At 37.9% G+C, this 95,125-nt stretch carries 74 protein-coding genes and 6 pseudogenes; 67 read left to right on the top strand and 13 right to left on the bottom strand.

Going from position 1 to position 95,125, the window contains the following annotated elements:
- Nucleotides 1–141: 141 nt before the first annotated feature.
- Together J7E63_RS21955 and J7E63_RS21950 are read left to right on the top strand one after the other, a co-directional pair.
- On the top strand, nt 142–351 hold the full coding sequence (locus J7E63_RS21955; protein ID WP_215016501.1) for a DUF6366 family protein: 210 nt from the start codon (nt 142–144) through the stop codon (nt 349–351).
- Between the two features lie 166 nt (nt 352–517).
- Nucleotides 518–1,480: pseudogene (locus J7E63_RS21950) on the top strand (IS110 family RNA-guided transposase); the annotation flags it as partial.
- Here the strand turns inward: J7E63_RS21950 and J7E63_RS29775 are convergent.
- Both J7E63_RS29775 and J7E63_RS21940 read right to left on the bottom strand, forming a co-directional pair.
- The gene (locus J7E63_RS29775) at nt 1,404–2,060 is read right to left on the bottom strand and encodes a YHYH domain-containing protein (RefSeq protein WP_251033682.1); all 657 of its coding nucleotides are present in this window, start codon (nt 2,058–2,060) and stop codon (nt 1,404–1,406) included. The pseudogene J7E63_RS21950 and the gene J7E63_RS29775 sit on opposite strands and share 77 nt — an antisense overlap.
- A 602-nt stretch (nt 2,061–2,662) precedes the next feature.
- Nucleotides 2,663–3,532: a LysR family transcriptional regulator gene (locus J7E63_RS21940; RefSeq protein WP_215016480.1), complete on the bottom strand. Its 870-nt coding sequence runs from the start codon at nt 3,530–3,532 to the stop codon at nt 2,663–2,665.
- A 128-nt stretch (nt 3,533–3,660) separates the two neighbouring features.
- Between J7E63_RS21940 and J7E63_RS21935 the strand changes: the two genes are divergently transcribed.
- The 8 genes from J7E63_RS21935 (at nt 3,661) to J7E63_RS21900 (ending at nt 11,108) form a co-directional block, all read left to right on the top strand.
- The gene (locus J7E63_RS21935; RefSeq protein WP_215016478.1) at nt 3,661–4,167 is read left to right on the top strand and encodes a prolyl-tRNA synthetase associated domain-containing protein; all 507 of its coding nucleotides are present in this window, start codon (nt 3,661–3,663) and stop codon (nt 4,165–4,167) included.
- A gap of 193 nt (nt 4,168–4,360) precedes the next feature.
- On the top strand, nt 4,361–5,254 hold the full coding sequence (locus J7E63_RS21930) for a DMT family transporter (protein ID WP_215016476.1): 894 nt from the start codon (nt 4,361–4,363) through the stop codon (nt 5,252–5,254).
- Nucleotides 5,255–5,503: 249 nt separating this feature from the next.
- Nucleotides 5,504–6,442, top strand: coding sequence for a DMT family transporter (locus tag J7E63_RS21925; RefSeq protein WP_215016474.1), 939 nt, complete (start codon nt 5,504–5,506; stop codon nt 6,440–6,442).
- A gap of 605 nt (nt 6,443–7,047) precedes the next feature.
- Entirely contained in the window at nt 7,048–7,293 is a 246-nt protein-coding gene (locus J7E63_RS21920; RefSeq protein ID WP_215016472.1) for a hypothetical protein, read from the top strand.
- Nucleotides 7,294–7,297: 4 nt separating this feature from the next.
- The gene (locus J7E63_RS21915) at nt 7,298–7,582 is read left to right on the top strand and encodes a hypothetical protein (protein ID WP_215016470.1); all 285 of its coding nucleotides are present in this window, start codon (nt 7,298–7,300) and stop codon (nt 7,580–7,582) included.
- Between the two features lie 489 nt (nt 7,583–8,071).
- Nucleotides 8,072–8,260 carry a hypothetical protein gene (locus tag J7E63_RS21910; protein WP_215016469.1) on the top strand — a complete coding sequence of 63 codons (189 nt, stop codon included), beginning with the start codon at nt 8,072–8,074 and terminating at the stop codon, nt 8,258–8,260.
- Between the two features lie 57 nt (nt 8,261–8,317).
- Nucleotides 8,318–9,922: a spore germination protein gene (locus J7E63_RS21905; protein WP_215016467.1), complete on the top strand. Its 1,605-nt coding sequence runs from the start codon at nt 8,318–8,320 to the stop codon at nt 9,920–9,922.
- Complete coding sequence (locus tag J7E63_RS21900; protein ID WP_215016465.1) at nt 9,915–11,108, top strand: Ger(x)C family spore germination protein; 1,194 nt, start codon at nt 9,915–9,917, stop codon at nt 11,106–11,108. The genes J7E63_RS21905 and J7E63_RS21900 overlap by 8 nt, the downstream gene beginning before the upstream one ends.
- A gap of 50 nt (nt 11,109–11,158) precedes the next feature.
- On the opposite strand, the gene J7E63_RS21895 is transcribed toward J7E63_RS21900, so the two are convergent.
- Nucleotides 11,159–12,247, bottom strand: coding sequence for a GerAB/ArcD/ProY family transporter (locus J7E63_RS21895; RefSeq protein WP_215016464.1), 1,089 nt, complete (start codon nt 12,245–12,247; stop codon nt 11,159–11,161).
- A gap of 649 nt (nt 12,248–12,896) precedes the next feature.
- On the opposite strand from J7E63_RS21895, the gene J7E63_RS21890 reads away from it, so the two are divergent.
- The 8 genes from J7E63_RS21890 (at nt 12,897) to J7E63_RS21855 (ending at nt 21,045) form a co-directional block, all read left to right on the top strand.
- Nucleotides 12,897–13,697 carry an SDR family oxidoreductase gene (locus J7E63_RS21890; protein ID WP_215016462.1) on the top strand — a complete coding sequence of 267 codons (801 nt, stop codon included), beginning with the start codon at nt 12,897–12,899 and terminating at the stop codon, nt 13,695–13,697.
- 144 nt (nt 13,698–13,841) lie between these two features.
- Nucleotides 13,842–15,764 carry a BglG family transcription antiterminator gene (locus tag J7E63_RS21885; RefSeq protein WP_215016460.1) on the top strand — a complete coding sequence of 641 codons (1,923 nt, stop codon included), beginning with the start codon at nt 13,842–13,844 and terminating at the stop codon, nt 15,762–15,764.
- A 24-nt stretch (nt 15,765–15,788) separates the two neighbouring features.
- Complete coding sequence (locus J7E63_RS21880) at nt 15,789–16,238, top strand: transcriptional regulator GutM (protein ID WP_215016458.1); 450 nt, start codon at nt 15,789–15,791, stop codon at nt 16,236–16,238.
- Between the two features lie 16 nt (nt 16,239–16,254).
- Nucleotides 16,255–16,806 (top strand): PTS glucitol/sorbitol transporter subunit IIC, encoded by a 552-nt coding sequence (gene srlA / locus J7E63_RS21875; protein ID WP_215016456.1) that lies wholly within the window; start codon nt 16,255–16,257, stop codon nt 16,804–16,806.
- A gap of 18 nt (nt 16,807–16,824) precedes the next feature.
- Nucleotides 16,825–17,838 carry a PTS glucitol/sorbitol transporter subunit IIB gene (gene srlE, locus J7E63_RS21870; protein WP_215016454.1) on the top strand — a complete coding sequence of 338 codons (1,014 nt, stop codon included), beginning with the start codon at nt 16,825–16,827 and terminating at the stop codon, nt 17,836–17,838.
- Between the two features lie 121 nt (nt 17,839–17,959).
- Nucleotides 17,960–18,343 carry a PTS glucitol/sorbitol transporter subunit IIA gene (locus J7E63_RS21865; protein ID WP_251033673.1) on the top strand — a complete coding sequence of 128 codons (384 nt, stop codon included), beginning with the start codon at nt 17,960–17,962 and terminating at the stop codon, nt 18,341–18,343.
- A 123-nt stretch (nt 18,344–18,466) separates the two neighbouring features.
- Complete coding sequence (locus J7E63_RS21860) at nt 18,467–19,411, top strand: sugar ABC transporter substrate-binding protein (RefSeq protein WP_215016453.1); 945 nt, start codon at nt 18,467–18,469, stop codon at nt 19,409–19,411.
- A 179-nt stretch (nt 19,412–19,590) separates the two neighbouring features.
- Nucleotides 19,591–21,045 (top strand): NADP-dependent glyceraldehyde-3-phosphate dehydrogenase, encoded by a 1,455-nt coding sequence (locus J7E63_RS21855; RefSeq protein WP_215016450.1) that lies wholly within the window; start codon nt 19,591–19,593, stop codon nt 21,043–21,045.
- A 256-nt stretch (nt 21,046–21,301) separates the two neighbouring features.
- Here the strand turns inward: J7E63_RS21855 and J7E63_RS29770 are convergent, their stop codons facing one another.
- A complete protein-coding gene (locus J7E63_RS29770; RefSeq protein WP_308161991.1) occupies nt 21,302–21,994 on the bottom strand; it encodes a GntR family transcriptional regulator in 693 nt (230 codons plus the stop codon).
- 90 nt (nt 21,995–22,084) lie between these two features.
- Between J7E63_RS29770 and J7E63_RS21845 the strand changes: the two are divergent.
- From J7E63_RS21845 to J7E63_RS21800, 9 genes and pseudogenes are all read left to right on the top strand, one after another.
- A pseudogene (locus tag J7E63_RS21845) lies at nt 22,085–23,136 on the top strand (mannonate dehydratase).
- Between the two features lie 300 nt (nt 23,137–23,436).
- On the top strand, nt 23,437–24,936 hold the full coding sequence (locus J7E63_RS21840) for a sugar ABC transporter ATP-binding protein (protein WP_215016448.1): 1,500 nt from the start codon (nt 23,437–23,439) through the stop codon (nt 24,934–24,936).
- A 28-nt stretch (nt 24,937–24,964) separates the two neighbouring features.
- Complete coding sequence (locus tag J7E63_RS21835; protein ID WP_215016446.1) at nt 24,965–25,963, top strand: ABC transporter permease; 999 nt, start codon at nt 24,965–24,967, stop codon at nt 25,961–25,963.
- A gap of 28 nt (nt 25,964–25,991) precedes the next feature.
- Entirely contained in the window at nt 25,992–26,984 is a 993-nt protein-coding gene (locus J7E63_RS21830) for a substrate-binding domain-containing protein (RefSeq protein ID WP_215016444.1), read from the top strand.
- Nucleotides 26,985–27,059: 75 nt separating this feature from the next.
- Nucleotides 27,060–27,992, top strand: a complete 933-nt coding sequence (locus J7E63_RS21825) for an aldo/keto reductase (RefSeq protein WP_215016442.1) — start codon at nt 27,060–27,062, stop codon at nt 27,990–27,992.
- A 29-nt stretch (nt 27,993–28,021) separates the two neighbouring features.
- Nucleotides 28,022–28,978 carry an MBL fold metallo-hydrolase gene (locus J7E63_RS21820; RefSeq protein ID WP_215016440.1) on the top strand — a complete coding sequence of 319 codons (957 nt, stop codon included), beginning with the start codon at nt 28,022–28,024 and terminating at the stop codon, nt 28,976–28,978.
- A 141-nt stretch (nt 28,979–29,119) separates the two neighbouring features.
- Complete coding sequence (locus J7E63_RS21815) at nt 29,120–30,172, top strand: zinc-binding alcohol dehydrogenase family protein (protein WP_215016438.1); 1,053 nt, start codon at nt 29,120–29,122, stop codon at nt 30,170–30,172.
- A gap of 74 nt (nt 30,173–30,246) precedes the next feature.
- Nucleotides 30,247–30,804, top strand: a pseudogene (locus J7E63_RS30595) (SDR family NAD(P)-dependent oxidoreductase); the annotation flags it as partial.
- A gap of 528 nt (nt 30,805–31,332) precedes the next feature.
- The gene (locus tag J7E63_RS21800) at nt 31,333–31,911 is read left to right on the top strand and encodes a recombinase zinc ribbon domain-containing protein (RefSeq protein WP_374193777.1); all 579 of its coding nucleotides are present in this window, start codon (nt 31,333–31,335) and stop codon (nt 31,909–31,911) included.
- A 773-nt stretch (nt 31,912–32,684) separates the two neighbouring features.
- On the opposite strand, the gene J7E63_RS21795 is transcribed toward J7E63_RS21800, so the two are convergent.
- Both J7E63_RS21795 and J7E63_RS21790 read right to left on the bottom strand, forming a co-directional pair.
- Entirely contained in the window at nt 32,685–33,671 is a 987-nt protein-coding gene (locus J7E63_RS21795) for a glycoside hydrolase family 43 protein (RefSeq protein ID WP_214998214.1), read from the bottom strand.
- A 173-nt stretch (nt 33,672–33,844) separates the two neighbouring features.
- Nucleotides 33,845–34,996, bottom strand: a complete 1,152-nt coding sequence (locus J7E63_RS21790) for an ROK family transcriptional regulator (RefSeq protein ID WP_215016493.1) — start codon at nt 34,994–34,996, stop codon at nt 33,845–33,847.
- A 177-nt stretch (nt 34,997–35,173) separates the two neighbouring features.
- Between J7E63_RS21790 and J7E63_RS21785 the strand changes: the two genes are divergently transcribed.
- From J7E63_RS21785 to J7E63_RS21745, 9 genes are all read left to right on the top strand, one after another.
- Nucleotides 35,174–36,166 (top strand): Gfo/Idh/MocA family protein, encoded by a 993-nt coding sequence (locus J7E63_RS21785; RefSeq protein WP_215016434.1) that lies wholly within the window; start codon nt 35,174–35,176, stop codon nt 36,164–36,166.
- 288 nt (nt 36,167–36,454) lie between these two features.
- Nucleotides 36,455–37,786 (top strand): xylose isomerase, encoded by a 1,332-nt coding sequence (xylA, locus tag J7E63_RS21780; RefSeq protein WP_215016432.1) that lies wholly within the window; start codon nt 36,455–36,457, stop codon nt 37,784–37,786.
- A gap of 77 nt (nt 37,787–37,863) precedes the next feature.
- Nucleotides 37,864–39,363, top strand: coding sequence for a xylulokinase (gene xylB / locus J7E63_RS21775; protein WP_215016430.1), 1,500 nt, complete (start codon nt 37,864–37,866; stop codon nt 39,361–39,363).
- 144 nt (nt 39,364–39,507) lie between these two features.
- Nucleotides 39,508–40,878, top strand: a complete 1,371-nt coding sequence (locus J7E63_RS21770; protein ID WP_215016429.1) for an MATE family efflux transporter — start codon at nt 39,508–39,510, stop codon at nt 40,876–40,878.
- 49 nt (nt 40,879–40,927) lie between these two features.
- A complete protein-coding gene (gene tkt, locus J7E63_RS21765; protein ID WP_215016427.1) occupies nt 40,928–42,946 on the top strand; it encodes a transketolase in 2,019 nt (672 codons plus the stop codon).
- 77 nt (nt 42,947–43,023) lie between these two features.
- Nucleotides 43,024–43,680 carry an SGNH/GDSL hydrolase family protein gene (locus J7E63_RS21760; RefSeq protein WP_214998219.1) on the top strand — a complete coding sequence of 219 codons (657 nt, stop codon included), beginning with the start codon at nt 43,024–43,026 and terminating at the stop codon, nt 43,678–43,680.
- Between the two features lie 29 nt (nt 43,681–43,709).
- The gene (locus J7E63_RS21755; RefSeq protein ID WP_215016425.1) at nt 43,710–44,750 is read left to right on the top strand and encodes an aldose epimerase family protein; all 1,041 of its coding nucleotides are present in this window, start codon (nt 43,710–43,712) and stop codon (nt 44,748–44,750) included.
- Between the two features lie 19 nt (nt 44,751–44,769).
- Entirely contained in the window at nt 44,770–45,753 is a 984-nt protein-coding gene (locus J7E63_RS21750; RefSeq protein ID WP_215016423.1) for an aldo/keto reductase, read from the top strand.
- A gap of 36 nt (nt 45,754–45,789) precedes the next feature.
- A complete protein-coding gene (locus tag J7E63_RS21745; protein WP_251033672.1) occupies nt 45,790–46,413 on the top strand; it encodes a polysaccharide deacetylase family protein in 624 nt (207 codons plus the stop codon).
- Between the two features lie 17 nt (nt 46,414–46,430).
- Here the strand turns inward: J7E63_RS21745 and J7E63_RS21740 are convergent, their stop codons facing one another.
- A complete protein-coding gene (locus J7E63_RS21740; protein WP_251033671.1) occupies nt 46,431–47,063 on the bottom strand; it encodes a YesL family protein in 633 nt (210 codons plus the stop codon).
- Nucleotides 47,064–47,259: 196 nt separating this feature from the next.
- Here J7E63_RS21740 and J7E63_RS21735 point away from each other — a divergent pair, with 196 nt between their 5' ends.
- The 13 genes and pseudogenes from J7E63_RS21735 to J7E63_RS21675 form a co-directional block, all read left to right on the top strand.
- On the top strand, nt 47,260–49,014 hold the full coding sequence (locus tag J7E63_RS21735; protein WP_215016421.1) for a sensor histidine kinase: 1,755 nt from the start codon (nt 47,260–47,262) through the stop codon (nt 49,012–49,014).
- Entirely contained in the window at nt 49,011–49,781 is a 771-nt protein-coding gene (locus tag J7E63_RS21730; protein WP_215016419.1) for a response regulator transcription factor, read from the top strand. The genes J7E63_RS21735 and J7E63_RS21730 overlap by 4 nt, the downstream gene beginning before the upstream one ends.
- A gap of 151 nt (nt 49,782–49,932) precedes the next feature.
- Entirely contained in the window at nt 49,933–51,225 is a 1,293-nt protein-coding gene (locus J7E63_RS21725) for an extracellular solute-binding protein (protein WP_215016487.1), read from the top strand.
- A gap of 79 nt (nt 51,226–51,304) precedes the next feature.
- Nucleotides 51,305–52,180, top strand: a complete 876-nt coding sequence (locus tag J7E63_RS21720; RefSeq protein WP_215016417.1) for a carbohydrate ABC transporter permease — start codon at nt 51,305–51,307, stop codon at nt 52,178–52,180.
- A 20-nt stretch (nt 52,181–52,200) separates the two neighbouring features.
- Nucleotides 52,201–53,097 (top strand): carbohydrate ABC transporter permease, encoded by an 897-nt coding sequence (locus J7E63_RS21715; RefSeq protein WP_215016415.1) that lies wholly within the window; start codon nt 52,201–52,203, stop codon nt 53,095–53,097.
- A gap of 212 nt (nt 53,098–53,309) precedes the next feature.
- Complete coding sequence (locus J7E63_RS21710) at nt 53,310–55,301, top strand: YjhG/YagF family D-xylonate dehydratase (protein WP_215016413.1); 1,992 nt, start codon at nt 53,310–53,312, stop codon at nt 55,299–55,301.
- 76 nt (nt 55,302–55,377) lie between these two features.
- The gene (locus J7E63_RS21705) at nt 55,378–56,322 is read left to right on the top strand and encodes a dihydrodipicolinate synthase family protein (RefSeq protein ID WP_215016387.1); all 945 of its coding nucleotides are present in this window, start codon (nt 55,378–55,380) and stop codon (nt 56,320–56,322) included.
- A gap of 196 nt (nt 56,323–56,518) precedes the next feature.
- Nucleotides 56,519–57,358, top strand: coding sequence for an aldo/keto reductase (locus J7E63_RS21700; RefSeq protein ID WP_215016379.1), 840 nt, complete (start codon nt 56,519–56,521; stop codon nt 57,356–57,358).
- A 106-nt stretch (nt 57,359–57,464) separates the two neighbouring features.
- Nucleotides 57,465–58,847: a glycoside-pentoside-hexuronide (GPH):cation symporter gene (locus J7E63_RS21695; protein ID WP_215016373.1), complete on the top strand. Its 1,383-nt coding sequence runs from the start codon at nt 57,465–57,467 to the stop codon at nt 58,845–58,847.
- 7 nt (nt 58,848–58,854) lie between these two features.
- Nucleotides 58,855–60,456, top strand: a complete 1,602-nt coding sequence (locus tag J7E63_RS21690; RefSeq protein ID WP_215016360.1) for a glycoside hydrolase family 43 protein — start codon at nt 58,855–58,857, stop codon at nt 60,454–60,456.
- Between the two features lie 30 nt (nt 60,457–60,486).
- On the top strand, nt 60,487–61,968 hold the full coding sequence (locus J7E63_RS21685; RefSeq protein WP_215016353.1) for a glycoside hydrolase family 5 protein: 1,482 nt from the start codon (nt 60,487–60,489) through the stop codon (nt 61,966–61,968).
- Nucleotides 61,969–62,082: 114 nt separating this feature from the next.
- Complete coding sequence (locus tag J7E63_RS21680) at nt 62,083–62,583, top strand: nitroreductase family protein (protein WP_215016351.1); 501 nt, start codon at nt 62,083–62,085, stop codon at nt 62,581–62,583.
- 202 nt (nt 62,584–62,785) lie between these two features.
- Nucleotides 62,786–63,072: pseudogene (locus tag J7E63_RS21675) on the top strand (TerC family protein); the annotation flags it as partial.
- Between the two features lie 427 nt (nt 63,073–63,499).
- Here the strand turns inward: J7E63_RS21675 and J7E63_RS21670 are convergent.
- Nucleotides 63,500–64,654, bottom strand: a complete 1,155-nt coding sequence (locus tag J7E63_RS21670) for an ROK family transcriptional regulator (RefSeq protein WP_251033670.1) — start codon at nt 64,652–64,654, stop codon at nt 63,500–63,502.
- Nucleotides 64,655–65,065: 411 nt separating this feature from the next.
- On the opposite strand from J7E63_RS21670, the gene xylA (J7E63_RS21665) reads away from it, so the two are divergent.
- The 9 genes from xylA (J7E63_RS21665) (at nt 65,066) to J7E63_RS21625 (ending at nt 78,824) form a co-directional block, all read left to right on the top strand.
- Entirely contained in the window at nt 65,066–66,397 is a 1,332-nt protein-coding gene (xylA, locus tag J7E63_RS21665) for a xylose isomerase (protein WP_215016338.1), read from the top strand.
- A gap of 70 nt (nt 66,398–66,467) precedes the next feature.
- Nucleotides 66,468–67,967 (top strand): xylulokinase, encoded by a 1,500-nt coding sequence (xylB, locus tag J7E63_RS21660; protein ID WP_215016330.1) that lies wholly within the window; start codon nt 66,468–66,470, stop codon nt 67,965–67,967.
- An 89-nt stretch (nt 67,968–68,056) separates the two neighbouring features.
- The gene (locus J7E63_RS21655) at nt 68,057–68,743 is read left to right on the top strand and encodes an MATE family efflux transporter (RefSeq protein WP_215016322.1); all 687 of its coding nucleotides are present in this window, start codon (nt 68,057–68,059) and stop codon (nt 68,741–68,743) included.
- A 490-nt stretch (nt 68,744–69,233) separates the two neighbouring features.
- Nucleotides 69,234–72,872 carry a glycoside hydrolase family 3 C-terminal domain-containing protein gene (locus tag J7E63_RS21650; RefSeq protein WP_215016310.1) on the top strand — a complete coding sequence of 1,213 codons (3,639 nt, stop codon included), beginning with the start codon at nt 69,234–69,236 and terminating at the stop codon, nt 72,870–72,872.
- Nucleotides 72,873–72,991: 119 nt separating this feature from the next.
- The gene (locus J7E63_RS21645; protein WP_215016302.1) at nt 72,992–73,705 is read left to right on the top strand and encodes a DsbA family protein; all 714 of its coding nucleotides are present in this window, start codon (nt 72,992–72,994) and stop codon (nt 73,703–73,705) included.
- Between the two features lie 146 nt (nt 73,706–73,851).
- Complete coding sequence (gene xylF / locus J7E63_RS21640) at nt 73,852–74,943, top strand: D-xylose ABC transporter substrate-binding protein (protein ID WP_215016294.1); 1,092 nt, start codon at nt 73,852–73,854, stop codon at nt 74,941–74,943.
- Nucleotides 74,944–75,127: 184 nt separating this feature from the next.
- Nucleotides 75,128–76,648 (top strand): xylose ABC transporter ATP-binding protein, encoded by a 1,521-nt coding sequence (locus J7E63_RS21635; protein ID WP_215016287.1) that lies wholly within the window; start codon nt 75,128–75,130, stop codon nt 76,646–76,648.
- Nucleotides 76,645–77,817 carry a sugar ABC transporter permease gene (locus J7E63_RS21630; RefSeq protein ID WP_374193775.1) on the top strand — a complete coding sequence of 391 codons (1,173 nt, stop codon included), beginning with the start codon at nt 76,645–76,647 and terminating at the stop codon, nt 77,815–77,817. The genes J7E63_RS21635 and J7E63_RS21630 overlap by 4 nt, the downstream gene beginning before the upstream one ends.
- A 35-nt stretch (nt 77,818–77,852) precedes the next feature.
- On the top strand, nt 77,853–78,824 hold the full coding sequence (locus J7E63_RS21625) for a Gfo/Idh/MocA family protein (protein ID WP_251033669.1): 972 nt from the start codon (nt 77,853–77,855) through the stop codon (nt 78,822–78,824).
- A 477-nt stretch (nt 78,825–79,301) separates the two neighbouring features.
- Here J7E63_RS21625 and J7E63_RS21620 read toward each other — a convergent pair whose 3' ends face one another.
- Both J7E63_RS21620 and J7E63_RS21615 read right to left on the bottom strand, forming a co-directional pair.
- On the bottom strand, nt 79,302–80,648 hold the full coding sequence (locus J7E63_RS21620) for a family 8 glycosyl hydrolase (RefSeq protein WP_215016272.1): 1,347 nt from the start codon (nt 80,646–80,648) through the stop codon (nt 79,302–79,304).
- A gap of 563 nt (nt 80,649–81,211) precedes the next feature.
- Nucleotides 81,212–82,711: an MFS transporter gene (locus J7E63_RS21615; protein WP_215016263.1), complete on the bottom strand. Its 1,500-nt coding sequence runs from the start codon at nt 82,709–82,711 to the stop codon at nt 81,212–81,214.
- Nucleotides 82,712–83,357: 646 nt separating this feature from the next.
- Here J7E63_RS21615 and J7E63_RS21610 point away from each other — a divergent pair.
- Complete coding sequence (locus J7E63_RS21610; protein WP_215016257.1) at nt 83,358–84,566, top strand: ROK family protein; 1,209 nt, start codon at nt 83,358–83,360, stop codon at nt 84,564–84,566.
- Between the two features lie 69 nt (nt 84,567–84,635).
- On the opposite strand, the gene J7E63_RS21605 is transcribed toward J7E63_RS21610, so the two are convergent.
- Nucleotides 84,636–85,619, bottom strand: coding sequence for a glycoside hydrolase family 43 protein (locus tag J7E63_RS21605; RefSeq protein ID WP_215016250.1), 984 nt, complete (start codon nt 85,617–85,619; stop codon nt 84,636–84,638).
- A 549-nt stretch (nt 85,620–86,168) separates the two neighbouring features.
- Here J7E63_RS21605 and J7E63_RS21600 point away from each other — a divergent pair.
- From J7E63_RS21600 to J7E63_RS21585, 4 genes and pseudogenes are all read left to right on the top strand, one after another.
- Nucleotides 86,169–86,726: pseudogene (locus J7E63_RS21600) on the top strand (FGGY-family carbohydrate kinase); the annotation flags it as partial.
- A 30-nt stretch (nt 86,727–86,756) separates the two neighbouring features.
- Nucleotides 86,757–88,141: pseudogene (locus J7E63_RS21595) on the top strand (glycoside-pentoside-hexuronide (GPH):cation symporter).
- Nucleotides 88,142–88,175: 34 nt separating this feature from the next.
- Nucleotides 88,176–88,421, top strand: a complete 246-nt coding sequence (locus tag J7E63_RS21590; RefSeq protein ID WP_215016243.1) for a hypothetical protein — start codon at nt 88,176–88,178, stop codon at nt 88,419–88,421.
- A gap of 566 nt (nt 88,422–88,987) precedes the next feature.
- A complete protein-coding gene (locus J7E63_RS21585) occupies nt 88,988–90,121 on the top strand; it encodes a GerAB/ArcD/ProY family transporter (RefSeq protein WP_215016235.1) in 1,134 nt (377 codons plus the stop codon).
- A gap of 96 nt (nt 90,122–90,217) precedes the next feature.
- Here J7E63_RS21585 and J7E63_RS21580 read toward each other — a convergent pair whose 3' ends face one another.
- Together J7E63_RS21580 and J7E63_RS21575 are read right to left on the bottom strand one after the other, a co-directional pair.
- Nucleotides 90,218–91,384, bottom strand: a complete 1,167-nt coding sequence (locus J7E63_RS21580) for a Ger(x)C family spore germination protein (RefSeq protein ID WP_215016228.1) — start codon at nt 91,382–91,384, stop codon at nt 90,218–90,220.
- The gene (locus tag J7E63_RS21575; RefSeq protein ID WP_215016221.1) at nt 91,381–92,979 is read right to left on the bottom strand and encodes a spore germination protein; all 1,599 of its coding nucleotides are present in this window, start codon (nt 92,977–92,979) and stop codon (nt 91,381–91,383) included. The genes J7E63_RS21580 and J7E63_RS21575 overlap by 4 nt, the downstream gene beginning before the upstream one ends.
- A 71-nt stretch (nt 92,980–93,050) precedes the next feature.
- Here J7E63_RS21575 and J7E63_RS21570 point away from each other — a divergent pair, with 71 nt between their 5' ends.
- The 4 genes from J7E63_RS21570 (at nt 93,051) to J7E63_RS21555 (ending at nt 94,841) form a co-directional block, all read left to right on the top strand.
- Entirely contained in the window at nt 93,051–93,395 is a 345-nt protein-coding gene (locus tag J7E63_RS21570) for a hypothetical protein (protein ID WP_215016214.1), read from the top strand.
- A 183-nt stretch (nt 93,396–93,578) separates the two neighbouring features.
- Complete coding sequence (locus J7E63_RS21565) at nt 93,579–94,163, top strand: TetR/AcrR family transcriptional regulator (protein WP_168243595.1); 585 nt, start codon at nt 93,579–93,581, stop codon at nt 94,161–94,163.
- A 20-nt stretch (nt 94,164–94,183) separates the two neighbouring features.
- The gene (locus J7E63_RS21560; RefSeq protein ID WP_215016206.1) at nt 94,184–94,525 is read left to right on the top strand and encodes a DMT family transporter; all 342 of its coding nucleotides are present in this window, start codon (nt 94,184–94,186) and stop codon (nt 94,523–94,525) included.
- 1 nt (nt 94,526) lies between these two features.
- Entirely contained in the window at nt 94,527–94,841 is a 315-nt protein-coding gene (locus J7E63_RS21555) for a DMT family transporter (RefSeq protein WP_215016200.1), read from the top strand.
- Nucleotides 94,842–95,125: the final 284 nt, after the last annotated feature.

The following is a 95,125-nucleotide window of genomic DNA, read 5'->3' as shown; positions in this document are numbered from 1 at the left end:
TAGTTGTTTTTGTGGGACGTCTCCCGTATAACTGTTGGCGCAGTTGTACATCATGGGAGGCGTCTTTTCCTTTCTCCGGAATTATACGTGGACATTATACTCGTCCACTTCCGGACAGGCAATACCGTCAACTATGGGTAAATTATGGGTGTCAAAAACACTGAAGAAAAAAGAGAACGATTAAGACAAAGTGAAATAAAAAATAATCCAACTGGTTCTTTAAACGATTCATTAAATAGAGGAAGTAATGGGAATTTAACTGATTTAACTGGTGGTATGGGTTGGAAAGGGACAGGAATACTAATTATTGTAATAATAGTTGGATTTGTTTTATATAAACTGATTTTTTGAAGAGGAGTGCTGCCATCAATCGAAGGCGGCTTTTCTTATTGTGCTAACGGAGCAGTTTAGCATTCCTGTAGATCGTTAATTATCAGGTTTGAAAAAAATAGAGCCCTCAGTAAGATACGAGTATAGAGTCCAATCTAACTCTGAATCTTAAGGAGGAAGCCCTACTATGAATTTTAAAATGCAAGACAAACAAAATCAACTAATAGAAAGAATTTCCGATACACATCTAATTGTAGGTGTGGATATAGCCCAACAATTACACGTTGCAAGAGCTGTTAACTTCCGTGGAATTGTAGTTGGAGATCCTCTTACATTTGAAAATAATGAAGAGGGGTTCGTAAAACTATTAAGTTGGATTCAAAACTTACAAAAACTAAAAAACTTAGATTCAACAATAGTGGGTATGGAACCTACAGGACATTACTGGATTAACCTATCAAAATGGCTGAATAAACAAAACATTGAGGTAGTTACTGTGAATCCCCACTTAGTAAAAAGGAATAAAGAGAATCGTGACAATACTCAATCGAAGAGTGATAAAAAAGATGCCCTCGTTATAGCGGATATGGTGAAAAACGGCTACTATTCCTTTGTTCGTCCAACATCCGAATCATTTGAGAAACTTAGAGTTCTAATTTCTAACCGTGATGTAATAGTCAAACGTCTCGTGATGTCTATTAATCAAGTAAATCGATGGGTGGATGTGGTCTTTCCAGAAATCAGACAAGTGTTTAAAGATGTAACGTGCAAAGGGGCGATTGCAACCCTTCGTTTATTTCCTACACCGGATGAAATAACTTCACTAGAAACAATAGATGTCATGAGGGGGTGGAAGTCTTTAATGCAGCGGCAACCAGGACCCAAAAAGGCTCAATTACTAATCAATCTAGCAAAATCCTCGATTGGAACTGGACAAGCACTGGACGCTTATAAGTTCCATTTAGAACAATTACTGGAGGAGTATGACCTCGCTGTAAAACAACTCGAAAGAGTTGAACAATAAGTTAAAGAAGTTCTCTATAAATTACCATTTGCCAAAAAACTACTTATGATTAAAGGAATAAGTGAAATTTCATTAGCAGGTATATTAGGAGAGGCAGGGAATTTAAGTGGATTTTCTCTTCGTAATCATCGTAGGTGTAACCTTCCTGCGCCGTTTCGTATCCCTCGTCGTATCCCATTTCATAGATTAGTTTGTCCGAATACATATTCCAATCTTCTGTTTCACTCTTACTGGCAGGTTCAATCGCAACCGCTTCTTCTTCCTCTTCAGATGGAGCTTCCGCTTCGGCCTCGTCCCAGCTTTCTTGATAGCCCTCTTCATAGGAGGCGGGGGCGTAATCCTCTGAGTAGTTGCCGGAATCGAAGTCTACTCCATCCTGGTAATCGGCATAGCCTTGATCATATCCTTCCTGTTTGCTCGTTGCATAGCAAACTTCCAACCCAGCGTCATGCCCCTCTTTAATGCCTTTTTCAAATCCATCTCCGTAAGCCTGTGGTCCCTCCCACCACCATTTGTAATCTTCCTCGCATTGAGACGTATAACTATACGCTACCTCGTAGCCCTTGTTGTAACCTTTATTATAGTCATCAGTTCCATTTGAATTTCCGTTGTGATAGTGATATTCTCCATATCTCAGCCCCCAGTCGTCGCAATTGGTCCGGCACGTATGCCCGCCATTTGCGTCGGTATTCCCGGGATGCGCCATTACGAGATTAGTAGAATGTAGAAGCAGAAAAACCATCACCACCAGCCAAACGCTTACCCTTTTCCCCATCTCAATTCCTCCAGCCAACCCACCGTTTTTTTCTCTCTGGCAGGTACATTATAGCACTATCTTCCTATTTATGGATGTTTCCCTAGGAATTTATATATAAATAAGCCACTCGTATGAATGGCTTATTCGCATCTATAATTCTGGATATCTCCAAAATTCCGGAGACCCTGGTTCTAGACGATGAATTTTCTCGATAAAGAAAGAAGGATTTTCTCTTGCTGCTGTTTGAATCTTCTTTTTGGCCCAGCTACTGGGATGGTCAAACCCGTGGTGAAGAGCTGTTTTTTCGATTCATGGATGGCTAAAGGGGCAGGGAGTGCAAGAAGGATCTACAGAAAAAATTAGGAATACTTATTTATACATTCGTTTGCTAAGGATTTAGTGAGTATATGTTTAAAAACATTCATTGTCGCCTGTCTGAATATTTTCTTCAGAATCATAAAAGGTTCGGACCAGGATATAGGTGCGAACCCAATATTTCAAATATTTCAAAATGGCTGTCATGTGTGTTTTAACAATTTGATCATACTCTTTCACTCTTTATTCCTATATGATAAATATTCTAAAAATTTCTTGGACGCAAGGGAAAGTGATTTTTGTTCTCTCATAGCAACACCAATATTTCTAAAAGCAGGAACCTCAAGCTCTTTCGCTATAATTTTGTGAGGAATACGCTGTAATATCAATTCTGGTAATATACTGATTCCTAGCCCATTTTCCACCATAGACATAATGGCATAGTCATCCCATGTTGTAAAATTAACATGCGGTGAAATATGGTGTCTCTCAAAAATTTCAGAGATTTCTGCTTTTGCCCCCTTTTCCAACAGCATAAACGGACTGTTCAGTAAGTCGTTGATGGGAAACTTTTCGCAATTAGCAAGAGGATGATTTTGTGGAATTACTACCAGCAAACGATCTTGTTCCAAAAAGATTGTTTCAAGTTCTGCATTTGTCGGTAGCCGCAAGAATCCAAAGTCAACGCGCCCATTTAGGATCCAGCTCTCAATTTCTGTATAATCACCAAGCAGAAATTCAAAATTTATCATTGGGTAATCCTTCTTGAAAATTTTAATAATGTTAGGGAGCCAATGAGATGCTACGCTGGAAAATGTCCCAATACGAATCATCGCAGATTCAAAATTATGTAAGTCTTCGATCTGCTTCATTAAGATTTCATACTCATTACAAATTCGCTTTAATTGGGGCAGTAACTTTAAACCATCTGAGGTTAAATTAATACCAGCCCGTCCTCTTTCAAAAAGGAAAATCCCCCATTCCTTTTCTAAATCGTTTATCATACGGCTAATCCCAGACTGTGAATAGTCCAATATTTCGGCAGCTTTTGTAAAACTACCCAATTCTACTGCTTTGACAAATGCCATATATTTTTGGATATTCATATCTCTTTCCTCATCCCATCTGATTTTGTCATACATATCATGATAAACATTCGTTTTTGTAATGTATGTGATTATGATATATTTTTACTATTAATTATTCAAGTTAGGAAAGGAAAAGGTGTAAAACGATGTTTTTTGTGAGTGATATTATGGAAAAAGCTCCAGACAGCTACAAGTCTCATCTACAAGAAACGGCCTATGAATCATTGACAAAGTTACAGATTCCATTTGAACGAGTGAGTACAGATGAAGCAATTTCAATGGAGGACTGTATTGAGATCAATCAAAAATTGGATATGAAAATGGTAAAAACGCTGTTCCTCAGCAATAGTAAAAAGACAGAATTTTATTTATTTATAACGACCGCAGATAAACCATTCAAAGCAAAAGATTTCAGCAATGCACTCGGCATATCACGCGTCTCCTTTGCTCCTGCAGAACTAATGGAACAAATTCTGGGTGTAAAAATCGGAGCTGCTACTGTATTTGGTGTTTTAATGGACAGGGGAAATCTTGTGCAGGTGGTTTTCGATAAGGATGTTCTTTTGGAAGAGTGGTATGGATGTAGTGATGGAACTACAACCGGATATATGAAGGTCAAAACAGAGCTGATCGTCAATGACTTTCTAACCTAGCAAAGTACATTCCTAAAGTGATCGAAATATAAAAAAATGGGTGCAAACTGGATATCTTTGTTTAAAGCATACGCACAAATCGGTGAAGTATTTCTACCCTTGAATATTATTGAGGTCATGTGATCACTTATATTAAAAACGGATTAAGAATCTGCGAAATATAAGCTGTTTCGCAGATTCGTAGGAGTAGACGATGAAATCTAAAATTCAGTTTATATTATCAATGATTATTTTCGGTACAATTGGTTTAGTTGTTCGAAACATTGATCTATCATCGAGCGAAAGAGCTTTACTAAGCAGTTTCCTAGGATGCTTATTTTTACTGCTAGTATTCTTCATGATTAAGAAAAAAATATCATGGAATTTAGTTAAATCTAATGCTTTATTTTTGATTCTTTCAGGTATTGCATTGGGAGGAAATTGGATTTTTCTTTATCAATCGTATGACCATACGACAATTGCCAATGCAACGCTAGGTTATTACTTTGCACCTGTGTTTGTGATGATTCTTTCTCCCTTTGTACTTCGGGAACAGTTATCCATTAAAAATATTGTGTGTATTGGTGTAGCGATCATAAGTATGTTAAAGATTGTAGGAGAAGGCGTGAGTGCATCCAGATCAGATGATATACTTGGACTTGCCTTTGGATTAATCGCAGCTGCATTTTATGCTGCGTTATTGCTTTTAAATAAATTTATTAAAGATATGGGAAAGTTAGAGCTGACCATCATTCAGCTTGGAACAACCACTTTACTTCTAATGCCATATGTTTTCCTTACTGAAGGCTTTGGTATCTTAGAAGTATCAGTTTCTTCTATTCCTTTTGTTTTAATTTTAGGGATTATCAATACAGGGATTGGATTTTGGTTATTTTTCTCTGGTATGGAAAAATTAAAAGGACAGAGTATAGCTATGCTAAGTTATGTAGATCCATTTGTAGCTATATTGATTTCTGCAATTATCCTGAAAGAACAAATGACTATTATTCAAATGCTGGGTGGTGCACTCCTGTTGGGTTCTACATTTGTTAGTGAAACTAAATTTATTGGATTATCCAAGCAGAGCACTAAAATTTTATCGAAATAGTGATAAGATCTGTGGGGCATTTTTCACCACTGCTCTTATTTTATGTTATCTATAATAACTAAACTTTATTAATATCTTCATTCACTCTGGCTTTTTGTATTCATCTCAACGCTTGCTGCAACTTTCTTTTTATTCAAAGAACATATACAAAAGTCACTTTAGTTTACCCACTGTTCTTTGTATTTTTATACATAGAACAAAACATCACCATTATTGTTTTATACAGAGAGAAAAATTGGAGGGGAACTTGTGAATCAAAAACGATTATTACTAACATATGGTTTATTATTTTTTGTCACGGCTATTTGGGGACTCAATATTGTTATAATTAAAGTATTGGTGGAAGATTTACCTCCACAAACAATGACGGCATTTCGAATTATGATGGCTGGGATTACAGCATTAATCATAATCGTTATTGGAAAATCCTTTCGTCGTTTATCGAAAAGGGAATGGATTTATACACTGCTCGGAATGTTATTTGGTGTCATTCTACATCACTCGCTTATAGCAGTAGGCTTAACAATGATTGATGCTTCTAATGCTTCTTTAATCCTCGCATTAGTACCGCTTACAACAGCAATACTTGCCGCACTCTTCTTAGGTGAGCAATTAACAAGGTGGCGAATGATAGGTATTATTCTCGCATTTACCGGTGTCTTTTTTATTCAAGGCGGTTCACTCATTAGTATGGAATTATCTAAAGGAGAATTTTATTTATTTATTGCCATGTTGGTCCAAGCCATTAGTTTTATTTTCGTAAAAAAAGCAACAGAAACACTTGATTCAAAACAGTTAACCACAATAATGTCCCTAGCAGGCTCAGTTGGTTTGTTGATCATCAGTTTTATAACTGAACCTGGGGGAGTCAATGAAATGACTTCTGCCTCTTTATTTATTTACTTTTTATTTATCGTGTCAGGGGTGGTGTCAACAGGAGTGGGGTATATTGTTTTTTATGGAGCTATTCAGCAGATAGGGGCAGGGCAAGCCGCCTTATTTGATAACTTTGTTCCGTTTTTTGGTCTTGTATTCTCCGTACTTTTCTTAAATGAAACAATTACAGCTTCACAATTATTTGGATTTGTTTTTATTGTGGCTGGAGTTTTCTTTGGTACAGGTTTTATTGAAAAACTATGGGCGAAAAAGCATATACGGATTAATAATCCAAAAAAGAGTGTAGGATAACCTACACTCTTCCTAGTATTAGCAATTTGAGGTTTTTATTTCTCAACCTTGCGCAGAAAGATTGTTATGGATATTAATAAATCGCTTGTTATGAAAATAAAGAACGACCATTAAACAAAATAAATAACCACTTAACCAACCAATAATGCTTGAACCTGACTTTAACCTTTTGACACACCAATTATTCACCGGTACCCCTAATCCTTCTTGCAGTATCATAGCTTTGCTTTTTATTCGAGTCTATGTCCCAACCAGTCTCAAACACGTTTATACAAGTAGGGGGCGAACTGTTTAGTTGACGGGATCCGAGTCCCACGGGCAGGTACGTTCTATCCTGGCTACTGTTATAATAAAACCATATAAAAAATGGTCAACCAGAAATATCTGGTGATCTTAAAATAGGAAAGGGCAACATTCCTGTAATAAAAGACACTGTGAAAAGCACAAGAATGTGAAAAAATTCACTTAGTTAAAGAAGAGCAAGTTTTGGCGCCTAACCAGGCGTTTTTATTTTTGTATGATACAGAACACTTGTTTGTGTGTAATAAGGGTGATGAAATGAAGGAGGTGACCGAAATGGCAATACGAGATCGTGGTAAATTAAAATGGCAGCCAGCCTCATTCATGCCGTTAGCATTCAAAATGCAGCGCGAAATGATCAAGGATCAGGAGCGTATTGCAAAGCCGATATGATTATGCGGGATGCTGGTGCTGACATGAAGGATCGGCTTAAAGCTTCTGAATACATCGCGAAGAATAACGGTGCATTTGTGGAGAAAAAGGAGCTGCAGTGTGCTTTCAATAATAAGATTGAGTTTAGTTTTGTGGATCCATCCTTAGAGGAGAATTAAGGAAATGCTGCTTATTTTGAAAAACCTAGTGAAAATGTATCTGCTTATACGGCAAGTCGTTATAAAGCAAATGGAAACATTGAAAATAGTAGAAAGTTTAAATTACCAAAGTCCAATAATAAAACAAAATTTTTCCTACGCTAAGGGGAAAATTGGCTTTTTTGATGCTAAAATTTTGTTTAGACATATTTTTACCATTTTGATAGATGATCCCAATTGGGCCATAGTCTTCCATCAGAGCTTTTTAAGATTTAAAGGACTGCTGTTCATTTTACAGCGCAATGCGTAATTCGATATAGTCAAAACTAAATTTAAAAATCATTAATATCATTATCAAGAAACAGAAAAAATCAAATGTCGGTGATGCCTTAACGTATGAAAAATAGGCTTTATTCATGTCGAATTTTGCTAAGCGTATGTTTTCCGCGTTTTGTTGGTGGGACCCCTAACCATACACGAAAAGAATTTTAATTTTGCGTATGACCTAGATAGCAACACCACTCAGTGCATTGTAAACCATAATCCATTCAACAAATTCCGGTAGGAAACAGCAGCTGGTGGTATCGGTGGTGGAGGAATAAGTGGAACTACTATTGGTCTATACCACGGATTGTGGTGATGTAAAAATATGTAATGATACATTAATATCATCCTTTCATTTATAGTCACAGTAGACTATGAGCGTTCACCTAAATATGATTGGATGGAAGCCTAGCTTTTTTAATTATATATTTGTATGAATTATTATGCGTTAGATTCAAAAAAGGGAGGAGTAAGAATGAATTGCTATGGTTTTAGAGGATGTAAATTGGAAAATAGCTTTGACTCCTCGTTTTCCTGTCGAACCATTATATATGACAGCTATGGTTTTGGTACTGAAGATGAGAAGACCTACGATGAAGATGTAAACCTAAAAGCACCTCGGTTAAGTTACGAATTGTTATCGCAGCTAAGGGGAATGCTATGATGGAATTTGATTTTTTGAAATTGTAATAGCATATATTGGACATCAAGGAGACGAGTTATGTATGATTCGAAAAAAAATCGGAAGCATTCGGCTTTTAACAAGATCTTAAACAATATTGAATCGTCAAATTTTCCGTCTCCTAACGTTCAAAATGTAGATTTAAACATCGAACTCGCTATAAACGAGAAGATACTTAGAGAGATATTTCAAGATTGTTCAGATATCATTTTTCGCCCAATCCAAATCCACGGTGAAACCAAACTATTTTTAATTTATATTGATGGTTTGAGTGATACAAAGACTCTAGATGAAGTAGTTTTAAAGCCAATGATGTTTGATGGGCTTCCCAATGGATTGGGAAAAGTTCCAACGTTAGAACAAGTCATCGAACAGCAGCTTGTTGCTATCACACAAGTTCAGAAGATTTCTACAATTAAAGATGTGGTTGATGGCATCTTGAAGGGGAGTAGCATCATTTTAGTCGATGGAGAAAGTAGGGCATTAGTCGCGGACCTCAAAGGATTCGAAAAACGAGGTGTTGAGGAACCAGCTGCCGAAACAACTATCCGTGGACCAAGGGATGGGTTTACAGAAACATTGCGAATCAATACAAGCCTTGCACGCAGACGAATAAGAAGTGCAAAACTCAAAATGGAGTCTATTACTGTTGGTCAAGTTTCTCAGACCGATGTTGTCATTGCGTATATTGATGGAATTGCCACGAAAACAGTCCTAGAGGAAGTCCGGAAAAGAATCAGAAGAATCCAAATTGACGGGGTGATGGAATCAAGTTATATCGAAGAATTTATTGAGGATTCCACCTGGTCTCCATTTCCTCAAATCCAAAATAGCGAGCGCCCCGATATCATATGTTCCAGTTTGTTAGAAGGCAAAGTCGCCATTTTCGTCGATAATACCCCATTTGTGTTGGTCGTTCCGATGACATTTTGGAGTGGCCTACAGGCGGCGGATGATTATTATGAACGGTCTATATATACGACTTTCGTTCGATTCATCCGCTATAGTTTATTTAATATTGCGCTGCTTCTCCCGTCTTTGTATGTTGCAATCATAGCATATCACCCGCAGCTTATTCCTACAACTCTTCTAATCAGTATTGCTGCTTCCAGGGAAGGGGTCCCGTTTCCTACCGTCGTTGAGACGTTGTTGATGGAATTTATGTTTGAAGGTCTTCGTGAAGCAGGTATTCGTTTGCCAAAACCTATTGGTTCAGCTGTTAGTATAGTGGGAGCGCTCGTCATTGGGCAAGCTGCTGTACAGGCAGGTATCGTATCTGCGCCCGTAGTGATTGTTGTATCTACGACAGGCATTGCATCGTTTGCAATACCACGATACAACCTTGGGGCTTCATACCGACTTCTTCGTTTCCCGATGTTGATTTTGGCAGGAACACTAGGCTTATATGGAATAATATTTGGCATTTTTTTAATGATAATACATCTCCTCGGACTTCGTTCGTTTGGAGTTCCATATATGAGTCCAGTATCTCCGTTAATTCCCGAAGACTTGAAGGATGTATTCATTCGTGTACCTAGATGGAGCATGACCTATCGTCCTGCATTCATCTCTGGAGCAGATAAAAAGCGTGTTCAGGATGGTCAACAACCAAGCCGAAATGAGGGAGACCAGATAGATGAATAGGAAACTAATCGTTTTTTTCATTTTCGTTCCATCAATGTTCTTCCTCACGGGTTGTTGGGATAGTATGGAGTTAAACGATCGTGCCATTGAACTCGCATGGGGGATCGACAAAGCCAAGAACAAGGATATTCAGATAAGTACACAGATTATAATCCCGTCCAAAATAGGTGGAGGACAGGGAGGTGGTAGTGGAGGAAGTCAGGGAAAACCCTTTTTTGTTGCAACGGGTATTGGAAAGGATACACTCGATGCAGTACAGCAAATGCAGACAAAGCTTTCTCGACAAATATTTCGTGGCCAGCGGCGGGTCATCGTGATTGGAGAATCACTGGCTAGACAAGGAATCAAAGATGTATTAGATACTTACACTCGGGATCCCAACATCAATTTACTCACGGATATTTTTGTTATCAAGGGAGGAACTGCCAAGGATTTTCTAAAAACGTCGTACCCGCTAGAGAATATACCCGCGCTAGGGGCTTTAAAAGAATATAACCAAATGGGGGCCCTAAATGAAGTAGGATTTCTAAACTTTTTACTCTCTGCAACCAGTGAGGGTAGTTACCCAACCATGCCTGCAATTGCATTTGGATCCCCCTCTTCTTCATCAATAGGGGATCAATCCAATACGAAAGGTTTTAGTATCGCAGGAACTGGAATTTTTAATAAAGACCTTAAATTGATTGGGTTCTTAGATGTAGAAGCAGGAAAGGTGCTACGCTGGGTAACTGGAAACCTAGATAAACTGACAATTACAGCCTTTGTACCTCAAAAGAAAGGCTATGTTAGTTTGGATATAAACAAGTTGGATAGTATGATTAAGCCCATGATGCAAAGGAACAAGATAAAAATATTTATCACATTAAATGGACAAGGAATGATTCGAGAAAACAACACGAGTCTAGATCTTACTCAGATCAAAAATATTACCATTGCTCAAAAAGCATTGGACAAACATGTTGAAAAAATGGTACTAAAAACCGTGACAAAGATACAAAAAGAGTATGGGACCGATGTCTTTGGAATTAGTGATGTAATTCAGAGAAAAAATCCACATCAATGGAAGTCCTTAGAGAAAAACTGGGATAGAAAGTTTTCGGAAGCTGAGGTTTCTGTAAAAGTAAATTTAACGGTTCGACGAATAGGAGTAACAGGACCATCAATATTTGACAGAAAATCAGATTGACAATAAAGTTGGCCGATCTACCCGTACTAACGAAATCCTAACACGTTTTTTTATTTAAACACCTTTTTCCGAAACCACGTTACGATGAATAGTATGGTTGGTAATACTAAATACATTGGTACCCAAATATAAGGTGCCAATATTTTCATGTGTTGATAGTAGATATGCTCGGAGATGTTTTTTGACATTGTCATTCCTAAGAACAGTACAATAATGACTGCTGGGACGACAAGTTTACGATAGTCCTTCATACGCAACAATTGCTGGATACCTTTTACCGCTGCGAACACGAGAATCGAAGCATGCAAAAATGCCGTTGTAAAAAAATATATGACTCCAATAATTTGTAAGTTTTCAATAAATTCTCCGACACGGATTAAACTCAATAATGTGTAAAGCGGATACAGAAAATGTGAAAACAGACTTCCATAAACTGAAATAGCTAACATGTCAAAGCATGTTAACATGATTGCAGATAGTAAAATGGCAAGAATAGTAATCCTCCTAATCTTTTCAGGATGCGATGTCTCTGTCCAGAACATGGCGAATATGATTGTTATCCCAGAACTCAGATTTATACCGCCTGGATACACAACCTTCCAGATGGGTCCCCATCCGTTTTCTAATATAGGTTGAAGATTTTTTAGATGCATTACACCTGAGCTAAAAAGAAATATTACCTCAATACCAAAAAGCGCCAAAATGATGGGAAGAGTTAATTCTGCGAACCGAGAAATGATCTCAAAATCACCATAAAGGATATATAGAATGAGTAGGGCAAATACCCCTGTAATTATTATAAGTGGTGTTTTGAATAATAATGTTGTTGAAATCATATCTCTAATATCTCCAAGAACGCGTGATGATTGATACAGAAACAAGAGAGGATACAAAAATGCAATGGGTATTCCTATCCATCGTCCAAATTGTGCCGGAAACCACTGAACAAGAGTTAACCCTGGGTTCATACGCATTAAGGAAGTGTATAACAAAATAACGAATATGCCTAGAAAAGCTGAAACTAGTTGACTAATCCACGCATCTCGGCCAGCTGCGGCTCCAAAGCCAAATATAATGTTTGTTCCTAATTGGAAAATAAATATCATTGCAAACAATTGATATGAGGAAATTTTATACATTTATATCCTCCTTGAATTCGAGAAAAATAAGAGTAGGTGAGAAAATAGAAAAATATAGTAAATATCTATTGTGTGATGTAGTAGTGCTTAATTTCCCTCTCGAATCTGGGGGATCCAAGGGAGGTATTCGTTAATACTGTTGTATTAACGAATATCAGTATAAATTATAGCCATTGGTAAGAGGTAGTAAACTAGAAGAAGGATTTCAACTAACAAAAGATCATAAAACCCACCTTTTTATAGGACATTAGAAAAATGGCCTAGTGCAAAATGAATCTGATAGACACTCCCATTTTGAATATATCTTCTAGTATTGAGCCTCTCGTTAAAAGAGGCTCTTTTGTGTTGAAAAGGTATACAAAATGTGGCAGTAACTAGATATTTGCTTCGACACATTTGTCTAAATCGTTAGGAATACAAGGATATGATTTCTACTCTACTAGGGATTAATAATATGGAGTAAATTGTAAAACAGGATGAAAAAGTGGAAATACTGCTTCGTAAGATCTTAAATAGCTTTCTCACCTAATAATACAACCCTTTTCATTTTAAGTGAAAAACTGTGTATTAATCTAAACCGTAAAACTTCTTATACTGAAAACGTAATCAGAAAACGTTTTGTTGAAAACAGGATAAGGAGGAAATATAGATGAGTAATTCTTGGCTTGATTTAGAAGGAAAAGTAGCAATTGTAACAGGTGGTGCTTCTGGTATTGGTTTATATATTACAAGGGAACTATTAAATAATGGAGTCAAAGTGGTTGTCTCAGATTTGAATGTAGAGGAAGGACTACAAGATGATGGATCTTATTTTATAAAGTGTAATGTGACAAATAAGGAAAGCGTTGACAATATGGTAGCCAAAACAGTTGAACTGTTTGGCTCAGTGGATATTTTAGTAAATAACGCAGGTGTAAATCTTCCAAGATTATTAGTAGATGTCGTAGGAGAAAAACCGGAATATGAGTTAAGTGAAAAGGACTTTGACTTTATGGTAGCTGTAAACCAAAAGGGACCATTCCTTTGTGCACAGGCTTCTGCTAAGGAAATGTTAAAGCAAAATAAGGGTGTAATTGTTAACATTGCTTCAGAGGCTGGACAGGAAGGATCGGCGGGCCAAAGCTGTTACTCTGCAACAAAAGGAGCAGTAATCTCCTTCACTCGTGCGTGGGCAAAGGAATTAGGCAAATACAATATCCGTGTTGTTGCCGTAGCCCCTGGTATTATGGAAACAACAGGATTGAGAACAGATGCATATAATGAAGCTCTTGCTTATACTCGAGGAGTTACAGTGGATGGACTAGCGACCGATTATAGTAAGTCCATTCCTTTAGGACGAGAAGGAAAATTAAGTGAAATAGGCGATCTAGTTTCTTACATTGCTTCAGACCGTGCAAGTTATATTACGGGTACAACGTATAATATCTCAGGCGGTAAATCTCGCGGTTAAAAAATAACTGGAGCTTTTTAAGAGTCAGATAAAGCCTTTATGTGAATGTCTAATAGGTGGGCAATTTGGAATTAGAACAAAATCTTTAATTGCCCGATATATTTAAATTTAGACATTCACTTTTAAAGAGAAGGTGGTGATTAAATGTCTGACGTATCAATAGATAAACTACTTTTCCAGTTAATTGAAATGACGAGAAAAAAAGAATACTGCTCATTAGATTATCTTGCAGAAACAATGGAGGTTAGTACTAGGACCATCCGTAATTATATGAAGCAGCTAAACAGTGACTTGAATGGGATCGCTGCATTAATCAACGAAAAGGGTAAAGGCTACCGTCTGGTTATTGAGGATGAGCAAAAGTTTGAGGAACTGATGGGGAAAATTAATGCAGAGAATAATTTTCTAGACTCACCACAGCGGCGGATTGCTTTTATAATTGATCGATTAATAAACTGTGATAAGACGAATACCCTGGATGAATTGGCTTTTGATATGAATATAGGCAGAACGACTCTTGTAAATGAATTGAAAAAATCAGCAGTGGCCTTGAAGTCTTATAATTTAGTGATTCGTGGGAAACCAAACAGCGGCATGTATTTAAGTGGTAATGAACATGATTTGCGTTTTTTTATCTTAGATAACGTTTATGACTTTTTGTATAGCCTCTATCCATTAGATGAGGATATTAAAGAAGCGATAATAAGGATTGCCAATCAATATGATTTGGAATCTACCACCCAAAATAGGTTAATGCAATTTGTCATTGTCATGTTGGACCGACTTTTAAAAAATCATCCACTTATGGGGATTCAAGAGAAACATCACAAGCTTTTGAACACAAAAGACTATCAAATTGCATTAGAAGTTATTGAGGTAATAGAAAGTCATTTGCCTATCACCATTTCTGAGCCTGAAATTTTGTTTATAACGTTACCGATTGCTGGTCGAAGAACCCCGACAAACAATCGAACGATGGTTGATATTACGATTACCGAAGATATTAAAAACCTGTTAAATTTGATATTCGAACAGATTGGTTTGGATAAGGGGATTATTCATGAGAATCAAATCTTTTTTAAGGATTTACAATATCATTTAACGTTTATGTTAAACCGTCTGATGTTTGGTTTGCGTTTGAAAAACCCTTTACTATCCGATGTGAAGGAGAAATATCCTGTAGCCTTTAAAATGGCTGCGATTGCTGGACAAGTTATTGAAAATGAATATAATCTTGAGGTTACTGATGATGAGCTTGGTTATATAGCTTTCTATTTCGGAGTTTTTATTACTCAGAATGAAGTAAAGGTTAAACGTTTGAATAGGGTTGCGGTCGTTTGCGGAACCGGAAGAGGAACAGCTAAATTGGTTGCTATACAATTACAACGTGTTCTTAATCAAAATACAGAAATTGATCTATTTCCGGAAAAAGAGGTAACGAAAGAACAATTAGCTGATTATGATATTGTTTTTTCAACAGTAAAAATTGGATTTGAGACCGACTCACCATTAATCATGATCAATGAGATATTTGATGAAAATATTGTTTCACGGGAAATTGAAAAAGTAACCTATTTGAAGAAGTTTAAGCTTAAAAATGCTCGAAGTCATCATTCCATCGTAAAACTTCTAACAAATGAAGAAAAATACTTCATTTTAGATAGTAGGAAAAGTTATCACGGAAATGTGAATGAAATGATAGATGCTTTAGTGAAGAAGGGCTATTTCGACGAGGGTTTTAAAGAACGGCTTAAGATAAGGGCAGAAAAAGGATCGATGGTTTTTGATCAGTATATTGCCTTACCGCATACCGTTAATCATAAATCTAATAAAATAGAGCTTGCACTGGGGGTATTCCCGGAAAAGATAACAGTCGATGGAAAAGAAATAAAATTAGTCTTTCTGTTAGGAATACCGGAACAAACAGATAACGATGCGAGTCTTTTAGTGAAAATTTACGATGAGATCATTCAAATTGCTGCTGACAAACAATTGATAAATCAATTGGCTAGTACCAACAGCTATGAGGATTTATCGCTATACCTCGAACAAGCAAGTAGGTCATAAATCAATTTGTAAGGAAGTGAAACGATGCAAATTTTTATCATCATGATATTTATTGCAGGTGCATTTGTCTTTCAAATGGCCTTAGGTTATTTGCAAATCAAGCATTTTTCGAAAGCGTATGCAGAGTTACGCAGGATTGGAAAAGTAGCAATCGGGAAAAAGCCTGGAAAGGTCCGCGCAGGTACCATTGTCATGTTTGCTGTAACCAATAGCGGGAAGATTCTGAAGGCAAAGAAAATCCAAGGAGTCACTGTCATGGCACAAGTCAGGGATTTGGATGGCTTTGAGGATAAAAACATTAAAACACTTGAAGAAAAAGATATGGCACATTGCAATAAACTATTAAAATTAGCCATTCTGGATGCAGTTCATAATTACAAAGTTATCATGAGCGGTGGCGAAATTCCGGAAAAGAATAGTCTTTTTAAACGCATGATGCTGCAGGCAGAGCGTGTGGCTGCCATAAAAAAATAATAAGAGGTGAAAGATAATGGATTATATCGTTTTATTTGCCGAAGGTTTTATGAAATTATTCCAAACTGGTGCAGGCGTGTTTATTTCATGGATGAAAGGGATCGTTCCGGTTGTTTTGTTATTAATGGTTGCGATGAATACCTTGATTCAGTTGATTGGAGAAAAACGGATTAACAGGTTGGCGATGGCTTCTTCGAAAAACCCGTTCTTAAGATATTTAGTTCTTCCGTTTATTGGGTCGTTTATGCTGGGTAATCCAATGGCATTGTCACTAGGACGTTTTTTACCAGAAAAATATAAGCCAAGCTACTATGCTTCTGGAGCGTATTTTTGTCACACAAGCAATGGATTATTTCCACATATCAACCCAGGTGAATTGTTTATCTTTCTCGGGATCGCAGCAGGGATTGAAAAGCTTGGTTTTAGTACAGCCGAATTAGCGGTTCGGTATCTTTTAGTTGGTTTGGTGATGAACTTCTTTGCTGGCTGGATTACAGATTTTACGACAAAATTGGTTGAAAAACAGCAAGGAATCAAATTGAAAACAGAAGTGAAGTTACATCACTAAGATGTGGGAGGGTTTAAGATGACTGAGTATCGTTCGATTAAAATAGTAAAAGGCAGCGGTGGTTTCGGGGGTCCACTGACGATTTCACCAACTGCAGCTAAAAATAAAATTGTTTATATTACAGGCGGCGGTGCAAAGCCGGCGATCGTTGATAAAATTGCTGAACTAACCGGTGCCGAGCCTGTGAATGGTTTCCAAACATCCGTTCCAGAAGAACAGATTGCTTTGGCTATTATTGATTGCGGCGGCACATTACGCTGTGGAATCTACCCGCAAAAGCGGATTCCAACTGTCAACATTATGCCGACAGGAAAAAGCGGTCCATTAGCTAAATTTATCACTGAAGATCTTTATGTTTCTGCCGTGGATGTCGATCAAATTGAGTTAGTTGATAGTGCTGAAGCGTCCGTAGCTGCTGCAGCTGAAAAACTCCCTGAGCCTGAAAAAGAGTTCAAGTATAGCAGTGATAAGAAGATATCTCAAACTCTCGCAGCAAATAAAAATCAAAGCATTATAACAAAATTCGGCCTTGGAGCAGGAAAAGTAATTAGCACCTTCTATCAAGCAGGTCGTGATGCTGTACAAACATTGATTAACACGATCATTCCTTTCATGGCGTTTGTATCTTTGATAATTGGAATTATTCAAGGATCCGGAATTGCAAAAGTATTCGCTAAAATTATGTCACCACTTGCAGGAAATATTTGGGGGCTGCTATTAATCGGTCTAATCTGTTCTTTACCGTTTTTGTCTCCATTACTTGGACCTGGAGGGGTTATCGCGCAGATTATCGGAACACTCATTGGGGTGGAAATTGGTAGGGGAACTATCCCTCCAAACCTGGCTCTACCAGCTTTGTTTGCCATTAATACGCAAAATGCCTGTGACTTTATTCCTGTAGGGTTAGGACTTGCTGAAGCAGAAGCTGAAACAGTAGAAGTTGGTGTACCATCTGTTCTCTACTCGAGGTTCTTAATAGGGGTTCCAAGGGTATTTGTTGCCTGGCTAGCAAGCTTTGGTTTATACCACTAAAATTCTTACAGCTCCAGAATTTATCTTCAATGGAGTGGATATCCAACGTTTTTATGTATAAAGAAAAAATTATAAAATTTTAATGAAGATTCTAGAGTATTGGAGGTAGGCACGGCATGAAATGTCGGTGCCAGAAGATATGAAAACAATTTATGAAAATACAATTAAAAATATAGGTCCATTTGCGAATACTTTCTTAGAAGAAAAAATGTTTATTTTATTTGGTAACGAGGCTCCTCAAGATCTAAAAGATTTTTGCTATAACATTGATGTTGTAAATGCCAATGAGGAAATTAAAGCAGGACAAGTGCTTTATATTAACAATGAAAAATTTGATATAACATCTGTTGGAAATGTTGTTCATCGAAACCTAACGACTTTAGGACATATTACTTTGCGTTTTGATGGATCGACTACTCCAGAACTACCAGGCACGTTGTACTTAGAAAATAAAGAAATCCCTTCCATTGAATTGGGTACTGAACTAAAGATTGTTAGTGAATAATCATTTTAAATCGTTTTGGATCACCTATTGAAAACATAGACAAGAGGTTAATCTATTGTAGGTTAGCCTCTATTTATAAGGAAGAATCCATCTGCCTCGACCATAATCTGAGGAGGTAGAAGAGTGTTAAAAAGGACCAGAATACTTCTTTTGATTGTTGTTGTATTTCTTGTTATTTTAATAAGCTTATATTTAAATAAAAGAGAGAATAAGCCAAAGGTTGTTGTCGTTTTGAAAACATTAGATGATGAGTCACAGTATTGGAAAATCATTGAGGCAGGAGCAAAAAAGGCTTTTCGAGATTTCAATATAGATGGTACGGTTTTAGCGCCTAATCACGAAGTCAACCAAGTGGATCTACTAAAAAATATTCTGAAGCAAAAGCCAAATGCACTAATCGTTGCCCTCATTAAACCATCTACAACTATTCCTATTTTGGAGAAATATAAGAGAAACAACATTCCTGTACTGCTTGTGGATACCAACGTCGATTGGAATGGCCAGACTTCGTATATAGGAACAGATAATTACCTATTAGGTAAAATGTCCGGAGAACTGTTGGGATCTATGTTGCAGCCTGGCGATCAAGTAACTTTTATTCAGCCAACCATAGTTAATAGTGATATGATTGATCGATTGAAGGGTGCAAGAGATGTTTTAGGGGCTGCTGGGATTAAAATTATCGCGGAACTGCCGGCAGATAACGAATCGGGGGAAGTAAAGCGAACATTAAACAACATTTTGCTGGCCTATCCTAACATTAAAGGTGTTTTTGCTGCTACTGATATTGTTGCGAATGGTACCTTAAAAGAATTGAAGGAAAAAGGGATTCAGATTCCAGTCGTAGGAACAGACGGAACTATGATGATGGTACAGGAAGTTGAAAAGTTAAAGAATAGTGCTACCATAGCTCAAAATCCTTATGATATGGGGTATTTAAGCGTTGAACAAGCAGTAAAAGCGATTAATAGGAAACCCGTTGATAAAAGGATTGATAGTAGAATCGACATAATCGTGGAAGATAATGCGAAAAGCAAAATAGATTTTCTAACAACAATATTAAAATAAAATTAATAAAAGACATTAATTCTATTTTTAATTTGTGAGTGGAAATATTACAGGACTATGTAAGTCTTTTTTACTTTAAATAATAGAAAATATACAGAAATTTATAAATAGTTATTTTTTAAGAAAAATAAACAGAAATTTTTTTATTTTAATAATATTTAACTAATGGAGGAATTTTGATGCCAACAAACGTTTTAACTTTATCTTCATATAAGTTTTATGTAAATGGGGAGTGGAAAGAAAGCCAATCGGGTCAGACTATTGACATCCGTTCACCTTATCTCAACGAAGTAATTGGAAAAGTGCAGGCGATTACGAAGGAAGAAGTGGATGAAGCGATTCTTTTTGCATATGTGGCACAAAAAGAATGGGCGGAAAATTCTCTTCAACAACGTGCGAACTATTTATATAAGTGGGCAGATGAATTAGTCAACATGCAAGAAGAAATCGCTGAAATTATTATGAAGGAAGTCGGCAAGAGCCTGAAGGATGCGAAGAATGAAGTCGTGCGCACGGCGGATTTCATTCGTTACACAATTGAAGAAGCGCTGCATATGCATGGTGAAAGCATGAGAGGGGAAAGTTTCCCTGGAGGTTCCAAGTCGAAAATCGCCATTGTGGAACGTGTCCCATTAGGTGTGGTACTAGCAATTCCTCCATTTAACTATCCAGTAAACTTAGCTGCTGCAAAGCTAGCACCGGCACTTATCTCAGGAAATGCGGTTATTTTCAAACCTGCAACGCAAGGTGCTATTAGCGGGATTAAAATGATTGAGGCCCTTCACAGAGCAGAGCTTCCAAAAGGGATTGTAAATATAGTGACAGGCCGTGGTTCTGTGATTGGGGATTACCTTGTCGAACACACAGGAATTAACATGATTTCCTTCACAGGGGGAACAAACACAGGTAAACGCTTAGCGAAGAAAGCCTGGATGATTCCGCTTGTTCTAGAGCTTGGCGGAAAAGACCCAGGGATTGTCCGTGAAGATGCAGACCTGGAAGAAGCAGCAAAACAAATTATCAGCGGTGCGTTTTCTTATTCAGGTCAACGTTGCACAGCGATTAAACGTGTATTGGTGCATGAAAGTGTAGCGGATGAGCTTGTGGGCATTTTAAAAGGAGAGATTGGAAAATTAGCTGTAGGTTCTCCAGAAGAAGGCAGCACGGTTGTTCCGTTAATTGACGACCAATCAGCTGATTTTGTCCAAGGCTTAATCGAAGATGCCCTCGAAAAAGGCGCAACACTTGTAGTAGGAAACAAGCGTGAACGCAATTTAATTTATCCTACCCTTCTGGATCATGTAACAGAAGATATGAAAGTAGCCTGGGAAGAACCATTCGGACCAGTATTGCCTGTCCTCCGTGTAACTTCTGATGAAGAAGCGATTGAACTTGCAAACAAGTCTGAATTTGGATTGCAAGCAAGTGTATTTACAAAAGACATTAACAAAGCATTTTCGATTGCCGGTAAAATAGAAACAGGCTCCGTGCAAATCAATGGACGAACTGAACGCGGTCCAGACCATTTCCCGTTTATCGGTGTAAAAGGATCAGGCATGGGTGCACAAGGAATCCGTAGGAGCATTGAATCAATGACACGTGAAAAAGTAACCGTGTTAAACATTCAAGAGTAATAAAACAAATAGTTTCGATTCCCTGATAATGATTTGTTGGGTAATCGAAACTATACATTTAATTTAATAACGACTTAGAAATATACAAGTACGATTGATAAGAGATAGTTGAAGACAAAGGGGAGATGCCCCCACCTTAGTACTAAATGACGCACAGCGACTGGTTAATATTAAAGAGAAAATAACCAAACAAGTAATGCTGATTATGATTATGCTTTTCTATGAAAACGTAATGATTGTTGTTACTTCTTTGGCTTTACGGTTTTGCTTCATCAATTGGACCGTGCAGTTGTTCGTTCCATTGTAATTTAATATCATTTTTTACACTATCACTATGTTTTTGTAAAACATCAATAAGTTTGGCGAGATCGCGATTTTTTAAAGCTTCATACATATAGTGATGGTCTGTATGTCGCTTTATACTATTTTCAAAGACGTTACTATATACTGCTCGAGCTAGCGCAACTTGAGGATTAATTGAATTATAGATATCTTCGACTTTCTGATTTAAAGCCCATTGAACTAGCAATTGATGGAACTCCATGTCAAGTTTGCTGTAAGATTCAAAAGAAAATGGCTGTTGTTCTAATAATGAATTCATTTTTACAAGTAATTCTTCCCATTTGTTAATTTGTTTATCTGATACATGAGAGATAACTATACGTGCAGCCCATGTTTCAATCATGAACCGTGCATCGAGCACTTCAATAAAATCTTTATATCTCAATTGTGTAATATAAGTTCCTTTGCGAGGCAATATTTCAATTAAACCTTCGTGAACTAATTGAGTAACTGCCTCTTTAACTGGAGAGCGACTCACTTCAAACTTCTCTGCTAGCTTATTAATATCTAGCTTGTCTCCAGGTGTGAATACTCCACTTATAATTTCTTTTCGAAGAACCTTATATATTTGTGTTGCGAGAGCCGACGTTTCAATTAAGTGATTCACAGTAAAACCTCCTGATATTTCTTATTTAAATTGTAACATGTTACATTCTACATTTCATTTTTAAATTTAGATGTGATGGGGGTAATCAAATTGAAAATGACCTTTCGCTGGTATGGCGACAACGATCCGGTAACATTAGAAAATATTCGTCAAATCCCTGGTATGACTGGGATTGTATCTGCTATCTATGATGTCCCGGTAGGTGAAGCATGGCAGTATGAAAAAATTTTGGAACTGAAAGGGGAAATAGAAAAAAATGGATTATCATTAGAGGTTATTGAAAGCGTTCCTGCCCATGAAGATATTAAATTAGGCTTACCATCAAGAGAGAAATATATCAAAAATAATAAAATAACCCTTCGAAATTTAAGAAAAGCAGGTATACCTGTTGTATGTTATAATTCCATGCCTGTATTTGATTGGACGCGTTCCTCCCTGGATTATCAACTACCCGATGGCTCTACTTGTTTGATTTATGAAGAGGAAATCTTAAAGCAAATGAATCCTCTTAACGGAGAATTACTCTTCCTGGATGGGATTCTAGCTATGAAAAAGAAGATTTAAAACGTTTATTTGAGCAATATGAATCAGTTTCTGAAGATGATTTATGGGGAAATTTAAGCTATTTTATACGTGAAATCATGTCGATTGCCGATGAATCAAATGTTAAAATGGCGATTCATCCGGATGATCCGCCTTGGTCTGTCTATGGACTGCCTCGCATTATTACAAACAAGGAAAATATCGAGCGCTTAATAAACTTGTACGATAGTCCCAATAATGGAATATGTCTTTGTAGCGGTTCACTAGGCGCAAATCCGGAAAATAATTTCCCCGAACTTGTACGTCATTTTGGAAAACTTGGTCGTGTAAATTTCATGCATGCCCGTAATATCAAGATAATTGGGGAAAAGTCATTTCACGAATCAGCACACCTATCAACAGATGGTTCACTTGACATGTATGAAATCATTCGTTCTTTACGCGAGTTTGAGTACGCAGGATCAATTCGTCCGGATCATGGTCCGATGATCTGGGGTGAGATTGGTAAACCTGGCTATGGTTTGTTTGATCGTGCTCTTGGTGCAACTTACTTATATGGAATGTGGGAAGCGGAAACAAAAGAGTTAAAAAGAAACTAACAACTTCTGGTTCTTATCATTTGACTAAATATTTTAAAAAGTAATTGACTTGAACAAATTCTTACCTTAACATATGAAATGTAACATGTGAAATTTCACATGTTACATTTCATAATTTGATAGTTTACTAAAAAAGGAGGTCATTCATAATTTAATAGCTTGTAGGAAGAATTTATAATAGCTAATTTTATGTTGATGAAAAGCTCAAGTAGAATCACAGTTAAAAAATATTTACTTGTCGAGAGGTACTTAGTGAGATTATTTCCGAATCTCATAAAATAATGTTTGTGAGGTGAAAAAATGGATTCTAAATATTTGCTAGAAATGAAAGCGATATCAAAATTGTTCCCCGGTACAAAAGCGCTATCAAATGTTAACGTGCTTGTAGGAAAAGGTGAGGTACATAGTCTAGTGGGGGAAAATGGTGCAGGGAAATCAACCCTTATGAAGATTATCGGAGGGGTTCATCAACCGGAGGAGGGTGATATCTTTTTCGAAGGAAAAAAGGTCAGATTTAATAATCCAAAAGAATCTCAGGAGGCTGGAATTGGACTCGTTCATCAAGAATTAAGTTTATGTGCTCATATGACAGTTGCAGAAAACATTTACATTGGCCGGTTGCCAAAGAAAAAGTCGACCATGGTTGACTATAAAAATCTATATAAAAGTTGTCAGGAAGTTCTTGATATATTTAAAGTAAATTTCAAACCAAACCAGATTGTTGGAACACTTAATATTGCAGAACAACAGATCGTTGAAATTGCGAAAGCTATGTCCCTTAATTGCAAGTTGTTAATACTTGATGAACCGACTTCCTCTCTTACTCAACCAGAAGCAGAAGTTTTATTTGAAATTGTGGAAATGCTGAAGAACAAAGGTGTAAGTATTTTGTATATTAGCCATCGAATGGACGAAATATTCAGGATTTGTGATAAGGTAACTATTTTAAGAGATGGTGAATATATAGATACGGTTAAAACTACTGATATTACAGAAAATCAGATTGTTAACATGATGGTTGGAAGAAATATTGAAAATAAGTATCCCCCTAAATCAACTAGCATTACGAATAAAGAGATCCTAAAAGTTGAGAATTTAGGATTAAATAGAATTTTTAATGACATTAATTTCGCTTTATATGAGGGGGAAATACTTGGTTTTTCCGGAATAGTAGGAGCGGGTAGAACAGAAGTGATGCGTACGGTTTGTGGGATTGATGAAAAGTCAAAAGGTACAGTCTATTTGAATGGAAAATTCCTGAATATTAAAACATATAACGAGGCTATCGGGCTGGGAATAGGTTATGTGCCAGAAGACCGAAAAGAACAGGGACTTTTTTTAGATCAAAGTATTGAAAAGAACATAACAGCAGCTATTTTGAAAAAAATCAAAAACGGTTTATTTATTAAAAGTAGTAAGGAACGTGAATTGTCTAACGAATACGTAAAGCGACTTTCTATTAAGATATCCGATGTCAGGCAACCAGTTGAAGGATTAAGTGGTGGAAATCAACAAAAAGTCCTTTTGGCGAAATGGTTGGCTATTGAACCGAAAGTATTAATCTTAGATGAACCAACGAGAGGAATCGATATTGGTGCGAAGCTGGAAATCTACAAATTATTAAGAGAACTTTCTGAAAAAGGAATCGGAATTATTATTGTTTCGTCTGAATTGCCAGAAATCATTGGAATGTGTGATCGTGTAGCTGTCATGCATGAAGGGAAAATAAAAGATATTTTGGAAAAAGAAGATTTAAATGAAGAAAAAATCATGACTTTAGCTTCAGGAATTACTGTTTAATATATAAAGTTAGAAAGAGGTGTAAACCATGATTGTGAGTAATAATCTAAGTACAATGGGCAGAATCAAGTCAAGTAATTTGTTTAAGGTGACTTTTGGTTTTAGAGAAACAAGTTTATTGATTATCATTTTTCTAGTTTCGGCAGTACTAACTATTTTATCGCCACAGTTTTTAACGAGCGGTAATATGACATCTACGGGAATTGCGTTGGTAACGGATGGAATTATTGCTATTGGTATGACGGTTGCACTAGTATCTGGTGCATTCGATCTTTCGGTAGGATCAATAATGGGACTGGCCAGTGTAGTGGCTGGAAGTTTGTATTTAGCTGGAATTGAAATCTGGTCTGCGTGTTTAGTAGCTATTCTTGTAGGCTTGATTTGTGGGTTAATAAACGGCCTTTTTGTAGGAAAAGTCGGTCTTAACCCTTTTATTACAACCTTGGCTATGATGGGTATTGCTCGAGGTAGTGCATACATTTTCACAGAAGGTTCTCCACTATCAATAGGCGGTATCCCTGAATCCTTCCGATTCATTGGTACAGGTAGCATAGCCGGAGTTCCGTTTATGATTATTCTATTAATTATAGGCACGATTGCGTTTGATTACTTAATGAGGAAATCAGAAGCATTTAGAAAAGTATTTTATATCGGAAGCAATGAAAAAGCAGCTGTTTTATCAGGTATCAATGTCACTAAAATTAAAATGGGTGTCTTCGTTCTCACCGCTTTATTAGCAAGTATAGCTGGAATTATAACATTAGCTAGATTTAGTGTAGCTTCACCTACAACTGGTGATAGTGCAGAGTTAAGAGCCATTGCAGCAGCTGTCATTGGAGGCACAAGTTTAAAGGGGGGAGAAGGATCCGTATTCGGAGCAGTGCTGGGTGTTCTCTTATTAGCAGTAATTAACAACGGTCTTGTATTGCTTAACGTTTCAGTTTACTGGCAGCAATTTGTTACGTTTATGATTCTTTTGATAGCGGTTACAATAGACCATATTGGTCAAAAAAGAAAAACTATTTAAGTCTAATTTCAGAGGGGAGATTAATATCTTGAAAACATTAAAAAAATTTACTTTATTAGGTTTTATTTGTTTGGTTATAGCGGCTAGTGTTGGTTGTCAATCAGCAAAAACTGAAGTGGTGGCGGGAAAAGCAGATTCAAAAATATCTTTTCAAGGCGATAAGAAGGAAGTTTATTATGTCATTTCCTTTTTATCTGGTTTGGATTACTGGAAAGGGGTATTTGGAGGTTTTCAAAAAGCAGGAAATCAATTTGGTGTAGAAACAAAGTATACAGGCGATCCTGGATACGATATAAACAAGTCTGTTGCAGTTTTTGAACAAATCGTTGCGACAAAACCAGCTGGAATTGCAGTCGCTGCAATAAATGCTGATGCGTTAAAAGGTCCAATTAATAAAGCTCGTGAACAAGGAATCCAAGTTGTAACATATGATAGTGATTCCCCGGATAGTAACCGAGCAGCTTTTTTTTCTACAGGTAATGAAGTTGCAGGTGAAAAAGCTGCTGACTATATGGCGAAGTTAATGGGTGAAAAAGGTGAAGTAGCTTTACTCTATACAATTGGACAGCAGAATGTTGAAGACAGAATTAAGGGATTTCAATCTGAAATTAAAGATAAATATCCAAATATGAAAGTTGTAGTCCGAGCTAATGATGGAGGAGATCAAACAAAAGCAGCTGGTGCCCTTTCTGCTGAATTGCAGGGAAAACCTAATATTAAAGGGGTATTTGCTGCAGATGGTGTTGCTGGATTAGGTGCTGCAACAGCTGTTCGTGAAGCAGGTAAAAAAGACAAGATTAAAATTATTGGATTTGATACAGATAAAGCTTTGTTAGATATGGTTAGCAATGGCGAAGTTGATGCCACTATGGCACAAGGTACTGAAAATATGGGTTATTGGTCGATGGTTTCCCTATTCACTTTAAAACATGACTTGGCTCCTAAAACATTACCTAAATATGTTGATACCGGGATTAGTATAGTAACAAAAAAGAATGTAAAAGATTATTACGCTAAATAAATTAATGGAAAAGAGATTCTAAGTTTTATAACTTAGAATCTCTAAAAAGGTATTTCAAAAGTAAAGGAGGATACTATGCAATATAGAATTCTTGGCAAGACGGGAATTGAAGTATCTGTTTTAAGTTTGGGAGCATCTTCATTAGGATCAGTATTCCGAAATATTGATGAAACTGAAGGAATTAGAACAGTACATACAGCTTTAGATTTAGGGGTGAATTTGATTGATGTAGCTCCTTATTATGGGCTAACAAAGGCAGAGTCTGTATTAGGGAAAGCTCTGAAAGACATTCAGAGGAATAAATACATTCTTTCAACCAAAGCTGGTCGATATGGTGATGATAATTTTGATTTTTCAGCAAGTACAATCAAAAAAAGTGTTGAAGGAAGTCTAAAACGTCTTAAAACAGATTATATTGATATTCTTCATCTGCATGATATTGAATATGGTTCTATGGATCAAATAATAGAAGAAAGTATTCCTACTCTGCAATTATTAAAGAAAGAAGGTAAAATCCGATTCTTTGGTGTATCCGGTTTACCCCTTAAAATTTTTAAAGAGGTATTGACTAGGAGTAATGTTGATACTATTTTGTCATATTGTCATTATTCATTAAATAATACAAAATTAGTCGATCTTCTAAACGAGATTAAAGAGATGGAAGTAGGAGTAATTAATGCTTCCCCTTTATCTATGGGATTATTAAGTAAAAGGGGAGCGCCAACTTGGCACCCTGCCGACCAAGAAATTAAGAATGTTTGTGAAAAGGCTGTTACTTTTTGTTCTGAGAACGGCTTTGACATAGAAAAGCTGGCAGTCCAGTTTGCTGTATCAAATAGTCAAATTCCAACAACTCTTGTTGGTACAGCCAATCCAGAAAATATTATTAAAAATATCAATTGGATGAATGAACCAATGGATTTAGAATTGTTAAAAACTGTTCAAGATATTTTGTCACCGGTTAAAGATAAAATCTGGTATAGCGGTAAGATGGAGAATAATATATAACAGTTCATTAATCAAGGAGTGACGGGTTTATGGATTTACCTGGATCAATTCAACGTATCAAATACTATTTAACGGATAAAGTATTTGTCAATTCATATATCATTACGGGTACAACTTTTTCAATTTTAATTGATTCAGGGGTTGTAACCATGAAAAATCAGTACTTGCAATTGATTGAAGACTTAAATAAGACTTCAAAGCCGTTGAAACTTCTCATTAATACGCATGCCCATCACGATCATATTGGATGTAATAACACCATACAACACAATACAGGTTGTTTAATTATGGCGCCAATGGGATCTGAAAAGTGGATTGAAAATATTGATTTAAATTATGAAGAGTTTGCACTTCCTTTTCCGCATATACATCCTGATTCTAACATTAAGAGAGGGGAAATTTACCATTCAATGGACGGTAACAGTAAAGTTAATTTACTTGCACAAGAAGGGGATGTAATAAGGATTGATGACTTGGAATTAATTGTTATCAGTCTGCCTGGACATATAGATCATGAGCTGGGTTTGATCGAATTGAGCACAAAAACTCTAATTCTAGGTGATATTATTGTTCGAACGGATATTCCGATTTTCCCAGGTCATTTACGCCCATCACAGCTAAGAAAATCTTTACAGAAAATCGAAAATATACTTGATCAATATTCAATCGAAAGAGTATTAACCGGACATTTCAATCCAATGTCAAAAGAAGAAACGATACAACAAGTTCATAAGGTTTACGATTATCTATCTACTATTGATGAAATAATTTTGAAAACATTAGAAAGTCATCAAAAAGCCTGTTTACAATTATTATGGTCTAATGTATGTGAAGGATTGAACAAAGAAAAGGAGTTTCGGGCTATATCGTTGGTGCATCATCATTTGTTGGATTTAATGGAATCAGGTCAGATAGAAAAACTGAATGAAAAAGAAGAAGTGTACTGGAGAAAAAAGTGTCATTTAACGTCTTCTCTTGAAATTTGACCCGTTGCTTTTTATGGTTGTGCTACTGGTATAAACGAATCGAATTCCTGTATGAGCGGTTTAATTAAAATCTGAATAATTGAACATATAATTTCAATGGCGTAATACAAACAAGACAAAAAGAAGGAGTTGTTTTTATTAATGAAGGCAGTACAGGTTGTTGAACCGGGGGAAATTGCCATTATCCAAAAAGAGAAACCAAAAATCACCAGAGAAAATGAGGTGTTGATAAAGGTAAAGATGGTTGGCATATGTGGCTCAGATATGCACATTTATCATGGAACGAATCCCTTGGCTACGTTACCAAGAATTATTGGGCATGAGATAACTGGAGAAATAGAGGAAGTAGGCGAAAATATTAGAAACCTTTCCATTGGAGATAAAGTTGTTATTGAACCAATTGTAACCTGTGGACAGTGTTATGCCTGTCGTTCTGGAAGGAAAAATGTATGTAATGAATTAGAAGTATACGGTGTTCATCGGGATGGTGGTATGCAAGAATATCTTGTCGTGCCAGAGCACTTAGTTCATAAGGTAAACCAAACAATGGATTGGATAGAATCTGTACTTGTAGAACCGTTTACAATTGGTGCCCAAGCAAATTGGCGTGGAAATGTTCAGGACAGAGATGTTGTATTAATTATAGGTGCAGGTCCGATTGGTATATGTTGTTTAAAAGTAGCCAAATCAAAAGGTGCCACTTGTATTATTTCCGATCTAAGCAAAGATCGTCTGGATTATGCTAGATTATGTGGAGCCGATTTTACAATAGATGCTTCAACCACTAATTTGAAAGAAGAAGTAATGAGAATGACCAATAATGAAGGTGCCAATGTTGTTATTGATGCTGTTTGTATTCCACAAACCTTTGAAGATGCAATAGAAGTTTCATCGGTTGCAGGTCGAATTGTTACTCTCGGTTTTGATATACGTTCCTCGAAGATTTCACAGCTGCCGATTACCAAAAAAGAATTAACGATTAACGGTTCACGGTTACAAACAAACCAATTCCCAGAGGTAATCAAGCTGTTTAATAAGAAACTAATTCAAACTGATGGAATGGTCACACAACAGTTTCCACTCGAAGAAATTGATCAGGCTATAGCCTTAATTGAAAATCATCCGAATCAAGTAAGGAAAGTTGTTATTTCTCTTAATAATGTTAAGGATTCTGATCTATTTCAGGAGAGATGAAGCGAGAAACGAATGGTGTAGCCGGTGCTGGACTACGTCGGAAGAAGGAAGCGGGAGTGGTATAAAATGCTGGAATTAATGAAAACTTAAAAGGAAAAGTAGGAGAAATTACTGGCGGAAGGGGCTCCTGTGTAGATTCATGGCAAAAGAATTAGACTGACAAGGCGTTAAGGTAGCTATTTTAAATCGAAATAAAGAATCAGGCGAAGAAGTCGTCCATGAAATTAAGGAATCAGGTGGCCAAGCTATTTCAATTCCTTGCGACGTAACTAATGTAATAAGTGTAAAAAGGGCAGAGGAAATTTTTATTCGAGAACTGGGTATTTGTAACATTTTAATTAATGGGGCTGGGGGAAATCATCCGGATGGAACCACAACAAATGAAACATTTAAACTTGAAAATCTTGAGGATAAAGAAATAAAACTTTCTTTGACTTAGATCAAGAAGCGTTTGGGTTTGTTTTCGATTTAAATATATTAGGAACGCTTATTCCAACACAAGTATTCACGAAGAATATGATAAATAAAAAAGGTCAATTATTATAAATATGTCATCAATGAGTGCAACATCTCCACAGACAAAAGTTCCGGCATACAGTGCAGCAAAAGCAGCAATTGATAACTTTACGCAATGATTATCTGTTCACATGGCTGAGGCAGGAATCCGCGTCAATGCAATCGCTCCAGAAGAGAAACTCATTGACTTAGGCAAATCAGTTTTTATAGAGTGTGGTTAAGCAAACAAGGAAGTAATAAGTGTTCATTTGTATGGCAATGGATTCAATCACAGCCTATCTTTAGGGTTGTTCATCCTGTTTCAGAATTCTTTAATGCACCACAAAAATTAGAAAATTTAAAGGAAATCGAACAAAGAGGGCAATTTCAATTTATGATTTATGTGTTCGGGCAGATGGCTTTACCGAGGATATGGCTTGCCAAATTCATAACGTTGCTCCGATAACTCACCCGCTTCGGGTAGAGGTGAAGCCTGGCGAATTGGAATGGGTGGCGTTTGAGGATGTAGTCGGAGTAGCTGTTTTAGATTAGGAGGAAGGATGCTAACTGAAAATCCATGATAGCGGAACTCTGTTGGTAGCTAAATAATCTTGGGTAATATCCCTGATTCAATGCGGTAAACTAGCGGTCATACCAGTAAACTAATGACTGCATTATGGTATATGCAAAATAGGCAGGGGTATATATGTGGCAGATATCGTAAACATGGTATTCAAGCATGTTCAAGCCATGTAATTAGGGAAATGAAGTTAAAGGAATTAATTTTAAAGGATTTACGAGAAATGGTATCTATAACGGTGAATAAATCCGACTTCCTTCAAAAGGCCAACGATAAGATAAAAAGAATAGAGAAGGAGGTTCATAATAAACAGCAAAGAATAACAAAAGAAATTGAGATGTTAAAAATTGAAAATAAAAATCTTCTAAGGCTATTGGCACAAGGTACCATTACACAAGAAGAATACCGAACGGTTGCGGATGAGAACCAGCAGAAAGTTCAAGACTTAGAGCAACAGTTTATGGTTCTAAACAAGCAGTTAAACCATCAAACTGATTATTTTGAGGTAACATCAAAAATAATGAAATATGTAGATAAAATACTTGAATTTCAAGATTTAAATGAAGAACTTTTGCATCGAATAATTGAACGGATTGATGTAAAGGAAAACAAGGATATTGTGATAAACTACCGTTTCGCAAATCCTTATTCCAATTTAATGTAGTCACCGGCACACCACACATGTGGAATGTGTTTCGCAGCTAGTTTTAAAATAGTCTGTAACGCTATTCACACTATATGTGATGCTGCACTAATAGTTTTAAAAGAAGCAGGAGCCTGTTTTGGCTCCTGCATATATTATTGGAGATGAAAAGTGGATTTCGGGGTCAGACCCCCACTAATCTAAAGTTTAACGCGTTAAAGTGCGATGGAGAGGTGAAGGACCTTACTATCTTATTGTGTTTATAAAGGTTATTAGATGAGGAAAACTTTCCAATTTCGGTGACAGACCCTTACTCAGCTAAATTTTAATACGTTAAAGTGTGATAGAGAGGAGAAGGACCTTTCTATCTTATTGTGTTTATAAAGGTTAATAGATTAAGAGAACAATCCTGCTAGGATCCTAAACAAATAGAAGTTTTTTCCGAAAAAATAAAGATGGATGGTATACTGACAAACTTTTGCAAACATAGGGGGATTTTCCGTGGGTAGATGGAACAAATGGATGGGGGCATTGATCCTACTGTTTATGTTAACTTCATGCTCTCATTCTTCGCAGAAAGTAGACCTCATTTTGGAATGATAAAGGAGATTTTATTTGAAATTGACATCAAGTAGAATACATTTTAAAGGGGGAAGTAGGATAACGAAGGATACTAATGCTTGTATAGAGTAGTCGGGTCCTATGAGGCCGATGTTGTAAATAGGAAAGAAGACATCGTACTATATATTGAAAAAAAACTGGCCCCAATAAAAGTGAGCCAGTCGTCAACCTAATTATTTATCCCCATAAGGGTTAATAGTTTGAATAGTTCCATCTTCGTTAAATTTAAGTTCAGTGTATTTCACAGAGCGTTTATGATCCACGCCATCTGATAACGAGCAGTCATGATAGAACAGATACCACTTATCCTGAAACTGGACAATCGAATGATGTGTGGTCCAGCCGATTACAGGAGTCAGAATCGTACCTTTGTACACAAATGGACCCTGTGGATTTTCACTTACAGCATAAACAATTTTATGAGTTGTACCAGTAGAATAGGATAGATAATAAAGACCATTGTATTTATGAACCCATGGGCCTTCAAAGTATCTTCGGTCTTCGTCACTTGCAAGAACCGGATTGCCATTTTCATCAACAATTGAGATTTCCTGAGGTTCGCTCTTAAAAGTCAACATATCGTCGGATAATACAGCTACTCTTGGTCCTAACGCAGGTTCTGTAGGAGCTGGCCCTGCGGCATCTGGCTTAAATGTTCCTGTTTGCCACTTCTCCAACTGTCCTCCCCAAAGCCCGCCAAAATAAACATAGGCTTGGTCATCATCATCCACTAAAACAGCTGGATCAATGCTGAAGCTGCCTGGAATGTAATTTTCCTCTGGTGTAAAAGGTCCTGCAGGATTAGGGCTTGTCGCAACGCCAATTCTGAAAATACCATCTTTATCTCTTGCTGGGAAAAATAAATAATACGTGTTATTTTTGTAAGCTGCGTCAGGTGCCCAAAGCTGCTTACTTGCCCAAGGAATATCTTTTAAGTGAAGTGCTTCTCCGTGGTCTACACATGGTGTGTTTTCATCATCCATGGATAAAACATGGTAATCTTCCATCTTATATTGGTCTCCGTTATCATTTGAAGGTTCATCATGATCAAGGTCATGTGAAGGATAAATATAAAGCTTCCCTTCAAAGACATGTGCAGAAGGGTCTGCTGTAAAAATATGCGTAACTAAAGGTTCATTAGGTTTTGAGTTTTTCATCATCATATCTCTCCTTGAAATAGTTTAGATACTTACAAATATATTATATCCGAAGTTAGTTAACTTTGTATATCGGAACAACTAACTTTATTAGTATATCGTTCAGGGAATATGATTGGAATTTTCTAACAAGTCTACATTGGACAAGGGATTACTCACAATTTTCAGCAGAACATCTATGAAGTTTGTACTTCTCCATTGATAAAATTCTCAACAACAAAAGCAGATACACCTAATGCGGTTGAGTATTTTCCTAGTTTTGAGAAATCTAAATGCATTTCTTTTTGGTGGTTCGTGAGTGTATGGTTTTTAATAGTTGTCCTGATTGACTGTTCAATCCATTGTTTTGCTAATGCTAGTCGATTGCCAATTATTACCTGGTCTGGGTTAAAGGTATTAATAATGTTATTAATACCGTATCCAAGGTAATTACCAATTTGATAAAAGAGATCCTGAGCGGTTCCATCACTATTATCTGCTTGCTCTATCAATGACTCAAGTGATTCTGTGTTATTGTCTGCCAGCTCCAGCAAAGCATTTTCAGAAGCGTATGTTTCCCAGCAACCTCTGCTGCCACAGCTGCATGGCTTCCCGTTAAAATCAATAATCATATGTCCCATTTCACCAGAAAATCCATTTTTACCTTGATACAATTCTTTGTTTAGAATAATCCCTACACCGATTCCAATTCCAGCACTTATATAAATGATGTTTTGATAGTCTTGGCCAGCACCAAATTGTTGTTCACCAAAAGCTCCGGCATTTGCCTCGTTTTCAATAATGACGGGGACATTGAATAACTCCTCAAGGTCCATTTTTAAGTGAATGTTTGTCCATCCTAAGTTCGGAGCAAGAAGTACAGAACCCTCTTTGTTTACAATTCCTGGCACACCTACTCCTATACCCACAATTCCGTACCTGCTGCTAGGCATCTCATCCATGTTCGATTGAATCATATTCTGAACGATGCTCATGATGGAAGGATAAGGTGTTCGTTTAACAAATTGATTTTTTTCAATCAGAATATTGCCTTTTAAATCCGTCAAGACACATACTACATAGTTTACCCCGATATCAATTCCAATAGCGTATCCGGCAACTTTATTGAAATGAAGGATAACGGGACGCCGACCGCCGCTTGATTCCCCTGGTCCGGATTCATAAATAAGTTCCTCTACTAATAACTCATTTACTAAAGAAGAAACAGTTGCCTTATTTAACCCTGATACTTGAGCAATGTCTGCTCTTGAAATGGGCTCTTTCTCCATAATTAATTGTAAAACCAGTGCTTTATTATTCTTTTTGACAACATGTTGATTCCATATCATGGTTTCCACATTTAAAAACTCCTTAGTTGGTAGTAATATTATTTTAACATAAACTTTGTTTGTTGAATATACAAACATTCGAGCAGATGTTATACTGAATTTTAGTTAGCCCTTTTAAGAATTATGGACATCTAACTTGTATTAAGGTTTGAATTCATGGAGAGAGGAACAATCTTAATGAGAAAAATTCGTTGGGGAGTTATTAGTACCGCAGATATAGCCAAAACACAAGTCATCCCTGCAATTTTACGATCAGACAATGCTGAAATAGTTGGAATTGCCAGTCGGAGTGATAAAGCAAAGGATGTTGCTGAAGTATTTTCCATCCCAAATTATTATGATTCCTATGAGAACCTGCTTATGAACCCAGAAATTGAAGCCGTTTACATGCCGCTTCCGAATCATTTACATAAGAAATGGGTGATGGAAGCAGCCAAGTATGGGAAACATGTCCTTGTTGAGAAACCTGCAGCCTTAACAGCTGAAGAAACGCAGGCAATGGTTGAATTTTGCCATGAGAAAAACGTGAAATTTATGGAAGCATTTATGTATCAATTTCATCCGCAGCATGAGCGAGTTCAAGAGATTATGAATTCGGGTGAGATTGGTGAAATAAAATTTATGCGAGCAAGTTTTTCTTTCTTGTTAGAAGATAGAGAAGCAAATATCAGGATGAACAAGGAAATGGGCGGCGGCAGTATTTACGATGTCGGCTGCTACTGCATCCACGCTATTCGAAACATCTTAGGGTCTGAACCGGTCATGGTGGAGGCATTTGCGGAACTTGACCCGCAATCTGGAATAGATTTATCATCGATTGTTTATATGAAACTGGAAAATGGAATGAGCTGTGTTTTTGATTGCAGTTTCGATATGTATTTTAGACAAGAATACGAAATTATTGGCACAAAAGGCAAGATTACAGTCCCAGCTGCCTATCGGCCTGATGTGATCGATAATGATGGCCCTATTATCATTCATTCTGAGCAGGGGAATCGAACCGAAAGTGTTGGCGGCGACCAGTATAAAAATCAAATTGACCATTTTTCAAAAGCTATTATAGAAGACTTTCAACCTTCTTATTCAGGTGAAAATACAATTCAGAATATGCGTGTGATTGATGCCTGTTACAAATCCATTGCAAGCAAGCAGGCAGTAACTTTAGTTTAATAATTAATATATTAGGAGAGTAGGGGAAGAAGTTGCCAACTCCTGGAGTAAAAAATTGGCGCCGGTAGGTACTTCTGTACAACAGGTTTAATGAAGGATCAAAGGCTGTTTTTGTCAAATCGGACAGTCTTTGGTAATTCAAAATTTTTTTATATTATCTTAGTTTATTGAATAGACAAACAATGTTTACGATGCTATAATTTGATTAAATAAATGTTACAGATTAAGAGATTAAAACATTTGCAATGTTGATTTGAAACCATAAAACCAATTAGGAGGAATAACCACATGGCTTATTTCGAAACAGTTAACAAAATCCAATTTGAAGGTGCTTCATCTAAAAATCCTTTAGCATTTAAGTATTATAATCCGGAAGAAAGAATAAATGGAAAAACAATGGAAGAAATTCTTCGTTTCTCAGTTGCTTACTGGCATACATTTACGGCTGATGGAACGGATCCATTTGGTGTAGGTACAGCTATCCGTCCTTGGAATCATCTGAAAGGATTAGATTTAGCAAAAGCACGTGTTGAAGCGGCATTTGAACTTTTTGAAAAATTAAATGTTCCTTTCTTCGCTTTCCACGATGTTGACATTGCACCAGAAGGAAGCACATTAAAGGAAACCAACGAGAATCAAGACTTAATTGTTGCGATGATCAAAGAATACATGAAAACAAGTAAGACAAAATTACTTTGGAATACTGCTAATATGTTTACTAACCCAAGATATGTTCATGGTGCAGCAACTTCTCCTAATGCAGATGTATTCGCTTACTCTGCTGCGAAAGTTAAAAAGGGATTAGAAGTGGCGAAAGAACTTAGTGCAGAAAACTATGTATTCTGGGGCGGTCGTGAAGGCTATGAAACGCTTCTTAACACTGACATGAAATTAGAACAGGACAACTTAGCACGCTTCTTCCATATGGCAGTAGACTATGCAAAAGAAATTGGTTTGAATGTTCCATTCTTAATTGAGCCAAAACCAAAGGAGCCTACTAAACACCAATATGACTTTGATGTGGCTACTGGTCTTGCATTCTTACAAAAATATGATCTAACAGATTACTTCAAGTTTAATATCGAAGCAAACCACGCTACTCTTGCTGGTCATACATTTGAGCATGAGTTAAGAACGGCACGTATTAACGGAATGCTTGGTTCTGTTGATGCTAACCAAGGTGATACGCTTCTTGGATGGGATACAGATGAATTCCCAACTGACTTGTATACTAACACGTTAGCTATGTATGAAGTTCTCAAAAATGGCGGCTTAGGTAAAGGCGGCTTGAACTTTGATGCTAAAGTACGAAGAGGATCTTTCGAACCAGAAGATCTTTTCCATGCACATATCGCTGGTATGGATGCATATGCTATCGGCCTAAAAGTTGCCAATAAGCTGATTGAAGATAAAGTTCTTGATAGCTTTATCGAAGAGCGCTATAGCAGCTTTACAAAAGGTATTGGCTTAGAAATCGTCGGAGGAAGAACAAACTTCCGTGAGCTTGAAGCTTATGCCCTTCAATTAACAGAAATTAAAAATACATCAGGCAGAACAGAACGCCTTAAAGCTTTAGTTAATCAATATTTACTAGAAACACTCTCAAGTGTAACTGTTTAATTACTACTTAATATAATCATGAAAAATGTGCTGGCAGTATATTACTCCAGCACATTTTTTAGAAAAGGATGATTCATATGAAATACGTAATTGGTGTTGACCTCGGAACGAGTGCAGTAAAAATTTTACTTGTTAATCAAAATGGTGAAGTTTGTAAAGAAGTGTCTAAATCATATCCCCTCATTATCGAAAAATCAGGTTACAGTGAACAAAACCCGGAAGAATGGGTAGAAAAAACCACAGCTGGATTAGCTGAACTAATCGAGCAATTCGATGGGGACATAAACGATATCGAGGGCATCAGTTTCTCCGGGCAGATGCATGGCCTTGTATTGTTAGATGAAGACAATCAAGTATTGAGAAATGCTATTTTGTGGAATGACACGAGAACAACGAAACAATGTCAGGAAATATATAACGTTGTTGGCAAACAGCGTTTATTAGAGGTAACAAAAAACCCTGCGTTAGAGGGCTTTACCTTGCCAAAAATTCTTTGGGTAAAAGAAGATGAGCCGCAAATTTTTGAACAGGCCAGCGTTTTTATGCTTCCAAAGGATTATTTGCGTTACCGTATTACCGGAAATTTGCATATGGAGTACTCTGACGCAGCAGGAACATTATTGTTAAACGTGGCTAAGCGTGAATGGAGCAGTAAAATATTAGAACTTTTTGGTCTTACTCCAGAATTCTGTCCGCCATTAGTGGAATCTCATGCATTTGTCGGATCGGTTACCGCTGAATTTGCACAAGCAACTGGATTATCGGAAGCAACAAAAGTGTTCGCGGGCGGTGCGGATAATGCATGCGGCGCGATCGGTTCAGGAATTTTATCTGAAGGCAAAACCTTATGCAGTATCGGCACATCCGGTGTTGTTCTTTCTTATGAAGAGAGAAATGATCTCGATTTTGAAGGAAAGGTTCACTATTTTAATCACAGTGAAGAAAATGCTTACTATACAATGGGTGTAACCCTCGCTGCTGGCTATAGTTTAAGTTGGTTTAAAGATACATTTGCTAGGGAAGAAGCCTTTGACCAGTTTCTAGCAGGTGTTGATGAAGTACCTGCAGGCAGTAACGGTTTATTATTCACGCCATACATAGTGGGAGAAAGAACACCGTATGCAGATTCGAATATTCGCGGCAGCTTTGTTGGCGTGGATGCGGCCCATGAGCGGAAGCACTTTGCCCGTGCAGTTCTTGAAGGAATTACTTTTTCCTTAAACGAATCCATTGAGATTTTTAGAAACAGTGGTAAAACCATTGATACGATTATCTCCATCGGCGGCGGAGCCAAAAATGAAACATGGCTGCAAATGCAGGCCGATATTTTCAACGCAAAAATTGAAAAGCTTACAAGTGAACAAGGCCCTGGAATGGGTGCAGCTATGTTAGCAGCATACGGCTGCGACTGGTATCCAACGCTTAAAGGATGTGCACAAGTTTTTATTCAAACTTCAAAAACTTATTATCCTATTCAGGAAAATGTTGAAGCATACAAGAAGCTATTTACAATCTATCAACAAGTTTACAAACAAACAAAGGAATTGAATGAGCAATTAAGAGAATTTAGAAAGTAAGCCTTAAGCGGTCATTATAAAGTATGGATGCCTCAAAAAAGGCTAATAAACAATATGAAGCCACTCAAGTTTTTCCAAATTGTGGGCTTCAATTTATTTAGATTTACCAACCAAACTATGATATGGGTAAGAAGAGGATTACAGATGAGCCTATCCAAAAATTATGTCTCCCCACAGTTAAATTTACTTACGATTACTTGGCCGATTTTCGTAGAATTATTTCTCCAAGTGATAATGGGCAGTACTGATACCATAATGCTGTCGTATATTTCTGATGATGCTGTCGCAGCAGTGGGTGTGGCAAATCAGCTAATATTTTTATGTATTTTAATCTTTAATTTTGTCTCGAGTGGTACCGCTGTTGTTCTCTCACAGTACTTAGGTGCAGGTTTAAAAAAGGATGCCAGAACCGTTACCGCTATCTCCATTACCCTAAACCTTGTTCTTGGCCTAGTGATTAGCTTACTAATGGTTATTTTTAAAACAGAATTATTAATGTTATTTCACCTGCCTGAACATATAGCTGAACTAGGAGAACAGTATCTTACGATTGTAGGAGGTACTGTATTTATCCAAGCGGTATTGATTACCGTTTCTACGACCTTAAGAGCGAATGGCTACACTAGGGATGCGATGATGGTTTCTATCTTAATGAATGTTATTCATTTAGTTGGAAATGCGATCTTCATTTATGGATTGCTGGGATTCCCGGAAATGGGCGTGATTGGAGTTTCCATTTCAACGGCGATCAGCAGGGCGATTGCCTTAGTCATTATCACGAAGTTAATGTATGATCGAATCCCGATTAAACTTAAATTAAAAGATTATCTAATGATTGATTCTATTCAAATAAGAAAGATAATGAAAATTGGTATTCCGGCAGCAGGGGAACAAGTTTGCTACAATCTCAGCCAGTTGGCAATTACGGCAATCATTGCGATTTTGGGGGCTGTTGCATTAACGACCCGCGTTTATACGCAAAATATAATGTCCTTTATTCTTGTGTTTGGTCTGGCAATGGGACAGGGGACGCAAATTCTCATTGGCTACAAAGCAGGGGCAAGGGATTTTGATGGGGCCTATCTTCAATTAATGAAGAGCTTAAGGTACAGTCTTATTATGACGGTGGCAATCGCTATACTAATAGCCTTCTTCAGAGAACCACTGATAGGTTTTTTCACAAAAGATCAAGACATTGTGGTGCTGGGAAGTAAATTGTTATTGCTTTGTCTTGTCCTTGAGCCGGGAAGAACCTTTAATTTAGTTGTCATCAATGCCTTGCGAGCTACTGGGGATGCTAGCATTTCACTCGTCATGGCGTTTATCTCAATGTGGGGAATAAGTGTGCCATTAGCCTATTTTTTGGGAATACACCTTGGGTTGGGATTACCGGGGATTTGGTTTGCGTTTATCGTTGATGAATGGTTTAGAGGAATTACCATGTACTTTAGATGGAAAAGCAGGGCCTGGGAGAAGAAAGTATTGGTTCAAAACCAGGTTACAACTTCTGCCTAATATAAAGAAATATATATCTGGAATGTAATAAATACTGGAGGTTATACCAATGAATCCAACAATTGATAAAGTAGCAGTTGAACAGAAAGCAGTTAACACGATTCGGACATTGGCTATTGATGCTATTGAAAAAGCCAAATCAGGTCATCCAGGTATGCCGATGGGGATGGCTCCAGCAGGTCATGTCTTATTTTCAAAAGTAATGAATCACAACCCGGCAAATCCAAGCTGGTTTAACCGTGACCGTTTTGTTTTGTCAGCGGGGCATGGTTCTATGTTGTTATATAGTTTATTGCATTTATCAGGATACGATGTAACTCTTGAAGATATAAAACAGTTTAGACAATGGGGAAGTAAAACACCGGGGCACCCAGAATTTGGCCATACCCCTGGAATAGATGCTACCACTGGGCCTCTTGGTCAGGGCGTAGCAATGGCTGTTGGAATGGGGATGGCAGAAGCTCATTTAGCTGCCGTATATAACCGCGAACAGTTCCCGCTGGTCGATCATTGTACATATGCCATCTGTGGTGATGGAGATTTAATGGAGGGCGTATCGGGAGAGGCAGCCTCTCTTGCAGGTCACTTGCAGCTAGGAAAGTTAATTTTAATCTATGACTCTAACAATATTACATTAGATGGTGAGGCAAATTTATCTTTCTCTGAAAATGTTGGAAAAAGATTTGAAGCATACGGCTGGCAGGTACTCCGTGTGGAAGAGGAGAATAATCTCCAAGCCATAGAAGCTGCCTTAATCGAAGCAAAGCAGGAGTTAACTAAGCCTACTCTAATCGAGGTGAAAACAACGCTTGGATACGGAAGTCCAAATAAGGGAGGAAAAGGCGGACATCAAGGAACACATGGTTCCCCGCTCGGATCTGAGGAAGTAAAGCTGACAAAAGAGTTCTACGGCTGGCCGCAGGAAGATTTCTATATTCCTAATGAAGTAAAGGCATACTACCAGGAAGTAAAGGACAAGGGTGTCCAAGCTAATCAGTCATGGGATGAATTATTTAGCCAGTATAAGCAAGCGTACCCGGAACTAGCTATACGTTTAGAAAGAGAATTGACTGGTGAGCTTCCAGCAGATTGGGACAGCGAAGTACCGGTTTATGAAAAAGGTACCTCTCTTTCAACACGTGTTGCTTCTGGGCAGGTATTAAATGCTTTAGCAAGAAAGGTCCCTAACTTAATCGGGGGTTCTGCTGACTTAGAATCTTCCACCATGACACACTTAACGGATTTAGGAAGATTTTCTCCAAGTCATTATGAGGGACGTAATGTTTATTTCGGCGTTCGTGAATTCGCGATGGGAGCGATTGTGAATGGTATGGCTCTGCATGCAGGCGTGAAGCCGTTTGGGTCAACTTTCTTTGTGTTTTCCGACTACCTCCGTCCAGCTGTTCGCTTATCAGCATTAATGAATTTACCTGTCACTTTTGTTTTTACCCATGACAGTATTTTTGTTGGTGAAGACGGTCCGACCCATGAGCCGATTGAACAATTAGCTGCACTTCGCGGTATTCCGAATGTGACGGTCTTGCGCCCTGCGGATGCAAATGAAACAGTGGCAGCTTGGAAGTATGCAATTGAAAACCAAAATGGACCTGTTGCATTAGTCCTTACTAGACAAAATATTACTGTGAATATCGATGAAGAAACTGCAAGCAAGAATGTTAATAAGGGTGCTTATATTGTTTCCGAAACAGACATGGAAGTTCCAACCGTTCAGTTACTTGCATCTGGTTCAGAGGTTGGTTTAGCCCTTAATGTTAAAGAAGCATTAAACAAAGAAGGAATTAGTGTACGGGTAGTAAGTATGCCTTCTTGGGAATTATTCAATAAGCAATCAAGAGATTATCAGAATACGATTCTTCATGGGGACATTAAGCTAAATGTAGCGATTGAATTAGGGTCGCCACAGGGATGGGCTCAATTTACAGGAAGAGATGGCCTTATTGTAGGGATTTCTACATTCGGTGCTTCCGCTCCTGGAGATCGAATTGCCAAGGAATATGGGTTTACAGTAGAAGGAGTTGTGAATCAAATCAAGGAAAGATTAAATTAATTTATCCCTTTGAGGAAGTCTGAGAGCTGACCAAGATCAGCTCTCTTAATAAACAAAAAAAGGGTGTGTAGAAGGAAATGATACTAGAACAAGGTCAAAAACTATTGTTTATTGGTGATTCCATAACAGATTGTGAAAGAACCAAACCAGAAGGAGAAGGATTGTTTGCCGCCCTTGGTAAAGGATATGTTTCCTATGTTGATGGGCTTTTGCAAGCAGTATATCCTGAGTTGGGAATCCGAGTGGTAAATAAAGGCATCAATGGGCACACCGTTCGTGATTTGAAAAATAGGTGGCAGGAGGATGTTATTGGTCAAAAGCCTGACTGGTTATCCATTATGATTGGGATCAACGATGTATGGCGTCAATATGATACTCCGTTCATTAAAGATTGGCATGTATACCTTGATGAATATGAGGATACGCTTAGGAAGCTCGTTACGGAAACAAAGCCATTTGTGAAGGAGATTGTCCTGATGACTCCCTTTTATTTGGAGAGCAATGAGCAGGATCCAATGCGCCAGTCAATGGATCAGTACGGTCAGGTGGTTAAGAAAATCGCTGAGGAAATAAATTGTTTATTTATTGATACCCAAGCAGCCTTTAATGTTGTCTTAAAAGACCTTTATTCTGCAACATTAGCTTGGGATCGTGTTCACCCTTCAACTGCGGGACACATGGTACTTGCTCGAGCCTTTCTAAAGGAAATAGGCTTTACTTGGAACCATTGTTAACTTAATTCGAAACGGAAGGAAGGATCAAAGTGAAAGTCATTCATGATACTTTTGGTCAAATTGATAATTTGACGGTCTCCTCATTTACATTGGTCAATGATCATGGCGTGGAAGTTACCGCAATTAATTATGGCTGTATTATAACGAAAATAGTGGTTCAAGATAAATACGGAAACTACGAAAATATTGTCCTTGGACATGATTCGCTAAACGATTATGTCCATGATCCATATTTCCTCGGTGCCGTGGTAGGACGGGTGGGAGGACGAATTAAAGGCGGTTCTTTTGAACTTGATGGAAATACGTACACTCTTGCCAAAAACGACGGTAACAACCATCTGCATGGCGGATTAAGAGGATTCGATAAGGTCGTTTGGGATGCAGAAATACTAGAAGCTGGTGTTCGTTTTTCGTATCTCAGTCCCGATGGTGACGAAGGATACCCAGGGAATTTACATATACAAGTAACTTATACCCTGGATAACGATAACCAATTGAAAATTCAATATGGGGCCCAATCAGATAAGAAAACGTTGGTAACGGTCACGAACCACTCTTATTTTAACTTGAGCGGCAACCTAAAAAGGGATATATTGAATCACAAACTAATTATTAAGACTGATCAATTTTTAGAGCTTGATGATGAGTTTATTCCAACAGGTAATTTTCTTGATGTGAAAAATACGACCTTTGATTTTACTAGTGAAAGGGTTATAGAGACTGGAACCGCATCGGATCATCCGCAAAACGTATTAGTTGGGAATGGTTACGATCATCCATTTTTATTAAATACAAACCATGATAAGGAAATTGTTTTAAGGGATCCTGAAAGCGGACGTATCCTAACAGTTGAAACGGATGAGGCTGGGGTAGTGGTCTATTCAGGGAATTCATTAAAATCAGAAGGTGAATTCAGAGGTACTCCATCTGAAAAATACCTCGGTATTTGCTTGGAGACGCAGGCTTTGCCTGATGCCAATCATCATCCCCATTTTCCATCAACAATTTTAGATATCGATCAGCAGTATTCCTCCGTAACCATATATAAGTTTGGAATTGAAAAGAATTAAAGAATAGGGAGTGATTATCATGAATTATCGCGAACTCGGTAATACCGGTTTAATGATCAGTGAGGTCAGTTTTGGAACATGGGCAATTGGCGGCTCCTGGGGCAAGACAAGTGACACAGAAGCATTGAAATCCTTGGAATATGCGATGGAGCAAGGTGTTAACTTTTTTGATACAGCGGATGTATATGGAGACGGCCATAGCGAAGAGTTATTAGCTAAGGCCACAAAAGGCAAGGAAGACCAGATTTATATCGCAACAAAGTTCTGCCGTCAAGGTGACATCTTTGATCCAAAGAATTACAGCTATGAAAAAGTCAGTTCTTATTGTGAAGACAGCCTTCGCCGGTTAAACAGGGAAGAGATTGATTTGTATCAAATTCATTGCCCGGCAACAGAGATTTTGCAAGATGGCAGTGTTTTTGAAGTATTAGATCGTCTCCAGAAAGACGGAAAAATCCGTCACTACGGTGTCAGTGTCGAAACCGTCGAAGAAGGCCTTCTTTGTTTGGAACATCCAAATGTTAAGAGCCTGCAGATCATATTTAATATGTTCCGCCAAAAGCCACTAGAAAAACTACTACCTGAGGCTTATCAAAAAGGTGTAGGACTTCTGGTCAGATTACCGCTTGCCAGCGGACTGCTTACAGGTAAATTCACCGCCAATCATATTTTTGAATCCGATGACCACCGCCGTTTTAATGAAAATGGGGAGGCTTTCAATGTAGGGGAAACATTTGCAGGTTTTGGATTCCGAAAGGGTGTAGAGTTAGCTGACCAGTTAAAGTGGATTGCAGAAGGCCGGGAATCTATGGCTAGTGCAGCACTGCGCTGGATTTTAGACCAAAAAGAAATTACTTGTATTATTCCTGGTTTTAAAAATGTAAAACAGGTGGAGGATAATCTTTCAGCCTTGGAAACAAAACCATTCTCAGAAGAAGAAATGCAAGAGATTCAACGCTTTTATCAAGGAACAGTAAAGGAATATATAAGAGGTCCTTATTAAGTCTTTAAAATGAATATTCAAATGGAGTGAATCCTATTGGGTGGAAAAAATTTTATTAATGAGGTACCTACTTCTCAAAAAATAGTTGCGATTACATTTGATGATGGGCCTAATCCTATCTACACATCACAAGTTCTAGATATTTTTGGGGAGGTGGAAGGAAAAGCAACATTCTTTATGATTGGTGAGCAAATGGATAAGCATCCTGAGATGGTAAAAAAAGTTGTCGTACAAGGACATGAAATAGGAAATCACACATACACTCACCCTAAGTTATCCGAGTTAAGCCCGGCAGAGTGTTTAGAGGAAATCGAACGCACGGAGAAATTAATACAGGATTTGGCTGGACAAAAGCCCGTTGTCTTTCGTCCTCCTTACCTTGATTATAATCATGACACTGTTTTAGTCATGCAGCAAAAGGGATATCCAATGATCGGAGCTCTTAACATGGAGGCTCAGGACTGGGACATGCCCGGAGTGGAACATATCCTTGCAAAATCAAGAGACTGTGTGAAAAATGGCTGTATTTTAATTTTCCATGATGGCTACGGGGACCGCTCACAAACAATCGAAGCGGTTCGCACGCTTGTTTCTGAATTAACTTCACAAGGCTATCAACTTGTAACGGTAAGCGAGATATTAAAGTTATCATTAGAGTAAAAAAAGAGGAAGCACAACTAAAGAGATTGTGCTTCCTTTTGCTTCTTTTCTATTTTTTGAAAAGCTAGATAGCAGGATGCCATAATGATACCTGCTGACATGCTCCCACTAAAGAAAATGAACAGTCCGGGTAACACCCTCATAACAAAGATGGCCGCTGCAACTCCAATCAGCATCACAATATTGGCAATTGGATTAATCAGCATGATGTAGAAAGCATTTTTAAACAGTTGAACAAACTTAACGTTATAGTGAACGTAAACTGGAAATATATACAAAACGGTCACGATGATAGCAAAGATAAATAAGAATAATGGAATATGTGAGAGTTGAAGTAAATTACTAGTATCGATTTTCATATAGTACAAATCGATAAAAATAAGACCCGCTAATAAAACTAAAATAATACCTAATCCATTACTTCTAAGAAATTCTTTTTTAAAGGCATTCCAAAAGGTTCGAAACACTGGTATGTCACTTTCGCCCATAATCCATTTACGAATAACAGTAAACATAGACACAGTAGCAGGGCAAAATCCAAAGACTACTAGTCCAAGGACAGAAAAGCCAATCCATAATAAATTTACATAAGCAAACCTTGCTATCCACTCGGTAAGGGTAAAAAGACCACTCATTGATAGTTTATTCATAAAACTTCCCCTTCCTTGTTGCGCTTTCATTTTCGCTTTATACAATTATAGACCATTGATTCATCATTGAACATGGTAAACTATAAATCTGATTAATATTTAATATTTTCCATATTTTAAATAGATGTTAACGATTTCACAAAAATACGTTATAGTAAATAAAAACTATCTTATGATATTAAAGGACGAATAATAAATGTTCTCAAGACTACAAAAATGGAACACATTACGAAATCAAATTTTGGTCGTATTTTTAGTCGTTATGCTCATAGTTTTATTGATTGTCAGTATTTTAACGTTTAATAAAGTTTCCACTTTACTGAAAAATAACGCAGATAAACAAATTAACCAGACAGCTGTTGAGGCAAATGGCCGGTTAGAATCTTTATATAAACAAATTAGCACGGCCGCTAAACTTGTCATGACGAATGATAACATTCAAAGAATTTTGACAAGAGGATATGAAGGAAAACAAATTGCATTTACTGAGCGGCAACAATTAGAGGGAATCGTTAATACGATTCAAGCTAATACAGATGGGATTTTTTCTTTTGAGCTTTATACGAATAACGGGAACCGTTTACTGCCATTAGATGATACAAATTTAATCACTAGAATTGATGGGAAGTGGATCCACCAAGCTGAAAAAGCCAATGGACGGCTGGTGTGGATAGGGGATGATCCGAATAACTCAGATAATATACTAGCTCTAAGACGGGTTAATTTAATGGGTCGTGACTACGCCAATGGCGGTTATCTTCTCATTAGTATCTACAGAAGCTATTTACAGTTTGCTAACCAGGATGAAACAAAAAATCCGAATCAGTATTCTATTTTACTAGACAAAGATTTGAAGCCTATTCTATCAAACTATAATAAATCCCTCGATCCCATAATAAAAAACGATGCTCCTACGCTTTCATTGGACAATCAGGATTATATGGTTACAAAACAAACTTCCAATGAAACTGGCTGGACACTTATCATTTTAACCCCCATTAAAGCTCTAACAGAAGGAATTACTGTATTGCGGACGGGTATTATTATCTCTGGTATTATTGGATTTATAATCTTTTTTATTAGTTCGCTATTTCTATCAACTTTTATTACAAGACCGATTATCAAATTGACGGAAACGATGCAGCAGGCAAGCGCGGGCTCGTTAACCATGAACCCTAGTGTGACAACGGTAAATGAAATAAATGAATTAAATAGTACCTATAATCAACTGGTTAAAGAAACCAATCATCTGATTAAAATGGTATATCAAAAGGAAATTACCCGAAGTCGAAGTGAATTAAAAGCATTACAAGCTCAAATAAATCCACATTTTCTTTTTAATACATTGGACGCTCTTAAGTGGGCGTTAGAGGATAAAGATGAGGAGGATTTGGCAGAGTTTGTCGTTGCAATGTCAAACTTATTCCGTTATACCATAACCAAGCAAAACGATGGGGATTGGGTTCCAATAAAGGATGAAATTAAACATATTGAAGATTATATGGAAATTATGAAAATGCGATTCGGTGATCATTTAAAATGGATTCTAACCATGCCCCCATCGTTCTCACAAGTCAAAATCCCAAAGCTGTTGATTCAACCGTTAGTGGAGAATGCTGTCCTGCATGGGGCGGGGAATATGTTGAAGCCATGTACGATATCCGTTTCTATTCAACCTACGATAGATAAGGAGTATCTGCAAATTCTTGTAGAAGATAATGGTCCGGGGATCAAGCAAGAAAAATTAGATTCTATTAAACATGCCATGCAATCAGGAGGGGTAATCTCTATCTCAAAAGGCAATGGGATGGCAATTTCCAATGTGCATAAACGCCTTGAATTATATTATCAAGACCGTTTAAAAAGTGGACTTACTATTAATAGTGAAGTAAACATTGGGACAACGGTGTCTTTTGTAATACCTGTGAATGGGGAGGAAGAACAATCTTGAATACAAAGACTATTTTGATTGTGGACGATGAACCAAGAACCCGCCAAGGGCTGAAAAAAACTTTAGATACATGGGCAAATGGGAACTATCAAATATTTACCGCTTCCAATGGAGAAGAAGCAATGGAAGTTATGCTGCAGCAAAAGGTTCATATCCTGATAACAGACATTCGGATGCCTGAAATTACGGGTTTGCAATTATTAAAAATAGCAAAAGAACAAAACATCTATCCAGTCATCATTGTTATCTCGGCATACTCTGAGTTTGAATATGCACAGGAAGCTCTTCGTTTAGGAGTCATTAACTATTTACTAAAACCGATTAGCAAAAAGGCTTTAATTGAGGCCGTAGAGGATGCCGTACAAGCTGTTGAAAAACAAGAGCGGGCAGGAATTATTAAAAAAGTGGTCGATGAGAAACTTGTCCATGCAAATTCCCAAAACCTCTCGAATCGTGAACCGATAAGGGAAGCAATCGATTATATCAATAATCATTTAAAGAATGAGTTGACCCAGAAAGAAGTGGCAGATCATGTTCATTTAAATCCTAGTTATCTTAGTGTCCTATTCAAAGAACATGTCAAACTAACCTTCAGTGAATATGTAACGAGACGGAGAATTCAACGTGCGAAGGACTTGTTGATTTCAACTACTCTTCCAATTAATGATATCGCAGAAGAGTCAGGGTATAAAACGGCTAAATATTTTATTAAGATATTCAAAGAATTAGAGGGTATGACACCAAGTTCATACCGAAAAAATCAATAATGTAAGGGCTTTCTAAAAATAGTAGTATTTTTCCTAATCGTTGTGACCTATTTTTCAGAACTATCTGAATGTACACTATAAATGTAAGGAAAATCTAGAAAAGGTCATAGGGGGAATTACATTGTTTAAAAAGAAAACGGTTGCAATTTTAATGTCTGTATTCATGCTAGTCTCTCTTGTACTTGCAGGTTGTTCTTCCTCAAGTTCTTCTGAGGAAAGCAGTGCAGGTGGTAAAAAAGTGATAAAGTTCATGCATCTGTGGCCGGAAGGCAGTTCTAATGCCCAATTTTCAATCGTAAAAAACATCATTAGTGAATATGAAAAAGAGCATTCAGATATCAAAATTGAAACAGAAATCCTCAACCCTGATCAATACAGAGAAAAGCTTAAAGTTTTAGCTTCCTCTAATGAATTACCTGATATTGGCATGACTTGGTCAGATGGATTCATTAAGCCTTACGTAGAAGGTAACATGTTAGCACCATTAGACGACGTAGTTGAAGGGGATGCAGATCTTAAAGATGCTTTTATCCCTGGTGTTAAAGAATCGTATGCGGTTGATGGAAAAACTTATGGATTGCCATTAGAATTAAACATTTCATATGTTTTCTACAACAAGGAAATTTTCAAGAAATATAACCTTGAGGTTCCAAAAACATTTACAGAGTATAAAAAGGTTGTCAAAACATTAGCAGATAATGGGGTTGTCCCAGCAACTGTGGGAGCTAAAGATGGCTGGCCAGCATCATTCTGGTTTATGTATCTAGCAGATCGTATTGGCGGACCTACTATTTTAACAGATGTAATCCATGGAAAAGCAAAAATGGATGACCCAGCAATTGTTAAAGCAGCAGAAGAAGTACAAAACCTTGTAGATATGGGTGGATTTGTAAAAGGTTCTAGCGCCTTATCAAATGATGATGCAAAAGGTTTCTTTATGAATGAAAAAGCAGCTATGTTCTTAACAGCTACTTGGGAATTACCAAACTATACAACAAGCCCTGATGTTAAACAAGAATTTAAAGATAAGATCGGCTACTTCAAGTTCCCAACTTATGAAGGCGGAAAAGGTACTGATATCAACAGCTATGTTGGTGGTCCTGGTGTAGGTTTATTCGTTGCAAAAGATTCTAAAGTTCAAAAAGAAGCAAAGGATTTCGTTGGATTTTTGGTTAAAAAGTGGGGAGAAAAGTCTGTGACTGATGCGGGCGTTATTCCAGCAACTAAAGTAGACACAGCGAACTTAGACCTTGCTCCTATGTACATTGATATTTTAAAAGACTTGAGTGAAGCATCGAATGTTACTACTTACTTTGATACTCAATCTAGCCCAGCTGTATCAGAATTACACCATGATTTAGTTACAGCTCTATTTGGAAAACAAGTTACGCCGAAAGATTTTGTTAAGCAGCATGCAGATGAACTTGCTAAAGAACAAAAGTAATCAAGCGTAATTCATTCTCTTAAATCGTAGAGGGCATACAGGTTATGCCCTCTATATAATTAGGAAGGGAGTATAGAAAATGAAAAGTGTAATGTCAAACAAATTCGTAATCACCCTTTACGTACTTCCTGCGTTAATTCTTATTCTTCTATTGATTTATATCCCAATTGTTTTAACCGGTTATTATGGTTTAATGGATTGGAACGGCATCGGCAAGATGAAGTTTATTGGACTAGATAACTACATTGAATTAGTTAAGGATAAAATGTTCTGGCAAAGTACATGGCACTCGTTGTTACTAGGTATTTTTTCTACGGTAAGCTTGTTTGGTTATTTAATTTTATCGCTGATTTTAGCAAGTAAAATTAAAGGAGCCAACATTTTACGAAAAATATACTTAATCCCGATGTTATTATCATCAGTTGCCATTGGACAACTTTGGGCTAAGATTTTTGATCCTACTAACGGAATGATAAATAGATTACTAGTAATGCTAGGTGTTGATAATCCACCTGTTTGGTTAGCTGATTCTAAGATTGTATTATTTGCCCTCTTTATTCCAATTGTTTGGCAATACGCAGGTTTTTATATCATTATTTTCTATGCTGCATTAAAAAATGTTCCAGAAGAACTGATCGAAGCTGCGAAAATTGATGGAGCGACTCCCATTCAAATCGCTTATAAAATCAAGCTTCCACTAATTTCCGGCGTTATAAAAGTCATGGTAATTTTAGCGGTGGTTGGTTCCTTAAAGTATTTTGATTTGATTTTTGTCTTAACTGGCGGTGGACCTAACCATGCCAGTGAGGTTATGGCGTCCTATATGTATACGGAAGCATTTAGTAAATATAACTTCGGATACGGAAGTGCGATAGGATTCGGTTTATTGGTGATCTGTCTTGTGATGACTTGGTTAATACAAAAATTACTTTCTTCTAAAGAAGTTGATTTTTAAAAAAAGGGGAGTGAAAAAAGATGAGTAAGGTTGCCTATGAAACACAAACGCAAACGACCCTATTAGCTTCGTATAAACCTAGTAAAACACTCGGAAATAGAATTGGATACGGAATCCTATACTTAATCCTCGGAGTGATTGCGATTATTCAAATTTACCCGTTGGTGTGGTTATTCTTTTTTTCCTTGAAAACCAACCAAGAGGTTTTTGGTATGTCCCCGTTCTCGTTACCGCAAGATCCCCAATGGGGAAACTATGCGAAGGCTTGGACAGCAGGTCACATTGATGTTTATTTTTTCAACAGTGTGTTGTATACAGTAGTCGCTGTTTTTCTTACGGTAATCCTTGCCAGCTTTGTAACGTTTGCAATCACAAGAATGCATTGGAAACTGAGTGGGGTAGTTCTTGGATTGTTTATGGCAGGGTACATGATACCACTCCATTCAACATTAATTCCTTTATTCAATATCTTTAAATCAGCAAATTTAATTGATAATCCAGTCTCCATTATTGTTTCATATGTAGCATTTAATTTGCCGATAACGATTATGATTCTCTCAGGATTTTATAAGATACTCCCACGGGAGATTGAGGAAGCTGCTGTAATGGATGGCTGTTCGATTCATAGAATATTCTTCCAAATTACACTGCCGATGACACTACCTGTACTCTCAACAACTATCATTATTAACATGATTTATAACTGGAATGAATTCGTATTTGTTAATACGTTCCTAAGTTCCGATAAATGGAAGACAATCACGGTTGGTGTAAATAACTTCGTTGGACAGTATCTAACGGATTGGGGCGCTATTGGTGCCACATTGATGATTAGTATCATCCCAGTATTGATCGCTTACTTCATTCTTAGTGATCGAATTGTCGAAGGAATTGCAGCAGGATCTGTAAAAGGATAATGGCGTCTGTAATAGAGGTCACAAAGATAAAATCTTTAATTGAGAAGCATATTTTTAGTTGAAAACGAATGGTTACTATATAAAACCCTAGGAAAGCCCACAGGCTTTCTCTAGGAATTATAGGAGGTTGAACGTAGTTTTATATTATAAAACTATTTACCTGCTTAAAAGCCGCAACTGTGTTTTAATAAAACCTAACTTAGGAGATTACGATGTCATTACAATTAATTTTTGGAAAAGAAAACCAATCCATCTATAGCATAAAGACTCATGGTGCTGGGCCGCAAGGTTCACTTCCACTGACTCCCGAAATGTTACGAGAACTGCCAAGCGGCGATATTTTTGGTATGACCCAGAATGCCGGAATGGGCTGGGAACCTTCTAGGCTCCTTGGTAAACAGGTACTGATTATTGGAACTTTGGCAGGCATTCGTGATCACGATGGCACTCCGATTGCATTAGGATACCATACCGGAAATTATGAACTAGGATTACAAATGAGAGCAGCTGCCGAAGAAATTACTAAACTAGGCGGTGTTCCATTTGCCAGTTTTGTAAGCGATCCTTGTGATGGCCGCTCTCAAGGGACAACGGGGATGTTTGACTCCCTTCCGTATCGGAATGATGCAGCTGTTGTGATGAGGCGCCTAATCCGGTCTATTCCAACAAGGCGGGCCGTTGTAGGGGTTGCCACTTGTGATAAGGGTCTACCGGCGGTGATGATTGCCCTGGCATCCATGCACAATCTTCCAACCGTGCTAGTTCCAGGCGGTGCAACACTTCCGCCTACAGAAGGGGAAGATGCGGGCAAGGTTCAAACAATTGGTGCTAGATTTGCCAATAATGAGCTTACATTGGAGGAAGCGGCAAGACTTGGCTGTGTAGCATGTGGCTCTAGCGGGGGTGGATGTCAATTCTTAGGAACTGCAGGAACCTCACAAGTGGTGGTGGAAGCACTAGGATTAGCATTACCTCATTCTGCTTTATCACCATCCGGCCAGCCAGTTTGGGAAGAGGTTGCTAAACAGTCGGCTCGCGCTGCGTTGGAAATGGAGAAAAAGGGCATTACAACGAAGGATATCATTACGGATAAAGCGATTGAAAACGCAATGGTCCTTCATGCTGCCTTTGGTGGTTCAACGAACTTGTTGCTGCATCTTCCAGCTGTTGCACATGCTGGAGGCTGCAGAATTCCTACTGTAGATGATTGGGAAAGAATTAATAAGTTAGTGCCTCGATTAGTAAATGTATTACCAAACGGACCAGATAACCATCCAACCGTTCGTGCGTTCTTAGCCGGAGGAGTACCAGAAGTGATGCTTCATCTAAGAAAATTGGGCCTGTTGCATGAAGATGTCCTTACGGTGACGGGGGAAACGCTAGGAGCAAACCTTGATTGGTGGGAAACCTCAGAACGACGTGCGAAATTTAGAAAACTATTGGTGGAACATGATGGAATTCAACCGGATGAAGTCATCATGAGCCCAACTCAATCAAAACAACGAGGGTTAACCTCAACGGTTACGTTCCCGAAAGGAAACCTTGCACCAGAGGGTTCTGTTATTAAGTCAACTAGCATTGATCCATCTGTGGTTGGGGAAGACGGTATTTATCGTCATACTGGCGCAGCAAAAGTTTTTACATCTGAAAAGGCAGCGATCAGGGCGATTAAAACAGGCGGAATTGAAGCTGGAGATATCATGGTTGTCATGGGTGGAGGACCATTGGGGACAGGAATGGAAGAAACCTATCAATTAACTTCTGCCTTAAAGCACTTATCTTATGGGAAACATGTGTCCTTGATTACAGATGCTCGTTTTTCAGGCGTATCGACTGGTGCTTGTATCGGTCATGTCGGACCAGAAGCATTGGCAGGGGGGCCGATTGGTAAATTACGTGATGGTGATGTAATTGAAATTATCGTGGACAGAGATCATTTGGTTGGTTCCGTTAACTTTATCGGAACAAAGGATAATCGGTTGCTGATAGAAGAAGCAGCTCGAGTATTAGAAGAACGTGAGTCTCATCCAGACCTTAAGCCAGATCCAGGTCTACCGGATGATACACGATTATGGGCTGCACTTCAAGCCGCTAGTGGCGGAACCTGGCGTGGAAGTGTCTATGATACTGACCGAATCATAGAAGTACTAAACGCAGGGATGAAAGCGCTAGCTGAACGAGAAGAAAGAAGAATTAACTACTAACTAGTTTTTTTCTATTAAAACTGACAGCAGGCTCAGGTAGAATTTGATCCTGCTGGATTCCAAGGAGAGAGGTCCATTGAAAAACGTACAATTTTTAACACCTGTGGTTACTGCTTTTGATTTCGAGGGCAATTTGGACCACCAGGCCAACAAAAATATTTATGATTTCTTAATTAATGGGGGAGTAGACGGTTTAGTCATTATGGGCAGTACCGGGGAGTTTTCTTCTATGCAGGACGCCCAGAAGAAAGAATTAATCGACCTTGCGGTAAGTTATGTGAATCATCGGACCAAAGTGTATATCGGGACTGCGTGTATGACCGTGGAGAATACAGTTCAATTATCCAACTACGCGATAGAGACAGGCGCTGATGGTGTCATGATTATCAGCCCCTATTATTTTTCGCTATCGGATGAAAGTGTGGAATTCTATTTTGACCAAGTGTCGCAAAGAATAAAAGGGGATATTTATTTATACAATTATCCTGCTAGGACTGGCCACGACTTGTCTCCGGAAGTGACCCTGAATCTTTTGCGGAAACATAAAAATATTAAAGGATATAAAGATACCGTTACGGAAATGGGGCATACCAGAAAGCTAATCCAAACGGTGCAGAACGAGTTCCCTGACTTTATTGTCTACTCCGGATTTGATGAAAACTTCGCCCATAATGTTCTTAGCGGCGGAAATGGCTGTATTGGAGGGCTTTCTAACGTATATCCAGAAGTATTTTCCGCCTGGGTAAAAGCGATTAACGCGAAAGATCTAAAAAAAGTGGCTGAAATCCAGAGCATCGTCGATAAAATGATGGAGCTATACGATCTTGGCACACCATTTATCCCGTTTACGAAACAAGCGATGGTACTTAGGGGAATCGGATTAGAAGGATATTGTCTAAAGCCTCTTATCCAGCCGAATGAGAAACAAACAGATTCTATCAGTGTGCTTTTACAGGAATTGGATACAATGATCGTTCATACCAATCCTGACTATAAAGGAGTTTTAGCAACTAATGTATAAAAATAGTCACAAAATATGCAAAATTGTAATCGATTTCTTAGTAATAAGGTGGTATATTCTAGCTAAATAAGCCAAGATGACAAAACGCAGTTTTATAATGTAAAACAGTTTTCTCTACGATTCATACTGCACTGGTAGGAATTCTTTCTCAACTAGTGCCGAAGTCCAAATAACAGTTGTAAAAGGAGTGAAGTCGATGTTACAGGGTTTACAAAGTGCAACAACCTTACATAATGGTGTGAAAATGCCATCGGTTGGCTTGGGGGTTTTTAAAGTACAAGACGGGGAGGAAGTAGTCAACGTGGTAAAAGCTGCCCTTGAAGTTGGTTATCGAAGCATTGATACCGCTGCCGTTTACAGAAATGAAGAAGGTGTTGGCAGAGGGATTATAGAATCCAATGTGCCCCGCGAAGAATTATTTGTTACCACAAAGGTTTGGAATGCCGATCATGGTTATGAAGCAACCTTAGCAGCTTTTGATGTAAGCCTGAGAAGGCTGGGCCTGGATTATTTAGACCTTTATTTGATTCACTGGCCGTTACCGTCCCAAGGAAAATATATTGAAACATGGAAAGCTCTTGAAAAGCTTTATAAGGATGGACGTGTCCGCGCTATTGGTGTAAGTAATTTCAAAATTCACCACTTTGAAGACATTATTGCCAACTGTGAAATTAAACCAATGGTCAATCAAGTAGAATATCATCCGCGTTTCAATCAAAGGGAATTGCATGCTTTTTGTAAAAAACATGGCATTCAGCTTGAAGCGTGGTCTCCATTAATGCAGGGTGGACTTTTTGAAGAGCCTGTCCTTGTGGAAATTGCCGAGAAATACAATAAGTCAACAGCACAAATTATCATCCGCTGGGATATCCAAACTGGGGTAGTGACCATTCCAAAGTCCGTTAAACCTCACCGTATTGCTGAGAATGCTGATGTCTTTGATTTTGAACTTTCACAAGAAGACATGGACAAAATAAACGCTCTGAACACAGATCAACGAATGTTTGCAGATCCTGATGATTTTAATCGTGTGTAAGGGAATCGGTTATCAGATTTATTAAAAAGGGATAGTTTTACAATAACTTTGTTTATACAATGAACAAACAAAGTTATTGTAGATTAAAATGTGGAGGGGAATCAAGATGAGTACAAGCCTTGCTGAGAAAATAACAGTAGTACAACCAGAAAAAATCAAAATGAAGGAAAAGGTCGGTTATGCGACTGGGGATTTAGCCTGTAACTTCATTTATCAAACAGTAAGTAGTTATCTATTGTTTTTCTATACTGACGTTTTTGGAATTACCGCTGCAGCAGCTGGATTAATGTTCCTAGTTGTACGGTTAGTTGATGCAGTTCTGGATCCATTTATCGGAGCGGTTATTGATAAAACCAATACAAAATACGGAAGATTTCGTCCCTATCTTTTATACGGTGCCTTTCCGTTTGCAGGTGTAGCGATTCTCTGTTTTACAACTCCAGGATTTTCTGATCCTATGAAACTCGTGTATGCCTATGCTACTTATATTTTATTATCGATTACGTATTCAGTGATTAACATTCCTTATGCAGCACTTACTTCAGCCATTACTCAAGATAACAAAGAAGTTGTCAGCTTAACTTCAGTCAGGATGCTATTCGGAAACATCGGTGGATTGATCGTTTCATTCGGTGTACCACTCTTAGCCGGAATCTTCACAAATATGACTGGGGAAACAGGCACTGGATGGCAAATCACCATGACTATCATGGGAATTTTAGGAGCACTGTTATTGTTGTACAGCTTCTATAACACAAAAGAACGCGTTCAGCCTAATCTTTCAATAGAAGCTGAGATTAACTTTAAAGATATTTGGGTTCAATTAAAATCAAATCGTCCACTTTTAATCGTATGCATGTTCTTTATTCTTAACTTCGGTGTAAACTCCATCGTTAACTCTGTTGGAATTTATTATGTCACTTATAACGTTGCAAGACCGGAATTAGTAAAATGGTATGGTTTAATGGGAACTCTACCTGCACTTATCCTTATGCCATTAATGCCGTTGATGTATAAATGGATGGGTAAGAAAAAATTATTATTTACTGCTTTATCATTTAAGGTAATCGGCTTACTAGCCCTATTTCTTATTCCAGCATCAGCGGTTCCACTTGTATTTACAGGGAGATTAATCGCGGCACTCGGAACCATCACTGCAGGAGCTTTTACATGGGCGTTAATTCCTGAAACAATTGATTATGGTGAATATAAGACTGGTAAACGTGCAAGCGGTGTCATCTATGCATTAGTTGGATTCTTCTTCAAGTTTGGTATGGCAATTGGAGGAATTGTTCCAGGTTTAATTTTGGCCAATTTCGGTTATGTTGCCAATCAAGTTCAAACCTCAACAGCATTACACGGTATTTTGATTACAATGACCGCTATTCCGGCAGTATTCGTTTTAATAGAGCTTGGAGCTATATTCTTCTATAACTTAGATGAAAAAGAACATAAACGAGTACTTTCAGTATTAAGTTCAAGGAGATAATGACAAGATGAAAATACAAAATCCAGTATTAAAGGGCTTTAATCCAGACCCAAGTATTTGCAGGGTTGGAGAAGATTATTATATCGCTGTATCTACATTTGAATGGTTTCCGGGAGTTCAAATCCATCATTCAAAGGATTTAGTTAACTGGCATCTTGTATCACGTCCATTAAATCGAACTTCATTGATCGATATGAAAGGTAATCCTAATTCCGGCGGGGTTTGGGCACCTTGCTTAACTTACGACGAAGGAAAGTTTTGGCTTATTTATTCCGATGTCAAACAACATGCGGGGGCGTGGAAAGATACTCACAATTACTTAACTACCTGTGAAACGATTGATGGAGAGTGGAGCGAGCCAATCTATTTAAATAGTTCTGGATTTGACCCTTCCCTATTCCATGATGTGGATGGGAGAAAATATATCATTAATATGCTATGGGACCAAAGAACGTATAAACACTCTTTTGGTGGGATTGTATTACAAGAATATTCTCCTGAGGAAAAAAAGTTAATTGGAAAGCCAAAATTGATTTTTGACGGAACAGATATTAGGTTAACAGAGGGGCCGCATTTATATCATATCAATGGTTATTACTATTTGCTAACAGCTGAAGGTGGTACACGATATGCTCATGCAGCAACTCTAGCAAGATCAAAAAATATTGAGGGGCCATATGAACTGCATCCAGATCATCCCCTCCTCACTTCTTGGCACGACCCTAGAAACCCATTGCAAAAATGCGGACATGCCTCTATCATTCAAACACATACCGATGAATGGTATTTAGCACACCTAACTGGCAGACCACTATCTCACGAGGATAAACCGGTTCTTGATTATCGAGGTTTTTGCCCGCTGGGAAGGGAGACTGCCATTCAAAAACTTGAATGGAGAGACGGCTGGCCGTATGTTGTGGGCGGAAAACAAGGATCTGTTGAGGTAGAAGCACCGAAGATGGAAGAGGTAAAATGGGAACGAGATTATGAAGAAGTTGACCATTTTGACAGCCAAACCTTGAACCACCATTATCAGACATTACGGATTCCGTTAACGAAAGATATTATGTCCTTAACTGACAGTCCGGGAAATTTACGCCTTTATGGAAAAGAATCACTAACGTCATGCTTTACTCAGGCTTTGGTTGCACGACGTTGGCAGTCATTTCATTTTGATGCGGGCACAGCGGTTTCCTTTAATCCAAATTCTTATCAGCAGGCTGCAGGTTTAGTTTGCTATTACAATACCGAGAATTGGACATCTGTTCAAATTACCTGGAATGAAGAAAAGGGACGCATTATTGATATCATAAGCTGCGATAACTTTACTTTTTCACAGCCGCTTCAGGGTAAAGAAATTCAAGTTCCGGATTCCGTGGAGTATGTCCATTTAAAAGTGAAGGTAAGGGAACATTCCTATCAATACGCTTATTCTTTTGATGGCGAAACTTGGACTGATATTCCGGTAAACTTTGAATCTTATAAGCTATCAGATGACTATGTTCGCTTGAACGGATTTACTGGTGCATTTGTTGGCATGCACTGTCAAGACACAAGCGGAACAAACAAACCTGCCGATTTCGACTATCTTACTTATAAAGAACTGTAATTATTTATCGATGAAAGGAAGGGAATATTCATGGAAATGCTTCAGGTGAAAAATAATAAAATTACTGATTCTGCCGGCAAGCCAATTCAACTAAGAGGTACATGCATTGGCGGCTGGATGAACATGGAAGATTTTATTAACGGCTATACTGGAACTGAACATGCTCTTCGTCATACGGTTGCTGAAGTGATTGGAAAAGCAAAAGCTGAATTTTTATTTGACAGATTGCTTCATTACTTCTTCGGCGAAGACGACATTGAGTTTATTAAAAGCTGGGGTGCAACGACGATCCGAATTCCCTTAAATTATCGTCACTTTGAGGATGATGAAGCACCGTTTACGTACAAAGAAACAGGATTCGAGCGCTTGGACAAGATAATTGATTTATGCGAAAAACACGGGCTATACGTGATTCTGGATCTTCATGCAGTCCAGGGCTTCCAAAACACTCACTGGCATTCAGATAATGATGTACGTCACAGCTTCTTCTGGCATGATAAAACTTATCAAGACAGGTTTGTTGCTTTGTGGGAGGAGTTTGCACGACGTTACAAAGGAAGAGGAGTAATTGCAGGCTTTAACGTTATGAATGAGCCATGTGTGAATACACCACACGGAGATTTCCCGCATACATTTTTTGGTGATTATAAACCGGATTGGGAAAGAATGAATCGGGTCTACAGACGTGTGGTTGAAGCAATCCGTTCGATTGATTCTGACCATATCATTTTCCTTGAAGGAGATAACTACTCTAAATTATTTGATGGTTTAGAAGCACCTTTTGCTAGAAATCTGGTCTACAGCAGTCATAACTATACAGCAGCCGGTTTTGGACCTGGACCATACCCAGGAGTGGCTGATGCAAAAACACCTCGCGTGATAAGCGGCCGATATTGGGATAAAGCTGTGCAAGAGGAAGTATTTTATAACCATGAAGGAACTAAATATGCACAGAAGTATAACGTTCCTCTTTGGGTAGGGGAGTTTGGCTCTGTCTATAATGGCCCAGAAAATGAAATCCCTGATCGTTTAAGTGCGATGGATGATCAACTTGGTATCTTTGAAGAATTTGGAGCACATTGGACCACTTGGACTTATAAAGATGTCGGTGTTATGGGTTTAGTGACACTGGATCCAGAATCAGAGTATATGAAAAAGGTTGCTTCGATATTTAAAATGAAACATGCCTTAAATACCGATGATTGGATGATTTGGCTGCCAGGCTTTAAAGCAAGAGAATTAGCTGCGGAATTGGCCAGCCATTTGGAAGAGGTGGTGAATCCGGAAATATCTCACGGCTATAATCTAGCTAGCCTTTCACAAGCCCTTTTCACCATCTATGCTGGGGCGCTAATACAGCCAGAGTATGCTAAGATTTTTAAAAATCTATCCGAAGAAGAAATTGACCTAATTATGCAGTCATTTGCCTTCAAAAACTGCAAAATTAATGAAGGCTTGTTAAATATCTTGAAAAGATATACAAGCGAAACGTTAGAGATAGCAAACGCTTAAATTCAGTACGGATTTCTATCCACAATAAATAACGAGGCTGATTTCAGAAGGCATGATCTTATGTCCTTTTGATATCAGCTTTCTCACTTTTATAAGGCTATAGGAGGGCTTCCTTTGGAATCTACAAAAATATTTTTTGAAAGGCAAACGACCAACAAATATCTAAATAAGCCAGTCAGCAAGGAATTACTGATAGAGGTATTGAAGGCGGCTAGCCGCGCACCGTCCTGGGCAAATTCACAGCCTTGGGAAATATATGTTGCGGCAGGAGAAAAGTTAGAAGCATTGCGATCGGCTTACTTAGAGTCGTTTCAAAATCATGAACCGCACACACAGGATTTGCCTACTCCGAAAGAATGGCCTGAGTATATTGATAATCGAATGAAAAAGAGCTTTGCAGAGTCGTTTAAAAGCATGGGAATTGTTCGTGATGACGATGCAGAACGCTATAAAAACTGGAAAAATAACTATCAGTTTTTTGGAGCCCCAGTTGGTTATACTGTTTTTTGGCGTCTATCTGTTCCTAAAATGTGTTATCTGATTTTTCAAGAATTTATTTATGCGCCCGGAAGGACAGTTGCATATAAATCAAGGGGTGTAGCGGATCTAATTTAACGCCATTTTTAGATATGATGAAAATCGGAATGAGAAGAATGAATATAGAGTTACCTTTCCATTTTTCCGCGTCTAAATTCCATGGTGACGGTTCTCATGGTTTTTAATTAGGCTAGTGCCGAACGCAGGAACCGTCCCCCATAAGAAAAGGTCTTTTTTTTACATCAAATTAATATAATGACAAAGTTAACTTTTTCTAGAGGTGAATATTTTGGAGATTTTTGGTTTGTCATTTGCGGTACTCTTGAAAATAATTTTAATCAATATTGTCTTAAGTGGAGATAACGCAGTCGTTATCGCAATGGCATCACGTATGTTCCAAAGAAACAACAAAAGAAAGCGATCTTTTGGGGAACATTTGGAGCCATTATTTTACGTTTAATATTTGCAGTAGCAATTATTTATCTACTAGACGTACCTTTTGTAACTTTTATAGGTGGGCTTCTTCTAGTGTATATTGCCATTAAACTACTAATTGGCGATGATGAAGAAAATCTTAGAGAAGGAGGCTCAAGCTTAACGCGGCTTTTATCAATTAGTAGAACATTTTATCGATTGCGTTCAAAATAATAACACACCTGAACCATCTATTGATGATTCACTGATTACCCATGAAATTTGCGAGGAAATCGTGAAATATATTGATTCAGATGAATAGAAATGATTTCATGATGTTCATATAACAAAAAACAATAAGGCCCATTCCAGACATTAACTGAAATGGGCCTTATTGTTACTTAACGCATATTTGTTCAAACCTTAGGCTGAAATTCAGAGGTCAGACCTCTGGTGTAAAAGGTCTTGCAGGATTCGAGCTTGTCGCGACGCCGATTCTGAAAATACCATCATTATCTCTTGCTGGGAAAAATAAATAATACGTGATAAATTATAATGAGATGCGTTTTGTAATGCACATCTATAAACTTCTTGCTTCGGCCTTGATAAAGTTCTCAACAACAAAAGCAGAAACACCTAATGCGCTCGAATATTTTCCAAGCCGTGAAAAATCTAATTGCAACCCATTTTGATGGAGCGCAAGAGTATGTTTTTCAATCGTAGTCCGTATTGGCGACTCAATCCATTCTTTTGCCAACGCTAATCGATTTCCGATTATGACCTGGTCGGGGTTAAAGGTGTTAATAATATTATTAATCCCATAACCAAGGTACTGGCCGATTTCTTCAAAGTGACTCTTGGCAATTTCATTACGACCCTCAGCCAACTTAATCAATGACTCAAGTGAATCAAAGTCAGCCATTTCCAGCAGTGCATTTTCAGAGGCGTATGCTTCCCAACAGCCTCTGCTGCCACAGCTGCAAGGCTTTCCGTTGATGTCAATAATTATGTGACCCATTTCACCGGAAAATCCATTTTTTCCTTGATATAATTCTTTGTTTAAAATAATCCCAACACCAATTCCGATTCCAGCACTTATATAAATGATGTTCTGATAATCTTGACCCGCACCGAATTGTTGTTCACCAATAGCCCCAGCATTCGCCTCATTTTCAATTATAACGGGAACATGGTATAAGTCCTCAAGGTCCTTTTTTAATCCAATGTTGGTCCAGCCTAAGTTTGGAGCTAGCAGGACAGTTCCATTTTTGTTTACGATACCAGGCACAGCTACACCAATCCCAACTATTCCATACCTGCTGTTAGGTATCTCATCCAATATCGACCCAATCATATTTTGGATTTTGCTCATAATCGTAGGGTAAGGGGTTCGGTTTACGCTTTCATGTTTCTCTAACAAAATGGTACCTTTTAAATCCGTCATCACGCATAGAACGTAATTAACACCGATATCAATGCCAATTGCATATCCGGCCGCTTTGTTGAAATGAAGGATAACAGGTCGCCGACCACCGCTGGATTCCCCGGTGCCGGATTCGTAAATAAGTTCCTCTTTCAATAACTCATTTACTAAAGCAGACACTGTTCCCTTATTCAACCCTGTTATTTGGGCAATATCTGCCCTTGATATCGGATCTTTTTCAATAATCATTTGTAATACAAGGGCTTTGTTATTTTTTTTAACAGTTTGATGATTCCATGTAATCGTTTCCAATATATAAAAAACTCCTTATTTCGTAGTAAATCTATTTTAACACAAAAAACTTTGTTTATCGCCTACACAAACCTACTGGCGCATGGTATAATTATTTCAATCACACGTTTATAGTTGATTATTGTGAACCTTATCTGCAAGTCCTATCCACGTGGAGTAACTAGATTTTATGTATTGAAGAAGCGAAAAAGCCAGCAGGCTTTCTCACGTCTGTACAGCAGGCATAAGGCAGATCAAAGGTTGTTTGTAAAAAACGGTCAGCCTTTTCAAAAAATTTAGTTTATCAAGTGAACAAACTAAGATTATCATGCTATGATTTGATTATCTAAGGTTAAGAGATTCCAATAACCCTTTTGTAAGCATTTACACTTTTAGTTATTTTAACAATATACCCACTAGGAGGAATCATGAATGGCTTATTTTGAAACAGTTAATAAAATCCAATTTGAAGGGGCTGCATCAAAAAATCCTTTCGCATTTAAGTATTATAATCCTGAGGAAAAAATCAATGGCAAAAAAGTGGAAGAAATTCTTCGTTTTTCTATTGCATATTGGCACACATTCACAGCTGACGGAACAGATCCGTTTGGAGTAGGAACTGCAATTCGTCCTTGGGACCGTTTTCAAGGCTTAGATTTAGCAAAAGCTCGTGTCGAAGCAGCATTCGAATTTTTTGAAAAATTAAATGTTCCTTTCTTTGCATTCCATGACGTTGATATCGCTCCAGAAGGAAGCACATTAAAGGAAACAAATGAAAACCAAGATGTTTTAGTTGCCATGATCAAAGAATACATGAAAACAAGCAAGACGAAATTACTTTGGAACACGGCGAATATGTTCACGAACCCACGATATGTTCATGGTGCTGCAACTTCTCCCAATGCTGACGTATTTGCGTACTCTGCAGCGAAAGTGAAAAAAGCGTTGGAAGTAGCTAAAGAACTTGGCGCTGAAAACTATGTATTCTGGGGCGGCCGTGAGGGTTATGAAACACTTCTAAATACAGATATGAAGCTTGAACAAGACAACTTAGCACGCTTCTTCCATATGGCAGTAGATTATGCGAAAGAAATCGGCTTGGACGTTCCGTTCTTAATTGAGCCAAAACCAAAAGAGCCTACCAAACATCAATATGATTTCGATGTGACAACTGGTTTGGCATTCTTGCAAAAATATGACCTAACAGATTATTTCAAGTTCAACATCGAAGCAAACCACGCAACTTTGGCCGGCCACACATTTGAGCATGAGTTAAGAACGGCTCGTATCAATGGAATGCTTGGTTCAGTCGATGCTAACCAAGGTGATACATTGCTTGGATGGGATACAGATGAGTTCCCAACTGACCTTTACACTAACACATTAGCAATGTATGAAATTCTAAAAAATGGCGGCTTAGGAAAAGGCGGCTTGAACTTCGATGCAAAGGTAAGACGTGGATCATTTGAAGCAGAAGATCTTTTCCATGCACACATCGCTGGTATGGATGCATTTGCCATCGGCTTAAAGGTTGCCAATAAATTAATTGAAGACAAAGTTTTAGATAGCTTCATCGAAGAACGCTACATCAGCTATACTGATGGCATTGGCTTGGATATCGTAGAAGGAAGAACCAACTTCCGCGAGCTTGAAGAATATGCCTTCCAATTAAATGAAATTAAGAATACATCAGGCAGAACGGAACGACTTAAAGCAATCGTTAACCAATACTTATTAGAAACACTTTCAACTGTAACAGTTTAATTAAAATAATGAAAAAAAAGTGCTGGTGGCCTATTACTCCAGCACTTTTTTTAGAAAAGGGTGATCAGGGATGAAATACGTAATTGGTGTTGACCTCGGAACGAGCGCAGTAAAAATCTTACTCGTTAACCAGAATGGTGAAGTTTGTCAGGAAGTATCCAAATCATATCCTCTTATAATAGAGAAGTCTGGTTATAGTGAACAAAATCCGGAAGAGTGGGTGGAAAAAACCACAGCAGGCTTAGCTGAACTCATTCAGCAATTTGATGGAGATGTTAACGATATCGAGGGCATCAGCTTCTCTGGGCAGATGCACGGTTTGGTATTATTAGATCAAAACAATCAAGTATTAAGAAACGCAATTTTGTGGAATGATACAAGAACCACAAAACAATGTCAGCAAATCTATGACGTTGTCGGTCATGAACGTTTATTAGAGGTAACCAAAAACCCTGCATTAGAAGGCTTTACGTTACCGAAAATTCTCTGGGTAAAAGAAAATGAACCTGAAGTTTTTGAACGTGCCAGCGTTTTTTTACTGCCAAAGGATTATTTACGCTATCGGATTACTGGGAATATCCACATAGAGTACTCTGATGCGGCAGGAACTTTACTATTAAATGTAGCAAAGCGGGAATGGAGCAATGAAGTATTAGAAGCTGCTGGTCTTTCCGTTGATTTCTGCCCGCCATTAGTAGAATCTCATGCATTTGTTGGTTCTGTATCGGCCGAATTTTCCCAAGAAACGGGATTATCCGAAGCTGTAAAAGTATTTGCAGGCGGTGCGGACAATGCCTGCGGCGCGATTGGTTCAGGGATTTTATCGGAAGGGAAAAGCGTATGCAGTATCGGCACCTCTGGCGTCGTACTTTCATATGAAGAAAGAAATGACCTCGATTTTGAAGGAAAGGTTCACTACTTTAATCATAGTGAAGAAAATACGTACTATACAATGGGGGTGACCTTGGCTGCAGGTTATAGTTTAAGCTGGTTTAAAGACACGTTTGCGAAGGAAGAAGCGTTTGATGATTTTTTAGCCGGTGTGGAGGAAGTACCGGCAGGCAGCAACGGATTATTATTTACCCCGTATATCGTGGGGGAAAGAACGCCGTATGCTGATTCTACTATCCGCGGAAGCTTTATTGGGGTTGATGCTTCCCATGAACGCAAGCACTTTGCCCGCGCGGTTCTCGAGGGAATCACCTTCTCCTTAAACGAATCCATTGAGATTTTTAGAAGCAGCGGCAAGACAATCGATTCGATTATCTCGATCGGCGGAGGAGCGAAAAACGAAACATGGCTGCAAATGCAGGCAGATATATTCAATGCAAAAATTGAAAAGCTTACAAGCGAGCAAGGCCCTGGAATGGGTGCCGCGATGCTGGCGGCATACAGCTGCGGCTGGTATTCATCCCTTCAAGAATGTGCGGAAGTCTTTATCCAAACCGATAAAACTTATGAACCGATTCCAGAAAATGTGGAAGCCTACAAGAAACTGTTTACAATCTACCAACAGGTTTATACGCAAACAAAAGACCTTAATGAGCAATTAAGAGAATTTAGAAAGTAAATAATTCCTAATAAAGGCTAATGGCAAAATGAAGCCGGTGCTTAGTTGCTTCCATTTATTTCCATATGAAGTGTAAGGAAAGATTACAGATGAATAAATCCAAAAATAACGTCTCTCCTCAGTTCAGTCTACTAACCATTACTTGGCCCATTTTTGTCGAATTATTTCTCCAAGTGATTATGGGCAGTACCGATACGATTATGCTGTCGCATATTTCTGATGATGCTGTCGCGGCTGTGGGGGTGGCAAATCAGTTAATCTTTTTATGTATTCTCATTTTTAACTTTGTCTCGTCGGGTACAGCTGTTGTTCTCTCGCAATACTTAGGTGCGGGTTTAAACCAAGATGTCCGAACTGTGACAGCCATTTCCATTACCCTAAACCTTTTAATTGGCTTGCTTATTAGTTTATTAATGGTCATTTTTAAAACTGAACTCTTACTGTTTTTTCACCTGCCGGAACAAATTGCCGTATTAGGGGAACAGTATCTTTTGATTGTAGGAGGAACATTATTTATTCAAGCAGTGTTAATCACCATATCCTCAATTTTAAGAGCAAATGGATACACCCAGGATGCGATGATGGTTTCCATCTTCATGAATGTCATTCATTTAGCCGGAAATGGGATCTTAATATACGGTTTATTGGGATTCCCGGAGATGGGTGTGATGGGAGTGTCGATTTCAACGGCCGTTAGCAGAGCGATAGCCTTAGTGATTATTAGGTATTTTTTCCTAAACTTTGTTTATCCAGTAGACATACTAACTTTCGAGTGATAGAATAAAAATATAAATTCTGAATATTTAGAAGGTCTTTAAAAATATGAAAAAACGGAAGGGATTACTACCCTTTTATTAGTAGTATTAGCATTACCTGCATGTGAACATGATGCTTCAAGTAAAAATGAAAGCGATGACAGTTCAATAATTCATATGAAAAACTTAGAATTGGTCCTTCCTTTCTATTTTACACTTAGTTTATTTAATAAATATACTAAGTTTTTAGTTGATTGACGTGTAAGTCTTAGTAGGAAACAATTTTAAATTTGATATTATTGAAAACGTCTTCAAAAATCATTTTCTACTATTCCACAGGAATGCGTGATCTGAAGGCTATGAAGATGTATTCAACTTGGTGGTATTGATAATTGGAGTAAGACAAAGAGTCAAGAAATCCAGGTGAAAGACCTATATTAGGAATCTCCCGGTTAAATGGAGGATACTCCGTTAACCAGGTTGATATAAATTTTAAAAGGAGAATGAATGTATGAGTAAGCTAAAAAAAATGCGTAAGCGAAAAAAAACCTTATCCTTGCTACTCACTGCTGGCCTTGGTCTAAGCTTATTTAGTAGTTTACCAGTTCAGGCATCTAATGATGGATCAGCAGGGACAAAACAGAATTTTTCAGTGCAGGCTTCTAAGGTTGTATCAAAACTGCCGATTTATCTGGACAAATCTTACTCTTTCCAAGAGAGAGCTGCGGATTTAGTTTCCCGCATGACGCTGGAAGAGAAGGCTTCCCAGATGGTAAGCAGCTCAGCACCTGCTATTCCGCGACTTGGTGTTAAAGCCTATGGATGGTGGAATGAGGCACTTCATGGCGTAGCCCGTACTCAATACAATCCAACCGGTAACGCCACGGTATTGTATAACACAACATCCTATCCTATGGACCTTGCCCTGGGTTCTACATGGGATCCGCAGCTAATGTATAAGGAAGCTACAATGGTTTCCGATGAGGCTCGTGAAGTGGCGCCAGAAAACACTCTTATGCTCGATTACTGGTCACCAACAATCAATCTGGCTCGTGACCCGCGCTGGGGAAGAAATGATGAATCTTACGCAGAAGATCCATACTTAACAACACAAATAGCTTCACAGTTTGTTAACGGTATGGAAGGTAAAGACATGGATGGAAAGCTGCTGCCCGAGAGCAAAGGATACCTCAAAACGGTAACTACAATTAAGCATTATGTAGCTAACAATAGTGAAGTCAACCGTTTAAACGGTTCATCAAATGTAGATGAACGTTCACTAAGAGAGTACTATTCTGCACCTTTTAAAGGAGTTGTACAGAAATCCAATGTTAGTTCAGTAATGACAGCTTATAATCGCGTTAACGGAATACCAGCATCAGCCAATGTTCACACAATGGATACACTCCTTCGTCAAACGTTTGGATTCTCTGGTTATGAGACATCTGACTGTGACGCCGTTTTTGAAATTTCAAATCCAAATGGCGGCCATAATTGGACTCCACCAGGATGGACGCGCCCTGTAAATCCGGTAGAAAGAACCGCTTTTTCGATTGCAGCCGGTGAAGATCTTAACTGTAACGCAGGCTACAGTGATGCATACAGCTTTGCTAACACTGTACCAGATGCGGTTTCACAGAAAATTGTAACTCCGACTGGTACATTCTCAGAAAATGATGTTGATACAGCTTTAATCCGTCTCTTTACAGCTCGTATGCAGCTTGGAGAATTTGATGATCCAAATAGTGTTCCATGGGTTAAGGAAGCACGTGACCGTGTTCCAGAAGGTACATGGACTAATAGTAATGACAATAACGCCATTACAAAGACTAAAGAAAGATTAGACATGGCCCGTAAGGTAGCTGATAACTCATTAGTTCTGTTGAAAAATAGTGAAACCACACAGAAAGACGGAAGTAAAGGAAAGCTTCTTCCTCTTAAGGTTCCAGCTTCCGGTAGCTTCAAGGTTGCTGTAGTAGGCTATTTTGCTAATCCTGACAAAATGTATCTTGGTGGGTATTCAAGTGATCAAGGCAGTGCAGGTATCGCCAAAATGGTAAATGCTTATAATGGTATCAAAAATGCTATAACAGCTATAAACCCTAATGCTGAAGTCACTTACTACAAGGGCTTTACTGATCAAGGGACCACAGCAAAAGACCTCAAAACAGTAGATACAGCTGCTGTAGAGGCTGCAAAAAATGCTGATGTTGTTATTGTATATGGTGGAACTGACAACACTACTGCAGACGAAGCTGGGGACCGTCACGACCTGACTCTTCCTGGAGCACAGGCTTCATTAATTGATCAAGTTGCTAAAGCCAATCCAAATACAATTGCAGTTATGGAAACGATTGGACAAGTAGAAGTTAATTCATTTGAATCGGATGTTTCTGCCATGATTTGGAGCTCTTATAATGGTGAGCGCAAAGGTGAAGCTCTGGCGGATGTTCTTTTAGGCAAACATAATCCAAGTGGACATATACCATTCACTTGGTATCAAAGCAGTTCACAACTTCCGGCAATCACTGATTATACATTAAGACCTACAGGAGATAATCCTGGTCGAACATATATGTATTTTAACGGTCCTGTTTCCTATCCATTTGGACATGGTCTCAGCTATTCAACATTTAAGTATTCAAATATAGATATTAGCAAGAAAAATCTTCGGGCTAATAACACATTTGATGTAAGTGTTGATGTTACTAATACTGGAAAGACAAAAGGTGATGAGGTTGTTCAGCTTTATGTGAACACACCTGACGCAAAAGCGGAATTACAACGTCCAATCAAGCGTCTGGAAGGCTTCCAGAAGGTCTCATTGAATCCTGGAGAAACCAAAACGGTTACCATGACTGTTAAAGTTCCTGATCTTGCTTTCTTTGATGAATCACAGAATAAATATACAGTAGACCAGGGCCGTTATGGTATTCAGATTAGTACATCAAGTGCTGATGCTGATATCCAGCAGCAAGAGTTCATAAATGTACATGGAAACTTGAATCCTGAACTCAGTGTTGTTACCGTAAAGCCTATTCAGGAAGGTGACAAAGAGGCTGATATCCCTAGCCGTGTAATGTATGAAAAAGGTAAAGTAGTCTTTCCTCAAGTTACTGCAGCAATGAACGACGATAGTCTATATGGATATATTTACAAGAATAATGGCAAGTCATTACCTGAAGGAATGACATTAAAATACAGCAGTAACCGTCCTGATGTTGTTTCCGTTGATGGTAATGGGGTAATAAGAACTGTTAATGGCGGTGCAGCCACCATTACTGCTACTGCAAGCTATCATGGCGTTAAAAAGTCTACTCAATTTGTTGTGTATGTTAAGGAACAAGGAGAGTTAGACGGAATCAATGTTGACGGTAAACAGTTAACTGGATTCTCCGGTGATCTTTACAACTACTCAGTAAAAGTACCAGATGGCACTAATACTGTTCCGCAAATTTCAGCAATCAGTCATGATCCGAATGTGAAAGTAAAAGTAACTCAGGCAACTTCCATTCCGGGTACGGCTACTATCGTTACTCAGCAGGGCGATTTTTCACAAACGTATAAAATTGGCTTCGGACGTGCGCCGATTTCCGCTGATTTTAAGTCCGGTACACTAGGTAACCAATGGTCAATCCTAAATGAAGATAAAAATAATTACAGCTTGACAACTGACGGATTACAGATATCTACACAGCCAGGCAATATTGAAGATGGATCGGTTAAGAATTTGTTCCTTCAGCAGGCTGCAGGCGATTGGCAGTATGAGACGAATGTCAAACTATCAGCCACACCTTCAGCCACACAAGAGGTTGGACTTACTGTATATGATGATAAGAATAATCATATCAAGCTAACCTACGGAACATATGCAGGAAGGCCAGCTGTAAACCTCATCCGGTCTATCGATGGAGGCCAGATGCTGTTTAGAACAAGAAATGTAAACGCAACAAATATAATTTTCCGTCTTGCTAAGGTAGGAAGCCAATATACTGCGTATTATTCAACTAATAATGGAGCTACATTTACATTGCTGGGTACCGCCCCAATGTCATTGGCCAATCCAAGGGTCGGCTTAATCGCTACCAACGGATCATCAAACGCAGCTGGTCCTATAAATGCAGTATTCTCATATCTTAAAAACTATTAATTCACAGCTAATCTAGCATTAACGTCGATGAATCAGCTATTGGTAGATTCTCTTCCAATAGCTGATTCATTTAATGTATTTTATTAGAATAGAAGCCCAGGCAGTTGAGGTGTTCTAAAATGGCTAATCAAAAAAAAGGTTCTAACAATACTTCTGCGAAGGTTATATTCTGGATGGTCGGTTTAGTGGCAGTCATCATTATGGGGTTTATTTTTTTAGCCCCTCATAAAAGCCAAAATTCGACAAGTCCAAAAGTTGAGGCCTACAAAGGAAAAAGTTCAGCACAGATTGATTATACAAATCAGCCTTACTTAGGAAAAAGTTCAGCACCCGTTTCGATTATTGAGTTTGGAGATTATAAATGCCCATACTGTAAAATGTTTAATGAAAAGGTAGTACCAATCATTAAACAAAAAGTAGATAAGGGTGAAGCGAAATTATACTTTATAAATTATTCCTTCATTTATACTGATTCGACTCGAGCGGCAAAATTTGCGGAATCCGTTTATGCTGTACTGGGAAATAAGACATTTTGGAAATTTCATGATCTCCTTTATCAAAAACAATCTGAGGACACCAAATATGAAAAAATGGATATATATGATGGAAAATTTCTTACAGAGACATTAAAAGAAATTGTCAGTGATGAGGATGTAAATAAGGTTGTTCAATATTTTGATTCGAAAAAAGCGGATGCTGCTTGGCAAAAGGATATGGATCTTGTAAATACACTGAATGTAACCGGTACTCCTACCATTTTCGTAAATGGTAAGTTGGCAAAGACAATGGATGATTTAATAAATATGGTGGATAAGGCGGCAAATGAGAAATGAGATGAATTAATAGAAAACAAGAAAGGAAGGAAGGAAAGAAAAATATAAAAAAATTCTAACAACTTAGTTTATATAATGGACAAACTAACGAAGTGATGATATATTATTTTTGTAAATAAAAAAAGTTAAATTAAGGAGGTAACAAAATGAAGAAGTTGAAAGGTATAATCACTAGCTTATTGGTAGTATTGCTAGTCGGAATGCTGGCTGCTTGCGGAGGTCAGGATCTTGGAAGCAAAAATGTAAGCGGCAACAAGGATGGGGGCAAACAAGGCAGTAAAATTAAAATTGGTTTATCTGTTTCAGACTTAACGCTGGAAAGATGGCAGCATGATAGAGATATCTTTGTTGATGAGGCAAACAAACTTGGTGCAGATGTTGTAGTACAATCCGCAAACGGTGATGAGGCTAAACAATTATCGCAAATTCAAAATATGCTTTCACAAGGCATTGATGCTCTTGTTATCATTGCGATCAACTCGGATTCATTATCTCCGGTTGTTGACCAAGCTAAAAAAGAAGGTATTCCTGTTTTAGCATATGACCGTTTAATCAATAACGCTGATGTTGATGCATATGTTTCCTTCGATAATGTTCGCGTAGGGGAAATGCAAGCTGAAGCGTTGGTTAAACAAGTACCTAAAGGCAACTACTTCCTACTTGGAGGATCTCCAACAGATAACAACGCAAAAATGTTCAGAGACGGTCAAATGAACATCATTAAGCCACTTGTTGATAAAGGTGATATTAAAGTTATCGGCGACCAATGGGCAAAAGATTGGGATGCCAATGAAGCTATGAAAATCATTGAAAATGGTTTAACTGCAAACAACAATAAAATTGATGCAATTGTCGCTTCAAATGATAGCACAGCCGGCGGTTCAATCCAGGCTTTAGCAGCTCAACATTTAGATGGAAAAGTTGCTATTTCAGGACAAGATGCCGACTTGGCGGCAGTACAACGTATTGTAGAAGGCAAACAAACAATGACTGTTTACAAGCCAATCAAAACCATCGCAACAGAGAGTGCTGATGTTGCTGTTCAACTTGCCAAAGGTGAAAAAGTTAGTACAGACAGTACAGTAAATAATGGGAAAGTTGATGTTCCATTTATCAAGCTTGATCCAATTATGGTAAATAAAGATAACGTGATGGACACAATTATTAAAGATGGTTTCCATCCTTATGATGATGTTTACAAAAACGTTCCAGAAAATGAGCGTCCGGCAAAAAAATAATCCTGTAAAAAGGAAGATAGGGGGAGCTATAATCCCCTTCTTCTTATTAAAGAATAATAGATTTAAAGTTTTGGAAGAAACTATCTAGCTGAGAGCGTCTTTTCTCTTTTTAATCAGTTGACACAGGTTTTTGAAAAGAGGTTTTGAATAAGGCGTTTGTGCTTTTCTTAGGAGGTTACTTGATATGGAAGCTTTTGCGCTCCAAATGCAAGGCATTACGAAAGAGTTTCCAGGTGTTAAAGCGTTGGATCATGTAACATTTTCAGTGGGTAAAGGAGAGATACATGCTTTATGTGGTGAAAATGGCGCTGGGAAATCAACATTAATGAAAATATTAAGCGGTGTATATCCCAACGGAACATATAACGGCAAGATTTTGATAAATGGAAAGGAAGTCTCATTTAAATCGATTAAAGAATCACAATTGGCCGGTGTTTCCATTATTTATCAGGAACTGGCGCTGGTAGGAGAAATGTCTATAGCGGAAAATATTTTCCTTGGTCATGACTTAATGAGAAGGAAATTAATTGATTGGAACAAGATTAATACCGAAGCCCAAAAATGGCTGCAATATATTGGATTGGATATCGATCCTGAAACCAAGGTAAATCAATTAACGGTTGGAAAACAGCAACTAATCGAGATTACAAAAGCATTGACTCACAATACTGATATTTTGATCTTGGATGAGCCGACTGCTGCGCTGACAGAAAGCGATGTTGAAATATTAAAAGGAATCTTAATGGACTTAAGATCTAAAGGTGTTACATGTATTTATATCTCACATAAGCTTGGGGAGGTAATGGCTTTAGCAGATAGTGTAACAATCCTTCGCGATGGTCAGACAATCGGTACATACCCAATTTCAGAGATGAACGAAGATAAAATTATCGCGAAAATGGTTGGAAGGGAACTCACTGAATTGTTTCCTTATGAGCCACGCAAGATTGGCGAAACAGTGTTAGAGGTGGACAAATATTCAGTTTTTGATAAACATACAAACAGAACGATTATAAAAAATGCTTCATTTAAATTGAAAAAAGGTGAAATACTTGGTATTTCAGGATTAATGGGTGCCGGACGGACGGAGCTATTTACAAGTTTATTTGGAGGTCTTCCGGGTAAAAAGCAGGGCCGGGTAGTGATCAATGGGAAGGAAACCAATATCCAAAAACCTGCCGATGCGATTCAAGCCGGTTTAGCCTATGTTTCAGAGGATCGAAAAAGATATGGACTTGTTCTGGGAATGGATATTGCGAAGAACTCTACATTAGTCGCCCTTAATAAAGTTATAAAACTTAATGTTATTGATAGCGCGCTCGAGGTTAAGAAAGCAGATGAAATTACTAGAAAAATGAAGCTGAAAGCACCAAACCTTGAGGCGAAAGTAAGTCAATTAAGTGGAGGAAACCAGCAAAAAGTAGTTTTAAGTAAGTGGATTCTAAATGATCCTAAAATTCTTATTTTGGATGAACCTACTAGAGGGATTGATGTTGGCGCCAAATACGAAATCTACAAGATTATCAATGAACTTGCCGAGCAAGGAGTAGGAATTGTCATCATTTCTTCTGAATTGCCGGAAGTACTTGGAATGTCTGATCGAATTCTTGTCATGTCTGAGGGAGAGATCACGGGAGAATTCAGCCGTGATGAAGCTACACAAGAAAAAATAATGGCTTGTGCTACTGGAGGGATAAAGCTGTGAACAGTCAAGTATCTATAAATAATCAATCACAAGTAAAAAAAGCAGCTGGAATTAAAATGAAATTTGATATTCAATCCTACACATTAATCATTGCGCTTGTTGTGATAGCGATTATCTTTGGAGCTTTTACCGGTGGTGAATTCTTATCATCACGAAATCTTTCAAACTTATTTACCCAAATGGCTGTTATGTCTGTTCTGGCCGTTGGAATGACATTGGTTATTGTTGCCGGTCATATTGATTTGTCCGTTGGTTCAATCGTAGGTTTAACCGGTGGTATTGCAGCAATGTTACAAGTATGGCAAGGTTATAATACGGTAACTGCTGTTCTGGCAGCAATTATTGTGGGTGCTGTCATCGGTTTATGGCAGGGCTGGTGGGTTGCTTTTCGTAATGTACCTGCGTTTATTGTTACATTGGGTGGCATGTTGATTTTCCGGGGGATTTTGATTGGAATCAGTAAAGGACAAACAATTGCACCATTAAGCAACAGTTTTGGTCAAATTGGGAGCAGCTTTATTCCATATGTTGTTGGTTATATATTAGCCATAATCGGAGTTGTTCTTCTGTTCATTTCAAAAATACGCTCAAGAGCAAAACGGCAATCCTTAGGTTTAAATCTTTCTCCTGCCTTTCTTGATTATGGAAAAGTCACGGTTTATTCAGTTTGTATTTTATTCGTAACTTATATGCTTAACCGCTACCTTGGAATTCCTGTACCAATGTTAATTGTTGTTATCTTAGCCGGAATATTTCTGTTTGTATCACATAAGACATCATTTGGTAGATTCACATATGCAATTGGTGGCAATGTGGAAGCTGCCGCACTATCAGGAATAAATATCAAACGAACTCTTTTATATGTCTTTATTTTAATGGGAGCTTTGGCCGGTGTAGCAGGAGTATTACTAACAAGCCGATTGAATGCAGCAACTGTTAGTGCAGGAACATCATATGAATTAGATGCCATCGCTGCTTGTGTTATTGGTGGTACAAGCTTAATGGGTGGTAAAGGAAAAATCGTTGGTGCCATAATTGGTGCGCTGATCATGACAAGTATTGATAATGGTATGAGTATGATGAACATCGAGGCGTTTTGGCAATATATAGTGAAAGGGCTTATCTTAATTTTTGCAGTATGGATGGATGTATCCAACCAAAAAAGATAATTCATTTCGTAACAATATTTTTAGGAGGGGTGGACTTGCGAAAAGTTCGTTGGGGGATTTTAAGTACTGCTGAAATTGCAAGAACGCAGGTAATTCCAGCTATCATTCAAGCTAAAAATTCCGAAGTGGCAGCAATCTCAAGTTCCAGTGGCCGCGGAAGTGAAACAGCATTAGAATTCGGTATTCCCAAATTATACAATAGCTATGAGGAACTGTTAAACGACCCGGAAATTGATGCTGTTTATATCCCCCTTCCCAATCACTTGCATAAACATTGGGTAATTGAAGCAGCAAAGAAAGGAAAACATGTCCTTTGTGAAAAACCGGCAGCTTTAAATGCTGAAGATGCAACCGAAATGGTCAATGTTTGCCGTGAAAACAATGTTAAATTCATGGAAGCGTTTATGTATCAGTTTCATCCACAGCATCAACGGGTCAAGGAAATTATTGCTTCGGGGAAAATCGGAGAAGTTAAACTCATGAGATCATCCTTTTCCTTTCTTCTGGAACAAAAAGACGGAAATATTCGAATGGATAATGAAAAAGGCGGCGGAAGCCTATACGATATTGGAAGCTACTGTATTCACGCGATTCGTTTTATTTTAGATTCAGAACCGGTAGCAGTAGAAGTCCATGGAGAAATGGATTCTAATACCGGAGTTGATCTGTCAGCGGTGTGTGTATTAAAGCTTGAAAATGGGGCTAAAGCGATTTTTGATTGTAGCTTTGACATGGCTTTTAGAAATGAATATGAAATTATCGGAACAAAAGGTAGAATCATTGTCCCGAGAGCTTTCCGTCCGGATATTAATGGAGGAGAAGGTATCATTATTGTTCAAAACGATTCAGTTGAAACAATGGAAAGAATTCATGGATATTTATATTTGACGGAAATCGAGCATTTTTCCAATGCTATATTGGAAGATTCCCCTATCATGTATACCGGAGAAAGTATAATAAAAAATATGCGTGTGATTGATGCATGTTACCAAGCCCTAATAAATTAAGATTCTGAATTTCGTTACTATGACAGTCATTTTTTATCCTGATGGTCACGAAATCAATATGCGGAACTCACTTTTTGGTATCCCCAAAAAGTGAGTATTTTTGTTTTAAAATCAATTTTTTATGTCAGCCAAAATAGAGCGTAGAAATGACTAAGGTAAAAGTTGGAAAGTAGTGTCAATCAGGGGAAGGAATAAATCGGTGAATGCAATACATTTATTTGGACTACAATGCAAACTTCTATTGAAGAATTATGATTCATATCCAAGATCCATTAATGAATGTGAGAAGGGTAAAAGGAATCTTTTATAAAATGGACTACATTATATGTAGTGAGTTTTTACAACAGGAAAAAATTATATAGTTAAAAATCGTGTGGAAATGAAAAACATTCCACACGTTTTTTTCTTTAAAACATGATAAGTAGTGTCCCCATTCAATGAAAAAACACAGTATTTTTGATTGTTGAAAATAAATAACTATTTGGATAAATTCCGGTGATCAACTGGGGACCACCAAATTTGGAATTTGCCACTATCGTATAGCATTCCCAGCATGTATAAAAGTCCATCATAATAGCGCGCGTGACCGGATGGAATATCAGTATTCCAAAGTTGATGAACGAATTTCAGTTTGTTGGCATTAGTTGCTGAGATGGCAGACGTTGCATTCATTGACACGAGGCCCGGTGAGTGTTGCTGTGGTTCATACCAGACCAAATTTGTATTTATAGGGGTCCCATCGAGATGGTACCGGCTATTATAGGTGTCCATTCCTTGACTCTCAAAAAAGTTTTGCAGTGTGTTGGAATATTGAGTCTGCCAAGGCTTTACTCCAAACCATGCTGCGTCAACATTCGCATTTGCGATGGCGCGCCAAGCGTCTTCGTTAAAGTTGTCACTATATCCATCGGGGCCAGCCCCTTCCCAAGGCGCCTTATAAGGTGTTCCGTCGAAATTAGAGTAGCATGGAGCCAACCCCGTCTTTGGGTTTGCTGCCTTTTCCAGGAGTTGTTCACCTGCTAAATAGGCTTTCTCCCAGAGATCCTTGTCTTTCGGATTTACTGAAGCAAAGATCCTATAAAATGCCGGCAAGCTGTAGGATGGATCTGTGAATCCGATTGAACCTGGCGGGGAGAATGTAGACAAGTATGTTTTCCTGTCGAACATATCAACTCCACCGGTGTCGGAATTATGCCACATTGCATGCAAAATTTGTTTTGCTTCCTTTTTGTAATTGTAAATCCCTTCTCCATTTCCCCAACGACTTGAAGCAAAAGCTAGTGCCGCAGCAATCCATTGGTCACCATCAGGAGCAATGCCTTTACTGAGGATGGTACCATCTGGTTTAGTGTGCCATGCAAAAAAGTCTTTTGTCGGTCCACTTTTAATTTGCATGTATGTTTTCGCATAGTTCCATAGGGCGTTAAATTCCTTTTGATGATTGAGCTGTAATGCAATCATCATGGCATAGCCCATTCCCTCGGTACGGACATCTTGGTTTCCGATATCCTCTACATACGCCATGTCAGGAGTAAGTTGGTAGTATATCGCTTGACCATCATAGCGATTGGGTTCTGATCCAGGATTGCCATGAAACAACTGTTCCCAAGCGGCATTAATTCTTGCGTCAATCTCTTTTTGTGTATATCCTGCTTGAGCAAGCAAATTAGGATACACTCCGGTTTGATAAGCTCCTTGCGGGTCGTTTCCGATTCCCCAGGATGTTTTTTGTACTGTGGTTGAATCTGATGCAAATGCACTTGTAGGGACAAGTAAAGCAGCTACTGAAAGAATTGAAACACCTATTTTAGCTATCTTACGCACACTAAACACCTCCAAAAATTTTTAGTTGTTAAATAATTAGGTTTTTAATATGAATCGATGTAAACTATCACCCCCGGCAAAAACGCTTTTATATTTACTTAGTTTGTATAACGTACAAACTAAGCAAAGTACTATATAATTTTAATAATTCTGAATCTTTTTATCAATGGGAAATCCGAATCATTTTCTTTGGAATTCTCATAGTCTAAAAGTTTGGAAAATATTAGTACTTTTGTATTGCCGTAATTTGGTAAGATGGAACATTGTCACCAGGCTTCCTTTAATGAATAGAAAAACTACTGCTAGATGAAATATTACAGAGGATTTGAGTTTAGTTGCCAAGGTTAAATAGATAGAGGGTCATGGTTCTGCAGACTTTGATTTGGTCAAAGCAGCAAGGTCTTGAAAGGATAGTTTTAATGCGGAGGGATTCTCGCTTTGAGGGTCGGTAAACGCAGCCTAGCATGGCTTAAGGCAGGCCAATTCATATCATTTGTACAAACCCACTCTTTTTCATCTGAGTGGGTTTGTATTTTTTATAGAATCTATTTATGACTCACAGTTCAGATGGTTTTTGCTTTGGCACGAGAAGCATCGAGTTGCTTATTGATATCTACGACGTCTTTATCTGAAAGCGGGTAAAAAGCCATAACAATCATTGAAACGATAGCAAGCGCTGCTGGAATCCAGATAGCTGTGATATTGATACCGGAAAGAGCACTTGCTGTTTGCTTCGCAGCATTTCCATCAAAACCGTAAGCCGCAAGGAACCAGAGCGGAATGGCACCACCAAGAGTGAAGCCTATCTTGAAGAAGAGACCCATGATCGCGTTGATGATAGCAGCGTTACGTTTGCCAGACTTCATTTCACCATAAGAGACAACTTCAGGAACGAGTGCCCACATGAAACCAGTTGCTGAAGTAAGCCCCCATTGTTTGATGAAGGTTGAAACATAAGCAAGGAAGAGTGAATCATGCATGCCATCTAACGACCATACCCAAGTAAGGATTTCCCCAACAACAAACATACCAAGGAAGAAATGGAAGAATCCCTTTTTACCAAAGATTTTCTTCAATTTTGGCCAGAAGACTGGGAAAGCGATACCAGGGATGGAGGCGATGAGACCTACTGCACCCATCCAGTCTGAGTGGTTGACCGTGTATTGGTTAAAGAAGCCATTCACTGTATTCATGAAGAACATGAAGGTGAAAGCAAGCATAAAGAATAGACCTAGAATAACGAGTGGTTTGTTGTTCTTCAATTCAACGAACAGGTCGGTAGCTTTCACTTCTGCAGATTGCTCCGCAGTTGCGACAACGCGTTCTTTTGTAAGACGGTAGCAGAAGAACAACGCCACAGCGCCAAGTACCATGTAAACCATGTAAACCCCAAACCAAGCGTGACTTGCAGATACATCCGTATAAGTACCCATGTTGAGCTTGAGACCAAAGAAACCTGTGTCTTTGGCTGAACGGTCTAATGGTGCTGCCATTTGGACAAACATTGGAAACAGTGTGTAAACCAAGAGGTTAGCAATGTTAGCCAGCATCATACGAGTAGTTGTGATTTTATCTACGGATTCAGGGTCACGTGTGAGTGAAGCATTCAGTGAACCGTAAGGAATGTTAACCACTGAATAAACCAAGTCGAGCAGGAAGTAAGTGATAAAGGCTATTGGCACTGAACCACGAATGGCTGGAATTGGAACAAAGAGCATCGCTGCTAAGATAATAAGTGGAATACCTGCAATCAGAAGCCAAGGACGATATTTTCCGTTCTTGAATGTATGTTTATCGACGTAGGTACCAACCATCGGATCCCAGAATACGTTGACGATACGGACAAACAAGAAGATGAACCCAGCTGCTGCCGTACCAATGGCATTAACAGTAGTCAGATAGAGAGCCAGGAATCCTCCGACTGTACCAAATACGAGGTTTTGGGCAAAGTCCCCAAGACCGTAACCGATCCGTTCAGAAAGGCTGAGCTTATGGTACTCGTTTTGTTGTATGTTTTGTGTGTTTTTGTTCATTTGTTTAACTGTTGATTCCATTAAAGCCATGTCACAATCTCCTTTTCAGTTAAATTATAAATCACTTATCCGCTTACATTAATAGATATTGGTAATATAGTCTCTTTGAAAAAATGAGCCTCTCAAATCTTTTTTAGACAAGAAATTAGCGTTAACCGCTTTCAGAGATGGTTAGAAAATTGGAAACCCTTTTAACAAACCCCATAAAAATAGGTAAACACTTTATAAAGTGAATTGCTGCATTCACTACCTATCTAGAAATATTTCATTATAAGTAAAGTCTTATTTATTGTTAAAAAACAATCATTTTCCTGCTTAGTTTGTTTACGTAGATAAACTAAGAAGATGTTTTATATCCTAAATTTTAATCATCCTATACAAAACTTCAAATCATGCAGCTGGTAAAAATATTGCGTTTATTTTGCTTTAAATCCGTTTTTCACCTCTTTAACTAGTAATTTCATTTTGAAACCGTCTACACTTTATTATTTAAAAAAATAAAACTATTTTAAACTTTGTTTGTTTATCGGATAAACCAAACTGTGAGTTTATACTACCACATGTTTTTTAAATGAACAATATACAAGTTTATAAATTTTTACGATATAATAAAAAATAATTAAGTAAAGGAATAAATACATTGAATCGATAAACAAATAAAGAGAGGAGGAGACTCGTGAAATTAGCAGATCAAAACTATATAAAATTGCATAGCCAACAAGTTATTCTGAGTACCATTATTAATCACTACCCGATTTCCAGGGCAAAACTCTCGGAATTAACGAACCTGAACAAAGCAACCGTTTCTTTGCAAACGTATTCATTAATCGAAAAACATCTCGTTTCCGAAATTGGGGTGGGAGTATCGAACGGGGGCCGAAAACCTATAATGCTAGTTTTTAATAAAAATGCTGGCTATGCTATCGGAGTTGAACTTGCTGCCAATTATATTTTAACGATTTTAATTGATTTAGAGGGAAATACGCTTTTCTCTGACCACTTTGAATTTGTAAACGAGTCAATGGAAGCGCTTAGATCAATTTTAATTGAAAGAATTAGGCTGGTGGTTGATCATGCACCGGAATCACCGTATGGCATTATTGGTATCGGAGTTGGGGTACATGGTGTTAATGCGAATGAAACGGTAGTATATACTCCCCATTCAAATTGGAACAAAGTTGACTTAAAAAATTTGCTCGAAGATCATTTTAACTTTCCTGTTTTCATTGAAAATGAAGCCAATGCCGGGGCATTTGGCGAGAAATTGTATGGTACCCTAAATAATTCCGATAACAGCATTTATGTAAGCGTGGGAACTGGTATTGGTCTGGGGATGATTGTAAATAACGAACTTTACCGTGGGTCTGATGGAGTTTCAGGAGAAATGGGACATATGACAATTGAATTCAATGGAAAAAAATGCGGCTGCGGAAACCAAGGATGTTGGGAACTGTATGCATCTGAAAGTGCATTTTTCAATAATCTTTCCAAGATAAAAAATGGAGGGGAAATGACACTTAAAAAGGCCAAAAAGATGATTCTGGAAAACGATGGGGATATATTGATGGAAATAGAAAAATTCGGTTATTTTTTAGGAATTGGTTTAACGAATATGATCAATACTTTTAATCCAGATTCGATTATCTTGAGAAGCAACTTGATTGAGGCTAATCCAATCATTTTAAAGTCGATTAAGAAGGCGGTTTCAAAAAGGTTATCAAGGTACATACCGCTAAAAAATGAGATTTTTATTTCCCAACTCAACAGAAATGCTGCCGCCCTCGGAGCTGCTTCGTTTATGATAAAAAGGTTTCTTGTGGATTCCAAAGATTTCAAATTAATGAAAGATGGATTTGTGTCCTCCACTTTCAGGAAACAGTGTTAGTAAAAAAGACCTTGAAGGCTTATAAGCATTTTCAAGGCCTTTTTATTATCAACTATCAACTTGCTATGCTCAGTTTGAGTATGGATCGATTGTTTGAATGGTTCCGTCTTCATTGTATTTTAGTTCGGTATATTTAACACAGCGTTTATGGTCAACCCCGTCGGACAGGGAGCAGTCATGGTAAAATAAATACAATTTATCCTCGAATTGAACAATCGAATGATGGGTGGTCCAGCCGATGACAGGGGTCAGGATTTTCCCTTTGAAAACGTACGGACCTAGAGGATTTTCGCTGATTCCATAAACAATGCTATGGGTCGTACCAGTAGAGTAAGAAAGATAATATTTCCCATTGTATTTATGGGCCCATGGGCCCTCAAAATATCTTCTTTCCTCATCGCCGGCAAGAATTGGCTTGCCATTCTCGTCTACAATTGATATTTCTTGCGGTTTGTCCTTAAAACTAAGCATGTCTTCAGTTAATTCTGCTGCCATTGGTCCTAACGCCGGTTGTGATGGATCAGGCCCTTCTGCATCAGGAATAAATATACCTGTCTGCCATTTTTCTAATTGTCCACCCCAAAGGCCGCCAAAATACACATATGCTCGGTTGTCTTCATCCACATAAACTGCGGGATCAATGCTAAAGCTTCCTGGAATGTAATTTTCTTCAGCTTTGAAAGGGCCTGCAGGATTTGAGCTGGTCGCAATACCGATTCGAAAGATACCATCCTTATCTCTTGCTGGGAAATATAAATAATACTGGTTATTTTTAAAAGCAGCATCTGGTGCCCACATCTGCTTACTAGCCCAAGGTACATCTCGAACGTGAAGTGCTTCGCCATTATCTACACATGGTGAATTGAAATTATCTATCGACAAAATATGATAATCTTCCATTGCATATTGATCACCATTATCATTTGTAGGGCCATCATGATCAATATCATGGGAAGGATAAATATAAAGCTTCCCTTCAAATACATGTGCAGAAGGATCTGCAGTATAAATATGTTCAACCAAAGGTTCATTTGGTTTTACGATTTTTTCCATGTTCTATTCCCCTCTGAATTACGTATTTTAATTGGCTCATAAAGATCATGCATGCAAACATCACAATCATCAGTACTATCATGTCCGGGGGTGAACGTTGGCATGTATCCAAAAAGACGCAAAATAGATATGCTGATTAGGTAAAATTTGGTCAAATTGACAATAAACTGTTCTTTCGTATACATTAGTTAACGATGATTTGTTTGAAGTAACCGCAATTCATTATTGGCTATATTAAACCATTGAACAGGTGAGCCCGAACAGATAAAATATCTTGGATTTGCCTGGTGATTACATACTATCAGTTGGAGTTAAAAGGAAGGCTCTGTTATAACTGATTGTTGATTCCACTGTGTTTGAAAAATAAACGGTAAAAATCCGTTTAAATTGGGAAATATCCATATTTCCTTAAAAATAAAGGAATTTTTTCCGTTTATATTATCCAAATCTTTGGATTTTGTCTTATTTAGAGCAGTTAATCAATCGTAATATCTCCGCTTATATCTGCTTTTTAAGCTTCCTCTATATACATTAGCCGGAATTTCTCCGCAAGAAGGATTTGACCAATTTCTTCAAGGGGTGGATACTGTCCCTGCCGGGTCTAAAGGTTTGCTGTTTACCCCTTATTTAGTAGGAGAGAGAACACCCCATGCGGATTCATATATTCGTTCAAGTTTTATAGGAATTGATACATCACATGAGAGAAAACATTTTGTTCGCTCCGTTTTAGAAGGAATTACCTTTTCTTTAAATGAATCGATTGAAATTTTTAGGAACAACGGTAAAAAAATTGACTCCATTGTTTCGATCAGCGGCGGAGCAAAAAATGAGACATGGCTGCAAATGCAGGCGGATATTTTCGATGCCAAAATTGAAAAACTCGCAAGTGAACAAGGCCCGGGAATGGGAGCAGCGATGCTGGCAGCCTATGGGTGCGGTTGGTTCTCATCATTAAAAGAGTGTGCAGAAAAATTTATTCAAACTGCGAAAACGCATGTTCCAATTAAGGGAAATGTGGAAATGTATAAAAAACTATTTGCTATTTATCAGGATATTTATATGAACACGAAGGTGATTAATAGACAGTTAAAAGACTTTAGAAAATAGAATCTAATTCTACTGCAAGGAATGGTGAAGATGACTCTGAAGGAAAAGGAAGTCTATAACAGGAATAATTCAAGCGAGAAAATTTACTTTAAAGAGAAAATTGGATATGCTTCCGGTGACCTCGCATGTAACTTGATTTACCAAACTGTTTCGACCTATCTTCTGTTCTTTTATACGGATGTGTTCGGCATTTCCGCAGCTGCAGCAGGTACAATGTTTTTAATTGTTCGGGGAATCGATGCGATAAGTGATCCATTTATCGGTACGCTGGTTGATAAAACCAATTCAAGGTTCGGGAAATTTAGACCCTACCTATTATATGGTGCATTTCCATTTGCGTTATTAGCCATCCTTTGTTTTACAACTCCTCAGTTTTCAAGTGGAGGTAAACTCATTTATGCCTATATTACCTATGTTGGCTTATCGATCACCTATACTTGTATTAACGTACCTTATGGTGCACTTACATCCGCTATTACACGTGAAAGTAAGGAAGTGGTTGATTTAACTTCTGTACGTATGTTTTTTGCGAATCTTGGCGGTGTAATCGTTTCGTTCGGTGTTCCATTATTAGCAGGTGCAATTGGCAGCGCAGCTGATTCAAAAAAAACAGGCTGGCAAATAACAATGACCATTATGGGTGTTGTCGGTGCCCTATTATTACTTTTCTGTTTTAAAAATACAAAGGAACGTGTAAAAGTAAAAGAAGTCCAGGGCAAAATTAAGTTTGCAGACATCTTTGAACAATTTAGAGTAAATCGTCCATTTGTTGTTCTATGCACCTTTTTTATTCTCATCTTTGGTATTAACTCCATTAGTAATTCAGTTGGGATTTATTATATTACATATAATGTGGGACGTCCCGATTTGGTGAAATGGTACGGATTATTAGGCAGCCTGCCAGCATTAATCCTCATGCCATTTCTCCCTGTTCTGAATAAAAAATTGGGGAAAAAGAATTTAATGAGAGTATCTTTAACGATAACAATCGTTGCAACTCTGGCTTTACTAGTCATTCCGGCCACAGCGGTTGCTCCCATATTAATTGTGCGATTATTAGCTGCAGTAGGCAGCCTCGTTGCCGGTGGTTTTATGTGGGCGCTTATTCCTGAAACCATTGAATAGGTGATTACAAAACGGGTAAGCGTTTGGGGGGATTAATTTATGCTATGATTGGTTTCTTCTTTAAATTTGGAATGGCGCTGGGTGGAATTGTACCGGGATTGGTTCTTCAACAATTTGGATATGTTGCCGGTCATTCTCAAACTCCACATGCTTTAACGGGGATATTAATTACAACGGCAGTCATCCCCGCTGTATTATTAGCTGTATCCATACTAGTTATTAATCTCTATGAACTGGATGAAAAGAGATATGGTGAAGTGATTAAAGCTTTAGAAATGAGAGACAGGTAGCTAGCGGACTTATTAATATGAAGGAGAGTTGACCATGGATAAAGAGCTTAAGAAACTGACGATTGATGCGGAAAAATTTGCCTACACAGTTTTATCTTCTCATCATGTTGAAAGTGGAGTTCCTGAGGACATAGCAAAAAAACAATTAACCCTTTATCTAACCGCTTATTGGTTAGCAGAAAGGTTTAATAAATTAGAGGCTCAATCTTTTGAGAATATGGAAAGAAGTGGGTATGAAGAATTTATGCTGAAGCTTTCGGGACTTAGGGCATTTCGATAAATTTTATTTATAGGAATTGCTGCAGCTTTGCTGACAAACGGCAAGTCGCGATCGTCCAATTATGTATCCAAATGAGGAGTATGATAACAGAGTTTTTAAGGGCAGCCAAAATCGTAGTATTATTTTTTGTTTTTGGTAATGGGTATAGGATATTCCGCCTAAGACAATGACCAGTAAAACGCAGACTATTATAAAGAAGGTCTTTTTCAAGCTCATTTCCCTCTTTCGGTTAGTTTAATTCTCATTCCGGATGACCATAAGGGTATAGGGATTTTAGTTACATTATTTAAGGAGACTTACCTGTTTATGATTATAGTGCAATTAAAAAACAGTGTTCTAACTGGGAAGCCACGCAGTAGATATACAATATCCGCTAATTCTTATTCATTCCAAGCCCCTTTCCATGGGACTTTTATTTTTTTACATGCCACCCAAATATTTAAGGGAACGGTCCGGCAAGCTATGTTTAATCAAAAAGCTCTTTGTCTAAAATAGTTTATTGAATGTCCCATTATATTTCCTTCTTAAAATCATTTCTTATCAAAACTCAAGGTGGCAATAAAAGAATGATTCAAATCACCAAAATTCAATTATTTATGCTCATTATGTTATTTGAAGTGGGAAGCACAACCCTTTTTGCGCTTGGAATAGGTGCTAAACAGGATGCTTGGCTGGTTGTTTTACTAGCTTTCTTTATCGGAACAGGTCTGATATGGGTATATACACAAATCCCAAGAATTTGTCCTGATCAAAATTTTTCCGAAATTCTAAATGCGGCAGTAGGAAGAAAATTAGCCATTCCTTTGTTGATTATTTACGGAGCCTATTTTTTGGACAGTTCTAGTTACAATTTTTATGAATTTGGAGCACTGATTAAACTGACGGCGCTACCGATTACACCTCTTCTCGTTATCCTTTATTTTTTTATGCTGGTATCGGTCTACATCCTATCGTTAGGCTTTGAAGTATTAGCAAGAACTGGTGAAATTTTATTGCCAGTCTTTATTATTTTTATGGTTACTATTTATATTTTTACCATGTTTTCGGGGCAATTTGAAATAAATGAATTACTGCCTATTTTAGGAAATGGAATTAAACCGCTTTTAGGAAAAACCTTACTCGACGTTGTGTTATTCCCTTTTGGCGAGCTCGTCGTTTTTATTATGTTTTGGCATTTTGTAAATAAGCAGGAAGGCATACGGAAAATTACCTATCTGGCTGTGGCGCTTTCAACAGTCCTAATCATCTTTTCAATCATTATCATGCTTGCTATTTTGGGGCCAGATCTCACAGCAAATACTGAAGTTCCATTATTGCAAACGATCTTATCTATTAACATCGCTGACTTCCTCACGAATTTAGACTTATTAGCCGTTTTAATCATGTTTATCGGCGGCTTTTATAAAATGAGTTTGCATTTTTACGGCGGTGTCCTTGCTATTATCTGGATTTTTAATATCAAAAATATACGACGGGTGATTCTTGTTTTAGGGCTGATCTTCCCGATTTACAATAATATGCGATTCGAAAATATGGCCTATCACCGGTGGCTTGGTTTTGAGGTTCACACGTATGTGATGGCCATGATCAACCTTTTAAGTGTTTTATTATTTATTGTTATTTTTCTAAAGAAAAAAGTGATCATCTCAAAAAAGAGGAGAAAGAATGATGGTAATCCTTCAAATAATCAGGAAAGCTGATTTACTAAGTAACTTTATATTATTCGGAAGTTCCATGTTTATTTTGATCTGTCTCCTGTTGATTGCTTTCCATCTGTTTACGTTAATATTTAAGCGTTAATTTTTGGCTTGGAAAGGTCCCCGCATTAACCCGGTAGAGTTGATTTTAAAATGAACATTTACTGTATAGGGAACTCTAGCAAACCGTTCATTCCAATCATTTTTCACTTGATTCCATATCTTTGGTTCTTCTTTGTTTAAAGCTCTTCCAAAACCAAAAATATCAGAATGGAATTCTTTTTGCGCTATTTCTATAGCTAATTTGATATCTTTTTCTATTTGCTTGTTCATTTTTTCTTCAATCTTCTTCATATGTTCAAGTTTTTTTGTATTGTCTTCAAGTGAAGTAATAACTTCCTGTTCCGTGATAATCCCTTCACCTTTAACGCTAATGGTAAAAGAGATTTCATTTCCTTTCACCGTGGGCTTAATGGTTGTGTCTGCTTTTTTCACTTCAACCGATTCATATCTGCCTTCATTTACAGGGGAGGGGATGGATACCGCTCCCGATTCTACTTCACTCTTGCACCATCGATAGCCAATTGTTTGATGTTCAGTTAAATAGCCAACTAATTTATCCTTATTAAAAACAGCTCCGCCGGACAATTTTACATGTTTTTTTGAAAATCTGTCTTTTTCAAATTCTAACACCCCAACTACGGGCTCAATTCCGCTTCCGATCGATTCTTTATAAAAATTAAGCAGATTGATTTTAGTTGCTTTTAACTGAAATTTCGTATCTTCAAACATATCTCTTAATCGTAATGCAGGGATGGGTTCGATTCCCCCTGTATCTGATTCCAGAATTTCTCTTGCTTGTGCATTCTTTGCTATACATACGAACACATAGCCCCGGATTTCTTTCCCGCGCTGAAAAAAGTCAAGAACTGACAACAGACCTTCTTTTGCCAAGTCTTCATCGATTAGAATGACTTTATTGTGAGCATAAAATCCTTTACGGTCGAATTCTAAATTTGATTTCCTTATGGCTTCAAAGATGGTCTTTCCCGTTGTAACTACTTTTTCAACGGGCTTTTCAGTACTAGGCGATTGTGTACTTAGTGCCTGAGGTCTTAACATTTGAGTGGAAACAATAAATTCCCCGGAATCCGGATCTTTATCAACGGCAATACCCAATACGATTCCCAGTTGCTTTAATTCAGTCCGATCCCAGCAACCTGTCAACAGCAATAAGCAAGTACAACAGATAACCGCCTTTTTCACGTCTGTCCCTCTCTTTCATCCTTATTCGGAATACTAGGTTTGTTGCCAAATCCGGATCTTTTAGAATTATCCCGAGTGATGGATTGCGGCCGAGAATTAAAAAGCCAAAGGGGCAGGCGAATAATCGAATCCTTCCATTCACTCCAAATAATAGGCGCATGAGGTGCTAAATAGGGGGTGCCAAAAGACCTGAGAGAACATAAATGGCCCAGCAACATCATAAAACCCATTAATATTCCATATAAACCCAACGTACCCGCTAATATCAGCAAAAGAATTCTCGATAAAATAATGGCATCATTAAATGCAGATACCACAAACCCGGCAATCCCTGTAATGGCAATACCCATCACCATGGCCGAGCTGACCAAACCTGCTTGAACGGCTCCTTCTCCAATGACTAAGGCACCAACAATGCTGATCGCAGAACCTACAGGCCTGGGCATCCTTACTCCTGCCTCTCTTAGAAGTTGAAAGACGATTTCCATTAACAATGTTTCAATAAAGATAGGGAAGGGGACACGTTCTTCCCCAGCAGCCATTGTTGCCAGCAAGAGTGACGGAACCATCTCTTGATGATAGGTGGTAAGGGCGATATAAAAGGGCGTGGCCGCAACAGCAATGAATAGAGCTAATAATCTTAGTAATCGAATTAAGGAGGATAAATAAGGCCGGGAGTAGTAATCCTCTCCGACTTGTAATCCCTCTACAAATAGAAAGGGAACGGTCAAGACAAATGGTGTACCATCACAGAGTATTGCCACTCTTCCTTCCAGCAATTTTGAAGCAACTTTATCAGGTTTCTCGCTATTTCCAACAGTTGGAAAAATTGAAAAAGGGCTGTCTTCGATAAATTGTTCCACATATCCTGATTCCAATATGGAATCCACATTGATATGCTGCAGCCTAGTACGTACCTCTTCCACAACCTTTTCATTGGCAATCCCTTCGATGTAGCCCATACGAATATTCGTTTTGGTTTGTTCGCCAAGCTTTATATTTTCAAACTTTAGACGGGGGTTGTTAATTTTTCTGCGAATTAACGCAGTATTGACCCTTAACACTTCATTAAAACCTTCGCGAGAACCTCGTACACTTGATTCAGTATCTGGCTCAGTTACATTCCTTGTTTCAAAACCTTGAGTACTCACGGCGAGTGCTGAATCAAATCCATCTATAAAAAGAACGGTTTTTCCGGTTAAGACACTGTCAATAACTTGATCTATCTTTTTTAGCTCTTGGATATCTGCCGTGTGAAGAATCCTATTTCTTGTAATGGTAAGTAAACTGCTTTGATCAAAGTGTTGAGTTGAAAAATGGGGTTCCATTAACGGCTTTAAAATATGTGAATTTATATAATCATCATTCACTAATCCATCTAAATAACAAATGAATACCTTATACGTCTTTTGGTTCAAAAACTCAAACTCTCTATAAAGGATATCATCCGTTTTTCTAAAAATATTTTTTAATAAAGAAAGGTTTACTGCCAAGCTTTTATCAATATATTCGTCAGTAGTAACAACCTGCTTATTGGGTTTAGAGGATAGATTTTGAGGTGCGATTTTCTTTAATGATTGAAATAAACTTCGCATTTAGTTGCCTCTTTCAGTTTTTAATTAATTTGATTCTGTTATTATTTGTAAACGGATAGAAATCATTCCTTTTGCCAACTACGGAAAATAAGAAGAAAACACGAGAAATACAAAAGGAGATGCCGAACGGAGATATAGTTGGTGGAGTTCCAGAGGAGAAATTAAACTACAAATTATATACATTAGATGAAGAAGGTAAGTTAAAAAATAAATCTTTTAAGTTAAATGAACGTGACGCTTTACAAACTGAACTACTTAATTCTGGTTTTGTTGTACCTTATTCGATTGGATATTACACAAACGCTTGGGAAGGTTATCCTACATTATTTTTCCCCTTATTATTTTCATTTTTAACTTTGATAGTTGTATTTATATTGATACTTGTCTTTCTCCCAATTAGAAAAGTAAAGAAATAAAAATTTTCGAATTATTTCATATAAAGGGTCTTTACAAAATTAAGGGTTGCAGATGCAGCCCTTTTCTTAATGAACGAACGGGGCAGTTTAGTTAAAGTAGGATTAGTGAATAAATCAATAATAATTGACTAGAAATTAGAAAAATGTTAAATGTACCTTACGACTGTTCGGAAGGATGATAAAATGACCTCAGATCAAATTAAGGAAGTTTCTTTAAAGCATTTCGCAAAAAATGGATATGAAGGTGCGTCGTTGGCACATATTGCCGAAGATGTAGGGATTAAAAAACAATCTATTTATACTCATTTCAAAGGGAAGGATGAACTGTTTTTACAGCTATGCAGGGATGCGAGTGAGAATGAAATAAGATTTGTAATTAATTTTATAGAAATTAACAAGACTCGACCTATAAAAGAGTTCTTATATGATTTTCTTTTGCAAAGCATTGACCGATATGGAAAGAATGATTCTAGTAAATTTTGGATTCGTACCGCTTTTTTTCCGCCGAACCATCTCAAAGAAATGGTGATGAAAAATGCTTATGAATACCTCGATAAGTTAGAGGAACTTTTGATTCCGATTATAAAAAAGGCTATAGCAGAAGGAGAAATTAGTTCAATAATCGATGAAAAACGAGCTACTGCTGCATACTTAGGAATTTTAGATGCCATATTTGTTGAAATGTTATATGGTGGTCCAGAACGCCTTTTGAAGAGATTTGAAGCATCTTGGTATGTTTATTGGCACGGACTTTCAAAGGAATTATGACAATTATTGAGGGAAATTAGATGAATCGAAATTGGGTATTAGTTATACTAGCTGGTCTTATTGAGGTTTTGTGGGCAATAGGATTGAAGCATTCTAGTAACTGGCTTTCTTGGACTGGTACTGTTCTACTCTTATATTTATCATTTGCTATACTAGTTAAGGCGATAAAAAGCCTACCCGTTGCTACAGTTTACGCAATCTTTACGGGAATAGGGACAGCTGGAACTGTTGTAGTAGAGATGTTGGTATATGGAGAAGCCTTTAGTTGGACGAAAGTATTATTTATTCTCTTGCTTCTGTCTGGTGTAGTAGGTTTAAAACTTGTTACAACTGAATCTAGTGAGAAAGAAGGTGCTGTATAAAATGGCTTGGGTGTATCTCATACTGGCTGGAGTTTTTGAAGTGGTTGGAGTTACAGGTATGAATAAAGTAGCCAAAGACAAAAACTTACAGTCATATATGGTACTGTTTCTTGGATTTATACTGAGTTTTGGCTTTCTGAGTTTAGCAATGAAATCCCTGCCTATGGGAATATCCTATGCCGTTTGGACAGGGATTGGGACTGTAGGTGGAACAATTATTGGAATGCTTTTTTATGGAGAAGCAAAAGATTGGAGACGGATTTTATTTATAGGGATGATTTTAGTAGCCGTAGTGGGCTTGAAGTTTACCATATAAAATTCTATAAGATAAAAAAGTCGATTTACTACTAAGTTTGTGAAAAAATGCACATAAACTACCATGAAAATAAGTTTCTTCAAGATTAGAAAAATGGCAATACTTAAGAAGACCCTAATCAATCGTTAAAAAAAAGAGGAGAGCGATAATTAAATAAGTCTATGGATTAGGGTTGACTGGATTAAGGTCAGTATCAGTATTGACACTTCCTAACCATTTTCATTCTCTGTGGTGCAGCGCTGATTTTGTGCTGCATGGATGGCTACCATGAAAATTAACTTCTT

Source organism: Bacillus sp. ISL-75 (assembly GCF_018613095.1).
This window is presented reverse-complemented; position numbering and strand designations above follow the sequence as displayed.

Excerpts from the sequence above, each read along its gene's own strand:
- J7E63_RS21865 (WP_251033673.1), top strand. The coding sequence starts at position 17,960 with ATGTCGGTGCCAGAAGATATGAAAACAATTTATGAAAATACAATTAAA.
- J7E63_RS21725 (WP_215016487.1), top strand. The coding sequence starts at position 49,933 with ATGTCTGTATTCATGCTAGTCTCTCTTGTACTTGCAGGTTGTTCTTCC.
- J7E63_RS21650 (WP_215016310.1), top strand. The coding sequence starts at position 69,234 with ATGAGTAAGCTAAAAAAAATGCGTAAGCGAAAAAAAACCTTATCCTTG.
- J7E63_RS21910 (WP_215016469.1), top strand. The coding sequence starts at position 8,072 with ATGAATTGCTATGGTTTTAGAGGATGTAAATTGGAAAATAGCTTTGAC.
- J7E63_RS21800 (WP_374193777.1), top strand. The coding sequence starts at position 31,333 with ATGACTGCATTATGGTATATGCAAAATAGGCAGGGGTATATATGTGGC.
- J7E63_RS21885 (WP_215016460.1), top strand. The coding sequence starts at position 13,842 with ATGTCTGACGTATCAATAGATAAACTACTTTTCCAGTTAATTGAAATG.
- J7E63_RS21710 (WP_215016413.1), top strand. The coding sequence starts at position 53,310 with ATGTCATTACAATTAATTTTTGGAAAAGAAAACCAATCCATCTATAGC.
- J7E63_RS21815 (WP_215016438.1), top strand. The coding sequence starts at position 29,120 with ATGAAGGCAGTACAGGTTGTTGAACCGGGGGAAATTGCCATTATCCAA.
- J7E63_RS21700 (WP_215016379.1), top strand. The coding sequence starts at position 56,519 with ATGTTACAGGGTTTACAAAGTGCAACAACCTTACATAATGGTGTGAAA.
- J7E63_RS21740 (WP_251033671.1), bottom strand. The coding sequence starts at position 47,063 with ATGAATAAACTATCAATGAGTGGTCTTTTTACCCTTACCGAGTGGATA.
- J7E63_RS21785 (WP_215016434.1), top strand. The coding sequence starts at position 35,174 with ATGAGAAAAATTCGTTGGGGAGTTATTAGTACCGCAGATATAGCCAAA.
- J7E63_RS21770 (WP_215016429.1), top strand. The coding sequence starts at position 39,508 with ATGAGCCTATCCAAAAATTATGTCTCCCCACAGTTAAATTTACTTACG.
- J7E63_RS21715 (WP_215016415.1), top strand. The coding sequence starts at position 52,201 with ATGAGTAAGGTTGCCTATGAAACACAAACGCAAACGACCCTATTAGCT.
- J7E63_RS21565 (WP_168243595.1), top strand. The coding sequence starts at position 93,579 with ATGACCTCAGATCAAATTAAGGAAGTTTCTTTAAAGCATTTCGCAAAA.
- xylF (WP_215016294.1), top strand. The coding sequence starts at position 73,852 with ATGAAGAAGTTGAAAGGTATAATCACTAGCTTATTGGTAGTATTGCTA.
- J7E63_RS21935 (WP_215016478.1), top strand. The coding sequence starts at position 3,661 with ATGTTTTTTGTGAGTGATATTATGGAAAAAGCTCCAGACAGCTACAAG.
- J7E63_RS21890 (WP_215016462.1), top strand. The coding sequence starts at position 12,897 with ATGAGTAATTCTTGGCTTGATTTAGAAGGAAAAGTAGCAATTGTAACA.
- J7E63_RS21605 (WP_215016250.1), bottom strand. The coding sequence starts at position 85,619 with ATGGAAAAAATCGTAAAACCAAATGAACCTTTGGTTGAACATATTTAT.
- J7E63_RS21555 (WP_215016200.1), top strand. The coding sequence starts at position 94,527 with ATGGCTTGGGTGTATCTCATACTGGCTGGAGTTTTTGAAGTGGTTGGA.
- tkt (WP_215016427.1), top strand. The coding sequence starts at position 40,928 with ATGAATCCAACAATTGATAAAGTAGCAGTTGAACAGAAAGCAGTTAAC.
- J7E63_RS21655 (WP_215016322.1), top strand. The coding sequence starts at position 68,057 with ATGAATAAATCCAAAAATAACGTCTCTCCTCAGTTCAGTCTACTAACC.
- J7E63_RS29775 (WP_251033682.1), bottom strand. The coding sequence starts at position 2,060 with ATGGCGCATCCCGGGAATACCGACGCAAATGGCGGGCATACGTGCCGG.
- J7E63_RS21895 (WP_215016464.1), bottom strand. The coding sequence starts at position 12,247 with ATGTATAAAATTTCCTCATATCAATTGTTTGCAATGATATTTATTTTC.
- J7E63_RS21585 (WP_215016235.1), top strand. The coding sequence starts at position 88,988 with ATGATTCAAATCACCAAAATTCAATTATTTATGCTCATTATGTTATTT.
- J7E63_RS21880 (WP_215016458.1), top strand. The coding sequence starts at position 15,789 with ATGCAAATTTTTATCATCATGATATTTATTGCAGGTGCATTTGTCTTT.
- J7E63_RS21940 (WP_215016480.1), bottom strand. The coding sequence starts at position 3,532 with ATGAATATCCAAAAATATATGGCATTTGTCAAAGCAGTAGAATTGGGT.
- J7E63_RS21825 (WP_215016442.1), top strand. The coding sequence starts at position 27,060 with ATGCAATATAGAATTCTTGGCAAGACGGGAATTGAAGTATCTGTTTTA.
- J7E63_RS21855 (WP_215016450.1), top strand. The coding sequence starts at position 19,591 with ATGCCAACAAACGTTTTAACTTTATCTTCATATAAGTTTTATGTAAAT.
- J7E63_RS21615 (WP_215016263.1), bottom strand. The coding sequence starts at position 82,711 with ATGGCTTTAATGGAATCAACAGTTAAACAAATGAACAAAAACACACAA.
- J7E63_RS21735 (WP_215016421.1), top strand. The coding sequence starts at position 47,260 with ATGTTCTCAAGACTACAAAAATGGAACACATTACGAAATCAAATTTTG.
- J7E63_RS21560 (WP_215016206.1), top strand. The coding sequence starts at position 94,184 with ATGAATCGAAATTGGGTATTAGTTATACTAGCTGGTCTTATTGAGGTT.
- J7E63_RS21820 (WP_215016440.1), top strand. The coding sequence starts at position 28,022 with ATGGATTTACCTGGATCAATTCAACGTATCAAATACTATTTAACGGAT.
- J7E63_RS21750 (WP_215016423.1), top strand. The coding sequence starts at position 44,770 with ATGAATTATCGCGAACTCGGTAATACCGGTTTAATGATCAGTGAGGTC.
- J7E63_RS21795 (WP_214998214.1), bottom strand. The coding sequence starts at position 33,671 with ATGATGAAAAACTCAAAACCTAATGAACCTTTAGTTACGCATATTTTT.
- J7E63_RS21840 (WP_215016448.1), top strand. The coding sequence starts at position 23,437 with ATGGATTCTAAATATTTGCTAGAAATGAAAGCGATATCAAAATTGTTC.
- J7E63_RS21690 (WP_215016360.1), top strand. The coding sequence starts at position 58,855 with ATGAAAATACAAAATCCAGTATTAAAGGGCTTTAATCCAGACCCAAGT.
- J7E63_RS21930 (WP_215016476.1), top strand. The coding sequence starts at position 4,361 with ATGAAATCTAAAATTCAGTTTATATTATCAATGATTATTTTCGGTACA.
- J7E63_RS21645 (WP_215016302.1), top strand. The coding sequence starts at position 72,992 with ATGGCTAATCAAAAAAAAGGTTCTAACAATACTTCTGCGAAGGTTATA.
- J7E63_RS21685 (WP_215016353.1), top strand. The coding sequence starts at position 60,487 with ATGGAAATGCTTCAGGTGAAAAATAATAAAATTACTGATTCTGCCGGC.
- J7E63_RS21590 (WP_215016243.1), top strand. The coding sequence starts at position 88,176 with ATGGATAAAGAGCTTAAGAAACTGACGATTGATGCGGAAAAATTTGCC.
- J7E63_RS21695 (WP_215016373.1), top strand. The coding sequence starts at position 57,465 with ATGAGTACAAGCCTTGCTGAGAAAATAACAGTAGTACAACCAGAAAAA.
- J7E63_RS21920 (WP_215016472.1), top strand. The coding sequence starts at position 7,048 with ATGGCAGCCAGCCTCATTCATGCCGTTAGCATTCAAAATGCAGCGCGA.
- J7E63_RS21915 (WP_215016470.1), top strand. The coding sequence starts at position 7,298 with ATGCTGCTTATTTTGAAAAACCTAGTGAAAATGTATCTGCTTATACGG.
- J7E63_RS21905 (WP_215016467.1), top strand. The coding sequence starts at position 8,318 with ATGTATGATTCGAAAAAAAATCGGAAGCATTCGGCTTTTAACAAGATC.
- srlE (WP_215016454.1), top strand. The coding sequence starts at position 16,825 with ATGACTGAGTATCGTTCGATTAAAATAGTAAAAGGCAGCGGTGGTTTC.
- J7E63_RS21720 (WP_215016417.1), top strand. The coding sequence starts at position 51,305 with ATGAAAAGTGTAATGTCAAACAAATTCGTAATCACCCTTTACGTACTT.
- J7E63_RS21790 (WP_215016493.1), bottom strand. The coding sequence starts at position 34,996 with ATGATATGGAATCAACATGTTGTCAAAAAGAATAATAAAGCACTGGTT.
- J7E63_RS21635 (WP_215016287.1), top strand. The coding sequence starts at position 75,128 with ATGGAAGCTTTTGCGCTCCAAATGCAAGGCATTACGAAAGAGTTTCCA.
- xylB (WP_215016330.1), top strand. The coding sequence starts at position 66,468 with ATGAAATACGTAATTGGTGTTGACCTCGGAACGAGCGCAGTAAAAATC.
- xylA (WP_215016338.1), top strand. The coding sequence starts at position 65,066 with ATGGCTTATTTTGAAACAGTTAATAAAATCCAATTTGAAGGGGCTGCA.
- J7E63_RS21900 (WP_215016465.1), top strand. The coding sequence starts at position 9,915 with ATGAATAGGAAACTAATCGTTTTTTTCATTTTCGTTCCATCAATGTTC.
- J7E63_RS21835 (WP_215016446.1), top strand. The coding sequence starts at position 24,965 with ATGATTGTGAGTAATAATCTAAGTACAATGGGCAGAATCAAGTCAAGT.
- J7E63_RS21760 (WP_214998219.1), top strand. The coding sequence starts at position 43,024 with ATGATACTAGAACAAGGTCAAAAACTATTGTTTATTGGTGATTCCATA.
- srlA (WP_215016456.1), top strand. The coding sequence starts at position 16,255 with ATGGATTATATCGTTTTATTTGCCGAAGGTTTTATGAAATTATTCCAA.
- xylA (WP_215016432.1), top strand. The coding sequence starts at position 36,455 with ATGGCTTATTTCGAAACAGTTAACAAAATCCAATTTGAAGGTGCTTCA.
- J7E63_RS21575 (WP_215016221.1), bottom strand. The coding sequence starts at position 92,979 with ATGCGAAGTTTATTTCAATCATTAAAGAAAATCGCACCTCAAAATCTA.
- xylB (WP_215016430.1), top strand. The coding sequence starts at position 37,864 with ATGAAATACGTAATTGGTGTTGACCTCGGAACGAGTGCAGTAAAAATT.